Origin of the sequence: Microbacterium sp. NPDC058269 (assembly GCF_042881445.1) — a bacterium.
Taxonomy (GTDB): domain Bacteria; phylum Actinomycetota; class Actinomycetes; order Actinomycetales; family Microbacteriaceae; genus Microbacterium.
Genome location: NZ_JBHVXT010000003.1, coordinates 338,540 through 451,063, shown reverse-complemented (window position 1 = coordinate 451,063; position 112,524 = coordinate 338,540). Strand labels below are relative to the sequence as shown.

Sequence of the window (112,524 nt, the reverse complement as noted above, 5' to 3'; positions counted from 1 at the left end):
AAGTTCCCGTCCTGGGTCGAGCGAGTCCCGTCGTGACTCGCATCGCATGCTCCGGTGCGGGCGATCGGTGAGCGACTTCGAGCTCGCCCGCATACCCGCTGGTGTCCTGACGCTGCGCGACGCGCGTCGGGAGGAGCAGCTCGACGTCATGCTCGAACCGTTCCAGATCGGTGTGTATCCGGTGACGGAGGAGCAGCTCGCAGAGGTGCTGGGCATCCCGGTGCGCCACCCGCGTCGCCCCGCCGCCGACCTCAGCTGGTTGCGCGCGGTCCACTTCTGCAACGCCGCATCCGAATGGGAGGGCCTCGATCGGGTCTACCTGTTCGACGGCGAGGAGGTCTGCTGGGACACGACCGCAGACGGGTACCGGCTTCCGACCGAAGCGGAGTGGGAGTTCGCCTGCCGCGCCGGGTCGACAGGTCCGCACTATGCGCCTCTTGCCGATGCGGCATGGACGAGTGCGGACGGGGTGTCCTCTCCGCAGGACATCGGCGGCAAGCTGCCGAACCTCAATGGTCTCTTCGACACGCTCGGCAACGTCTGGGAGTGGTGCTGGGACCTGTTGGATCCCGCCCGCTATGACGAGTACCGCGTCTTCCGCGGCGGCGGATTCGCGGACGACGCGTGGAGCGTGCGGGCGTCAGTCCGCCGCGGGGGAGCCCCGCGCATGCATCACGAGGATGTCGGACTCCGACTGGCGCGGGGCGCGTTCGACACGGTCGACCGTGCACAGGGCTGGTCCGCGCGAGCGGACCGGGAACGTGCTGTCCAAGATGGACCGTTGCCTTCCGGCTGGACGCCGCGCGGTCGCTGACCCCTCTGCGGTTCCCGTTCAGTGCCGGCGTTCCGGATCGAGACCCATGCGGATGCGCGTCCGCTTCCGCTCGATGAGGATGAACACCGTGCCGATGATCCAGAGGGGGATCGGCATGAGGAACGCGATCCGGAAGGCCTCGAGTGAATAGGTCTCGGGGGTGCCGGCGCCCTGCAGGTCGAGCGCGAGACCGATGAGGAAGATGGCGATGAGCGCGGCGATGAAGCCTCCCGCATTCGTCACGCCGGTGGCGGTGCTCAGACGGTGGGTCGGGTTGTGCGTTCGCGCGTGGTCGAACGCGATCATGGAGGCGGGGCCACCGGTCGCGAGGGCGATCGCCAGCACGTAGAGGAGCCAGATCGGCGCGGTGTAGGGCAAGGCGATGACGGCGATCCACGCCGCCACCTGCACTCCGACGGCGGGGAGTACGAGCGCCAGCGAGCGGTGATTCGGCAGTCGCCGGGAGAGGTCGCCGATGATCGGCCCCAGAAGCATGCCTGCGACGACATATACGGAGATGATGCCGGCGGCGTGGGCAGTGTCGAGGCCTTCCGCCGCGGTGAGGAAAGGCATTCCCCAGAGCAGCACGAATGCCGTACCCGCGAACGGGGTCGTGAAGTGCGACCAGAAGGCCAGTCGCGTGCCCGGGTGCGCCCAGGCCGCGCGTATGCCGACACCGGTATCGATTGCGGAGGTGACGACGCGGATGACCCCGGTATCGGTGTTCACGGTGACATCGGCACCGCGCTCTGCGGGGTGGTTGCGAATGACCAGCGCCACGAGGATGGTGAACAGCACGCCGAGGCCCGCGATGCTGCCGAAGGTGATGGTCCAGCTGGTGGCGTGCAGGAGTGCGGCCAGCGGGACCAGGGCGATCAGCTGGCCGGCTTGACCGATGATGCCGGTGAACTGGACCATGAGCGGTCCGCGTTGGGCGGGGAACCAGGTCGCGACGAGTCGCAGCACCGCGGGGAAGATCGCCGCATCACCGGCGCCGAGCAGCACGCGCGCGAAGATCGCGATGCCGATGCTGGGGGAGAGAGCCATGGTCAGCTGCCCCGCGGCCATCAGCAGCATGCCGACGGTCATGATCGGGCGCGAGCCGAAGCGATCGAGGAGCACCCCGACCGGGATCTGCATTCCGCCGTAGACGGCGAGTTGGACAACGGCGAACAGCGCGAGCGTCGATGCATCCGCCTGGAATCGGTCCGCGGCTTCGACGCCGACGGCGCCGAGCGAGGTGCGGTTCGTGATGGCCAACACGTAGGCGGCGACTCCGACCGACCAGATCACCCAGGCCCGCCATCCCGGCGTCGAGACGGGGAAGGGGGAGACCTGCGGCACCCCTCAACGCTACTCCTCGGACGACGCGCATTCGGCGACTTCCGCTCGATGTCGGTCGGGGTCGCTACGGTGGCGCCATGACCAGTTCCCCTCTGCACCACTCACTCGACTACATCGAGCTCGTCGTCACCGATCTGGAGGCATCGAAGAGCTTCTTCGCTGACGCCTTCGGCTGGAGCTTCAACGACTACGGGCCCGGATACGCCGGGATCGTGTCCCCACGAGGCGACGGCAACGAAGCCGGAGGTCTGATGCTCGCCGACGAGCCGCGTCCCGTCGGCGGTCCCCTCGTCCTGCTCTATTCCGAAGACCTCGACGCCACGAAGACGGCTATCGAGAAGGCCGGCGGAGCGATCCTCCAGGAGCCGTACGAGTTCCCCGGCGGGCGACGCCTGCACTTCGCCGACCCGACCGGCAACGAACTCGGAGTCTGGGCGACGCAATAACACTCGGTCGCGGCTTCGCCGGTCTCACGCGCGTGCGACGATTGCCGGTATGACGGACATCGTGGTGGGCGACATCCCCGAGGACATCGACAGATGCGTGGACGTCTGGATTCATGCGCTCCGGCACCGGGACGGGGACGTCGACGCTCGCGTCGTCGCCGAACGCATGCGAAAGCTGTTCGATGGCCCTGTCCTTCGGTTCGCGCTCACGGGCCAGCCTCTGGCGGGTTTCGCTCTCACCACGCCGAAGACACACGATGAGACGACGGCCGTGTTGGAGCGGATCGCCGTGCTGCCGTCATCTGCCGGGCAGGGACATGGTCGAGCCCTGCTGCGCGATGCGATTCGGTACTCGACGGATGCCGGGTTCTCCAGCCTCGAGCTGGCCGTGCGGCGCGGGAACGCCGCCATCCGGCTCTACGAAGCGGAGGGGTTCGCGGCGGTCTCGGAGCCGGTCCCGCACCCCCTCGGCGGCGAGCCCATGATCACTTACCGCCGTGACCTGGTCGATCTGCACAGGGCACCGATCGCGTGCACCTCGGCACTCAGCGTTCCGCGGGTACAGGGACCCGCGGTCGTTCTCCGACCTTTCGAGGAATCTGACATCGATGCCGTATTGGAGGCATCCTTCGATCGTTCGATCACCGATGTCACCACCGTTCCCGTCGTCCCTGATTCCGGACTCGCGGGCGAGTGGTTGGCGCGGCAGCACCAACGGGCAGCGACGGGTAGGGGCTATTCGTTCGCGGTCGAGGCGAACGAAGAGTGTGTGGGGCAGATCGGGCTGTGGCTTCGTGATCGGGACCAAGGCCGAGCCACCGTCGGCTATTGGATCCGGCCCACGCGACGCGGTCAGGGATACGCACTCAGCGCGTTGCGAACGCTCACGGAATGGGCGTGGAACTTCGCCGATCTGCATCGTCTGCAGCTGCACATCGACCCGACCAATGTGCCCTCACTCCGGACGGCTGAGAGGGCGGGCTACGCGCGCGAAGGGTTGCTCCGTTCGTGGCAGAAGATCGGCGATGAGCGCCAAGACATGCTCGTGTACAGCCGGCTCCGCTCACCGTGGCCGATCGCTGAGCCCGCGGCTGACGAACCGGGTTAGTCGACGATGCGGCGGCCGAGATCTTCGAGGATCATCGTCACGAGTTGATCCGTGGTCGTCTCCGGGCCGACCCGTCGCTCATCGAACCAGGGGAGTGGTTGCCACCCGTCGTGCCAACGGCGGATCTCGTCCTCCCCGAAGGCGTTCGCGAGCGGTCTACCGGCATGGCGCCGAATCGTCTCGTCGAGGCCGACGTCGAACTGGTAGATGACGGTGATTCCGCGGTGGTCACGGTACAAGCTCTCGAAGGCGTCGGCATAGTCGCGCAGATTGAAGATCCCGTCGAGGATGACGTCGTATCCGAGGTCCAGCGCCTGCCGAGCGGCGCCGACGATCAGGATGCTCGCTGTCCGGGAGCGTCTCAACCGATCGGGGTCGTGCAGCAGTTCGCGGCGGAAGTGGTCTTGAGAGATGACAGCCACCCGTTGACCGAGTTCCGGCCGCAGTGCTGTCGCCGTCGTCGTCTTCCCCGATGCGGCATCGCCGCGCAGAACGACGAGACGCGTGGAGTCACTGCCCGTCGGAGTCATCGACCCATCCTTGCAGCGCCTGCCCGGCGGGTCGAGGCGGGCGATCAATCGAGCACGAACGGCATCCCCAGCGCGGCCCTGAGCCTGGATGCGAATGTCGCGCGACGGTCGGGATCCACCCACTCCGCGTCACCGTGTCATTGGTACAGCCGATCGTCCGGATAGCGCGGGAACACATGCACGTGCAGGTGCCAGACGTCCTGGTCTCCTGCGGGCTCATTGTGCTGCCGGACCGACGTCCCCTCGCATCCGTAGGATGACCGGATGCCGATCGCCACCCTCTGCGTCAGATCCCACACCGCGAAGCCGTCCTCCGGTGAGAGGTCGTAGATGTTCTCCACGTGCGTCCGCGGGATGACGAGGACCGCTCCGGGGTTCCCCGGCCACCACTTCGGCGCGATCCGGGCGAATGCGCGGTCGGTGACGGCGACCACGTCGGACGGCACGCTGAGTTCGTCGAACAGACCCTGTTGGAACCTGCAGAACGGACACGCATAGCCGGGCGGCTCGTGGGTGGCTGGGTGCACGCACCGATCATCGCACGGGGGAGGGGCGGTTCCGTGGAGCTGTGTCCATCACCCCGTTCCCGGCGGGCGCGTGTTGAATAGGCGGATGTCGCACTCCCTGCCGCCCGACCCCGTCGATGAACCTTCGGCACACACCCGTCGGCGCTTTCTCCTCGCTGCGGGGACGGGTGTCGCGGTGACCGCGGCGGGGGTGTGGCTCGCGACGACCGCGGGGGCGCCCGATACTGTGGCGACGAACCGGGCTCGGGACAACCCGAGGGCGCTTCCGGAGTACGACGCCGTCTACGAGCGCGCGGTGAGGGGCCTTGAAGCGCCTCTGGGGTTCGCGGACTGCGCCAATCCCACCGTCCGAGCTCTTCGTGACACCGCGGGGAGCGACAGTCACGCGGTGACCCCGATCATCGATCGGTTCGTCGTCCATCACACCGGCACGACAGCGGATCAATTGGACTTCCTCTCGCGCTGCAACAGGCGATCTTCCGCGCCGACCTTCTATCTGCGCAACGACGGGTCGGTCATCGAGCTGATCCGTCCCGGCGCGAAACCGTCCGCAACGGGTGCTGACTGGAACTGGCGGTCCGTGGCGGTGGAGACCCTCAATGCCACTGGGGCGCCTGAGTACGCGGTGACGGCCGGGCAGCTGGAAGAGCTCGCGCAGATGATCGCGTGGCTGGCGACCTTCGACGGCAAGAGTCTGGACGGCGTGCCGGTGTCTTTCACGATCGATCGCGAGCACGTCATCACTCACCGCGAAACCTGGTCGGGGACGGAGTGTCCGGGACCGTTCCTGCAGTCTCGCATCGACGACATCGTGCGCCGTGCCCAGCAGATCTTCGAGAACGGGGAGTGATCGGATCTTCTCGAACTGACATAATGTGCATTATCGGATATTGATCAGGATGGTGAGCGACAGAGGAGAGCACGGGTCGTTCCGCACTTCGCACTCTCGCCGGTGCGTGTGTCCAGGGCGATCAGGTCACGTTCGAGACGTGATCGATGATCCCCGTGTCGGTGAGAGATGAACGTCGGTCACCCGTCCCTTCGATTCCGTTGTCTTCTCCGGAATTACGCGACCCCGGCTAAGCCGGAGCGCTTTCGTCCTCTTCGTGGGTCCCGTGCACGTTCTTCTCCGCTTCGCTGCGCATGTCCCAAGAAGGTTTGCGAATCGCGTAGAAGATGAGCGGCGGCGCGCCGAGCACGACGATCACTGCCGCGACGATCCAGGGGTACAGGGCCGGCGGGAACGCCGTGAAGCCTTCCGGAGGGATGAAGGCGAACGCGAACGCCGCGAGGCTCGCGAGGAAGCCGATACCGGCTACGAAGTTGATCGCAGGAACGCGATAGGCCCGTTTCACATTCGCCTGCGTCCGCCGGAGGACCATCGCCGAGGCGAACATCATCATGTACATGATCAGGTAAAGGGCTGCGGCCATGTCGATCAGGGCGACGAACGCCGCACTGACATTGGGGACGATGATGAAGATCGCAGCCAGAGCGGTGACGATGGTGCCTTGGAGCATCAGGATTCCGGACTGCACTCCTGCTTTGTTCTTCTTCTGCAGCAGCGGGGGCAGCAGGCCCGTCTCCGCCGCGGCGAGCACGCCCTTGGACGGGCCCACGATCCAGGTGATCACCGATGCCAGAGCACCGGCTGCGATCAGCGCGGATACCGCCGCAGTCGCCCACTGACCGATACCCCAGTGCGAGAAGTACTCCTGGAAGGCGAGCATGATGCCGTTGGTCAGGCCCAGCTCCTTCTGCGGCACCGCTACGGCGATCGCGATCGTGGGCAGGATGAACACGATGAGGATGAGGACCGCGGAGATGAAGATGGATCGCGGGAACCCCTTCCCCGGGTTCTTCATCTGGTTCACGTGGACGGCGTTCACTTCCATGCCGGCGTAGGCGAGGAAGTTCGACACGATCAGCACGATCGATGCGATGCCGGTGAAGGGGGGAATGACGGCGTCGGGCGTGAGCGGGACCTGGCTCTTCTCGCCGCCGAACACCCAGATCGCCCCGAATACGATGAGGAGCGCCGCGGGAAGCAGCGTTCCGAGGATGCCACCCCAGGAGCCGAGCTTGGCGAAGAGGTTGCCTCCCCGCAATGCGATGAGGGTGGATCCCCAGTAGAGCACCAGGATGACCACGGCGGTGAAGAAGCCGGAGCTCGACAGCGAGGGGTCGAAGAAGACGAACGCGAGCGCGCCGGCGATGAAGGCGAGCTGGGTGGGGTACCACACCACGTTCTGGATCCACTGCAGCCATACGGCGGTGAACCCCCAGCGATTGCCCATCGCCTCTCGGATCCAGATGTAGACGCCTCCCTTCCATCCCGTCGCGAGTTCGGCGGCCACCAGTGCCGTCGGGACGAGGAAGAGAATCGCCGGGATGATGTACAGGGTGATGCTCCCGAGGCCGAACACGGCCATCGCCGGGAGCGACCGCAGGCTGGCGACGACGACCAGGGTGAGGAGGGCGAGTTGACCCACACCCAGGAACTTCGTCACCGCCGAACGCGGCGCGAGCGGATGATTCGATGCGGCCGAAGAGGGCTCGGTCGGTGCCGGAGACGCGGCGGAACTCTTGGACGAGGACATGGCGGCGTCTTTCAGTGGTGGAAGGCCGACTGGGGCTTCTCGGTCGGCATCGGCGACTCCAGAGCGTCGAGGTAGGCGACCTCGGTCTCGATGGCCCGCAGCAGCTCCTCGGCGAGATCCATACTCAGCCCGTTGCGGACGACGATGCGCTGCACCGTGATCTGCTCGAGGTCGGCGGGCATGGGATACGCCGGAATCAGCCAGCCCTTCATCCGCAGTCGATCCTGCAGATGGTAGAGCGTCCAGTTCTTCGTGTGTCCATCCTTGAGACGCCAGGCGAACACCGGGATATCGCTTCCGTCGTTCCAGAGCTCGAACGCGTCGAGCTTCGCGATACCCGCGGACAGGTACTTCGCGACGTCCTGGGACGCCTGCTGCACGGCACGGTACCCCTCGAAGCCCAAGCGCAGGAACAGGTAGTACTGCAGCACCACCTGTGCACCCGGCCGAGAGAAGTTCAGGGCGAACGTGGGCATCTCGCCACCGAGATAGCTGACCTGGAACACCAGATCCTCCGGCAGCCACTGCGCGTCGCGCCAGACCACCCAACCGAGCCCCGGGTAGACGAGACCGTACTTGTGCCCGGACGTGCTGATCGAATGCACCCGCTCGAGACGGAAGTCCCAGACCAGGTCCGGTTGCAGGAACGGTGCGATCATTGCCCCGGACGCCCCGTCGACATGGATCGGGATGTCGAGGCCGGTGCTTTTCTGGATCTCATCCAGAGCCGCGGCGATCTCGGCCACCGGTTCGTACATTCCGGTGTAGGTGACCCCCATGATCGCGACGACGCCGATCGTGTTCTCATCGACGTACTTCGCCAGGTCGTGCCCGTCGAGGGTCTTGTGCTCCGCGCTGATCGGCACGTACCGCGGTTCGACGTCGAAGTAGTTGCAGAACTTCTCCCAGCACACCTGCACAGCAGACGACATCACGAGGTTCGGGCTCGAGGTGTCCTTCCCTGCCGCACGCCTCGCCTGCTGCCACCGCCTCTTGAACGCGAGGCCACCCAGCATGCACGCCTCCGACGATCCGATCGTCGACGTGCCGATGCTCTTCTCCGCATCCGGGGCATTCCAGAGGTTGGCCAGCATGTGCCAGCAGTTGTCTTCGATCGCCGCCGTCTGCGGATACTCGTCCTTGTCGATCATGTTCTTGTCGAACGACGCCGCGTAGACCTGCTTCGCATCGTCGTCCATCCACGTGCTCACGAACGTCGCGAGGTTCAGTCGCGCGTTCCCGTCGAGGATCGTCTCGTCCTCCACGATCTGCTTCGCCGTGTCCGGAAGCGACTCGCCGGCGGGGATGACATGACGTGCGGCGCCGGTGGCCTCGGCCGGCCTCGTGAACATCGGTGTCGCGGGGTTGGGGGTCTCGTGATCGGTCACGTCGTCTCCTTGCTTCAGTTCATCGCGGCAGCACGGGCGACCGATGTGCGAAATCGGTTAATCACTACCTTGGTCGATGGGAAACAAGGTAAGACGTCCTCGACGATCACGCAAGTCTGTACAAGGAGGGAGAAGGAGGAACCGCTACTCGGGGCAGTTCGAGGAGGATATCGGCGGGGGCGCCGCCATCGACGAGCTCTGCCATGGCTTTCGCCGCCAGAGAGCCGTTGTGGAACGGGTCGGTGGCGAAGTAGTCGACGCCGTTCTGGGCGCCTAATCCGCACGGATCGCCGACCGTCGTCACGCGCAGCTGGCCCGGCACGTCAAGCCTCAATCGTTCGGCCGCGCGGAGGACCGCCGCGCTGAAGGACTCATTCATGCAGTGCACCACCGTGGGCGGCAGCACGCCCGAGAGGATTCGCATCGCCGCATCATCCAACGACTCCCCCGGCTCCAGCGCCCCTCCCTGCGGCGTGATTCCCCGTCGCGCGCACCACCGCTGATAACCGGCGATCGCGTCGTTGGTGAAGTGATCCAGCCGTGGTCCGACGAAGATCGACGGCCGGAGATCCTTCGCGCTGCCCGAGATCTCGTCGAGGTACTCCGGCAGCGCATCGCGTATCGCCAGCCGAATGCGCTGGATCCGAGCCGTTGGTCTTTCGTCATATCCTCCGACCGCGACGACCGGTCTTCCGTCGCTCATCGCCCGCTCCAGGACGGGATCGCTGGGCATGGGATCGACCACGATGATCCCGTCGTACGACAAAGTGGTCGCGATCTGTCCATCGGCTCCCGCGCGGCCGGCCGTGACCGCCAGGCCCGCCGCGCCCGCCTCCAGTACCGCGCCAGCGAGGACGTTGCGAAAGTACGGCATGAACGACGCTTCTGCGATGCGCGGATCCCGGAAACTCGCGACGACAGCGACGACGTTCGTTCGCCCGAGGCGTAGTGCCTGACCCGTCTGATTCGGCTGGTAGCCCAGGCGATCCCCGATCGCTTTCACGCGGACGCGTGTGCGCTCGGACACCCTCCCTCTTCCGCTGTAGACGTGGGAGACGGTAGCCGACGAAACGCCGGCGGCGAGAGCGACGTCTCTGATGCGGACGCGCTGCGTGTAGGACTCGGGCACCCCTCCAGCATAATCGTTTAATCATTGTCGAGTGTCGGCGCGGTAGCTATCCTCCCTGGAGAAGGGGGGGAATATCACCCGGTACCGACGGGGATACGGTTCCGAGGCCGTGTTGGGGCGTTCGTCCGTCGAATTCGCACCGACGTGGAGGGCTCCACAGGGCGCGCTTCTCCCCCGGCCCAGACACCACGCCCATGGTCGTGCACCGCCAATCGCACGCGGATATCGTCGACCGACTGTCGCGCGTCCGCGCACGCCCTCGAGCCGTAGCGCTCTTCCGTTGTCCTCCCCCACCCTCCCCCGCTGAAAGGCTGACCAATGTCGATCGAAACCACGGAGACCCCGCCGACGAGACGGGAGTGGCTCGGCCTCGTGGTGCTCTCCATCGGACTGGGGGTGATCGTGCTCGATGGCACGATCGTCGGCGTGGCGCTGCCGACGATCATCGAGGACCTGCACCTCGACCTCACCGATGCCCAGTGGGTGAACAGTCTCTACGCCGTGATCCTGGCGGCGCTCCTGCTCTCCACCGGCAATCTCGCCGACAGGTGGGGGCGTAAGAAGCTCTTCCTCGCGGGGCTCGTCGTCTTCGTCACCGGCAGCCTGCTGGCCGCCTCCTCGGACTCAGCCGGTCTCCTGATCGGATCCCGTGCGATCCAGGCCGTCGGGGCCGCCCTGATCATGCCGTCGACTCTCTCCACCGTCAACGCCGTCTTCCGAGGAAAGTACCGGGCGGCGGCGTTCGGAATCTGGGGGGCGGTCATTTCGGGGGCTGCTGCCGTCGGTCCTCTCGCCGGGGGTGCGCTCACGCAATGGGCGTCGTGGCACTGGATCTTCCTCGTGAACATCCCCATCGGCGCCGCGATCTTCCTCGCGGCACTGTTCACCGTCGACGACACCAAGGGCGCGAAGATGCGACGCGGTGCGGATGTCGACGGCGCCCTGCTGAGCGCGATCGGATTCGGTGCTCTCGTCTTCGCCGTCATCGAGGGCCCGAGTCTGGGATGGTGGGCGCCGAAGCAGGACCTGACGGTGTTCGGCTGGATCTGGCCGCACACTGCACCTGTGTCGGCAGTGCCGGTCGCATTCGCGGTCGCTGCCGTCGCGCTGACCCTGTTCGTCTTCTGGGAACGGCACCGGCAGAAGGTTCACCGCGCCGCGATCCTGGACCTCGAGCTCTTCAGCTTCTCGACGTTCTCGTGGGGCAACCTGACCGCCGCCATGGTCGCGGTCGGCGAGTTCGCGATCATCTTCGTGCTGCCCCTGTACTTGGTCAACGCGCTTGGGCTCGACGTGATGGGAGCAGGGCTGGTCCTCGCCGCGATGGCGATCGGCGCGTTCTTCTCCGGCGCGGCTGCTCGCCACCTCGCCGCACGGTTCGGATCCCCGGGAACGGTCCTCATCGGACTGGGCCTGGAGGTGATCGGGGTGCTGGCGGTCGCCCTCCTCATCCAGGCGACGTCTTCGGCGTGGATAGTCGCTATTCCGCTCGTCGTGTACGGGCTCGGTCTGGGACTCGCATCGGCGCAGCTCACGGGAACGGTGCTTCGCGACATCCCGGTGGAGATCTCGGGTCAGGGCTCCGCGACCCAGAGTACGGTCAGGCAGGTCGGCTCGGCCCTCGGCACAGCGATCGCAGGGGCGGCTCTTTCCATCGCGTTGGCGGTCACCCTCCCTGCTGCTCTCGAAAAAGCGGGACTCAAGGATGCCACCGCTGACGCGCTGGCCGAATCCACCCGTGCAACGGCCGGAACGACGATCTCCCAACTTCGTGCCGAGGGGCAAGCCAGCGATCTCGGTGCGCAGACGCAGAGTGCCATCGACGCGCTGGCCGCCGGCTTCACTGACGGCACACGCTGGGCACTCCTGATCGCGACGGCATTCCTGGCTCTCGGATTCGTGGGTGCTGTCCGGCTCCGTCGCGCCGCGCGCATAGGGAGCCAGTGATCGAGGACGTTCACCAGTGCCGGTGGACCACCGACACGAGCCGCATGCGGGCGTATGCCAGCCCTCTCGGCTGGAGGGCGGTGATCGATAGGCTCGCAGCGTGAACGGAAGCAACATCGACATCGACGGGGAATCTGCTCGGCACGCGAACGAAAAGGCGTAGGGACTCGACGCCTTCGACGACACGGATCACCTCAGCTCGATCGTGCGTGACGATTTCGCGGTGATGAGGTCGTCCCTTCCCTCAGGCCGTCTGTCCGGGCGCGAACTATGGCACCTGCAATGCCACGTCGGCACAGACACGGTATCTCGGGCTCGTGCCGGGGCGACCGTCACCGATGTCGACTTCTCGCCGTAGGCGCTGCAGGCCGCCGGAGAAATCACCGAACGGCTGGGGGTGAAGGCCACGTGGGTGCAGACCGATGTCCTCTACGCGCGTGCTGTCGTCGCGGGCGACTTCGACGAGGTCTACAGGATCAACACCCGCCGCGACGGAGGTGAATTCGCCGACGAGCGCTGAGCGTCGAGGATGGGCGGCGCGTGTGCCGCCCGCCTCAAGCGCCTACGTAGTCCGCGAGGTGCTCCCCCGTCAGGGTCGATTTTTGGGATACCAAATCGTTCGGGGTTCCCTCGAAGACGACTTTCCCGCCGTCATGCCCGGCTCCGGGTCCGATGTCGATGATCCAGTCCGCATGAGCCATGACCGCTTGATGGTGTTCGATCACGATGACCGTCTTCCCGGCGTCGACCAGTCGGTCCAGCAGGCCGAGGATCTTGTCGACGTCCGCGAGATGCAGCCCTGTCGTGGGCTCGTCGAGCACGTAGACGTCGCCCTTCTCCCCCATCTGGATCGCGAGCTTGATGCGTTGACGTTCGCCGCCCGACAGCGTCGAGAGCGGCTGCCCGAGCGACAGATACCCCAAGCCCACGTCTTCCATCCGACCGAGGATCGCCGTGGCAGCGGGAAGCTTGGCCTCTCCGTCGCTGAAGAAGATCCGGGCCTCGGAGACCGGCAGATCGAGCACCTCGGTGATGTCCTTGCCCGCGAGCTTGTACTCCAGGACTCCTGCCTGGAAGCGCTTGCCTCCGCAGTCCTCGCACGGGGTCTCGATCGTGTCCATGAAGCCGAGCTCGGTGATGATGACACCCGCGCCCTTGCATGAGGGGCAGGCACCTTCGGAGTTCGCGCTGAACAGAGCCGGCTTGACGCCGTTGGCCTTCGCGAACGCCTTGCGGATAGGCTCGAGAAGTCCTGTGTAGGTCGCCGGGTTACTCCGCCGGGAGCCCTTGATGGCTGCCTGGTCGATCGCGACGACACCCTCCCGCTTCGACACCGACCCGTGGATGAGTGAACTCTTCCCCGAACCTGCCACGCCTGTCACGACGGTGAGCACGCCTGTCGGGATATCGACATCCACGTCTTGCAAGTTGTTCGCCGTCGCCCCGCGCACCTCGATCGCCCCGGTTCCGGAACGCACCGCGTCTTTCAGCTGCGCCCTGTCCTCGAGATGATCTCCGGTCCTCGTTCCGCTGGCCTTCAGGCCCTCGACCGAGCCCTCGAAGCAGATCTCGCCGCCGGCGCTTCCCGCGCCCGGCCCCAGATCGACGACGTGGTCGCCGATCATGATGGTCTCGGGTTTGTGCTCGACGACCAGGACGGTGTTGCCCTTGTCGCGCAGCTGGAGCAGAAGGCCGTTCATGCGCTGGATGTCGTGCGGGTGCAATCCGATCGTGGGCTCGTCGAACACATAGGTGATGTCGGTGAGTGAGGATCCGAGGTGTCGCAACATCTTGATGCGCTGGGCCTCTCCCCCGGACAGCGTGCCGGACGGTCGCTCCAAGCTGAGGTAGCCCAGCCCCAGCGTGACGAACGCATCCAAATTGGCGCTGAGCGCCTGCAGCAGCGGGCCGGCGCCGGGAAGATCGAGCCCTCGCACCCAGGCGGCCAAGTCGGTGACCTGCATACGGCACGCGTCGGCGATGCTCACGCCCTCGATCTTCGACGAGCGCGCGCCTTCGGTGAGCCGGGTTCCGTCGCACTCCGGGCAGACAGCGAACGTGGCCACGCGCTCGACGAAGGCACGGATGTGCGGCTGCAGCGCGTCGAGATCCTTCGACAGCATCGACTTGGTGATCTTCGGGATGAGACCCTCGTAGGTCATGTTGATGCCGGAGATCTTCACCTTCGTGACCTCGCCGTAGAGGAAGAGGTGGCGCTGCTTGTCGGTGAACTGCGAGATCGGCTTGTCCCCGGGGTAGAAGCCCGACTGCGAGAAGCCCTTCACCATCCACCCGTCTGCGGTGTACCCGGGGACCATGATGGCGCCTTCGTCGAGTGACTTGGTCTCGTCCACGATCTGGGCGAGGTCGAGATCGGACACCGCTCCCCTGCCTTCGCATCGCGGACACATTCCGCCCAGGTAGATCGCATCCTTCACGATCTTCTTCTCGCCGCCTGGTCCCGTCATCACGCCGCTGGCCTTCTGCGTGGGGATGTTGAAGGAGAACGCGGTGGGTCCACCGATGTAGGGCTGCCCGAGCTTGCTGAACAGGATGCGGAGCATCGCGTTGGCGTCGGTGACGGTGCCGACTGTTGAGCGCGGGTTGGCGCCGAGACGCTCCTGGTCGACGATGATCGCCGTGGTCAGACCCTCGAGTATGTCGACGTCGGGGCGAGGCACAGAGGGCATGAATCCCTGCACGAACGCGCTGTAGGTCTCGTCGATCATGCGCCGCGACTCGGCCGCGATCGTGTCGAAGACGAGCGAGCTCTTCCCGGAGCCGGAGACACCGGTGAACACGGTCAGGCGGCGCTTCGGGATGTCGACGCTGACGTCTTTCAGGTTGTTCTCTCGCGCGCCCTGCACGCGGATCAGGTCGTGGGTGTCTGCGGGGTGCTCGTCTGTGGTCATCGGCGTCTTTCGTCGGTCGGTGGAGGGATCAGGCGGCCTGGTTGATACGGAGCAGGTTGCCTGCAGGATCGCGGAATGCGCAGTCGCGAACACCGTACGGCTGGTCGATCGGCTCTTGGATGACGTCGGCACCGCGCTCGACGAGTCGCTCGAAGAGAGCGTCGACGTCATCGCTCGCGAGCGTGAGAGCCGCGTAGCTGCCCTTCGCGATCAGCTCGAGGATCGTCTGGCGCTCGGCGTCTGTGATCCCGGGGTCGGTCGCCGGCGGATGCAGCACGATCGATGTCTGCGGCTGGCCTTCCGGTCCGACCGTGAGCCACCGCAGGCCGTCGTACCCGACGTCGTTGCGCACCTCGAACCCGAGGGCGTCGCGATAGAAGGCGAGGGCCGCTTCGGCGTCGGTGTGCGGAAGGAATGCGTAGTGGATGCTGATGTTCATGGTGTTCACGTTAGGTGCGCATCGGTGCGCGGCGCTTCTCGATTCCTGATCGGTCTGGTCACCTGTTTCGCCTGGAATGAGGGAATCCCCTCGACGTTGGTGGCGCGATCACGGTACACGCTGGGTGGGACACCGACCAGCTCGGAGAATCTCGTGCTGAACGTGCCGAGCGAGGAGCATCCCACTTCGAAGCACACCTCGGTCACCGTCAGGTCTCCGCGCCGAAGAAGCGCCATCGCACGCTCGATCCGTCGTGTCATCAGGTACGAGTAGGGAGATTCGCCGTAAGCCTCGCGGAACTGGCGGCTCAGATGCCCGGATGACATGTGCACCGCGCGCGCGAGCGCCTCCACATCGAGCGGCCTGGCGTACTCCCGGTCGATGCGGTCCCTGACTCTTCTCATCACGGTGAGTTCACGAAGGCGGACTTCGTCGACGGCGGCCACGACTCGATCTTGTCATGTCGCCCGAAGTCGCGGCATGACGGAACGAAACGCGGAAGGAAGCTTCTCCCCCGCTCCGGACCGTCGGAGCGCTACCCTGAGGATGCATCCTCACAGGATCTTCTCAGAAAGGGGTCCCCACCATGTCTGAACCACTCACGGAGGCCAAGTCGTTGTTCAAGTCGATCCGTGTCACGCTGGCCGTCGCCGGCGTGCTCGCGCTGATCGCCGGAATCGTCCTCCTCGTCTGGCCGGTGAAGTCCGCAGTCATCGTGACCGCGATCTTCGCCTCCTACCTCATCATCGCCGGTCTGGTGTACGTCGGCCTCGGCATCTTCTCGAGCGCGAAGGGAGGGTGGGCGCGTGTGGGCCACATCGTCCTCGGCCTGCTCTACATCGTCGCCGGTGTGATCGCGTTCTTCAACCTGAACGCCGCCGCAGCGACGCTCGCCTTCGTCGTCGTGATCTTCATCGGTGTGAGCTGGATCGTCGACGGGATCGTCGCCCTCACGCTGCTGGGCAGCGACGGATCGCGGGTCTGGACCGTTCTCTACGCGATCCTGAGCATCGTCGCGGGAATCATCGTGCTTTTCTCGCCGCTCATCGCCGGCTTCGCCTTCTGGCTGCTGCTCGGCATCTCGCTTGTCGTGCTCGGAATCATCCAGATCGTGCGTGCCATCACGCTCGGTCGCGATGAGAAGGAGTACGTCTCCGCCGTGCAGGGCGGAGCGGCGAGCTGACACTCACCGTCTCCTACGAGAACGGCCCCGTCCTGCACGATGCAGGACGGGGCCGTTTCGTTGGGGTGCGCTATTCGGCCGCGAAGGCGCTCACGTCGCCGACGAGACGCGTGTTGTCTGCGGGCACGGGGTCGACGGCGGCCTTGGCGACCTCTGCCGCGAACTCCGAGACGTTGTAGAGCTTCCCGGCGGACTCCCGGCGCTCGGCGATCGCGCCCGGGTTCGCGCGCTCCAGCAGGGTCGCGGTGATCGTGCCCTCGATCATGTCGCCGGACACGACCGTGAACCCGATCCCCTTCTCGGCCAGGCCGGGGATCAGCTCGCGGAGCGCATCCTCACCCGCGCGCTTCGAGAGCGCCACCGGCTCGTACTCCGGCATGGTGGGCGTGGTGCGGATGAAGTGCGCCTGGTGGCTGGTGACGAACACGACGCGCGCGCCTTCACCGAGAAGCGACGTCGCCGCGTTCAGCACGTTGAGCTGTGCGTCGCGGTTCAGCGTGAGCGCGTAGTCCTCCGCCATGCCGGACTCCATGCCGCCGGAGGCGTTGAGCACCAGTACGTCCAGCCGACCGTACTCGGCGCGGATCGCGTCGAACATCTCGGCGACGGATACCGGGTCGGTCAGGTCGGCCCCGACGACGAGCGCACGACGACCGAGCTCGCGCAGCTGTGCGGCGAGCTTCTCTGCACGTGGTGCCTTGTTGCGGAAGTTGATGACGACATCGGCGCCGGCCTCGGCGAGGTACCGCACGGTGTCGGCGCCGATGCCACGAGATGAACCGGTGACAAGAGCGACCTTGCCGTCGAGGGATCCTGCGGGAAGAACGTCGGTCACGGTGACTCCTCATGATGCGTGAAAAAGCCGTGATCGCACGGCCCTCACACCCTACCAAGCGCGCGCTGTGGCGCCCTGATCCGTCGGCCCCCGCGTGATACGTTGACCACAAAGGAGGCCGCATGGACAACTTCGCGACGTTCGTCACGTTCATCGACCAATGGGCGTGGATCGGCTGGCTGGTTCTGATCGCCGTCTTCCTCGTCATCGAGATGCTCTCGCTGGATTTCACCTTCCTCATGCTGAGCTTCGGCAGCGTCGTCGGTCTGGTCACCGATCTCATCGGTGTCCCGGTGTGGTTGCAGGTGATCATCGCGGCGGCAGCCGCCGCACTGTTCATCCTCTTCCTGCGTCCGCCGCTGCTCAAGCGTCTTCGGCGCGGCGAGGATCCGACCAAATCCAACGTCGATGCTCTCGTCGACCTGCGGGGCATCGCGCTGCACGACATCACGCAGATCTCCGGCCAGGTCAAGCTCGCCAACGGCGACACCTGGACCGCGCGCTCCGCCACCCCCGTGCCGATCCCGCAGGGCGCTCCGGTCGCCGTGAGCGCGATCAACGGCGCGACCGCCATCGTCCGTCCCGTCAACGACTAGGAGAACCCAGTGAACGACGCATCGTTCATCCCCACCGCGATCCTGTGGATCCTCGTGATCGCGGTGATCATCTTCGTGGTGGTCACCGTGGCCCGCGCGATCCGCATCATCCCGCAGGCAACGGCCGGGGTCGTCGAGCGGCTCGGGCGTTATCACAAGACGCTGACTCCCGGACTGAACGTCCTCGTTCCGTTCATCGATCGGCTGCGCCCGCTGATCGACATGCGCGAGCAGGTCGTCTCCTTCCCCCCGCAGCCCGTGATCACCGAGGACAACCTGGTCGTCTCCATCGACACAGTCGTCTACTTCCAGGTCACCGATGCGCGCGCCGCGACCTACGAGATCGCCAACTATCTCGGTGCGGTCGAGCAGCTGACCACCACCACACTTCGAAACGTCGTCGGTGGCCTCAACCTCGAAGAAGCACTCACGAGCCGTGACAACATCAACGGTCAGCTGCGTGTGGTGCTCGACGAGGCCACGGGAAAGTGGGGCATCCGCGTGGGCCGCGTCGAACTCAAGGCGATCGATCCGCCCATCTCGATCCAGGACTCGATGGAGAAGCAGATGCGTGCCGAGCGTGACCGCCGCGCTGCCATCCTCACCGCAGAGGGAACCAAGCAGTCAGCCATCCTCGAGGCCGAGGGAGCTCGTCAGGCGGAGATCCTCCGAGCAGAGGGAGACAAGCAGGCCGCCGTGCTCCGCGCACAGGGCGAGGCTGAGGCCATTCAGAACGTCTTCAGCGCCATCCACCAGGGCGAGCCAGACGACAAGCTCCTCGCCTACCAGTACCTGCAGATGCTGCCGAAGATCAGCGAGGGGCAGTCCAACAAGCTGTGGATCATCCCGAGCGAGCTCACCGAGGCGCTCAAGGGCATCGGCAGCGCGTTCACGCCGAAGCCGGGCCAGGGCCCGACGAACACGCTCCCGGGCGCGTGACGCACCCGTACTTCTCGAAGACGCGGCATCCCCGAGTCCTCGCCCGCCGCGGTCTGATCACCGCGGCGGGCGAGGACTCGGGCGTCTGGGAGAACTCCGCGGCTGCGTTCGCGGCCGCGCATGCCGCCGGTGTCGACTACATCGAGACCGACTGCCAGGTCACGGCAGACGGCGACGTGGTGCTGTTCCACGACGCGACCCTCGATCGCCTGATCGGCGACGGTCGCCGCGTGGACGAAGTGCGCACGCGGGAGCTGCGGTCGATGTTCGCCGACCACGGCGGGCTCCTCACCGTGACGGACGCGCTGGCTTCCTTCCCGGATGTCCGCTTCAACATCGACGTGAAGACGGCGGCCGCCGTCGACCCGCTCGGCCCCATCCTGGTCGACCACACACATCGCGTGCTCCTGACGAGCTTCTCCGACGTGAACCGACGCGCCGCTCTCGCCTCCGTCCTGCGCGCGGGTGCTGCGCTGCGTCCGGCAACCTCAGGGGGAAGCCGGACGATCGCCTCCCTACGGGCGTTGTCGGCTCTCCGCCTCTCCCCCACCCGGGTGCTCCGCGAGATCGACGCGCTGCAGATACCCGAGAGATTCGGCGCGTTGAGTGTGCTCACTCCCGCTCTCCTGCGTGCCGCGCACCGGCACGATGCCGAGGTCCACGTGTGGACGGTGAACGACCCCGCGGACATGCAACGCCTGGTCGCTCTCGGCGCCGACGGCATCGTCTCCGATCGAGCCGATCTCGCCCTCACAGCGCTGTCTCCCCTCTGACTTCCGACGCGCCCCATAACCTCCGGCGCTGGGATTAACCTGTGAGTTCCGCCGAGAAGGCGGCCGCGTGGATGAAGCGCACAGGCTGGAGCGTTATACCTGACAGCGACGAGAGGACCACACAATGGCAGATCGCAGCCTGCGCGGCATCCGACTCGGCGCCCAGAGCCTACAGAGCGAAGAGGGCGTCGTTTTCATGGAGCGCCGTGAGACCACCTACACCTGTGACACTTGCGGCCACGTCACGAACCTGATGTTCGCGGCGGATGCAGAGCCGCCCCAGACCTGGGAATGCCGCGCGTGCGGCGCCGAAGCCCGCTTGAACGTCGACGGCCAGGCCGTCACGCTCGAGGTCAGCGACGAGAAGGCCGCTCGCACCCACTGGGACATGCTCCTCGAGCGCCGTACCCGTGCGGAACTCGAGGAACTCCTCGAAGAGCGCCTCGCCTTCATCCGCGCCCGCCGCGGAGCCGGCGAAGATCCGACCCGCGAGAAGATCGGCGCCTAGCGCCGCCTGGCGCGCCACCACCCGACGAGAAGCGCGCCGAGACCGCCCCACAGGAGGATCGCCTGGACCCAGGGGCCAAGGACCACACCAGCCGTGAGGCCGGACCGGAGCTCGACGTCCTCGAGCATCGCTCCGGCCTCATCTGCGTTCAGGCTCGTCACCGTCGATCCATCTGAGCGGATCACCTGGCTGGTTCCCACGGTGGAGACGTTCACCACGCTCCGGCCTGTCTCGATCGCCCGCATCCGCGCGAAGGCGAGCTGTTGCAGGTTCTCATCCGTGCCTCGGAAGTCCGCGTTGTTCGTCTGGAACACCAGCACTTCGGCGCCGGAATTCAGGCCCTGCCAGATCACGTCGTCGTAGATCACGTCGAAGCAGATGGCGAGACCGACGCGAACGCCGTCGACATCGACGACAGGGGGGTTCGAACCCGGCGTGTATTCCCGCTGGATGAGACCGATCAGATCGGGGGCCAGGGCATTGAAGAAGGCGCGGTCCGGCACGTACTCGCCGAACGGGACCGGGTGGCGCTTGTCATGTAGCTGCGTCGCGGTGCCGTCGGATTCCCACAGCATCGAAGTGTTGAAGTAGCGGTCATCCCGCCCGGTCGCCGCGTTCGCCAGCAACGGGGCGTCGATCCGGTTGGCGATGAGGGTCATTCGCCGTGCCAGGGCATCGATCTGGAACGGGTCACCGTCCAACGCCCCCTCCGGCCAGACCAGGAGATCGACGTCCTCACCATAGAGAGGCGCGGTCGCTTCGGTCTGCGCCTGGATGACCGCGAACGGCTCACGGTCATCGAAGTACCCTGTCGGGCCGTTGCCCTGCACGGCAGCGATCCGCATGGACCCGCTCGACGACGTCGGGAAGAGCGGGGTGAACAGCAGCACCACGACGAGGGCGGCCGGTGCGATCAGGTGGAGCGGTCGGCGCCAGGTGCGCAGCCGCACGACCTCGATGAGCATCGCCACGACCAGTACCATCAGGAAGCTGAGCCCGCTCACGCCGATCCACGAAGAAACGGCCGCGAGAGGGCTCTCCGCCTGGCTCATGCCGAGACGTGCCCAGGGGAAGCCCCCGTAGGGCCAGGAGCCGACGAACAGCTCGCGGCCGACCCACAGGGCGGCGACGACCGTGGGGAGCCCCAGAAGGCGCCCTGCGGTTCCGGGGAAGGCCCGAGGGAGCCAGCGGTAGGCGAGCGCGATCGGGACCAGGGCGAACGCCGTCAGCACCCCCTCGACGACGCTCAGCGCGGCCCAGGGAACCGGCCCGAGGTACCGAGACGTCCAGGAGACGAGAAGTCCGAAGAACAGGATCCCGTAGACCAGCCCGACCAGCAGCGCTCCCCCGAACCGCCGACCGATCAGCGCGAGCAGCAGAAGGGCGGTCGCGGGGAACGCGAGAAGCCAGATCGCGGTCTCCGGATAGGCCAGGTCCATCACCAGGGCGGCCAGGCCGGCAGCGAGCAGCGCAGCCCAGAGCGGGAGGAGAGCGCGCGGTGGCGCAGGTGTAGCGGTCATTCCGTCCATCTCACATCGACGAGTAGGCGACGATGCCGCGACGCACCCCGTCGAGCGCGGTCCTCGCCGTGCGCGCGAGTGCTGCATCCTCCGCCACGATCGAGAGCTGATCGAGCAGATCGATCGTCTGCTTGGCCCACCGCACGAAGTCACCAGCCGCCATGTCGGCGTCGATCAGCACGCGGTCGAACATCCCGCCCCGCGCCCAGGAATGCATCGCCCCGGCCAGGCCTGCGGCCAGGGGTTCGCTTCCGGGAAGGTGATGGTCCTGCTCCAGGTCGTCGAGCTCAGCCCATAGCGTCGTCGTCTTCTCGTACGCCGCACGGAAGGGTCCTCGGGGAAGCCCCCGCTCGCCCGAGTTCGCCTCGTCGCGGCGAGGCTCGTACACGAGACAGCACGCCATAGCGGCGAGAGAAGGAGCATCCAGGCTGGCCCAGAGCCCCTGACGCAGGGACTCCGCGACGAGCAGGTCACGTTCGCCGTAGATGCGGCGCATGGTGCGCCCGGTCTCGGTCAGCGAGGTTTCGCCGTCTTCTTCCGTGAGGTAGTCGAGCGTCTCCAGGACCTCGACGACGCGGTCGAAGACGCGTGCGACCGTGCCGGTGCGGGTCTCGATCTGGCGACGGATGCGATCGGTCTGACGCTTGAGCTTCCAGTAGCGCTCCGCCCACCGCGCGTGCGCTTCGCGATCGGGGCAGTGATGGCACGGGTGCCGTTGCATCTGGGTGCGCAGCGTCTGGATGCGCTTCATCCGCTTGTCGCGCGATGCTCGCGGTGCGTTCGAGTCCTGCCGGTTCTTCTTCTCGAGGTCGCTCAGCTCCCGCCGGATGGCCGCGTATTCGGGGAAGTCTCCGTGTTCACAGGCCATCGCGCTCTTGTAGCCGGCCAGAGACTCCTCCGCTTCGCGCACCTGGCGCGCGAGCCCGACGACGGCACGGTCTGCCTGGAACTGTGCGAATGAGGATTCCAAGATCTGGCGGGCCCGGGGTTTGCCGAACATATCGATCAGGTTCACGGCCATGTTGTAGGTAGGCCGGAAGCTGGAGTTCAACGGATAGGTTCTGCGGGAAGCGAGTGCCGCGACAGCCTGGGGATCCATGCCCTCGGTCCACTGCACGACCGCGTGGCCCTCGACGTCGATGCCGCGGCGTCCCGCGCGTCCCGTGAGCTGGGTGTACTCCCCCGACGTGATCGCGACCCGCGCCTCGCCGTTGAACTTCTCCATCTTCTCGAGAACGACGGTGCGCGCCGGCATGTTGATCCCGAGCGCGAGCGTCTCCGTGGCGAAGACGACCTTCACCAGCTTGCGCTGGTAGAGCTCTTCCACGACTTCTTTGAACGCAGGCAGCAGACCTGCGTGATGCGACGCGACACCGCGTTCGAGATTGTCGAGCCACTCCCAGTAGCCGAGCACGCCGAGGTCTTCCTCCTGGAGGGTGCGCGTGCGCTCCTCGACGATCGCACGGATCTCGGCCCGCTCCTCGTTCGAAGTGAGCCGGATGCCCGAGCGGCGCACCTGCTGCACCGCGGCGTCACACCCTACCCGGCTGAAGATGAAGAAGATCGCCGGCAGCAGGTTCGACCGCTCCAGCAGTTGCACGACGTCGGGGCGGTCCATCCGCTCGATCCGACGGGCGTTGGCCGCACGGACGGGACGTCTACCACCCCGTGGAGGACGCTTCGCCTGTCGGCCGGCGTGCCGATCGCTGCGGTAGGACTGCGCCTGGCGGTTGTTCTCGTATGTCGTGCCTGTCGACGAGCGGATGCGCATCAGTTCTTGGTTCACCTGCGCCGTGGCCAGGCCGGCGCGGTCGTCGAACAGCGGAAGGAGGTCGTCGCGCACGAGCACGTGCTGCTCGAGCGGAACGGGACGGATCTCGGAGACGATCACCTCGGTGTCTCCGCGCACGGTGTCGAGCCAGTCGCCGAACTCCTCCGCATTGGACACGGTCGCGCTCAACGACACCAGCCGTACACGAGCGGGGAGGTGGATGATGACTTCCTCCCACACGGCCCCTCGGAACCGGTCGGCGAGGTAATGGACCTCGTCCATGATCACGTAGCGCAGATCCCTCAGCGCCGAGGAGTCGGCGTAGATCATGTTGCGCAGGACCTCGGTGGTCATGACGACGATGCGGGCGTTGCCGTTGATGTTCGTGTCGCCGGTGAGGAGCCCCACCTGGTCGGCGCCGTAGACGTCGACCAGCTCCCTGAACTTCTGGTTGGAGAGAGCCTTCATCGGCGTCGTGTAGAACGCTTTGTCGCTCGGGGTCTGCATGGCGAGGTGGATCGCGAACTCGCCGACGATCGTCTTGCCGGCGCCGGTGGGCGCGGCGACAAGCACACTGCGCCCGCTCTCGAGGGCGTGACATCCCGCCACCTGGAACGGATCGAGCTGGAACTTCTGCAGCGCGGCGAACGCCGTCGACTGTGGATGCTCCACTGCCTCCTGCGCGCGAGCGTATTTCTCTGAGGGCGAGCTCATGCCGGATCCGGCAGGAGCCCTGACGCCTCGTCGCGTTTGCGCTTGCGCCGGTCGAAGATCAGGGAGAGCCCTGCGGCGGCGAAGAAGAGCACGATCAGGATGCCCGCGAGCATCAGCATGCTGACGACGTCGGCTGCCGGTGTCGCAAGCGCGGCGAAGACGGTGGCGATGATGATGGCGACTCGCCACCCCTTGAGGATCGCGCGACCGGACATGACACCGGCGAGGTTGAGCGCCACCAGGAACACCGGGAGCACGAACGAGATGCCGATCACGATCATCAGTTTGAAGATGAAGTCGTAGTACTCCTGCGCGGAGTAGAGGTTTGTCGCGCCGGCGGGGGTGAAGCTCCACATCAGTTCGATGATGTGGGGCATGATCATGACCCCGAGGTAGCAGCCGGCGAAGAACAGCGGAACGGCGGCCACCACGAAACCGATCGTGTACCTGACTTCCTTGCGTGTCAGGCCGGGCATGATGAACGCCCAGATCTGCCACAACCACACGGGTGCCGACAGGAAGATTCCGATGGAGAATGCGATCCGCATGCGCATGTCGAAGGCGGCGGTGACCGTGCCGAAGTTGAGCGCGCTGAAATCGTCCCCGCGCTTGTCGGCGATGATCCGCACCGGCTCGGTGATGAAGCTGATGATCGGGTCGGCGACGAGGAACGCGATGACCATGCCCACCAGCAGAGCGAGCGCAGCGAACATGAGGCGCTTGCGCAATTCGACGAGATGCGCGCCGAGCGACATCCGCCGATCCCGATCCGCCTTCGGCATCACGGTCGGTTCGATGGCTGCCACGGCCGGTCAGGCGCGGGGCGGAGTCTCAGGGTCGATGCCCGAGTCCTTCACCGTGGTCGGCTCGACGGCTGCGGAGTCGGTGCGAGCGGCATCGTCGTCCTTCATCGCCTTCATCTCGCCCTTGAACACGCGGGCCGACTGGCCCATGCTCTTCGCGAGAGCCGGCAGCTTGGCAGCACCGAACAGGAGGAGGATCACGGCGAGCACGATAAGCAGGTGCCAGCCTTGCATTCCAGCGAACATGTCAGGATTCCCGTCGTCGGTGAGCGTTCGATCCAGTCTACAGATCAAACCTCTGCTTCGGGCTGGCGATAGAGGGCGAGTCCCGAGGCCGCCCAGTCCCTGGTCGCGGAGCGGGCGACCCCCGGCTCCAGGACCTCCATCGCTCCGCCGAAGCGGGCGGCGAGTCGCTTGATGCCTCGCGGGTCGGCGAGGTGCAGCTGCGTGGTCACCGAGCCGCCGATCACATCGGCCGCCCCGGTGGGGACGAATCCACTCAGTAGCGGCGCGATGCGTTCGGCCACCCGAACCGTGACCGCGCGCTCGTCGTCGAGCCCGGCGAAGGCCTCGGGAACCTGATCGCCTCCATGGGTGATCGGGATCTCGGTGAGGGTCGGCGCGCTGACACGATCGAGGTGGAAGGTGCGCATCGCCTGCCGAAGATGGCACCAGCCCTGCAGGTACCACTGTCCGTTCGTGATGAGGATCTGCATCGGGTCGACCGTGCGAGTCGTCGGGGCAGCATCGGGAGCCTGGTATGTGAAGGCGATCGCGACGCCCTCGTGCAGGCCACGGGCCACTGCCTCACGAACCTCGTCGACCGCGCTGGGGGCCACGACCACGTCGGCGGGCGCGTCTGCGGCACCGCGAGAGAGCTTCGAGATCAGCCCCGCCACCAGGCCGGAATCCGAGACGGCGGGAACCGCGGCCACCATCTGCAGTCCGGCCAACAGCGCCGCCGCCTCGCGCGCCGTGAAACGCGGTACTCGACGCAGCGCGACGTCGTTCGTGATCTCGATGACGTCTTCGAGATCGAGGAGGTCCCAGTTGATGTCGAACATCTCCTGTGGCTGCTGCCAGTACCCCGCCTCGCCAGGAAGACCGATCACGGTGAGCTTCTCCACCATGCCGCGCATCTCGTGCGGGGTGACCCCGAACTCCGTCGCTGCTTCTTCGAGCGACACCTGGCCGTGCTCGAGCAGGTACGGGACCAGAGTCAGGTAGAGGCGCACGCGATCGGCCGCGAGCAGAGGCTTCGACTTGGTGCTCATCTCGCCTCCTCGGGATCGGTGTGGGCGCCCACCACGGCGCGGAGCCGCGCGATCACGGCCTCTCGCAATAATGCAGGCTCCACCACTCGTACTTCCGGACCGTAGGAGGCAAGCTCGTCCGCGAGGATGTGCATGTCGACGAACGGAACGTTGATCCCCTGCGCAGCGGACGAAGCTCGTCGTCCCAGCCGCAGCGCCGCCTCCGTGCCCGGGGTGACCTCCAGAAGGGCGGAGTTCTCCGACGCCACGCGTTCGAGCCCCGCGAGTGCGCGGTCGCCGGCACCGTCACGCAGCGCGGGATCGAATGTCTGCGAGCTCACGCGCACGTCCCCGACGATCCGGCTGAGCAGGAAGGTCCGGTCCTCTTCCGCGTCGACGTCGACACCGAACACGTGCCAACGCGCCTCGTAGTCGACCAGTGCCAGAGGGCGGATACGACGGCGACGAGGGGCTTCCTCGCCGGGCTTCAAGTACTCGAAGGCGACCACCTTGCATCGCTCGATCGCATCCTGAAGCGGCGAGAAAGCCGCGTCGCGCGCGGTGATGCGCGGGGCGAAGCCGATGATGGGCTCGTCGCCGTCGATGCCGAGCGCGCGGATCTTGCGTACCCCCGACTGGGCGTCACCCGAGACCGACTCGGCGCTCCAGACGCTGCCCGCGAGCTGCAGTACTGCCAGCTCGGCCGGCGAGAACTCGATGTCGCTGGGGAGATCGTATTCCGCCTGTGGAATCCGATAGCGGGCTTCGCGGAGATCGTTGGGATCGGCGGCATCACCGATGGTCTCGATGGGTACGCCGAGCGAGCGCAACTCTTCCTTGTCGCGCTCGAACATCTTCTCGAGGGCGTCCGATCGAGTGCCGGCCTCGGCGCGCTGCCGATAGCCGGAGACGTTGTCGAGGATCTGCTGCTTGGTCAACCCGATCTCCGTGGCCATCAGCGCCACGACGAGATTCGTCAGGCGCTCCTCCGCGGGGATCCGGGCGGCCATCACGGCGTGGGCGCCGTCACTGCGCCCAGGATGTCGACGACGACCGCAGTGGCGGGAGAGTTCTCGACCGCGGGGAAGACGACGAGGAGCTGGGATCCGACGGTGGCACCGACGAGCTGCTCCGCGGCCACGCTGACGCTGGCGTCCTGGCCCCAGGAGCTGGTGGTGACCTTCTTGTCGTCCCAGCCGACGCCCATGATGTTGGAGACGACGATGTCGCCCTCCTTCACCTTCGGGCCGTCGCCCTTGATGAGTGTCTGGGTCGTGATCTCGGTCGGCGCCGGAACGTCCGGGATGATGACCCCGGGCGTTCCGTCAGGAGCGCGCACCACAGTGGGTAGGCCGCGCGCGTCGTTGAACTGCAGCGCACCGGAAGCCTTCGACGGCATCACGTCGAGCACGTCGATGACGGCGACGATGTTCTCGCCCTTGTCGAGTCCGAACGCCTGCACGTTCTGCTCCCCGAAGTCCTCTGGCGTGAGAACGGCGAGCACGCGGCTGCCCTCGGTCGCGCACTCCAGCACATCCGAGAGCCCGGCGGAGCGCTGCGCCCAGTAGTCGATGCTGTGCACGCGGCTCTCGTCGCCGTTGAACTCGGACTTGTAGAGCTCCTTGCCGCTGTCACCACCGTAGAACGCGATGTCCAGCACCACGGGCTGGAACTCCGACCCGAGGGCGAGGCCATCGCCGACGGTGACGTCGGCGAACGAGGTCTTGTCCGCCTTGACCGGCCCGAAGACGGTGACGTCAGGAACGGATCCGAGGTCGCCGTTCACGTCTGCGACGTTCAGGATCTTGTCATTGCCGCCGCGGTCGCAGGCGGCGACACCGTCGGATGCTGTCGCGGTGCAGCCCGTCAGGGCGAGGACGACGAGGCTGAGGGATGCCAGAACGGCGGACGTTTTACGCACGCGCTCCAGTCTATTCCGTTGCGTGCCCGGAATCGCGCGATGCGGCAGCCAGGCGCGCCCCTTCGGCGGCCTTCTCCGCTTCCCGCGCCCGCTTGCGCAGGTTCTTGTCGCTGATCTCGCGGTCACCGACAGCACCGGGTGTCCACGCCTCCACATCCTGATCGCCGTAGCTGCTCTTGGACGCGCGTCGCTTCACGGAAGGCGCGACGGCTCCGGGGGCGAGCCGGCGTGCGGTGAGGAGGAAGCCTGTGTGCGCGACCATCCGGTGATCCGGGCGCACGGCGAGGCCCTCGACGTGCCAACCGCGGACCATCGTCTCGGAAGCATCGGGATCGGTGAAGAGCCCCGTGCCGCGGATGTATTCAGCCACGCGGGAGAGCTGCGTCGCGGTCGCCACGTAGCAGAGCACCACTCCGCCGGGGGTGAGGGCATCGGCCACGGCATCCATGCATTCCCACGGCGCGAGCATGTCGAGGACGACCCGGTCGACCGACGCCGGGGACACCTCGTTCGGCAGCGCCTCCACGAGATCGCCCACAACCACGTTCCAGGTCTCCGGGTGCTCTCCGAAGAACGTCTCGACATTGCCGCGCGCGACATCGGCGAAGTCCTCGCGACGTTCGAAGGAGATCAACTTCCCCGCCGGGCCCACGGCCCGCAGGAGCGAGAGGGAGAGCGCCCCGGAACCGACGCCGGCCTCGACCACCACCGAGCCGGGGAAGATATCGGCCTGCATCACGATCTGCGCCGCGTCCTTGGGGTACACGATCGCCGCGCCGCGCGGCATCGACATCGCGAAGTCCCGAAGCAGCGGACGCAGCGCCAGATAGTCGTGTCCGGAGCTGTTGGCCACGACGGAACCGTCGGGCAACCCGATGAGGTCGCGATGACGGAGGACGCCTTGGTGCGTGTGGAGCTCGCCGTCCTCGCGGAGCGTCACGGTGTGCAGACGCCCCTTCGGGCCGGTGAGCTGAACGCGGTCGCCCACACGGAACGGACCGCTCGGCCGCTGTACGCGGGAATCGGTCATCGGGTGGCTCCTGTCGCGGCGGTGTTGCTGTCGAAGAGGTCGGTGAGGTCGTGGGCGCCCCTGCCGTCGAGCGTGTCCCAGAGTTCATGGGCCCCCAGATGGTCCAGAGGAACGATGTGGGGAACCGCGAGGGTCAGCGCGCCTGAAGCGAGGCCGGCGCGGACACCGGTCGGCGAGTCCTCGATGACGATCACCTCGGCGATGTCGACGTCGAGCAGTGCTGCCGCCTGCAGGTACGGCTCCGGATGAGGCTTGGGGTTGTCGACGTCGTCACCGGCGACGACGATGTCGAAAGCCTCGAAGTCGATCAGGTCGACGACGTTCAGAGCCATTCGACGAAGCGACATCGTCACCAGGCCCGTCGGGATGCCCGCTTCCCGGAGGTCGCGGAGCAGTTCGCGAGCGCCGGGACGGAACGGGACGCCCTGGGTGCGCAGCGATTCCTGCACGACATCGGTCAGGTGCGAGACGATCGCCTCGGCCTCCATCGCGACTCCCGCGTTCTGCAGGATCACGGCACTGTCGATCAGCCCGCTCCCCACGAGCTGCAGCGCATCCTCATGGCTCCAGGAACCGCCGAACGATTCGACCAGCGCTGTCTCGGCCGCCATCCAATACGGTTCGGTGTCGACGAGTGTTCCATCCATGTCCCAAAGGACCGCGCTGGGCTTTCTGCTCACTGAACCCATGCTAGCCGTGGTGCTGCCCGCATCCCGCTTCGGCGGACTAGCCTGGAATGATCACGACCGCGATCTCGAAGGGAGCCCTCGATGGATGTTCTCGGTCCGCGCATCGTCATCGCCGCCTTCGACGGCTGGAACGATGCGGGTGAAGCGGCGAGCAGCGCCATCGAGGCGCTGCGCTCCTCGTCGGAATACGATCTCGTGCATTCCGTCGACCCCGAACTGTACTTCGACTACCAGTACACGCGTCCGTCGACGCGGATGGATGCGGAAGGGCGTCGCCAGCTCACCTGGCCGGAAGCGGGATTGTGGCGTCCCCGCGATCCGGGCCCCGGACCCGAGTTCTGGCTGCTCACCGGCGCCGAACCCGCGCGCACCTGGCAGGCATTCGCCTCCGAGTTCATCGACATCGCACTGCGCGACGACATCACCGGACTCGTCACCCTCGGCGCGATGCTGTCGGACGTGCCCCACACCCGCCCGATCTCGATCTTCGCCTCGAGCCAGAACGAGCAGGTGCGGGAGGCGCACGGCCTGGAGCGCTCGCTGTACGAGGGTCCGGTGGGTATCCTCACCGTCTTCGAGCACTTCGCCGAGAACGCGGGTATCCCCACAGCGAGCCTGTGGGCGAGCGTGCCGCACTACGTCGCCTCCGCGACTCCCTCACCGAAGGTGACGCTCGCACTACTGGACCGCCTCGAAGAGCTCACCGGGGTGGACGTCGATCGCCAGGCGCTGCGCACCGAGGCCGCGGCCTGGGAAGCGTCGATCGATGCCGCCGCATCCGAGGACGAGGACATGGCGGAGTACATCCGTCAGCTCGAGCGCACCCGCGACACGTGGGATTCCCCTGAGGCGTCGGGCGACGCGATCGCCCAGGCGTTCGAGCGGTACCTCCGCCGCCGAGACGACGGTCCGGGCGACCGCAAGCGCTGATCGCCGCTCAGGCGGCGATCACACCGGTTCCGAGCAGGACCAGCAACACCGTGCCGAGAAGGATGCGGTAGATCACGAACGGCAGGAAGCTGCGCTTCGAGATCCAGTTCATGAAGAACGCGATCACGCCCAGCGCCACCACGAAGGCGATTCCGGTCGCGGCGAGGGTATCGCCGAACGAGAAGAACGACGGCTCGTCCCAGCTCTTGAACACCTGGTAGAAGCCGCTTCCGAACACCGCGGGGATCGCGAGCAGGAACGCGTAGCGTGCAGCGGCGGCGCGCTCGTAGCCGAGGAACAGCCCCATCGTGATCGTGCCGCCCGAGCGCGAGACGCCGGGGATCAGGGCCAGCGCCTGTGCGAAACCGAAGGCGATGCCGTGCGGGTAGGTGAGGTCATCGAGCTTTCGGCGCTTCGCACCCACGTAGTCGGCGACGCCGAGAAGGATGCCGAAGACGATCAGCATGACCGCGACGATCCACATCGAGCGGAGCACGGTCTCGATCTGGTCCTGGAACAGGAGCCCCAGCACCACGATCGGGATGCTGCCGATGATGATCAACCAGCCCATCCTGGCGTCCGGATCGTTGCGCGGAGCTTTGCCCACCAGCGATCGGAACCACTGCGTCACGATACGTACGATGTCTCGCCAGAAGAACACCACCACGGCAGCCTCGGTGCCGATCTGGGTGATGGCGGTGAAGGCCGCTCCCGGGTCTTCGCCGGACGGGAGAAACGTGCCGAGGATGCGCAGATGAGCGCTGGAGGAGATCGGAAGGAACTCGGTGAGTCCCTGGACCACACCGAGGATCAGTGCTTCGAGCAGGTGCATGGAGAGCTTTCAGGTCAGAGGAGGCACGGAGCGCGCGGCGCTCAGTACGTGCGCAGCAGATCGGTCAGCACCCGCTGGCCGAAGACAAGCGATTCTACGGGTACTCGCTCATCGACTCCGTGAAACATGCCTGTGAAGTCGAGGTCGGCTGGCAGTCTCAAGGGCGCGAAGCCGTAGCCCGTGATGCCCAGGTATGCCAGCGCCTTGTTGTCGGTGCCGGCGCCGAGCAGGTATGGGATGACCGGGACTCCCGGATCATGGCGACCGATGCTGGCGACCATCGCTTCCACAAGTTCGCCTTCGAAGGGCGTCTCCATGCCGATGTCGCGGACGACCGTCTCGATGACGATCCCGTCGCCGACGATCTGCTGGAGCTCGGCCAGCACATCGTCCTCGGTCCCGGGGATCACTCGAACGTCGATGAGCGCCTCCGCACGCTCCGGGATGACATTGTGCTTGTACCCCGCGGTGAGCGCGGTCGGGTTCGTCGTTGTCCGGAACGTGGACCGTAAAAAGGCCTCGGCGGGTCCGGCCGCTGCAGCGAGGGCATCGGGGTCGTCGGCGCTGCGTCCGCTCAAGGCGCTCAAGCCCTCGAGGAGCGCTCTGGTCGTCGAAGTCAGTCGAATGGGCCAGCGTGTGCGTCCGATGGCTGCGACAGCCTCGGCGAGCTTGGTGACGGCGTTGTCGTCATGCAGTCGGCTGCCATGGCCTGCGCGGCCCCTCGCCACGAGCCGGATCCAGATCAGGGCCTTCTCCCCCACCTGCAGCAGGTAGGCGCGTCGGTCGTCGACGGTGATCGAGTAGCCACCGACCTCGCTGATCGCCGTGGTCGCCCCCGCGAACCATTCGGGGCGGTTCTGCACGACGAGGGCCGAGCCCTCGACGCCCCCGTTCTCCTCATCGGCGAAGAACGCCAGCACCAGATCGCGCTCCGGCTGTTCCCCCGCGCGCAGGATCTCGGCGACGGACGTGAGGATCATCGCGTTCATGTTCTTCATGTCCACGGCGCCTCGACCCCACAGCATGCCGTCCTGTACGAGGCCGGCGAAGGGATCGACGCTCCAGTCCTCAGCCATGGCCGGCACGACGTCGAGATGGCCGTGCACGACGAGCGCGGGTTTCTTCCTGTCGCGTCCCGGCACCCGTGCCATCACGTTCGTCCGGCGCGGGATCGGCTCGTAGTACTCGACCTCGAGCCCGAGTTCCTCCAGGTAGGCCCCGACGTACTGCGCGGCCTCGCGCTCGCCCTTCGCGTTGCCGCCGCCGAAGTTGGAGGTGTCGAAGCGGATCAGGTCGCTCGCGATGCGGACGACCTCCGGAAGGGACGGATCAGTCATGGCTCCAGGCTATCGAAACCGCGCGCCACGCCCGGGCGTGCGTCCCGGTTCGAGAGGCCGCTGAGGACGTGGTAATGTCATTCTTCGGTCGGCAACGATCATCCAACACCTGCGCGGGTGGCGGAATGGTAGACGCGCTACGTTGAGGTCGTAGTGCCCGTAAGGGCGTGGGGGTTCAAGTCCCCCTCCGCGCACAGGAAGAAGAAGGCCCTGGATCCACGGATCCGGGGCCTTCTTCGTCGTGTCCAGGCAATGCGGAGATGCGGGTATGACCTCATCCGAGAGGGATGATCTCCTCCGCCGGCCTGTGCACGGACCTGGGTAGCCTGAGCCGTATGACAGCCCTCGATGCCGATCGTCCGACCATCACTCAGGCTTACCTCTACGGGTTCCCCCTCGTGTTCAACCTCGATCAGGTGACGCGGTATACGACGACGGGAGTGGGCGCCAACCCTGCTGCGCCGTTCAATACGTTCAGCCACGCCCGGACGCTTGCGGGGCCGGAAGACACGTTCGTGACGATCAACAACGACACGCTCTACTCGATGGCCCAGGTCGACCTCAGCGTCGGCCCGGTCGTGCTGCAGGTTCCTGACACCGCGGGACGCTACTACGTCCTCCAGTTCGTCGACGCGTGGACGAACAACTTCGCGTACGTCGGGCATCGCGCGACGGGCACAGGCGCGGGGAGGTTCCTCCTCGTTCCCCCATCCTGGAGTGGAGACACCGGTGATGCGTCGGTCATCCGTTTCCCGACGACAATCGCCTCGATCGTGGGACGCTGGGCAGTGAGCGGTGATCATGAACTCGCCGAAGTGCACGCGCTCCAGGACTCCACGACGCTGACGCCGCAGGACCCCGACGCTGTGCCTGTCGGCCTCGCCGTCCCGGATCCTTCCGTCCCCGAGAGCGCGGTCTTCCTGGAGAAGCTCCGCGTCTGGTCGCAGCAGTTTCCCCCGGCACCACGTGATCGGCCGCTGCAGGACTCGCTCGCGTCGACGGGGATCGCCGTCGAAGGTGCCTCGCCCTACGTGTCGATCCCGCTCTCCGACGCCGCGCGCCTGGTCGGCGATATGGCCGCCGCCAAGGATGCCCTCCACACCGTCCTGACCCACGGCTCCAGCCCCGAGGTCGACGGGTGGAAGCTCACCTTCCACGCCTTCGACTACAACCTCGACTACTTCGAGATCGGCGCCCTCGATGATGAGCGTTTCAAGATGTCCGACCCCGAGTTGCGCATCGCCGAACGCGCCGGTGCCGCACTCGGTGGCCTGTGGGGCAACCACCCCTACGAAGCGGCGTACATCATGACCTATGTCGATGACCACGGGGATCAGCTCTCCGGCGCTCGGACCTACACGCTGCGCCTCGCTCCCGAGCCGCCCGTATCCGCGTTCTGGTCGTTGACGATGTACTCCGTCCCGGACTTCTACCTCGTCGAGAACCCGATCGCGCGGTACTCGATCGGCGATCGGACACCAGGCCTGGTGCGCCATGAGGACGGCGCGCTCACGATCACGATCAGCCACGAGCGACCCGTGGACCCGACCGCGGCGGCGAACTGGCTCCCTGCTCCGTCCGGCGAGTTCCGGCCGGTGATGCGGATGTACGAGCCGGACCCTGCCGTGCTCGAGCGCCGTTACACGGTTCCCGCGATCACGCGCTCACAGGAGTGACGCCGCGTACCGATCATGCCGCGCTGACGCCGAAGACGAGGCCGAGGACGTAGGTGATCGCCGCCGCGCCGAAGCCGATGGCGAGCTGGCGGAGAGCGCGGCGCAGGGGCGGTCCGCCGGAGAGGACCCCCACCATCGCTCCGGTGCTCAGCAGAGCGATGCCGACCAGCACCAGCGCGACGAGGACGGCCGGCGTTCCCTGCAGTCCGAAGATCCACGGCAGGACGGGGATGATCGCCCCGGAAGCGAACAGGAGAAAGCTGGAGATCGCCGCGGTCCAGTCGCTGCCGACGATCTCGTGGTCGTCGCCCTTCTGGAGCGTGACCGGCCCCGTCGCGGTCTGGCGGGCACCGGCTTGAGCCGCCGTCACGATGCGTCGGGCACGTGCGAGAGATTCTTCCTGCTCCATGCCTCGAGCGCGGTAGACGAGTGCGAGCTCGTTCTCGTCTATGTCGAGATCGCCGGCTGCGGCGTGGGCGTCTTCGTTCGCCTCCGTTGCCGCGAGCAGTTCGCGCTGGGAACGCACCGACACGAACTCCCCCGCGCCCATCGACAGCGCCCCTGCGAGGAGGCCGGCGATGCCACTGAAGAGCACGAAACCGGAACTCACTCCCGTCGCGCCGATGCCGAGAACGAGCGCGAGGTTGCTGACGAGACCGTCGTTCGCACCGAATACCGCCGCGCGGAAGGAGCCGGAGAGGCGCCTGCGTCCTCGCGCGGCGAGTCCGCGGACGACTTCGTAGTGGACCTTCTCATCGGCCCGCATCGCGGGCGTGGCGTACTGCTCCGAGTCGTAGGGCGATCGCGCCTCGGCGCTCTGCGCAAGAGCGAGCACGAAGATCGACCCGAAACGGCCGGCCATCCAGCCGAGGAGGCGGGAACGCGCTCCCGCACGAGGAAGACGCTTCGGCTCGGCGCCGAGGAGATCGAGCCAGTGCTGCTCATGGCGGCGTTCTGCTTCGGCGAGGCTCAGGAGGATGTCCCGCTCCTCGCCTTCTCTTCTCGAGGCGAGCTTCTGATACACGGCGCCTTCGGCACGCTCCTCGACCAGGTAGCGCGCCCAGCGTCGGCGATCGGCGGGGGTCGGGTCGGCTGCAGCGGGGGCTGTCATGGATCCTCCAGAAGTGACGGTGCCCGGTGCGCGGGCAACCGTTCAACGCTATCCGTGGACTCCCGCGCTCACCCTGCGCAGACGCGGATTGACAGCATTTCGGGGCTCCGAAGCACGGTCAGGACGCGCGCGGACGAGGGACGTGATCGTGTCAGGAACGCACGCGCTTGCGGAGAACCTCGATGCGCGACTGCAGCTGCGTCACAGTGGCCTGCGCGACGGCCGGTCCCCCGCAGATGCGCCGGAGCTCGGCATGCACCGCGCCGTGGGGCTCACCCTTCTGTCGGGCGTACAGGCCGACCAGACTGTTCAGGAGCTGCCGCTGCTCCTTGAGCGTGCGGTGTAGGGGTGGGGGCAACGTGGTCGTGTCGGTGGGCTCCGCAGATGCCTCGCGCGCCTCGCGCAGTCGCGACTGACGCGACTGACGCTGCATGAGCAGCTCGTGGACGTGCTCTGGTTCGAGAAGACCGGGGAATCCGATGAACTCCTCCTCTTCCGGTGTGCCGGGTTCTGCCAGCTGTCCGAACTCCTGACCCTCGAACACGACCCGGTCGAAGTGGGCGACCGACGAGAGCGCCTGATAGCTGAACTCCTGCGTCAGCGCGTCGGAGGTCTCCTCCTCGCGGTTCGCACTCTCGAGTAGCGAGTCTTCCAGACCGTCGTCTTCCTTCGACTGCCGGTCGAGCGCGTGGTCGCGCTGCTTGTCCATCTCGTTCGCGAGTCCCATGAGCACGGGGACCTGCGGAAGGAACACGCTCGCGGCCTCGCCACGGCGCCGGGCGCGCACGAACCGGCCGATGGCCTGCGCGAAGAACAGCGGAGTCGACGACGATGTCGCATACACACCCACCGCGAGACGCGGAACGTCGACGCCCTCCGACACCATGCGCACGGCCACCATCCACCGGGAGTCGTTCGCGCTGAACTTCTCGATGCGCTCCGAGGCGGTCGCGTCGTCGGAGAGCACCACCGTCGCCTGCTGCCCCGTGATGCTGTGCAGGATCTTGGCGTACGCTCGCGCGACCGTCTGATCTGTCGCCAGCACGAGTCCGCCGGCATCGGGGACATGGTGTCGGATCTCGGTGAGTCGGCGATCCGCGGCTGACAGCACGGCCGGCATCCACTCGCCCTCGGGGTCGAGTGCCGTGCGCCAGGCCTGTGATGTCACGTCCTTCGTGTTGTCCTGGCCCAGGTGCGTTTCGAGCTCGTCGCCCGTGGTGGTGCGCCACCGCATCTTGCCGGCGTACATGTGGAACAGGACGGGGCGGACGACGCCGTCGGCCAGCGCGCGTCCGTAGCCGTAGTTGTAGTCGGTGCGCGAGACACGCGCTCCGGATTCGTCGGGGTGGTACTCGACGAATGGGATCGGCGCCGTGTCGCTGCGGAACGGCGTGCCGGAGAGCAGGAGACGCCTCTTCGCAGGCCCGTAGGCGTCGCGGATGGCGTCACCCCAGCTCAGTGCGTCGCCGCCGTGGTGGACCTCGTCGAGGATCACCAGGGTCTTGGCGTCTTCGGTGAGGTGCCGGTGCACCGAGGACTTCGCGGCGACCTGCGCGTAGGTCACGACCGCGCCGTGATAGTGCCGGGCCGGCGCCCAATCGCTGTTGCGGAATCGGGGGTCGAGGCGGATGTGCACGCGCGCGGCAGCGTCTGCCCACTGTGTCTTGAGGTGCTCGGTCGGCGCGACCACGATGATGCGGTTGACCTCGCCCATGCGCATGAGTTCGACGGCGAGCGTGAGTGCGAAGGTGGTCTTTCCTGCGCCCGGCGTGGCGGCGACCAGGAAGTCGCGCTGATCCGCCGCGAAGTACTGTTCGAGGGCCTCCTGCTGCCAGGCGCGCAGCTTGTTCGCGGTTCCCCATGGGGCACGCTGAGGAAAGGACGGAGAGAGCATCGAGTCCACGATAATCGCTGCCGGCGACACTGGATCACTCCCCGCACTTCCCGCGCGCGCCCCTCCCCCGCACGAGCGTCTACGGGTAGGCTCGGTCACTGCGCGGCGGCCACCGTCGCCCCGCAGAATGTTCGCGAAGGAGAGCTGGATGACCGACCAGGATTCGACTCGGACCCCCTACATCCCGAACGAGACCGCGCACCCGTGGCGCCGCTTCGTCGCGGTCGGTGATTCGTTCACGGAGGGCATCGGCGACCCCGATCCCGCGCACCCCGGCAACCACCGCGGCTGGGCCGACCGCGTCGCCGAGGTGCTCGCCGCGCAGGTGGACGACTTCGCCTACGCGAACCTCGCGGTCCGCGGAAAGCTGATCGCCCAGATCGTCGCCGACCAGATCGAGCCCGCCGTCGCGCTGCACCCTGATCTGGTGTCGATCTGCGCAGGAGGCAATGACGTGATCCGCCCCGGCACCGACCCGGACGCGATCGCGAGCCAGCTCGAAGACGCCGTCGCGCGCCTGGCATCGACGGGAGCGGCCGTTCTCCTCTTCACTGGCATCGACACCGGCTTCACCCCCGTGTTCCGCGCCTTCCGGGGCAAGGTCGCGATCTACAACGAGAACGTCCGGGCCATCGCCGAGCGCCATGACTGCATCGTCGCCGATCAGTGGGCGCTCAAGGTCGTGCAGGACATGCGGTTCTTCGACGACGACCGCCTGCACTACAACGCTCTCGGCCACCACGAAGTAGCCCGGATGGCACTGCGCGCCCTGAACGTGCCGAACGACCTCGAGGCCATGCAGCCCGAGCCGTTCCCGCTGCGAACGTGGCGTGAGGCGCGCTCGGAGGACCTCGGCTGGGCGCGTGAGCACCTGGTGCCCTGGGTGCTCCGACGGCTGCGGCACCAGTCATCGGGTGACAACCTCGCGGCGAAGCGTCCGGAGCCCTCGCCGGTGTTCTTCCCCGACAAGGACTGAGCGGGTCAGGCCTTCATCGACCAGAGGGCGACCGCGGCGGCCGATGCCACGTTGAGCGAGTCGACGCCCCCGGACATCGGGATCGTGACGACGGTGTCCGCGCCCTCCATCGCCTCGCGGGAGAGGCCGTCTCCCTCCGAACCCATGACGAGTGCCACGCGTGCCGGCCGATCGGCGGCGTAGGCGTCGAGTGTCACCGCGTCGTCGCGCAATGCCAGTGCCGCGATGTCGAAGCCCGCGCCGTGGAGATCTGCGATGGCGGATCCCCAGTCGGTGATGCGCGTCCACGGCACCTGGAACACGGTGCCCATGCTCACGCGAACGCTGCGACGGTAGAGCGGATCCGCTCCGCCCGGCGATACGAGCACAGCATCGGCACCGAGCCCTGCTGCCGCGCGGAAGGCCGCGCCGACGTTGGTGTGATCGCCGATGTTCTCCAGGATCAGCACCAGGGACGCGCCGTCGATCACGTCATGCACGCGCGGCAGCTGCGGTCGATGCATCGATGCGATCGTCCCTCGGTGCACGGCGAAGCCGGTCACCGCCTCCGCGATGTCGTCCGGGACGACGTACACGGGCACGTCGAGGTCGCCGACGATCTCGCGGATGTCGTCGACGCGTCGTTCCTGCACCAGAAGAGAGCGGGGACGATGGCCGGCCGCGACCGCACGTGCGATCACCTTCGTCGACTCCGCGATGTAGAGTCCGCCGGACGGCTCGGACAGGGTCCGAAGTGCGGTGTCGGTGAGTCCGCGGTAGTCGTCGAGGCGCCGGTCGTCGGCGTCGGTCACAGGCAGCAGTTCCACCCGGTCCACTCTGCCATCACACGAGGAGCGTGTCGCACCACGACTCCGTCACACGACAGTGCCACACGACGCCGCCGGCGGGACCGCGGTCCGGCTGCGCACCGTAGACTCGATCGAGGAGGTCCTGTGAGCGTGTCGAACCCCGCCGAGCTGTCGGCCACCATCGCCCACGCCGCCGAGCTGCTGCGTGAGAAGCGCATCGCACTCCTCACCGGCGCCGGCATCTCCACCGACTCCGGTATCCCCGCGTATCGCGGCGAAGGCGCCAGGACCCGCAGCGATCCGATGACGATCCAGACCTATCTGGGCGATGAGGCCGCCCGGCGACGGTACTGGGTCGGTGGGCACCTCGGATGGCGCGCCTTCGCGAAGGCCGAGCCGAACGCGGGACACATCGCCTTGGCGCAACTCGAAGCCGCGGGAAACGTGTCCGGCGTCATCACCCAGAACGTCGACGGACTGCATCTGCGCGCCGGGAGCTCGCACGTCATCGAAGTGCACGGGACGATGCGCCGGGTGCTGTGTCTGCAGTGCGGCCAGGTCTTCGACCGTCGCGACATCGCGGTGCAGATCGAGGAACTCAATCCCTGGATCACGGTGCCCGAGAACGTCGCGCTCGCGCCCGACGGCGATGTCCTCCCCCAGAGCACGGAAGGTTTCATCGTCCCCGTGTGCACGGTCTGCGCAGGCATGCTCAAGCCGGACGTGGTCTTCTTCGGCGAGTACGTGCCGCAGGATCGCTTCCGCGCGGCGGAGTCGCTGCTGCGCTCCAGCTCCGCGCTGATCGTCGCCGGCTCCTCGCTGGTGGTGAACTCCGGTGTGCGCCTCGTCGAACGCGCCCGCCGTCGCAACATCCCCCTGATCATCGTCAACCGTGAGCCGACGCGCGCGGATGCCTGGGCGCATGTCACCATCGCCGCCGGCACCAGCGACGTGCTCCCCGCACTCCAGGAACTCCTCTCGTGACACACCTCACTCTCGTCCGGCACGGTCAGACCGACTGGAACCTCGCCAGGCGCATCCAGGGCTCCACCGACATCCCCTTGAACGAGACCGGGCGTGAGGATGCCCGGTGGGCCGCCGAGAAGCTTGCCGCGACCACGCATCACGCCGTCTACACGAGCCCGCTGCTGCGGGCGAAGGAGACAGCGGAGATCATCGCTGATCGCCTGGGCCTGGAGATCGCCGGTGTCGTTCCCGACATCCGCGAGCGGGAGTTCGGTGAGGGCGAGGGCATGCTCGTCCCCGACTACATCGAGACCTACGGCGACTGGCATGCCGAGGTCCCCGGTGCGGAATCCCTGCACCAGGTGGGAGAACGGGCCATCGCGGCACTGCACGCAATCGCACGCGAGGCACGTCGCCGCTCAACGCCGCGCGCGGAGTCGGTCATCGTCGTCGCGCACGGTGGCGTGATCCGGGCCGTGATCGATCACGTCTCGGGCGGCACGCTCCCCCGTGACGGCGAGGTCCTCCAGAACGGCTCTGCGCACCGCTTCCTCGCGGCGCCCGGCTATCTGCGGCTGCTCGAGGAGTCGCCGGTCCTCTGATCAGCGGGCGCGCGAGACGACCGAGCGCGCATGGCGGAGCACGGGCTCGTCGATCATGCGGCCCTCGAACCGGAAGACTCCGCGTTCTGCCGCGGCGGCTGCGAGCACCGCGTGCGCCCACCTCACGGACGCGTCGTCCGGTCGGTAGGCCGCCCGGATCGCCGCGACCTGGTTCGGGTGGATGCAGGCGGTCGCCCGGAACCCCGAGGCAGCGGCATCGACAGCCTCCCGCTGGAGTCCCTCGGCATCGTCGAGGTCGATGTGCACCGCGTCGATCGCGGCCTTGCCCTGCGCTCCTGCTTCCAGAAGAACGCGTGCGCGGGCATAGCGGGCGATGTCCCGATAGCCGCCGTCCGGGTTCCGTGACGAAGTGCCTCCGAGCGACGCGACGAGATCTTCCGCCCCCCACATCATCGCGGAGACCTGCGGATGTGCGGCGATGGCGTCGGCCGCGTGGACGCCGCGGGCGGTCTCGCACAGGGCGATCAGCGAATAGCGCTCATCGAATGCCGCCAGACTCTCCGCGCTCTCCGTCTTCGCCACCATGACGGTGCGGAAGTCCGTCTGCGCCAGCGCCGCGAGGTCGGCCGCGAAGGCGTCGCTGTCCGGGGCGTTGACGCGCACGATCACTCGGTCGGGGTCGATGTCGGCGGCGATCACATTCCTGCGAGCAGCGTCCTTCGCATCCGGAAGCACGGCGTCCTCGAGATCGAGGATGATCGCATCCGCGCGGTCGGACGCCTTCTGGAACCGCTCGGGGCGGTCGGCAGGGCAGAACAGCAGAGCCGGACCCAGTACGAAGGTCATGCGTTCGCCCCTTCCGGAAGGCAGCGCACGAGCACGGAGCGTACGGCGGTGGCGACGACCGTCCCGTCCTGGTTGCGCCCGGTGTGCGCGATCTTCACGATGCCCTGGCCTTGCCGGGACGACGAGAGCCGCTTCTCGACCACGACGCTCTCGGTGTAGAGGGTGTCTCCGGCGAACAGCGGATGCGGGAACGCGACGTCTCCGAAGCCGAGCTGGGCGACCAGAGTCCCCTGTGTCAGCTGAGCGACGGACGAGCCCACCATGGTCGACAGCGTCCACATCGAGTTCATCAGCCGGGCACGGAACGGGTCCTGCGCATCGGCGAAAGCCGCGTCGAGGTGCAGTGCCTGCGTGTTCATGGTCAGCGTGGTGAACAGTACGTTGTCGGCCTCGGTCGCGGTGCGTCCCGGGCGGTGCAGGTAGCGGGCGTCGACCACGAATTCCTCGTAGTAGAGACCCCTCTGGAGGATGTCGTGCGTGGTCATACGGCCACGCTACCCGGCGAGTCCGAGGCCGCGCGCGATGACGAGGAGCTGCACCTCGGTGGTGCCCTCGCCGATCTCGAGGATCTTCGAGTCGCGGTAGTGACGCCCCACCGGGAACTCGTTCATGAAGCCGTTGCCGCCGAAGATCTGCGTGGCATCTCTGGCGTTGTCCATGGCCGCCTCCCCGCCCACGAGTTTCGCGATGGCCGCGGCTTCGGCGAACGGCTTCCCCGCGTCACGGAGCCTCGCGGCGTGGTGCCAGGCGAGCCGAGCGGTGTGCACACGAGCGCGCATGCGCGCCAAAGTGAACTGGGCGTTCTGACGGGTGCTCAGCGCGGCACCGAAGATCGTGCGGCTCTTGGCGTACTCGACCGCCGCCTCCAGGCAGCCCTCCGCCGCTCCCGTAGAGAGAGCCGCGATCGCGATGCGGCCTTCGTCGAGGATGCTGAGGAAGCTGCGGAAGCCGCTCCCCCGTGCGCCCAGCAGGTTCGAGGCGGGAACCCGTGCGCCGTCGAACGTCAGTGGATGCGTGTCGGAGGCGTTCCAGCCCACCTTGTCGTACGGCGCCTCGACGGTGAAGCCGGGCGTGCCGTTGGGAACGATGATCGTGGAGATCTCCTTGCGACCGTTCTCGTTCCCCGTCACCGCCGTGACCGTGACGAAGCGTGTGATCGGGGTTCCCGAGTTGGTGATGAACTGCTTGGACCCGTCGATCACCCATTCGTCGCCATCGAGCCGCGCCGTCGTCCTGGTGGCACCGGCGTCGCTGCCCGCTTCCGGCTCGGTGAGGCCGAAGCCGGCCAGCGCGCGGCCCGCGAGCAGATCCGGCAGCAGCTCCTGGCGCTGCTCCTCGGTCCCGAAGCGGAAGATCGGCATCGCGCCGAGGCTGACACCCGCTTCGAGCGTGATCGCGATCGACTGATCGACGCGACCGAGCGCCTCGATCGCGATGCCGAGCGCCATGTAGTCGCCGCCCTGCCCGCCGTACTCCTCGGGGAACGGCAGACCGAACAGCCCGAGATCGCCCATCTGCGCCACGACATCCATCGACAGCGTGTGCGTGCGGTCAGCCTCATAGGCCTGCGGGGCGACGACGGTGTCGGCGAACTCGCGCACCATGGCGGCGAGCTCGCGCTCCTCCTCGGACAGATCTTCCATGTTCAACTCTCCTCCGTCGTCACGCGGGCGACCGGTTGGTCACGCCGCACCTGATCGCCCACCGCGACCAGCAGATGCACCACACCATCGTGGGGTGCGAGCACCGGGTGCTCCATCTTCATGGCTTCGATCGAGACGAGTGCATCGCCGGCGGAGACCGTCTGCCCGTCCGCGACGTGCACCGCCACGACGCTGCCCGGCATGGGAGCGCGCCCGTCCGGTTCCGTCGTCGCGGATCCCGCGTCGCGCGCCGACAGCCGTCGCTGCATCCGCTGCTTCCTGTCGAGGGGGCGCAGGCGAACCGTGCGACCGTCCTCGGCGACCCAGACCGCCCCGTCGCCGTCCACAGCCGCGTGGACGCTCCGTCGAGACCGCGCGGTCGAGGCTTCAACGAGCTCGATCTCTTCGTCGTCATCCGTGAGCGCCACGAACGGTGCGTACGCCGCGTCCTCGGCCCCCAGACGCCAGCCCGGGCGCTCGTGCCAGAGGCTGCTGGTCCGCAGAGGCGCTGCTGTTTTCCCGACCGCGTCTCGCGCGGCTGCGAGCTGTGCCGGTGAAGGCCTCGCTGCCACGAGGGGAAGCAGGGTCTCGATGAGCCCCGTGTCGAGGTCGCCATCGATGACGCGCGCGTCCTGGCAGAGGGTGCGGAGGAACGCGACGTTGGTCTCGACTCCCAGCACGACCGTGCGGGCGAGTGCCTCGTCCAGCCGTGCGAGTGCCGTGGCACGGTCGTCCGCGAACGCGATCACCTTCGCGATCATCGGATCGTAGAACCCGGTGACCTCGCTTCCCGTCTCGATCGCCGCATCCACGCGGACGCCGACCGGCGGATCGAACAGGAGAATCGTTCCGGTGGAGGGAAGGAAACCGCGCTCGGGGGATTCCGCGTACACGCGAGCCTCGACCGCATGGCCCCGCAGGCGCGGCGTGACGTCCAGCGGAAGTCCACCGGCCGCACGGAGCTGAAGAGCGACGAGATCGAGCCCGGTCACCTCTTCCGTGACCGGATGCTCCACTTGAAGGCGCGTGTTCATCTCGATGAAGAAGACCCCGTCCGGCGCATCGGCATCGATGAGGAACTCGACCGTTCCCGCTCCGACGTACCCGACGCTCTCGGCTGCGAGGACGGCCGCTGCGAGCAACCGCTCCCGCGTGTGCGCGGGGATGCCTGCGGACGGTGCCTCCTCGATGACCTTCTGGTGCCGTCGCTGGAGGGTGCACTCGCGTTCGCCGAGCGCGAGGACGGTGCCATGCGTGTCGCCGAAGACCTGCACCTCGATGTGCCGCGGTCGTCTGATCAGGCGCTCGAGGATGAGCGAGTCGTCTCCGAAGGCGGCAGACGCCACCCGACGGGCCGAGGCGAGCGCGCCGCGCAGCGCCGAAGCGTCTGCGACGACTTCCATTCCCTTCCCACCGCCACCGGCACTGGGCTTGACCAGCAGCGGATATCCGACGTTCTCCGCCTCCTCGGCGATCTCGAGGTCGGACAGGCCTTTGGCGTCGAAGCCCGGGACCACCGGTACGCCGTAGCGCATCACGTGCTCGCGAGCGCGCGCCTTGTCTCCCATGATCTGCAGAGCTTCGACCGAGGGGCCGATGAAGACGATTCCGCTCTCGGCGCAGGCTTCGGCGAGCCCGACGCTCTCGGAGAGGAAGCCGTAGCCGGGGTGGATCGCCTGGGCGCCCGTGCTGCGGGCGGCGGCGATCACGGCATCGATGTCGAGATACGACTCCGCGGCCGGTGGCGGACCGATCCGCACCGCGACATCCGCCTCGCGGACGTGTGGAGCCGCGGCATCGGCGTCGCTGTAGACCGCGACGCTGCGGATGCCGAGCGCGCGGAGGGTGCGGATGACGCGACGCGCGATCTCACCGCGGTTGGCGACGAGGACCGTGTGGAAGGCGATGGTGTTCGAAGGAGACATGGCAGTCATGGAAGAGGCTCTCACATCCGGAAGACGCCGAAGCGCGGTTCGGGCAGCGGGCTGCGGGAGACGACATCGAGGGCCAGGCCCAGGAGGTCACGGGTCTGCGCGGGATCGACGATGCCGTCGTCCCAGAGACGAGCCGTGGCGTAATACGGCTCGCCCTGATGCTCGTACTGTTCACGGATCGGAGCCTCGAACGCCGCGCGGTCCTCACCGGTCCAGGAGTCGCCGCGGGCCGAGAGCTGATCCTCCTTGACGGTGGCGAGCACCGATGCGGCCTGCGCGCCACCCATCACGGAGATGCGGCTCGCCGGCCAGGTCCACAGAAAGCGCGGCGAGTACGCGCGCCCGCACATGGAGTAGTTGCCTGCTCCGAACGATCCGCCGATGATGACGGTCAGCTTCGGCACTCTCGTGCTGGCCACGGCGGTGACCATCTTCGCGCCGTCCTTGGCGATTCCGCCGGCCTCGGCCTCGGATCCGACCATGAACCCCGTGATGTTCTGCAGGAACAGCAGCGGGATACCCCGCTGGTCGCACAGCTCGATGAAATGCGCTCCCTTGAGCGCGGACTCGCTGAACAGCACGCCGTTGTTCGCGACGATGCCGATCGGATGCCCGTGCAGGCGGGCGAATCCGGTGACGAGAGTCGTGCCGTACTCCGGCTTGAACTCGAGGAAGGTCTCACCGTCGACGAGGCGCGAGATGACCTCGTGCACGTCGTAGGCGGCGTTCACATCGACGGGAACGGCGTCGTACAGGCTCGTCGTCTCGGACGGCGGACGGCTGCTCAGCACCTCCCACGCAGGTGTCGCAGGCGGGGGAAGCGTGGCGACGATATCGCGCAGGATCTCCAGGGCGTGCTCATCGTCTTCGGCGAGGTGGTCGACCACTCCACTTCGTCGTGCGTGTAGCTCTCCCCCACCCAGCTCTTCCGCGGTCACGATCTCGCCGATCGCGGCCTTCACGAGAGGCGGTCCGCCGAGGAAGATCGTGCCCTGACCGCGCACGATGACCGTCTCGTCGCTCATGGCGGGGACATAGGCGCCGCCCGCAGTGCAGGAGCCGAGCACAGCGGCGAGTTGCGGGATCCCCTCGGCTGACATGCGGGCCTGGTTGAAGAAGATCCGGCCGAAGTGCTCGCGATCCGGGAAGACCTCGTCCTGCTTCGGGAGGAAGGCCCCTCCCGAATCGACCAGGTAGAGACAGGGCAGTCGGTTCTCGAGGGCGATCTCCTGCGCGCGCAGGTGCTTCTTGACCGTGAGGGGGAAGTACGTTCCGCCCTTGACCGTCGCGTCGTTGCAGACCACCATCACGTGTCGGCCGTGGACGAGGCCGATCCCCGCGATCACACCGGCCCCCGGTGCCTCTCCCCCGTACAGGCCGTCAGCGGCGAGCGGGGCGACCTCGACGAACGGGCTGCCCTCGTCGAGCACGCGCGCGACGCGATCGCGAGGAAGCAGCTTCCCGCGGGCGACGTGGCGTTCTCGGGACGCTTCCGGTCCGCCCCTGGCCGCGGTCGCGAGGCGTTCTCGCAGCGCGTACGCGAGGGACTCCTGGGTTGCCGGCATCGTGATGTCCTCCTCGACCCACGTCCGCGAAGGGGAACCCTGGCGCGGTGCATGCATTTTCGGTTAGTGTTCACTAACCCGTTGATTCAGGTTAGCGAGGATTAACTGAGATGACAAGCCCGGTCACCGCCCGAGATCGCGCCAAGGCCGAACGGTCGGATGCGATCCTGCACGCTGCTGCGCGTCTCTTCGCCGCGCGCGGCTACAGCGGGGTGAGTCTCGAGGACATCGGCGCGGCCGTCGGCGTGTCGGGGCCGGCGGTCTACCGTCACTTCGCCGGGAAACAGGCGCTGCTCGGTGCGGTGCTCGTCAAGGTCAGCCAAGACCTGATCCGCGGGGGCCGTCGTGTCTCCGCGGAGTCACCGACCCCGGACGAGCGGATGCGCGCGCTGATCGTCTTCCACGTCGAGTTCGCCCTGGGCAATGCTGAGGTCATTCAGGTGCAGGACCGCGATGTCGCCTTCCTGTCCGAGGAAGACCGGGCCGAGGTCCGCCGCCTCCAACGCGCCTATATCGAGCTGTGGATGGCCGCGCTGTCGCCGTTGCATGCAGCACCCGAGGGCGCCGACCAGGATGAGCTGCGCCTGCGCGTGCAGGCCTGCTTCGGGCTCATCAATTCCACTCCGCACAGCACGCGCGCTGCCGCCAGACGCCACTCCGCCACCGCGACCGTGCTGATCGCGATGGCGGATGCGGCATTGCGCGCGACTACCTGAGGAGCATCGCCCGCCCCGGCTCTTCGAGGATGTCGGCGACGTCCTTGAGGAATCGTGCTCCCTCCGCTCCATCGACCAGCCTGTGGTCGAACGAGAGGCTGAGGGTCATGATCTGCCGAAGGGCGATCTCGCCGTGGTGCTCCCACGGTTGACGACGCACCGCGCCGACGGCCAGGATCCCCGACTGTCCTGGGGGAAGGATGGGGGTACCGGCATCGACGCCGAACACACCGATGTTGGAGATCGAGAACGTTCCGCCTGCGAGTTCCGCCGGTGAGGTCTTCCCCGAACGGGCGACTTCGGCCAGGGACTTCACCGCGTCCGCCAGTCCGATCAGCGTCAGGCGCTCGGCATCTCGGATCATCGGGACGATGAGTCCGCGTTCGGTCGCCGCAGCGATTCCGAGGTCGACGTAGTTGTGCTGGACGATCTCGCCCGCGGCCTCATCCCAGCGGGAGTTGAGCCCGGGAGTCCGGCCGAGGGCGAGGCACACGGCCTTCGCCACCACCGCGAGGGGGCCGATTCGATGCTCGCTGAGCCCGCGATCACTCCGAAGGCTCGACAGGAGGTCCATGGTGGCGGTGACATCGACCGTGTGGAAGACGGTGACGTGCGGGGCAGTGAACGCGCTCTGCACCATCGCCGCCGCGGTGTGCTTGCGCACGCCGCGGATCGGGATGCGAGTCTCGCGTTCCTCGCTGCCCAGCCCAGCGGGGGTCGACGGGACCGTGGAATGAGTGGCTGGAGCCGGGTCCACTCCCCTGTCAGTGCGGCCGATCCGATCGGCGTAGGCGTCGACGTCGCTGCGCGTGATCACGCGGTCCCCCACCTCCGCGGCGACGAGGACCAGGTCGATGCCGAGCCGCTTGGCGTGAGCACGCACGGGTGGCGTGGAGCGCGGGCGCTCGATCACCGCGTCGACGGCGGTCGACGGGGTGGCGTCGTGCGGCGCCGCCTCGAGAACCGCGGTATCGATGGGTGCGGGAGTCCGTCCGATTCGGCGCGCCCGTCGCGCAGGGCGGCCGGCAGAGGTGGGGGCAGCGCCGTAGCCGACGAGGTTCGGCTCGGCCTTCGCGCCGGGTTCGGATGCGGGTTCCTGGTCACCGTGCTCCTCGCCGACGACATCGAAGGCGATGAGAGGCGCCCCCACGGCGATGGTCTGGCCGGCTTCGGCGTGCAGTGTCGATACCGTCCCCTCGTAGGGCGAAGGCAACTCCACGACGGCTTTGGCCGTCTCGACCTCGGCGAGCGTCTGGTTGAGAGTGACGGTGTCGCCGGGGGCGACGAGCCAGGTCACCACTTCTGCCTCCGTCAGCCCTTCTCCGAGGTCCGGCAGACGGAACTCCGCGATCATGCTTCTGCTCCTGTCAGGCTGTTCGGCCGGTCCAGCACGCGGTCGACGGCGTCGAGCAGCCGGTCGAGGTCGGGAAGGTGATACTTCTCGAGCTTTGCGGGCGGGTAGGGGATGTCATGGCCGGTAACGCGCAGCGGCGCGGACTCGAGATACTCGAAGCAGCGCTCGGTGATGCTCGCGATCACCTCCGCGGCCACCCCCGCCTCTCGAGATGCCTCATGGGCCACGACGACGCGACCGGTCTTCCGCACAGAGGCGGCGACCGAGTCGTAGTCGACCGGCGACAGCGAGCGAAGGTCGATGACCTCCAGCGAGACGCCCTCGTCTGCTGCCGCGTCCGCGGCCTGCAGTGCGGTGGACACCATCGCCCCGTAGGTGATCAGCGTCGCGTCCGTCCCGGTTCGCACGACACGCGCCAGCCCCATCGGGGGCGCGTCGGCCAGGGGTGCTTCGAGGTCGACCTCGCCCTTGTGGTGGTAGAGCCGCTTCGGTTCGAAGAAGATCACCGGATCATCGGATGCGATCGCCTGCCGCAGACTGCGGTACGCGTCCTCCGGGTTCGAGACCGCGATCACGCGCAGTCCCGCCGTGTGCACGAAGTAGGCCTCCGGCGACTCGGAGTGGTGTTCCGCGGCCCCGATGCCGCCCGCCCATGGGATCCGGATGGTTATCGGCATCTTCACTCGACCCTGCGTGCGGTAGTGCAGCTTGGCGACCTGGGCGACGATCTGATCGAACGCGGGATACACGAAGCCGTCGAACTGGATCTCGACCACGGGCCGGTAGCCGCGGAACGCCAGACCGACGGCCGTGCCGACGATGCCGGACTCGGCCAGCGGAGTGTCGATCACGCGCGCCGCGCCGAACTCGTCGAGGAGGCCGTCGGTGATCCGGAAGACACCACCGAGCTTGCCGATGTCCTCACCGAGCAGCACGACCTTGTCGTCGTCGCGCATCGCCTGGCGCAGGCCCGCTCCGAGTGCTTTTCCGAGGGTGAGTTCGGTCATGCTCAGACCTCGCTCTCGAAGGAGGCGAGGTACGCGGCGTACTCGCTGCGCTGACGCTCGAGTCCGGTGTGCGGTTCGGCGTAGACACCATCGAAGACGGCGAGGGGCGGACGCGTCACCATGCCGAGGCACGCGGCGCGCATCTCCTTCGCGACCAAGTCGGCCGCGGCCTGGGTCTCGGCGAGGTGCTCTTCAGTCAGCTCTCCCGCGGCGCGCAGGTGCGCTTCCAACCGTGCGATCGGATCGCGGCGACGCCAGGACTCGAGTTCGCCCTGGTCGCGGTAGCGCGTCGGGTCGTCAGCCGTCGTGTGCGGGCCCATGCGATAGGTGACTGCCTCGATGTAGGCGGGCCCCTTGCCGGAGCGTGCGTGTTCGAGAGCCCAGCGCATGGCTGCCATGCAGGCCAGCACGTCGTTGCCGTCGACGCGGACGCTGGGGATGCCGAATCCGGGAGCCCGTCCGGCGATCGGATACTGCGACTGCACGGCGACCGGCTCCGAGATCGCCCAGTGATTGTTCTGGCAGACGAAGACGACGGGAGCCTGGTACGACGAGGCGAAGATCATCGCCTCGTTCACGTCCCCCTGGCTGGTCGCTCCGTCTCCGAAATAGGTCACGGCGACCTCGTCGGCCCCGTCGTGCTGGATGCCCAGGGCATAGCCGACCGCGTGCAGCGTCTGCGCGCCGATGATGATCTGCAGAGGTGCGACGCCGAGGGCGGCGGGGTCGTAAGCGGCCCCCTCTTCCCCGCGCCACATGCGCACGTAGTCGCCGGGCTGGGCGCCCCGCGCATAGATGACGCCGGTCTCGCGGTAGCTGGGGAACACGAAGTCCTCCGGCGCGATGGCCCTCGCCGTGCCGATCTGCGTCGCCTCCTGCCCCTGACAGGGAGCCCAGAGGCCGAGCTGGCCCTGCCGCTGCAAGGCGACTCCCTCGGCATCGATGCGTCGGAGAATGACCATGTCCCGAAGCAGGGATCGCAACTGCTGGGCGTCGACGTCGGCGACGAAGGGGTCCAGCCGGGGGTTCGCGATGCGGATCCCCTCCGGGCTCAGGATGCGCTCCGAGAGCTCCAGATCCTGGGCGGTGTCTGCGATGGGGGTGATCTGCGGTGACATCGTCGTCCTCCTCGTCCTCGGCGGCCCTCGTGAGGCTCCGCGCACTGATGTCGGCGTCATCACCGGCATGGTCTGAGAGTACGTCTGCTCAACACCTCGCTCAAGCATTCTGAGAGCTCTTGAGCATGTTGCTCAATTTAGGCCGTTGGGGTGCTGCTAGGGTTTGGCACTATGCCAGGACTGGACCGCATCGATCTCGAGCTTCTCGCCGCTCTCGCCGACGACCCGAGGATCACCATCGTCGCGCTGGCAGAGAACCTGGGGCTTTCGCGCAACACCATCCAGGCGCGGATGGCTCGCTTGGAGCAGAGTGGGATCTTCCTGTCCTACGAGCGGTCGTTCTCGCCCGATGTTCTCGGGTTCCCGTTGCAGGCCTTCGTGAGCATCGGCGTCCGTCAGACCGAACTGCCCCGCATCATCAACGAGCTCGCCCGCATTCCCGAGGTCGTGCAGGCGCATGGACTCAGCGGATCGATCGATCTGCTCGCGCGGGTAGCCTGCCGCGATGCGCGTCACCTCTTCGACACCGACGCGCGCATCCTGTCGATCGAGGGCGTCGAGCGCACGGAGACTTCACTGGCGATGGGCGAGGTCATCCCGTTCCGGGTGGCCGGCCTCATCGGCCTCGCGCGACGGGAATCCTGAGGAAGCGTCGGACAGCCCCGGCGGCCTCGGCCGGTGTCTCGTAGTGGATCAGGTGTCCGACATGGGCGATCTCGACCAACCGCGCGTGCGGGAAGAGCGTCGCCAGTTTCCGCTCCGCCTCGATCGGCGTGATGTCGTCGCGTTCGGCGGCCACGAGCAAGGTCGGCACGTCGATCGCGGGCGCGAACTCTCGGACGTCGTGAGACACGCTCGCGATGAAGGCGTCGCGGAGCACATCCCGGTCGGAGAAACGCGAGAAGTAGGTGTCGTGCTGGTCGTGGATGAAGCGGCGGAGCTCGGTGTCTTTCGTCTTGGCCATGGTGATGCTCATGACGCGGACGATGACCCGGTTGCGCAGCAGCGCGGTCCCGAGCTTCTCCGGAAGCCGGGCACCGAGAGCGTAGTAGAACACTGCGAGGCGCGTCATCAGGCCCTTGGGTCCTTCGAGAGCCGGTGCCCCGATGGGGTTCAGCAGTATCAGGCGCGGAGTCTGCAGGCCGCGAGCGACGGCCGCGGCTGTCACGATCGACCCGAACGAGTGGCCGAGGATCACGGCGCCGGGCGCGACCTCTGCGGCGAAGTCGGTGAGCCACCCGGCGTACTCATCGAGATCGTGCCTGCGCCCGGGCAGCGGGGCGGACTCGCCGAAACCCGGGAGATCGGGGGCGATCACCCGCACTTCGGGCAGGTACGCGAGCACCGGTTCCAGACCATGATGCTCGCCGCGGAACCCGTGCACCGCGACGACCGTGGTCTCGGCGTCTTCCGCACCGTACACCCAGTAGGCGGTGTTCGTGCCGCGCACCGCGACCTCGTGACGCTGCACGGGGAGGCGACGAAGGCGGTCCGCATACGGGGAAGGCACGGTCATGCTGAGAGTCTACGAGCGGCGGCGCGTCTTCTCCTGAACGTCTACGCGGAGAGCGGCGACGAAGGACCTGTGCGAGAGGAATCAGGCACCGTGGGATACGCTCCAGATGGTGCGCCTTCGAGTGGGATCGGGGTGCGAAGCACGAGGAGAAGCCCATGCAGTTCACGTCCGTCGATCTCGAGCAGGTCGAGTCCACGTGGCAGCAGTTCGTCCCCTCCTCCTCGCTGCAGAACGCTGATCCGCGGAGCTTTCGATTCGACTGGCGTGCCGAGGACCTCGGGGCCTCATCGCTGATCGACTATCGACTCGCTGCACAGGTGCATTCGAGAGCCGAGCCACGGGACCAGCTCCTCGTCTGCCGTGTCGACGCTCCCGACGCGCGCGTGTGGTCAGGACGACAGTCACTGGATCCGCAGTCCGTATGGATGTCGGACGGCGCCGAGGTCGAGGCGCGATGGGACCGGTCTGCTCGTGTCCGAGCCCTCGTCTTCGATCATCAGGCTGCCCAAGAGCGAGCGCGACAGATCACCGGCGACGATGGTCGGGAGCTCCGTGTCACGGGGCTCGTGCCGCACTCCGCCGCCGACGCCCAGCGTTGGGAGCGGATGTTCGCCTACATCGATCTGTCCCTCGGTGCCGGTGGCGCGGACCAGTTGCTCGTTGCCGAGCTCGAGCGCCACGCCCTGACCATGACGCTCTCGGCGTTCCCGACGACGTTCTCCGATTCGCTGCGGCGTCCGGCTCAGCGCGCCGGAGCACCGGCGTCCGTCCGTCGGGCGCTCGCCTATATCGACGCGAACGCGCACCTCGCCATCACGATCGACGATGTCGCTGCCGCGTCCTACATCTCCACCCGGGGTCTGCAGTACGCGTTCCGGCGCGCTCTCGACATCACGCCGGCGGATGCCCTTCGGCGGGCGCGCCTGGACGGCGCCCACCGAGATCTCCGCAAAGGCGAGGGGCGGACCGTGGGTGAGATCGCTCGGCGGTGGGGCTTCAGCAACTCCTCCCGGTTCGCTGCGGCGTACCGCGAGGCCTACGGAGCAACGCCCACTCTCCCGTCTTCGTGAGACACATCCCGGCGCTCCGTTTACAGGGAACGAAGACTCTCTTCGCACCGGGCGGCGGGTCGAGGCCAGACTCGCGGCCCCAGGGGCATCGGTGGCTAGAGTTCAAGTACCCCGGACCGCCTTCTCGGTCCTTCGAGCACGCCATCGAGGAGAACCATGGTCCGCGCCCCGCACACCTCCGAACGGTCTCCGCGCTGATGGGCAGCCTCTACTACGGCGACGCCAGAACTCCGATTCACATCGACGATCGGGCGCTCGCACACCTGAAGGTCGTCATCGCCACGAAGCTCCGCCGCAACGAGAGCTTCACCCTCTCCTGGCGCCACCCCGAAGGCGATGCACCGGGACGTTCCACGCTCTGGCTCCACCCGTCGATTCCGCTGCGATTCGTCTTCCAGGATGCGGAGACGCCCGACTTGAGCCGGCGATGGATCGAAGAGCTTGCGCACTCCGCGAGCTCCAGTGGGGGGATCACTCTGGTGGAAGAGCACCTGGAGAGCGTCACCGCTGACTGACGGCGCCCGTCACCCTCCGAGGTGGACGCCGCCAGCCGATGGGTCACACGGGTTCGTCGCCGCTGGAGCTCATCGAGCGACGAGTCGTCGGTTCTCCGGTCGCGGGATCGACGAACGTCCGCGACACCGTCTCAGTGCGACGCCGACGTGCGAGCAGCACGATGCCGATGAGGAAGATGACGACTCCCGCCCCCATCAGGATGTACCCGACCATGTCGAGGTCGACCCAGGGAACGTCGACATTGATCGCGAAGACGAGGATCGCCCCGATCACGAAGAGCGCGATTCCGCTTCCGATGCTCATGGTGCCTCCCATTCCGCGGCGAGGTGCCGCACCTCGAAAGCATGGCGTGGCGTCGCGGCGTCGAGGAGGGGGTTGACATCCGCCAAGACGTTCCCCTCCTCGATCCCCGCTGCTCGCTGCTCAGGCGGCGTCGCTCGAGGGTTGCTGCAGCCAGAGATCGGGACCGAAGACCTCGTATGCGATCCGCTCGGGCGGCACACCTCGGCTGAGGAGGGTCGCTCTCGTGGTCCGCATGAACTCGAGCGGCCCGCACATGAACACGACCGCATCGTCGGGCAGCTGAACGTCCGCGAGGTCCATCCTCCCCGGGAGTGCGGGGTGGATGGTCGGGGCGGCCTCGGCATCGGTCGCGTACCAGTTCTGCGCCCTGGCGTCGTCCATCGTGAGCACCTGTCGCCGCAGTGAGGCATACAGCGCGTGCGCGTCATGGGCGCGATCGGCATGGAAAAGGCGCACGGGACGTGCGGGGGAATTGCGTGACACGTCGTCGAGGATCGCGGCTATGGGAGTGATACCGATACCGGCGGAGATCAGGACGAGGGGCCGCTCCGCATCGTCGAGGACGACGTCTCCAGCGGGTTGCGACACGTCGAGCACGGTGCCGGGGCGCGCGTGCTCGTGCAACCAGGTCGACACCTGGCCGTCGGGGAGCTCTCCTTCTCCGCGCACGCGCTTCACGGTCACGCGGAGCGAATCCGCACCCGGTCCGGACGAGATCGTGTACTGGCGCGGCTGCCGGGAGCCATCGGGAAGGTCCACGGCGATGGCGACGTATTGACCGGTGCGATGAACGGGTAGCTCTCCTTCTTCGGGTACGAGGAAGAGGGAGATGACGTCGTCCGCCTCCTCTACTCGCTCCACGACCCTGTACGTGCGCCACGGTCGGTCGGGATCGGTGCCGCCCTGCGCGTAGAGCTTGGCCTCTTCCGCGATGAGCGAGCAGCCGAAGAGCCAGTACACCTCGTCCCATGCGGCTCTGACCTCGGCTGTGACGGCATCGCCCAGCACCGTCTGCACCGCATCGAGGAGGTGGTGTCCGACGATCGTGTACTGGCGCGCCTGGATGCCCAGCGATACGTGCTTGTGCGCGATCCTCCGCATGACCGGCGCGAAGTCTGGGGCGTCGGGATCGATGAGATGGACGGCGAAGGCGACGACCGATGCGGCCAGTGCCTTCGGCTGCTCGCCGATCGCCTGATTCGCCCGATTGAACACGCGAAGCAGTTCCGGATGCGCGGCGAGCATCTCCCGGTAGAACAGCGTCGTGATCTCGTCTGCATGCTGCGCGACGACTCCGGCGGTCGCACGCACGACCTCCTCGGACTCCGATGAGAGTTTCATGACTTCCCTTCTCTTCTGCGTCATGGTTCTCCCACCTTCGCGACCGCCGGCGATGCGCGCCCTTCCTTTCACCGGGTTATTTCCGGTCGAGAAGAGTCCGAGCCCTATTGCGCGCGCCTATTCTCGCCACATGCCCCGCCGTGCCCACGACTTTCGAGGATTGACCCAACCGCGTCGACTCCGGCTGCTCTACGCGATCCAACAGACGCCAGGTCGCCGGGCCGGTGCCCTCGCGGAGGAGAGTGGCATTCCGCTGAACACCGTGCGCGATCACCTGCGTGTGCTGGAAGACGAGGGACTCATCCGCGCCGAGACGCAGAAGTCCGGAAGTCGAGGTCGCCCGCCGGTGGTGTTCCATCCCGTGCGCGAGGCACCGTCGGGCACGGTTGCGCGCCGGCGCGTCGACGGTGCGCACGACAGGGGTCGCATGCTGAGAGCCGTGACCGCCGACGACGCCCCTCCTCTCGGGGAGGAAGCACTGCGCCAGGTCGACGTGCTCTACGAGCACCTCGACGACGCTGGGCTGAACCCCGTCGTCGACGAGGGAGCGCTGCGTTTCGACCTCGCTCCCTGCCGGTATCACGGCCTGCTCGCGGAGGATCAGGCTCTGGTGTGCGGCGTGCACGCACAACTGGTGCGAGACGTGCTCGAGCTCAGCGACGGCCCGCTCGAGATGCAACGCCTCGACCCTTTCGTCACCCCGCAGCAGTGTCGTCTCCTGCTCGGACGACGGATGCCGGCAGCAGTCCGCGCGGAAGCGTCCGCCGCAGTCGTCGACGAATGAGGGAACGGGAGCAGCGCCGAGGCGCCGCCCAACGCTCCTAGTGCGCGTAGCCGTAGTGATCCACTTCGGGGAAGGAGATCCCGTCACCGCTCCCTGTCCACACGCCGGTGAACGTGACGGATACCTTCTCGCCCGCATCCAACGGACCACGCCAGCGGAAGGTCTCTCCATCGAACGTCGCGGCGCCATGGGTGGAGGCGAGCGAGGCCGGCTCCAGAGACGTATCGTCCGTCATACCGTGCGACCCGAAGACGATCTCGCTCTTGGTGGAGTCGACCGCGCCGTTGTTCACGAGGTCCATCCGGTAGGTGACCACCTGCCCGGCGACCGGATCTGTGGGGGTGACGTGGAACGCGTACTGGAAATAGAGGCAAGATGACGAGAAGGCCGCCGCTTCGGAAGCGGTCGTCGTAGGCTGCGTCGGTTCCGTCGCGTCCGCGGATGCGGCGCCTGCGCAGAGAACGGATGCGGTCAACAAGGCGCCACTCAGAATGCTTGCAGAAATCAGTCTCTTCACGATGTGCCCTTCCACGTTTTTGGTATGTGGCAGGCGACGCACCGGCCACTTCAGGTGAGGAAGCACCACGTTCGCACAGCGGACGGAAGCGCACATCTCCCCCGGGCAGCTTCATCTCGGAATTCCGGGATGAGGTCGCCATCGCGGGCAAGGGCGATTGCCTCCCGGTCTGCGGGGTACCACTGATCCAGAGAGTAGTGAGTGGTAGGGCGGGCGGGACTTGAACCCGCGATCGTTGGGTTATGAGCCCACTGCCTTAACCAGCTTGGCCACCGCCCCTTACGTCTCTCAGCCTAGCGGCCGAGTCGGTCATGCCCGGTTAGCCGCCGAGTGGGTCTGCGAGTGCCCGAGGTAGATGTCTGCGTTGGCGATGAGGCCGGCGCGCTCCTCCTCGCTGAGCGACCGGCGCACCTTCGCCGGCACACCCGCGACGAGAGAGCCCGCAGGCACCTCCGTGCCACCGAGCACGACGGCCCCTCCGGCGATGAGGCATCCTGCGCCGATCACGGCGCCGCTGAGGATCACCGATCCCATCCCGACCAGGGTGCCGTCGCCGATCGTGCAACCGTGGACGACGGCGTTGTGCCCGATCGACACCTTCGCGCCGATCACGACGGGGTGCCCCGAGTCCACGTGGACCGAGACGTTGTCCTGCACGTTCGAGCCGGGGCCGACGACGATCGCTGCGGAGTCGCCCCGAATGACGGCGTTGTACCAGACGCTGGAACCAGCCGCGAGGGAGACATCGCCCACGATGCGCGCACCAGCCGCGATGAACGCGGTCGCGTCGATGACCGGCGCGCTGTTCGGCAGGGCGAGGACAGAGGCTCCGGACGCGATACTCATGAGGCGAGACTACCCTCACTCCCCCGGAATCACGCGGAAGTGAGCCGAGCCTCAGCTTGCTTGCGGAATGTCTGAGCCTGAGTAGCGTTGTCTTCATCAGATACGAGAAACCGTTCCAGAGGAGCACAAGATGAGCAAGGCACAGACCGTTTCCACCACCGCCATCGACCCGACCGTGGCTGCAGGGGCGGCCCAGTTCCTCTCCCCCGTCGTTCTCGGACTCCAGGCGCTGACCGTCAACGGCAAGCAGGCCCACTGGCATGTCCGCGGCGCCAACTTCATCGGCGTCCACGAGCTGCTCGACACGATCGTCGCTCATGCCGGCGACTTCGCCGACACGGCCGCCGAGCGGATCGTCGCCCTCGGCCTCCCGATCGATGCACGCGTCAGCGCTGTCGCCGACAAGGCGGGTGCCACGTCCGTCGCGGCCGGTTTCGCCCAGTCCGACGAGCTGATCCGCGCCGTCATCTCCGACATCGACGCGATCCTGGTCGACGTGAAGGCAGCCGTCGAAGGACTCGACGAGGTCGACCTCACCAGCCAGGACGTCGCGATCGAGATCCAGCGCGGCCTCGAGAAGGACCGTTGGTTCCTCGTTTCGCACATCGCGGCCTGATCGCAGACGTCGCCTGACCGAAGAAGGGGCGGTCCTCGGAGAACCGAGGACCGCCCCTTCTTCGCGCATTCGACCGGTCAGGTGGTGTGCGTGAGGTATCCCCCGAGCACGGTAGAGAGGACAGGCATGGATCGTAGGGCCTTCCCGGTCGAAGCGCGTGGATCCGCCCCGCAGAGAACGATGTCCGCCGGCTCTCCGGGACGCAGCGACGAGCGCACGCTCGCCTCGAGCGCCTGATCGAGGGTGATCCGCTCCTCGGGGTGCCACGCGGCGCGTTCGTCGTCAGTGCGCGACACTGCGGCCGAGATGGCGTGCCACGGGTCGAGTTCGGCGACCGGCGCGTCCGACCCGAAGCGCAGTTCGGCGCCCGCCTCCTGCAACGATGCGAGCGGGTAGCCGATAGCGGTCTGCTCCGCCCAATGTCGATCCACCAGGTCGCGGTCATCGACCGCATGCTGCGGCTGGACGCTGGCGATCACACCGAGACGGGCGAACCGCGCGAGATCGGTATGCCGCACGAGCTGCACATGCTCGATGGACCCGACCGCCCCCGTGGAGGTGAAGGCGTCGAGGGCCGAGGTGATCGCCCTGTCGCCGATCGCGTGCACAGCCACGGCCAGGCCGTTACCGGTCGCGCGGGTGAGGAGGGCGACGAGCTCGTTAGACGGCACCGTGAGCATCCCGAAGTTCTCTGGATCACCGGGATAGGCGTGCGAGCAGGCGGCCGTCCGCGTGCCCAGCGAACCGTCGGTGATGATCTTCAGAGGTCCGACGTGCACGAGTCCGCGCCCCTGCGCCGGGACGTCGGCCTCTTCCCGGAGCTCTCCCGTGCGCAGGCCCGCGTCGATCGCCCGGTCGAGGTCGAAGGGGTACACCGCGAACGCGACGCGATGCGAGGCGAAGCCCGCCTCGACGCGTCGGGGCCAAGCTTCGGCACTCCACGCCATGTCGAAGTCGACGAGGCCCGTGACACCCCGAGCGGCGGCCTGCTCACCGGCCCGCATCATCGCGCGGTCGCCGTGGGCGGCATCGACGGCATTGAGACGCCGTGAGATCTCGAACGCATCGGTCTCGCGCAGCACGCCGTCGTCGCTCCGGAAACCTTCGCGACGAAGGGCAGCGCTGTTCAGCCAGACGCTGTGGACGTCGGCGTTGATGAGGTACGTCGGGACATCGCCGGCCGCCGTATCCAGGAGCTCGAGCGACGGCCGATCGGACCACAACGCATCGCGGAAGCCGGTGCCGACGCGACGTCCATCCGGCAGCGGAGCCACCCCACTCATCGCCGCGGCCGCTGCCGCAGCCGACTCGGCGTGGCCGAGCGGTGCCCGTTCCGCGGCCAGCGCCCATTGGACCGTGTGCACGTGGTTGTCCCAGAGCCCTGGAACCGCCCATGCGCCTCCCGCCTCGATGACCTCGCCTCGTGCAGGCAGAGCACCCGTCGGGGCGATGTCGACGATGCGTCCGTCGGCGATGAAGATGTCCACGGGCTCATCGTCGATGAGGAACTCACGCCCGGGGCCGGCGATCCGCACGGCCGTGATGGTGTCGATGGCCGATCCGCGTTCGGTCACTGCTGTGCTCCTCCTCGGCGTGCGTCCTGCGCGCGCCGCATCTCCGCGGCGAGGGCAGGGTTCGAGTACGGTCCCTCGGTCGAGAGGGCAGCGATCACCGTCTCGATCGTCTCCGGGGGCTTGTTCTGGCTGAGTTTCCTCTTGGCGACGACGCGCGTCGGCGCCAGCCGGAATCCCAGGGTTCCCGCCGCGAGCCGCTCGACGTAGGCCGGGTCGTTCGGTCGCTCCCACATGCGTCGCGGCTCCGGCATGCGCGACTCGAAACGCGCCACAAGTTGGTCGAGCACGAGGAGGTTCTCCTCTTCGCTCAGGATCTCGGGCACGCCGGCGAGATGCACCGCGGTGTAGTTCCAGGTCGGCACGGACGGGGCATCGCCATACCATCCGGGCGAGACGTAACCGTGCGGCCCCTGGAACACCACGAGCATCTCGCGCTGACCCAAGCCGTGGATGAAATCGTCCGGACGCCCGACGTGTCCGACGACGGTGAGGTCGTCACGCGAAGGGTCGAGCAGCACGGCGTAGTGAGAGGCGACGAGTCCGTCATCGCCTGCGCTCATGATGGTCGCCCATGGATTCGCCTCGATCACGCGGCGGATCTCGGTCACATCGGCCAGCGTGAAGCTGGGGTTCTGTCGCATGGGATCAGCCTAGAGCCGCCGCCCGCGGCCGGCGCATGGTCACGCCTGGCAACGAGGGCACCAGTAGAGCTTGCGCGCGCCGATCTCCTCGAGAGCGATCTCCGTGCCGCAGATTCGGCAGGGCAGCCCCGCGCGGTGGTACACCCAGTGACGGTCATCCCGGTTGGCCATCGCCGCTCGGTAGTCAGCGCCCGTGAGACCGTCCATCGTCATCATCTGGCCTGTCTCGACGCCGATGGCGAGAAGCCGCACCCAGTCGTGCCAGAGTGCGCGCACGACGTCTTCCGGGACATCCCGACCGGGGGTGTGCGGGTTCAGGCGCTGCCGGAACAGCATCTCGGCGCGATAGACGTTACCGATGCCGCTGACGACCGACTGGTCCATCAGCAGCAGTGCGATGACCGTCGGCTTCTTCGTGACGGCCCGCACGAACCGCTCCTCGTTCTCGGCCGGATCGCCGACCAGGGGATCCGGCCCGAGCTTGGCGACGGTCGCGAGCATCTCCTCAGGGGTCTGCAGCACGCAGGCTGTCGGTCCTCGGAGGTCGGCCGCAGTGATGTCGGTCATCAGGCGAAGGCGCACCTGTCCCACCACAGGAGGAGGCCACTCCATCCCTTCGTCGGCCAGCCCTTTCGTCTGCTCCGACATGCGCACGTGCACCCGAGTACGGCGAGGCGCTCCGATCGAGGCCAGCGAGTTCTCCCCCGCGTCATCGAGGATGGGCTCATCGAGTACCGTGCCGCGCTGGTTGGTCTGGCCCATCCTCCCATTGGCCGCAGCGATGGTCGGGTCGACGATGATCTCACCGGCGAAATCCCACGCCCCATACAGGCCGAGGTGCACCCGAAGCCAGAGGTCGCCCTCGGTCTCCAGGAACATCTGCTTGCCGACCGCGTGCACGCTCACCGCTGCTCGTCCGTCGAGAACGGAGGCTCCCTCGGCGAACCGACCCTGGGGGCTGGAGGCGCTCAGAGTCTTGCCGACGAAGTTGCGGTCGAACTGGCGAGCGATCCGGTGGACGGAATGACCCTCGGGCATCTCAGGCCCGCGGGTCCGGGAGCAGGGAGCCGTCGCGTTCGAAATCTGCGATCTGGCTGATGCGCCGCACGTGGCGCTCGTCTCCGGAGAACGGCGTCTCGATGAAACGGTCGATGAACGAGGTGACCTCGTCGTAGGTGTGCTGTCGTGCGCCGATGGAGATCACGTTGGCGTCGTTGTGCTCGCGGGCCAGTTCTGCCGTCGAGAGGTTCCACACGAGGGCGGCACGGACGCCTTCCACCTTGTTCGCAGCGATCTGCTCGCCGTTTCCGGAACCTCCGAAGACCACACCGAGAGCGTCGGCGCCCGCCCGCTGATCGGCGATGACCGCCTGAGCCGCGCGGATGCAGAACGCGGGGTAGTCGTCGATCGCGTCGTACTCGATCGGACCGTGATCGACGACCTCGTGTCCGGCTGCGCGCAGATGTCCCTGCAGCTGAGTGGAGAAGTCGAGTCCCGCGTGGTCGGTGGCGATGTGGATGCGCATGACTCCCATCCTAGAAGTGCGCGTGCGTCACCGAGAGGTCACGGGGCGACACCGGCCGCGGCCGGCTTGAAGCCCGCGCGGATGTTCTCGCAGCACCCGGGACGGCACACGTCGAAACCTCCCGGGAGGGACGTGACATGCGCGCGCTCTTCGTTGGTGCGTCCCTGAAGACGCTCTTCGATCAGGTCGACGATGCCCGTCACGAACGCCGGCGACACGCCAGGGGTGGGCGTGCGCGTGAACGCGAGGCCCGCCTCCTCCGCGGCTTCGGCCGCTTCGGTGTCGAGATCCCACAGGACCTCCATGTGGTCGCTCATGAAGCCCACGGGCACGACGGCGACGGCCTTGCGTCCACGATCGGGCAGTTCGCCGATCACGTCGCACACGTCGGGCTCGAGCCACGGCTGGGAGGCGGGGCCGGAACGGGACTGGTAAACGAGTTCCCAGGACACATCGGCGGACGCCGGAACAGTCTGCCGCACGCGGTCCATCACCCAGGCGGCAACGGCGAGATGCTGCGCGGCGTACGCGCCGCCCTCACCCCAGTCGATGTCCCGCGCGCCGGAGCGTTCCGCGTCGGCCGTCGGGATGCTGTGCGTGGAGAAAAGGATCTGGATGTCCGCTGCCGCGATGCCCTCGGCGAGGAAGCCCTCCACGGCCTCTCGCACACCGGTCTCGAAGGCGTCGACGAATCCCGGGTGGTCGTAGAAGGGGCGGATCTTGTCGATCGTCACCGTCTCCCCCAGCCCCGTCTCCTCCAGGATGCGAGCGAAGTCCTCGCGATACTGACGGCAGCTGGAGAACGAACTGTAGGCACTGGTGGCGAACGCCAGGAGCGTGGTGTGGCCGTTGGCCGACGCCTCGGTCACGACCTCTTCCAGGTACGGGGCCCAGTTGCGGTTGCCCCAGTAGACGGGGAGCGTGATCCCCCGCTCAGCGAGGGCATTCTCGAGTGCCTCTTTGAGCACGCGGTTCTGCCCGTTGATCGGGCTCACCCCTCCGAAGTGACGATAGTGGTGTGCCACCTCCTCGAGCCGCTCGTCGGGGATCCCCCGCCCGCGCGTCACGTTCCGGAGGAACGGGATCACATCGTCCTGACCCTCCGGCCCGCCGAAGCCTGCGAGCAGGATCGCGTCATAGGCGACCGGAGTGGTCACGAAGGGTGCACCGCCGGAGGCAGCAGGCGAGGCAAAGGGAACGACATTCGGCTCGATCGCAGTCACCCCTCCATCCTTTCACCTCCACGGCGCGGGGGCGTGCGCCTGTGGACCGTTTCTATCCGTTTCCCCACCCCGTCGATGCGAAGAGGCATCTGTCGTACTGGCGTAGGCTGTCAGGGTTGCCGTCGGCGCCAACTGCGCCCAGCCCCGGTGACATCCCCTCACCCCTGGGAGTACAGCTGTGCCTGGAGAGAACCTCACCCGTATCGAAGCGCAAGAGCGCCGCGACGTCATCGACACTCAGTCCTATGAAGTCGCCCTCGATCTGACCAAGGGCGCCGAGGTCTTCGGTTCTCGCAGCGTGGTGCGCTTCACTGCCACGCCGGAGGGCTTCACCTTCATTGACCTGATCGCCCGTGACGTACGCGAGATCTCCCTCAACGGCGAGCAGCTCGACCCGAACGAGGTCTTCTCAGACTCGCGCATCGCGCTCAACGGCCTGAAGGCCGAGAACGTCCTCGTCGTCGATGCCGACTGCGAGTACACGAACACCGGAGAAGGTCTGCACCGTTTCGTCGATCCCGTCGACGGCGAGGTCTACCTCTACTCCCAGTTCGAGGTTCCCGACTCCCGTCGTGTGTTCGCCGTCTTCGAACAGCCCGACCTCAAGGCGACGTTCCAGTTCACCGTGACGGCACCGGCGGCGTGGAAGGTCGTGTCCAACTCCCCCACGCCTGAGCCCATCGTGCACGACGACGACGTCACCGCCACCTGGGGCTTCGAGCCGACTCCGCGCATCTCCTCGTACATCACCGCTCTGGTTGCCGGCCCGTACGAGTCCACGTTCTCCGAGCTGACGAGCGCCTCGGGCCGCGTCGTGCCGCTGGGCGTCTACGGCCGCAAGAGCCTGTGGCAGCACCTCGACGCCGACTACATCTTCGACAAGACCCGCGAGGGCTTCGCATATTTCGAGGCGAAGTTCGGCGTACCCTATCCCTTCGCCAAGTACGACCAGCTCTTCGTTCCGGAGTTCAACGCCGGTGCCATGGAGAACGCGGGCGCCGTCACCTTCACCGAGACCTACGTGTTCCGCAGCAAGGTGACCGACGCCGTCAAGGAGCGTCGCGTCGTCACGATCCTGCACGAGCTCGCCCACATGTGGTTCGGCGACCTCGTCACGATGAAGTGGTGGAACGACCTCTGGCTCAACGAGTCGTTCGCCGAGTGGGCGTCGACGATCGCCACGGCCGAGGCCACCGAGTGGACCGAGGCCTGGACCACGTTCAACGCCATGGAGAAGACCTGGGCGTATCGCCAGGACCAGCTCCCCTCGACTCACCCGATCGTCGCCGAGATCAACGATCTCGAAGACGTGCAGGTGAACTTCGACGGCATCACCTATGCCAAGGGCGGCTCCGTCCTGAAGCAGCTGGCCGCCTGGGTCGGCATCGAGGCGTTCTTCGCCGGCGTCTCGCAGTACTTCCAGAAGCACTCCTGGGGCAATACCGAGCTCAGCGACCTGCTCTCCGAGCTCGAGGTCACAAGCGGCCGCGACCTCACCACCTGGTCCAAGAAGTGGCTCGAGACCGCCGGCGTCAACACGCTCGAGCCGGTCATCGCCGAGAGCCATGACGGCACGATCTCACGCTTCGCCATCACGCAGACCGCGCCCGCGGACTACCCGACCATCCGTCCGCACCGTCTCGGCATCGGCTTCTACACGTTGACGGACGGCTCGCTCACCCGCACGCACTACCTCGAGGTCGACGTCGACGGCGATCGCACCGAGGTGCCCGAGCTGCAGGGCCTTGCCCGCCCCGACCTCGTGCTGCTCAACGACAACGACCTCGCCTACGCGAAGATCCGCCTCGACGAGAAGTCGCTCGCGACCGCGATCGCGCATCTCGCCGACATCCATGACCCGCTCGCCCGTTCCCTCGTCTGGGGTGCGGCGTGGGACCAGACCCGTGATGCCGAGACCGGCGCGTCGGAGTATCTCGACCTCGTGCTCGGCAACATCGGCCGCGAGACCGAGTCGACGACCGTGCGCACCACGCTCAGCCAGCTGCGTACTGCCGCGACCCTCTACGTCACGCCCGCCGACCGCGAAGCCGCGCGACTCAAGATCGCCGACGGCCTGTGGAGCCTGGCCGAGGCGGCCGAACCGGGAAGCGACAGCCAGCTGCAGTTCGTCACCGCTTTCGCGAACGCTCTGGTCACCCCGGAGCACGCCGGCATCGTCGGGCGCCTGCGCTCCGGTGAGGACACCCTGCCGGGGCTGGAGATCGACGCCGACCTGAACTGGCAGCTCCTCGTCGGCCTGGCCTCGATCGGTGCCACGGATGCCGCCACGATCGATGCCGCCCTTGCTGCAGACAACACCGCCAAGGGCGGAGAGTTCGCCGCACAGGCGCGCGCGTCGCTCCCGGACGCGGCGTCGAAGAAGGCCGCGTGGGCGTCGCTCATCGAACGCGACGATGCCCCCAACACCATCGTCCGCTCCGCCGCGCTCGGGTTCACGCACCCGGCAGGCGCCGCTGTGCTGGGGGAGTTCGTCCCCGCATACTTCGACATGCTGCTCCCGATCTGGGACTCGCGCACCTATCAGATCGCGCAGTACCTGATCGTGGGACTCTTCCCGACGGCTCTGGCCGACATCGCCCTGCGCGATGCGACCCGCGGCTGGCTGGCCGCCCACCAGGACGCTGCCCCTGCCCTGCGCCGTCTCGTGCTCGAGAACCTGGCGGACGTGGAGCGTGCTCTGGCCGCGCAGGCGCGCGACGCCGAGGACTGAGCTCAGAGGGCATCCGAAACGGAGATCATCTGTCCCACCCGTACCGTGTCCATCAACGACAGGGTGAGCGGGAGCAGGTGGTCTCCGTTTTCGTCGGTGCATGCACCCAGCCCGCGCAGAGGGCCCGTCGCTAGGATCGTGAGTGATGATTCTTCCCTCGACGACTACGCCTCCCCCTGAATCCGTACCGCTACCGGACTGGGTCACAAGCCTGCTCGAATGGCTCGGTGCGGCCGGTATGAAGGTACTCGCCGTCGCGATCATCATCGTGTCGTGTGTGGCCATCGGGCTGGTCCTTCGCGTCGTCATCCGGCGTGTGGTGCACCGGATCGTCGACAGCGCCAAGAACAAGGCCTCGGTCGACGATACGCAGGCACTCGAGCGGTCGCCTCTCGCCGACATGCGGCTGGTGCAGCGCACTCGTACGCTGGGGACGATCCTCCAGAACATCGTCAACGTGATGCTCGTCGTCATCGCGATCGTGCTCATCGTCAATGCGATCGACAACAGTCTGCTCGGCTCTTTGACGCTTCTGACCGCGGCAGTGGGTGCCGGCCTCGGTTTCGGCGCCCAGAACATCGTCAAGGACGTGCTCAACGGCATCTTCATCGTCGCCGAGGACCAGATCGGAATCGGCGACGTGGTCGACCTGGGCCTGGCCAGTGGTGTCGTCGAATACGTCAGCGTGCGCATCACCCAGGTCCGCGACGTCAACGGAACGCTCTGGTACGTGCGAAACGGCGAGGTCACCCGCATCGGGAACATGTCGCAGGGGTGGGCACGCTCCATCATCGACATCGGAGTACCGGCGGATTCCGACCTCGAACAGGTCGAGCACATCATGCTCGAGACCGCACAGGGCCTGTCCAAGGACCCGAAGTGGCGCACCCGCATCATCGAGAAGCCTGAGCTATGGGGCCTCGAGTCCATCGACGGCGACGCGCTCGTCGTACGCATCGTGATCAAGGCACGCGCGAATGCGAAGGACGATGTGGCTCAGGAACTGCGTCGTCGCCTGCGCGCTGCCCTCCTCGAGAAGGAGATCGGCGTGCCCCGCATGATCGACGTCGTCCCGACGGGACTCGACGGTGCACGTCGTGTGCGCGGCGCGAATCCGCCCAGGACTCGGCCGAACGCCGTCACCGGGGTGCCGATCATCCCCGACCGGGGTATCTGGCGCCGCAAGAAGCCGAACGATGACGGGAGCACCCAGAAGTGACGTTCTACGACGAGATCGGCGGGCACGAGACGTTCGCGAAGATCGTCTCGGTGTTCTATCGTGAGGTCGCCCTCGACCCCGTGATGAAGCCGATGTACCCGGAGGAGGACCTCGGTCCCGCGGAGGATCGCCTGCGGATGTTCCTCGAGCAGTACTGGGGCGGTCCCACGACCTACGGAGATACCCGTGGGCACCCTCGGCTCCGTATGCGGCACATGCCGTTCCACATCGATGCGGATGCGCGCGATCGTTGGCTTCGTCACATGCGAACCGCCGTCGACGAGGCGCAGTTGTCTCCCCTGCACGAAACGACGCTGTGGGACTACCTGGAGCGCGCCGCCTATGCCATGGTGAACACACTCGAGCCTTCCGGGATCGGTGCCGGTCCTGGAGGTCGGCCCACACTCGAGACCCGCTCACGTCAGGAATCAACGGAGAACTCATGACGACAAAGCCCCTGTCCGCAGATGTCCTGGTGATCGGATGGGGGTTGGCCGGCCTGGTCGCCGCCGCAGAGGCGCTCGACGCCGGGAGGCGTGTCATCCTGGTGGATCAGGAGCCGCGCACCAATCTCGGCGGCCAAGCCTGGTGGTCATTCGGTGGGCTGTTCTTCATCGACTCCCCCGAACAGCGGCGTCTCGGTATCAAGGACTCCCTCGAGCTCGCCACTCAGGACTGGTTCGGCAACGCCGGATTCGATCGCCCGGAAGACGCGTGGCCCCGTCGTTGGGCGGAGGCGTACCTGCACTTCGCAGCCGGTGAGAAGCGCGCCTGGCTTCGCGAGCGGGGCGTCGGCTTCTTTCCCGTCGTGGGTTGGGCGGAGCGTGGCGGATACGGCGCGATCGGCCCCGGCAACTCCGTCCCCCGCTTCCACATCACCTGGGGTACCGGCCCGGGGATCGTCGCCCCGTTCGCGGCCGCGGTCGAGCAGGGTGAGCGTGAGGGGCGGCTGACCGTCTTGCCCCGTCACCGCATCAGCGAGTTGCTCGTCACGGACGGCACCGTCACCGGTGCGCGCGGAGACATCCTCGAGACGAGTGGGGCGGAACGCGGCGTGCCCTCCTCCCGTGACGTGATCGGCGACTTCGAGATCTCCGCGACTGCGACCATCGTCGCCTCGGGCGGCATCGGGGGCAACCACGATCTCGTGCGCGCCGCCTGGCCCGCACGGCTCGGCACCGCTCCGGAGCACATGCTCACCGGGGTGCCCGCCTACGTCGACGGCTCGATGCACGGTGTCAGCGCGGCCGCGGGCGCGCGACTGATCAACGGCGACCGAATGTGGCACTACGTCGAGGGCATCACGAACTGGGATCCGGTGTGGCCGTCGCACGGCATCCGCATCCTGCCAGGTCCCTCCTCGCTGTGGCTCGACGCCACCGGCACTCGGCTCCCCGTGCCGCTGTTCCCCGGGTTCGACACCCTCGGGACCCTCGAGCACTTGCGCACGACCGGCCACGACCACTCCTGGTTCGTCACGTCGCGCCAGATCGTCGAGAAGGAGTTCGCGCTGTCGGGCAGCGAACAGAACCCCGATCTCACGGGTAAGGACGTCGGTCTGCTTCTGAAGTCCCGCCTCGCCAAGGGGCCCACCGGGCCTGTGCAGTCGTTCCTCGACGAGGGCGAGGACTTCATCGTCGAGAACGATCTCGACTCCCTGCTCGAGCAGATGCAGAAGCACCCCGGCGGAGATCTCCTCGACATCGACAACGTCCGGCGCGAGGTGCTCGCGCGTGACCGCGAGATGGAGAACGGTTTCACGAAGGACGCGCAGATCGGCATGCTGCGATCGATGCGCTCGTACCGCGGCGACAAGCTCATCCGCACCGCCGCGCCGCACCGTCTTCAGGATCCTGGGGCGGGGCCGCTTGTCGCCGTGAAACTGCACGTGCTCACACGCAAGTCTCTCGGCGGCATCAACACCGACCTCGAAGGTCGTGCCCTGAACGCAGCCGGCGAACCGATTCCCGGGCTCTACGCGGCGGGAGAGGCGAGCGGCTTCGGCGGCGGAGGTGTGCACGGCTATCGGGCGCTGGAGGGAACCTTTCTCGGCGGGTGCCTCTTCTCCGGCCGAACGGCGGGGCGCGCGGCGGCGCTCGCGGGCTGAGCCAGGGTCCGAGTGGAAGCCCGAGCACCGGCTCGGGGGCGCGGACTCCAGCTTTCCCGGTGGCATCGTTCGGGTCATCCACCGCACTTGTTCGGGGTATCCCGAACAAGTGCCGTTCGTCATCGAACCGCATGGTCCTTCCTCCCTACGGTGGGCTCGTGCGCACCCTCACCCTCCTCGGAATCGTGTCGGCATTGCTCGTGAGCGGCACGGTTCCCTCCGCCGCCGCGGACTCGGCGACGAGCGCGGAGAACACGGTCGACGCCTACGTCGATGCGTTCGCCACACCCGGGGTCGCTGCGGCCGTGATCTCCCGCGGAGGCGTCGATCTGATCGTCCGGGGTCGAGACGGTGCGGGGCGCGCGATCACGTCGGAAACCCCGTTCCGTATCGCGTCGATGAGTAAGTCGATGACGGCAACCGCGATCATGCTGCTGGTACAGGACGAAGGTCTGGACCTCGACGACCGCGTCATCGACCGGTTGCCCGAGTTCACGATGGTCGACGCGAGGCACGCGGACATCACGATCCGTCAGCTGCTCTCCCACACCTCGGGACTGGGGCTGCAGACCAACGACGAGTTTGCTCTGCCCGCGCCGCGGACCACGCGGGCTGTCGTCGCCGAGCTCAGGGAACGACGACTCGCCGCCGAACCCGGCGCTCGTTTCGAGTACCACAACACCAACTACACGCTCGCCGCCCGCATCGTCGAGGTCGTGTCAGGTCAGTCCCTCGACGACTTCTTGCGGCAGCGTCTCTTCGTCCCGCTCGGCATGCTCGACTCGCGGAGCGTGGATGCGTGCGACCAGGGTACCGATGAGGTTGCTCCCGGCTTCTCTGTGGTGCTCGGGTTCGCGTACGTCATGCCGGAGATGCCGGGGCGGTGCGGTGGCAATGGCGGGGTCGTTTCCACGCTTGCAGACATGGTGAAGTGGCTTCGCTTCAACCAGGGCGACATTGGAGCGTTCCTCCTCAACAGCAATCTGCTGGACGAGCTGCATGCCGTGCAACCGGGTACGGATTCGTATGCTCTCGGGTGGCAGCGCTCTGTACCCGACGACAGCAGCGCATCCGGGGCCGTCTCGCACGGGGGCACGCTGGCCACGTTCACCGGATCGATGGCGTTCGAGCCGGAGACGGGAACAGCGGCCGTCGTCTTGACGAACGGAGTCGGCTCCCCCGGTGAGCTTACGCAGAACCTGATCGATGAGGCGGAGGGCGTGTCAGCGAAGCCCTACGAGAATCCGTTGGACACCGCGAATAGCATTCTGCTCGGTCTCGTTGTGCTCGCTCTGATCCTGCTGCTGGTGACGGCTCTGCGGGCGCCGCGCTGGGCTGTGCGGATACATGCTGCACGTAGACCGCGGCTCTGGCTTCGGATGATCCCTCTGACGCTCGTGATCGTCGCGGGACTCTTCATCCCGCTGACACCGGCGCTGCTCGGAGGCAGCATGAACTGGCAGTACTGGGTGATCGATGTCTGGCTGTTCCCGCTCCTCGATCTCCTCGGCGTCGTCCTCGTGCTGGGCGGGACCAGCGCCCTCGTGAGCAGGATCGTCGCGCTGCGGGTCGTGCCTGCCCGGCTGCGAGGCAGACGACAGGTCGAGTCAGTCGGCAGCGCCCGTCTGTCGCACGCTCGTGAGACCTGAAGCGACCGGTCCGCGCGAGAGGACGTGACCGCGTCGGAAGGCGAGCCGCGTCCATCGACCTGAGCGAGACACGGACACGTGCTCTTCTCCCGAGATGAAGCCCATCGCATCGGCAGCGAAAGCGACACCTCGCGGGAGGCCGCCGAGGTCTTCGTCCGGCTCTCCCCAGATCGCGGCACGCAGCGCGCGCACCGCCTCCTCGCCGGAGCCGGGGCCGGCGCCGCGGGCGACGGCGGAGATCCCCCATTGCGCCCGTTGGGCGATCACAGAGGCGTCCACCGCCGACAGGGGCTCCCACGAACCGCGCGGGGGGGCTACTCCGGCCCAGGCCGGTGAGAGGCCGGTGTCCGGCAGGGTGAGGCGCTGCGGCTCATCGGTCTGGGCGAGCTGATCGACGACGACGTCGCATTCGAGTTCAGGGTCGGCATGCACGATGCGCATCGCCAGGATCGTCGGCGTTTGGTCGAACAGGCCATGCGGGGCGAGCGCAGCAGTCGTGAGGGCGAGCACTCCGCCGGTGGACTGCAGCCGTACGCCCTCGTCGGTGATCCTGGCCGCTCGGCCCACGAACGTCAGAACGTCCTTCGCAGTCTCAGGGTCGGCGAGGAGAAGGTGATGCGGCACGCGTTCTAAACTACCAACGGAGCGGCGCCTCGGGGCGCGGAGAGGAACCCATGAGCGCGGAAGACCACGCCATCCAGACCGTCGAGCGGCTGCTCGAGGTCCTCGATCTCGATTCGACGCAGGCGCGGACCACCGAGGACATCTTCACCGGTTCCTCGCACCCGATGCCGAGCGGACGGATCTATGGCGGGCAGGTTCTCGCCCAGGCGCTCCTCGCCGCCGAACGCACCCTCCCCGAGGACCGGGCCGTGCACTCGATGCACGGCTATTTCCTGCGGCCCGGGGATGCGAGTCAGGGCATCACCATCTCGGTCGATCGCATCCACGATGGGCGCTCGTTCTCCACGCGCCGTGCCCAGGCTTACCAGAACGGTGTGCCCATCTTTTCGATGATCGCCTCCTTCCAGGATGCGGATCCGGGAGTCGAGCATGCCGCGGCGATGCCTGAAGGCATCCCCGCTCCCGAATCGCTCGCACCAGATGAGGATCGGGTTCAGGGACTCCCCGGTGGCACAGCGAGGATGCTGAGTGACCGGGCCGCTGACGTCCGCCATGTGGGCTCGCCGATGTATCTGCCGAGCGATGATGAGCGCGCGCCGCGGCAGGCCGTGTGGATGCGTCTCCGGGCGCCGCTTCCGGACGACCAGCGTCTGCACCGGGCGGCTCTGGCGTACCTCAGCGATATGACGATCCAGGAGTCGATTCTTCGTGCCCACGGGGTCTACTGGGCACTCCCGGGGTTGAAGGTCGCGAGTCTCGATCACGCCATGTGGTGGCATCGTCCGGCACGCGTCGACGAGTGGCTGCTGTACGTGCAGGAGTCGCCTAACGCGCGAGGCGGCCGAGGCCTTGCCACCGGGCGAATCTTCACACGCGAGGGCGCGCTCGTGGCGAGCGTCGCGCAGGAGATCATGATCCGGGTCCCCGACGCTCAGGACTGAGCCGTCCGGCCAGGTCGACGTGCTCAGGTCAGCCCTGCTGAGCTGAGCGCCGTGCTGAGAGGCTCGGCCTCAGCGGTGGCCGTACTCGATCGATTCCCCGACGTACGGCTCCCAGACGTCGCGCATCTCCTGCGTGAGACGCGTGGGTCGTCCGGTCTTCGCATCGACGAGCACGATGATCGCCGTCGACCGCGCGTAGATCTGACGCGGTTCGGCCGCGGGATCGTTGTGCACCTCGTAGCAGACCTCGACGCTGGATCCGCCGAGCTTGCCGAACCACATCTGCACCTCGAGCGGACGTCTCTGGTACGGCACCGGTGCGAGGTACTCGATCTCCTGGCGGGCGATCAGGGTGAGGATCCCCTCCTCGATTCCCGAGTCGAGCACCGCCGTCGAGGGCGCCTCTTCGCCGGGGCCCGCACGCCAGAATGCTCGCACGCGAGCCTCCTCGAGCAGCTTCAGCATCGAGGTGTTGTTGACGTGGTTGAATGCATCCAGATCGCCCCAGCGGAGCTGGATCGGGATGTGCAGGCGGGGCCCCGGCGTCGCGGTCATGAAGGAATCAGTCGCGCGTCAGCTTGCGGTGCGTCGAACGGTGCGGCTTGGCCGCATCGGGGCCGAGGCGCTCGATCTTGTTCTCCTCGTACGCCTCGAAGTTGCCCTCGAACCAGTACCACTGGCCGGGCTTCTCATCGGTGCCCTCGTACGCGAGGATGTGCGTGGCGATGCGGTCGAGGAACCATCGGTCGTGGGTGATGACCACAGCGCAACCGGGGAACTCGAGCAGAGCGTTCTCAAGCGAGCTGAGGGTCTCGACGTCGAGGTCGTTTGTGGGCTCGTCGAGGAGGAGCAGGTTACCGCCCTCTTTGAGCGTCAGCGCGAGGTTCAGGCGGTTGCGCTCTCCACCGGAGAGGACCCCGGCCTTCTTCTGCTGGTCCGGGCCCTTGAAGCCGAACTTCGAGACGTAGGCCCGGGAGGGGATCTCAGTCTTGCCGACGGTGATGTAGTCGAGTCCGTCGGAGACGACCTCCCACAGCGTCTTGTTCGGGTCGATGTTCGAGCGCGACTGGTCGACGTAGCTGATCTTGACGGTCTCACCGATCTTCAAGTCTCCCCCGTCGAGCGGCTCGAGACCGACGATCGTCTTGAACAGGGTGGTCTTTCCCACACCGTTCGGTCCGATCACTCCGACGATGCCGTTCGGCGGCAGGTTGAAGCTGAGGCCATCGATCAGCACACGGCCGTCGAAGCCCTTCTGCAGCTTCTTCGCATCGATGACAATGCCACCCAGGCGCGGGCCTGCAGGAATCTGGATTTCATCGAAGTCCAGCTTCCTGGTCCGCTCCGCCTCCGAGGCCATCTCCTCGTAACGGGCGAGACGAGCCTTCGACTTCGTCTGGCGGCCCTTGGCGCTGGAACGGACCCACTCCAGCTCTTCCTTGAGGCGCTTGGCCAGCTTGGCGTCCTTCTTGCCTTGGACCTCGAGGCGCTCGCCCTTCTTCTCAAGGTACGTCGAGTAGTTGCCCTCATAGCCGATGAGGCGACCGCGGTCGACTTCGGCGATCCACTCGGCGACGTGGTCGAGGAAGTACCGGTCGTGGGTGATCGCGATCACGGCACCCTTGTAGGCCTGGAGGTGCTGCTCGAGCCAGAGCACGCTCTCGGCGTCGAGGTGGTTGGTGGGCTCGTCGAGGAGGAGAAGGTCGGGCTTCTGCAGGAGCAGCTTCGCGAGCGCGACGCGACGCTTCTCACCGCCGGAGAGCGGGGCGATCGCGGCGTCAGCAGGGGGCGTGCGCAGCGCGTCCATGGCCTGATCGAGCTGCGAGTCGAGGTCCCAACCGTCCGCTGCATCGATTTCTTCCTGCAGCGTGCCCATCTCGGCGAGCAGGGCGTCGAAGTCGGCGTCGGGCTCGGCCATCAGCAGCGAGATCTCGTTGAAACGGTCGACCTTCGGCTTGATCGCGATGCCGTCCTGGATGTTCTCGATCACGGTCTTCGACTCGTCGAGCTCCGGCTCTTGCATCAGGATGCCGACCGTGTACCCCGGGGAGAGCTTCGCCTCACCGTTCGACGGGGTGTCGAGGCCCGCCATGATCTTGAGGATGGTCGACTTGCCCGCGCCGTTCGGACCGACCATGCCGATCTTGGCCCCGGGGAGGAACGCCATGGTCACGTCGTCGAGGATGAGCTTCTCGCCCACTGCCTTGCGCGCACGAACCATCGAGTAGATGTACTCAGCCACCGAAAACCGCTCCTTCTGTTGGCGTCGAAGATCGACACTCCAGCCTACCGGCCCCCTGGCGTGTCACCAGTCGATCGGACGTGTGGTGCCGACGAGGCAGCGCCCCTCGGCGAGTTGCGGCAGGACCGCGGTGACGACCTGCCCGGTGGAGGGGCCGACCTGGCCGACCAGGCATTCGTCGTTCCCCCAGCGCACCGAGAACTGCAGGCTCTCGGCCGGGTTGCCGACCGTGGTCTGGTCCTGGGTGACCTGCATCGACTCTCGATCGAACCCCGCAGCGATCAGAGCATCGATGTAGGCACGGCCCGACCCGCGCTGGTCCGTCGCCCAGATGCCCTCGGCGGTCGCTGTGAACACCGGAAGGTTGTCATCAGCGGTGCCATCAGGAACGAGCACGGGAGCGGACGGCGCCGTCGAGTCCGCATCAGGTGAGGCGGAGACGGACGCAGAGGGTGACGGCGCGGGGGCCGGCGTGCAGCCCGAGAGCAGGAGGGCGACGGCGGCGGTGGCCGCGAGGGCCCCGGCGGCACGCGCCGGCGAGAAGACCGATCGACGAAGCACGAGCCGAGTCTACGTCGCCTTTTCCTTGTGGTCCGCGAACGGCCGACGCCGTGCCCCGTCGATCTCCGATGACGGCGCGTCAGCTCTTCGCCGTCATCTCCGCGATCGGATCCCCCCACGAGGGTTCGAATGCGGGCGAGCCCTCCTCCGGTTCGAGGGCACCGACCCCGACATCCGCGACCGGGGAGTCCGACGAGTCGGAGGCGCTGGGCGATGCCTCCGTGGATCCTGACTGCGGACGCGACTGCGGACGATAGGCGGTGGTCCCCCACCGCAGGTCATGTCCGATCGCATCCGCTTCGATGTCGACGCTGGTGCCGTGTTTGCCGTTGCTCTCCCAGGGGCGGATCTTCAGGCGCCCGGTCACGATCACGCTGTCGCCTGTGCGCAGTGACGCCTTCGCGTTTTCACCGAGCTGACGGAAGGCCGCTACGGAGAACCAGTTGGTGCCCGAATCCGTCCAGGTCTGGGTCACGGCGTCGAAGCGCCTGTGTGTGCTGGCGAGGCGGAAATTGGTGACCGGCACGCCGCCGCCGGTCTGCGTCTGCGTCGGGTCGGTGGCGACTCTTCCTACAACGGTCAATGTGTCGATCATGTGCTCGTCCTCTCGATCACCGGATGTCTGCCGGGTCGCTCAAGCCTGCCCAGTAACGGAGAGGCCGACTCCACGGGAACACGCGACATGTGGATGGTCGCCGACAAGTCTCACCTGTGGAGAGAAAGTCCCGATGAGCGGCCGGGGAAGGCGCGAGATCGAATGTCGGAGGTCGGTCATATCTTCGAATCACGAAAGGAGCACCGATGTCTGAACACCTGATCACCGAACTGCCCGGCGTCCCCTTCGCGACGCCGCGACTCTCTTCTGCGCGAGAGCACCTCGTCCGTGCAGCTGACCACCTCTGGCGAGTCCAGGACCAACGAGAACACGTCCTCGGTCATCTGCGCATCGTCGCCGATCCGCTCGGGCTCCGGTATCGGGCGGAACGCCTGCACCTCGCAACGGGTGCCTTCCGCGTCTTGGGCGAGTTCTGGCGCGTGGATGACGCGATCGCCGCGCTCCGCAATTCCTGACGCCGCCGTCGCCGTCGCCGGGGAAGGCTGCCATCGACGCTCGAGAGGTCGGCATCTGATCGAGAGCCGAACTCACATCCGACGACTCCCATCGAACTCAGGGCTCGTGAGGTGCCCCCGGCAGGATTCGAACCTGCGACCAAGAGATTAGAAGGCTCCTGCTCTATCCCCTGAGCTACGGAGGCGCACAGATCTAGAGTATCGCGGTCGCGTCGATGATTCATGAAGGGCGCTCCGGCAGGCGATGTCGGGCCCGTCGATAGGATGGCGGCATGGTATCTGCGTCCGAGAATGATCGTCTCGTATGGATCGACTGCGAGATGACGGGCCTCGACCTGGCGGTCGACGAACTCGTCGAGATCGCCGTCGTCGTCACCGACTTCGAGCTCAACCCCATCGATCCGGGCTTCCAGGTGGTGATTCGCCCCGGTGAAGCAGCACTCGAGCACATGAACGACTTCGTCACGAAGATGCACGAGACATCTGGACTGATCGAGGAGATCCCTGGAGGTGTCTCGCTGGAGGAGGCCGAGTCTCAGACTCTGGCCTACATCAAGCGCTTCGTGCCGCTGGAGCGCAAGGCGCCTCTGGCGGGCAACACGATCGGGACGGACCGGATGTTCCTGGCGAAGTACATGCCGCAGGTGGATCAGTGGCTTCACTATCGAAATGTCGACGTCTCCAGCATCAAGGAACTCTCGCGCCGCTGGTACCCGCGGGTGTTCTTCCAGGCCCCCGCCAAAGACGGGGGCCATCGCGCCCTCGCCGATATCCTCGAGTCGATCAGAGAGCTCCGGTACTACCGCGAGGCGGTGTTCGTCGAGGAGCCAGGGCCGTCCAGCGACGAGGCACGCGAGATCGCTTCGCGCACGGTGTCCGTGTTCACTCCGAACATGTAATAGACTCGTATGGTTGCCCGCTCCGGTGGGCACATGGTGGGTATAGCTCAGCTGGTAGAGCGCTGGCTTGTGGTGCCGGATGTCGCGGGTTCGAGTCCCGTTACTCACCCTCCTGAAGAAGGCCCGAATCGCAAGGTTCGGGCCTTCTTCGCGTCTGCCTGCGATCGGCACCCCTCCCCCGGACCTCTAGACTGACGAGGTGTCGCTCGCGGTCTGGTTCTCGTTGCTGACCGCGTCCATCGTGATCAGCTTCACGCCCGGGGCCGGCGCGATCAACACGATGTCGAACGCCATGAATCAGGGCTGGCGACGCTCGATCTGGGGCATCATCGGTCAGCAGATCGCGTTGATCGTCCACGTGGCCGTCGTGGCCGCCGGAGTCGGGCTCCTGGTGTCACGCTCCGAGGTCCTCTTCAACGGCATCCGCTATGCCGGATCGGCCTATCTGGTGTTCCTCGGGATCCGCCTCATCCTCGCCAAGCCCGCGGTGACGGTCGTCGACGCTCCTGTTCCGGTCGACGCTCGCGAGAGCCCGTGGTCGATGATCCGCCGGGGCTTCTGGGTCAACCTCCTGAACCCGAAGGCGATCGTGTTCTTCCTGGCGTTCATCCCCCAGTTCGTCCGGCTGGATGAGCCGCCGATCCCCCAGTACCTCACGCTCGTGGCCACCGTGATCGTCGTCGACGTGATCGTGATGTGGGGGTTCTTCGCGGCGGCCGCGCGCCCGTTCCGTCGTCTCACTCGGACCGCACGCGGACAACGGATCCTCAACACGGTCTTCGGTTCCCTGTTCATCGTCGTGGCCGCGGTTCTCGTTCTCCTCCACTGACCTTCCGTCGCCCCTAGGCTGGAGGGAATGGATATGGATGCCGCCGCCTTCGAGGAACTCGTGATCGACGAGCTCGATCAACTCCCCGACGACATGGTCGAAGGGTTGGAGAACGTCGTGTTCGTCGTGGAGGACCGGCCGGAAGATGGCAGCCTCGATCTGCTCGGGCTCTACGACGGGTTGGCTCTGACCGACCGGACGCAGTACGGGATGGGCGAACTTCCCGACCGCATCGTCGTCTATCGCGAGCCGCACCTGGCTCAGTGCGAGACGGAAGAGGAGCTCCGCGACGAGGTCCACACCACTCTGGTCCATGAGATCGCGCACTTCTACGGAATCGACGACGAGCAGTTGCACGAGATGGGCTGGGCATGACGATCCCTGCAGCGGTCCCGCACCTCGACGAGGCGATCGAACTGAGTGCCGCTCCTCTGGAGCCTTGGCAGGTCGTCGTCTGGAATGATCCTGTCAACCTCATGAGCTACGTGGTCCGCGTCTTCCGCACATACTTCGGGTACTCCCTCGATCACGCGACAGCACTGATGCTCGCGGTCCACCACGACGGGCATGCCATCGTGGCCACGGGTCCGCGCGAGACCATGGAGGTACATGCGCAGGCGATGCACGACTTCGGGCTCTGGGCCACCGTCAGGAAGGCCTCGCAGTGACCGCGAACAGCGTCATCGTCTCGATCACGGGCATCGAGGAACTTCACCTGGCGAAGCTCGTGGACGACTTTCTCGAGCTCATCGGCACGTCTCGTGGCATCGGAGATCCCGCCGTCGACCGACTGACGCCGAACCCCTACCCGCATGACCCGGACTCCGCCGCCGACTTCGCCGAGAGCACCCGAGACGACCTCCTCGACCGCAGACTGAGCGATGCGCGTCGGATGCGGGTCTCGCTCCTGGTGGTCACCGATAGCGAGGAAGAACTTCGGGAATCAGAGGCCCTCGAGACCCGAGATCTGGTCATCCCGACGGACGAACTCGACGCCTGGCTCCGCACGCTGACAGCCATCCGCCTCGTGATCGCGAATCGACTGGGGATCACATCTGACGAGCAGACCGGAACAGATGGCCGTCACGACGTGTATGAGTGGCTCGGTTACCGCCTGGAACTGCTCATCCAAGCAGCCGACGAAGCCGACGCCGGCACTTAGTCCTAAGGAACCTCGACGATTCGAGTGGCGAGGGAGCGCGGATCGTCCCGTTCGACATGGCGGCGTTCCTGCGCAGCCCAACGATCCCAGTGCGGGCGATAGGTATCACCATCGCGCGCCAGAGCACGCGCCTTCCGCGATGTCTCCGCGGACTCCACCCAGACGCTGACGTCAGCGAGGGCCGCGGTCGAGGGGCGGAGGATTCCGCTGCCCTCGACGATCACACCGAGCGCCGGGTCGACGGCATGACTCTCGGCTTCGGCATGGGCGTCCCAGTCCCAGCGCCGCCAGGTGCCGAGGTAACCGCGGCCGTGCGGTCGGAGAACCCATTCCAGCGCGCGCTCGACGCCGTCATCGAGCCCGTCCCAGCCCGGGTACAGGGAGTCCAAGGCGATCAGCTGCACGTGACCGACCACGGGCCAGCGACGCACGAGTAACGCGGCGAGAGACGACTTGCCAGCGCCGCTGCCGCCGTCGATGAGCACGACGGGATTGGCGGCGGCGACGGCACGAACATCCCGCTCGATCAGTGTCGCGGCCCGCTCCAGTGCGGCCGAGACCGCATCGTCACTTCTTGAGGGCACGGATGATGCGAGTGAGTGCCCGTCCGGCGACCCAGACGAAGGGCACGGCGACCACGAGCAGCGTGACGATGTTCGGCTCGAACCGAAGACCCTCTTCGCGACGCACATACACGCCGACCGGTACGGAGACGCCCCCGCCGCCACCGCCCTCGGCACCGTCACCGCTGCCACCGCCGAAGCCCGAGTAGGTGAACGCCACCGGTGTGATGCTCACACCGTCGACGTCCTGCGGCTCTCCGTACGCGCTCTTCACGCCGAAGGACGCTGCTTGCTTTCCGAGTTCCAGTGCAATGTTCGGCATACCCCCACGCTAGTCGAGGAAACACGCCGACGTGGGATCAATCGAGACCGTGGGCTTTCGGATGCTGCACAGCGCCTCGACCGTCTCCGCGGCCGATATGCCGAGCGCGGCTGATGGTTGCCGTACCGAACCGGGCGACCGCCTCATCGACCGCACCCTCGACCTTGCGCCAGTCCTCGTCGTCGTCCCAGAGGGCGAGGCCACTGCCACCGGCCGGACGAAGATTCTCGGCTCGCACACCGACCAGCCGCACCGGATCTCGACGTTCGATCTGCTCGAACAACGTTTGCGCGGCCTCTCCGATCCGCTGACCCACCGCTGTGGGCTCGCTCAACGTCTGGGACCTGCTCAGCGTGCGGAAGTCATCGAATCGGATCTTGATCGCGACGGTCGACGTCTCCCAATCGGCGCGGCGAAGCCGGGCGGCGACCCGATCCGCGAGCCGGAGAAGCTCGGCGCGGAGAAAGGGCCGGTCGAGGATGTCGGTGTCGAAGGTTTCCTCATGACCGATGCTCTTCTCCACGCGCTCCGTGTCGACGGCGCGCCCATCCTGCCCCATCGCGAGCTGAGTGAGCCTCGCGCCCAGCGCGGGGCCCACGGCGCGTTCGAGCATTTCGCGCGGAGCGTCACGCACATCCCGCACGGTTCGGATGCCGCGCGCCTCCAGCGCCTCTGCAGCCTTCGGGCCGACGCCCCACATGGCTCGGACCGGTCTCGGCGCGAGGAAGTCGAGCGTGTCTTTGCCCGCGACGACGAGCATCCCGTCTGGCTTGGAGATCGTCGAGGCCATCTTCGCGACATGCTTGGTGGCGGCGACGCCCACGCTGCACGTGATCCCGACCTCGTCGAGGACGCGTTCCCGGACGAGCTCGGCGATACGTGCCGGGCTCCCCCAGAGACGTCGCACACCCTGCACATCGAGGAACGCCTCATCGACCGAGAGAGGCTCGACGAGGGGTGTGAACGACTCGAAGATCGCCATCACCTGTCGGGAGACCTCCTGGTACCGGTGGAAGTGCGGGAGCACGATGCGTGCGGATGGGCACAGCCGGAGCGCCTGCGAGACCGGCATCGCCGCGCGAACGCCATAGCGACGGGCCTCATACGACGCGCTGGAAACGACCGAGCGGCCGTCCGGTGCCCCGATGATCAGCGGCAGACCACGGAGAGAGGGGTCATCGAGAACCTCGACGGCCGCGTAGAACGCGTCCATGTCGACGTGCAGGATGCGCGTGCCGGTGTCGTCGGCATCGGCGGCGGACACGATCCGCCCTCTGCCGTCACCGTGTCCCATACGACCATTCTCCCCCGGGCCTCGGACATGAGACCCGGGGTCGCACGCTACTGGGCAGCGCGCTCGAGAATGAGCTCACGGACGCGGGCGGCGTCAGCCTGACCCTTCATCGCCTTCATGACGGCACCGATCACGGCTCCGGCGGCCTGCACCTTGCCGTCCTTGATCTTCGCCATCACGTCGGGCTGCGCCGCGAGTGCCTCGTCGATTGCGGCGATGAGGGCGCCGTCGTCCGAGACGACCGCGAGCCCGCGAGCATCCACGACCTCCTGGGGGCTGCCCTCACCGGCGATGACGCCTTCGAGCACCTGACGAGCGAGCTTGTCGGTGAGCGTTCCCGCGTCGACGAGTCTCTGCAATGCGGCGACGTTCTCCGGCGTGATCAGCTCCGTGGCGTCCTTCTCCTGCGCATTCGCAAGGCGGGAGATCTCACCGGTCCACCACTTGCGTGCCGTGGCCGGGGTCGCGCCGGCGGCGATCGTCGCCTCCACGACCTCGAGCAGACCGCCGTTGCGAACGTCCTGGAACTCCAGGTCGGTGAAACCCCACTCCTTCATGAGACGGCGACGGCGGGCGACCGGCTGCTCGGGAAGGGCCGCGCGCAGCTCTTCGATCAGCTCGGCGGCAGGCTCCACGGGCAGCAGATCGGGCTCGGGGAAGTAGCGGTAGTCGTCGGCGTCGGACTTGGGACGGCCGGGCGAGGTCGTGCCCGTGTCCTCATGCCAGTGCCGTGTCTCTTGCGTGATGGTGCCGCCGTCGGCGAGGATCTGCGCCTGGCGCTGGATCTCGTACTTCACCGCACGCTCGACCGAGCGCATCGAGTTGACGTTCTTCGTCTCCGTTCGGGTGCCGAGCGTGTCCGTGCCCCGTCGACGCAGAGAGACGTTCGCGTCGCAGCGTAGGTTGCCGCGCTCCAGACGTGCTTCGGAGATGCCGAGACCCCGGACGATGTCGCGGATCGCTTGGACATACGCCTTGGCGACCTCCGGCGCGCGGTGCTCGGTGCCGTAGATGATGTTCGTGACGATCTCGACCAGCGGCACTCCCGCGCGGTTGTAGTCGACCAGCGAGTACTCGGCCCCCTGGATGCGTCCGGTCGCTCCACCCATGTGGGTCAGCTTGCCGGCGTCTTCCTCCATGTGGGCGCGCTCGATCGGGATCGTGATGAGCGTCCCGTCCTCGAGCTCGACCTCGACGGACCCTTCGTACGCGATCGGTTCGTCGTACTGCGAGATCTGGTAGTTCTTACCCAGGTCAGGATAGAAATAGTTCTTCCGCGCGAACCGGCTCGACTCCGCGATCGAGCAGCCGAGCGCGAGGCCCAGGCTGATCGACGAACGGATGGCGGTCTCGTTCACGACAGGCAGCGACCCCGGGAGGCCGAGATCCACCGGAGCGATGAGCGTGTTCGGCTCTGCGGCGTGGAACGCTTCGTTCGCCGGGTTCGGAGCGTCGGAGAACATCTTCGTGTTCGTGTTGAGCTCGACGTGCACCTCGAATCCGAGGACCGGCTCGAACAGCTCGAGCGCCTTGTCGAAGTCCATGAGCTTGGCGGTGGCCATCAGCGCTTCCCTTCTGCGAGCTGCGGAGCACGGGTGAGCAGCGGCGCACCCCACGAGTCGACCAGCAGCGTCTCGAGAGCGGCACCGACCTTGTAGAGACGAGCATCTTCACGAGCCGGAGCGATGAACTGGATACCGACGGGAAGACCGTCGTCATCGGCCAGACCGCTGGGGATGGAGATGCCGGGAACGCCGGCGAGGTTCACCGGAATCGTGGTGATGTCGTTGAGGTACATCTGCAGCGGGTCGTCGATCTTCTCGCCGAGCTTGAACGCCGTGGTGGGCGCCGACGGCGTCGCGATGACATCGACCTCGGCGAAGGCCTTCGCGAAGTCCTGCTGGATGAGCGTGCGCACCTTCTGCGCGCTGCCGTAGTACGCGTCGTAGTAACCGGCCGACAGCGCGTAGGTGCCGAGGATGATGCGGCGCTTGACCTCGTCACCGAAGCCGGCGTCGCGCGTCGCGGACATGACGTCCTCGACGGTGGGGTTGCCATCTGGCGTCACCCGCAGGCCGAAACGCACGGAGTCGAACTTCGCGAGGTTGCTCGATGCCTCCGCGGGGAGGATCAGGTAGTACGCGGCGACGCCGTACTCGAAGTGCGGGGCGCCGATCTCGACGAGCTCCGCGCCCTGGGCCTCCATGAGCGCGAGAGCGCTGCGGAAGGAAGCGGCGACACCGGGCTGGAAGCCGCTGTCCGGCAGTTCGCGGATGACGCCGACCTTGAGACCCTTGAGCACGTCTCCGCGCGCGCCCTCTCGAGCCGCCTCCGCGAACGAAGGCCATGCATCCCGCAGCGACGTCGAGTCCTTCGGGTCATGACCGCCGATCGCATCGTGCAGCAGGCCGGAGTCGAGCACGGTCCGCGAGACCGGACCGACCTGGTCGAGGCTGGAGGCGAGCGCGATCGCACCGTAGCGGCTCACGCCGCCGTACGTCGGCTTGACGCCGACCGTGCCGGTCACGTGGGCGGGCTGACGGATCGAGCCGCCGGTGTCCGAGCCGAGCGCGAGCGGCGCTTCGAAGGCGGCGACCGCTGCGGCCGACCCCCCACCGGAGCCGCCGGGGATGCGGTCAAGGTCCCAGGGGTTGTGCGTGGGGCCGTATGCCGAGTGCTCGGTAGAAGACCCCATGGCGAATTCGTCCATGTTCGTCTTGCCGAGCGGGATGAGTCCCGCAGCGCGCGAGCGTGCGACGACGGTCGCATCGTAAGGCGAGCGGTATCCCTCGAGGATGCGCGAACCGCTGGTCGTCGGCTGGTCGGTCGTGACGAGCACGTCCTTGATCGCGAGCGGCACGCCTGCGAGCGGTCCGAGGGCCTCGCCGGCAGCGCGACGGGCGTCGATGGCCGCTGCGGCCTCGAGCGCTCCCTCGTTGACGTGAAGGAAGGCGTGGACGTCGCCGTCGACAGCGGCGATGCGATCGAGGTGCGCCTGCGTCGCCTCGACGCTCGACACCTCACGAGAAGCGAGCTTCGCGGCGAGATCCGCCGCGTCCAGCCGGATGATGTCGCTCACTGCTCTTCTCCCAGGATCGCGGTGACGCGGAAGCGGCCGTCGGCGGCATCCGGGGCGTTCTGAAGCACCTGCTCGTGCGTGAGCGTCTCGCCGACCACGTCGGGTCGGAAGACGTTGCTCAGCGGAATCGGGTGGCTCGTCGCGACGACGTCGGAGGTCGCCACCTCCGACACCTTGGCGATGTTGTCGACGATCGCGTCGAGCTGGCCCGTGAGCCGCGACACCTCGTCGTCGTTCAGCTGGATGCGTGCGAGCACACCGAGGTGGCGCACGAGTTCAGGGGTGATTTCAGACACTCCCCCAGTCTAGTTGGCGCACTCCCCCATCCCATGCCCGACGAGCGGCTCGACATATGCTGGGCGGGTGAGCACGTTCCAGCCTCCTCGCCCGTGGATCGCCAGCTATGCCGCAGGCGTCCCGGCAGACCTCTCTCCCGTCGAGGGATCGCTCGTCGACATCGTGGCCGCTTCGGCTCGCGACTACCCCGACGCCCCCGCCCTCCAGTTCTTCGGTCGCGAGACGACTTACGCGGAGCTCCAGGAGGCGATCGACCGTGCGGCCACGGGGCTGCGGGATCTCGGCGTCCGCGCCGGTGATCCGGTGGCCATCGTGCTGCCGAACTGTCCGCAGCACATCGTGGCGTTCTACGCGGTGCTCCGTCTCGGCGCCGTCGTGGTCGAGCACAACCCGCTCTACACCCCGCGCGAGCTGCGCAAGCAGTTCGAAGACCACGGCGCGAAGCACGCGATCGTGTGGAACAAGGTCGTCGCCACCGTGCAGGAATTCCCCGCGGATCTGGCCGTCACGAACCTCATCTCGGTCGACGTGACTCGCGCCATGCCGTTCGTCACCCGTTTCGCCCTACGTCTCCCCGTGGCCAAGGCCCGTGAATCCCGCGCGGCGCTCACCGAGAAGGTGCGGGGCACGGTCGTCTGGGACTCGCTTCTCGCTTCGGCTCCACTGCCGGCCTCTCACCCGAAGCCCGGAACCGACGACCTCGCGATCATCCAGTACACCTCGGGAACGACCGGAACCCCGAAGGGCGCGGCCCTCGCCCACCACAACCTGCTGGCCAATGCCGCGCAGTCGCAGGCCTGGGTGCCCTCGATCCGACGCGGCAACGGGTGTGTCGTGTACGCGGTCCTGCCGATGTTCCACGCCTACGGCCTCACGCTCTGCCTGACGTTCGCGATGTCGATGGGAGCACGACTCGTGCTCTTCCCCAAGTTCGACCCTGATCTCGTGCTCGAGGTCGTCAAGAAGCACCCCGCCACGTTCCTGCCGCTGGTGCCGCCGATCGCGGACCGCCTCCTCGCCGCGGCGAAGGCGAAGGGAGTGTCGCTCGACGGTATCGAGGTCGCCATCTCCGGCGCCATGGCCCTGCCGCACGAGCTGGTCGTCCCGTTCGAGGAGGCCACCCACGGGTATCTCGTCGAGGGCTACGGCCTGAGCGAGTGCTCCCCCGTCCTCATGGCGAACCCGGTGGCGGACAACCGGGTGCCCGGAACTGTGGGGCTCCCTCTGCCCGGGACCGAATGCCGCGTGGTGGATCCGGAGAACCCCAGTGAAGACGTGCCGGCGGGTTCAGCCGGAGAGCTCGTCGTCCGCGGCCCGCAGGTGTTCTCCGGCTACTACGGCAAGCCCGAGGAGACCGAGGCTGTCTTCGTCGACGGCTGGTACCGCACCGGCGACATCGTCACGATCGACGACGCCGGCTTCGTGCGGATCGTCGATCGCATCAAGGAGCTCATCATCACCGGCGGCTTCAATGTGGCGCCGACCGAGGTCGAGAATGCTCTGCGCCAACACCCGCAGGTCGCGGATGCCGCGGTCGTCGGTCTGCCGAGCGAGCACTCGGGCGAAGAGGTCGTCGCGGCGATCGTCGTCGATCCCGGAGCGGATGTCGACGTCGAGGCCATTCGTGAATTCGCCCGCAGCATCCTCACTCCGTACAAGGTTCCGCGTCGCATCTTCGTGGTCGATGAGCTGCCGAAGTCCCTGATCGGAAAGGTGCTCCGACGCGAGGTGAAGGAGAGATTGGTCGCCCTGAACACCGGTGCCTGAGGACGCCCTCACAGGCGCCGAGCGTCGCAGCGCGCTACCCTTGGGAAGTGACCCCTGAAGATGCAGTACTGACCGACGCCCCCGAGGACTCCCCCGCGACCCCCGGATTCGAGGAGCTCGGCATCACCGGGCCCGTTCTCAAGGCCATCAAGGACCTCGGCTATGAGACCCCGTCGCCCATCCAGGCGGCCACCATTCCCACCCTTCTCGCCGGCCGTGACGTCGTCGGCATGGCGCAGACCGGTACCGGTAAGACCGCGGCCTTTGCGCTCCCCGTGCTCGAGCGCCTCGACGTCTCGCAGAAGACCCCGCAGGCGCTCGTGCTCGCGCCCACCCGTGAACTCGCGCTCCAGGTCTGCGAGGCCTTCGAGTCGTACGCCTCGAAGATGAAGGGCGTGCACGTCCTCCCCGTATACGGCGGACAGGGCTACGGCGTGCAACTGTCGGCTCTGCGCCGCGGCGTCCACGTCATCGTCGGCACGCCCGGCCGCATCATGGACCACCTCGCCAAAGGCACCCTCGACCTGTCGCAGCTGCAGTACCTGGTGCTCGACGAGGCCGACGAGATGCTGAAGATGGGCTTCGCGGAAGACGTGGAGCAGATCCTCGCGCAGACGCCGGAGGAGAAGCAGGTCGCTCTGTTCTCCGCGACGATGCCGCCGCAGATCCGCCGCCTCGCCCAGAAGTACCTGCGCGAGCCCGAAGAGATCAGCATCAAGTCGAAGACCGCTACCGGAACGAACATCACGCAGCGCTACCTCGTGGTCTCGTATGCGCAGAAGGTCGACGCGCTCACGCGCATCCTCGAGGTCGAGAACTTCGACGGGATGATCGTCTTCGTCCGGACCAAGAACGAGACCGAGACCCTGGCAGAGAAGCTACGCGCTCGCGGCTACTCCGCCGCGGCCATCAACGGCGACGTGCCTCAGGTGCAGCGCGAGCGCAGCGTCAACCAGCTCAAGGACGGCAAGCTCGACATCCTGGTCGCGACCGATGTGGCCGCGCGCGGACTCGACGTCGAACGCATCAGCCACGTCGTCAACTTCGACATCCCGACCGACACCGAGTCCTATGTGCATCGCATCGGCCGCACTGGTCGTGCGGGACGTTCGGGCGACGCGATCAGCTTCATCACTCCGCGTGAACGCTACCTCCTGAAGCACATCGAGAAGGCGACGCGGCAGCAGCCGGCCCAGATGCAGCTGCCCAGCACAGAGGACGTGAACACGACGCGTCTGAACCGCTTCGACGACGCGATCACCACCGCGCTCTCGGAAACGGGCCGCATCGAGGCGTTCCGTGACATCGTCGCGCACTACGTCCGCCACCACGACGTCCCGGAGGGCGATGTGGCCGCGGCCCTCGCCGTCGTGGCGCAGGGCGACAAGCCACTGCTCCTCGACCCGGCCAATGATCCCCTCACCAAGGCGGTCGAGGCAGACAACCGTCCGCCTCGCGAGCGCACGGGACGCGACGCACGGGAACCGCGTACCGAACGCCGCGGTCGCGGTGACTACACCGCTTACCGCATCGAGGTCGGCCGCCGTCACCGCGTCGAGCCCCGCCAGATCGTCGGTGCTCTCGCCAACGAGGGCGGACTGGGACGCGACGACTTCGGCGCGATCAACATCCGTCCCGATTTCTCCACGGTCGAGCTGCCGTCGAACCTGGATCCGTCAGTCCTCGAGAAGCTGCGCGACACGCGCATCTCGGGCCGTCTGATCGAGATCAAGCCCGACCGCGGCCCCGGCGCACGACGCGCCGGTGGTCCGCGTGAGAGCCGCGATGCCGATGGCCGTGGTGACCGCTTCGAACGACGGGACCGCGACGATCGGCCCGCACGCGATAGCCGCGACGAGAAGCCGTTCCGCAAGCCGCGTCACAAGAGCTGATCTCACTCGCGCGCGGAACGGATCATCTCGTTCCGCGCGCGAGCTGCACCGCGACGTCGATCAGCGGTTCCGGGTGAGCCAGAAGCGCTCGCTGCTCGGGGTGCGCGATGAGATGGGCGATCAGCCGATGCGCGCCGGTCACCGTGGGCGCCCAGTAGCCCCCGACGTGGTGTCGGCTCAGGGGCAGGATGCGTGGCTCTCCGGCGACGGTCATCGTCACGGAGCCGTCGTCAGGATCGACTCCGGGGTCGGTCAGCATCGCGGCGGTCAGAGCACCGAGCAGGAGCGTGCCGACGAGACCGGGCAGACGGAACCTCGTCGTCGGGACGTCCATCACGATCGCTTCGACGTCGGCCCAGCTCACGATTCCGCGGTTCTCGACGCCCTCCCGGATGATCACGGCGTCAGGCGTCAGCCGCAGATGATTCCGACCGGGGTCTCCGACAGCGAGCGCCTCTGGAACGACGATCAGCGGTCCGTAGCGGTTCACGCTCCTTCGCCTGCGGGCGTGAGCTTGCCGGGTCCCTCCGTCACCAGGATGTGGAACTGTGCCGCATCGAGGATCCGCAGGCCGAGCTCCTCCGCCTTCGCGAGTTTGGATCCCGCACCGGGGCCGGCTGCGACGAAGTCCGTCTTCTTCGAGACGCTCGACGCCGCCTTGCCGCCGGCCTTGATGATGGCCTCTTGCGCACCGTCTCGCGTGTAGCCGTCGAGGGACCCGGTCGCAACGACCGTCAGCCCGTCGAGAACACCTCCGGCGGCGACGGCGGCGCCTGGGCCGGGATGCCCTGGCGTCGCCCACTGCACGCCCGCGTCCGCCCACTGCTGCACGATCTCCTGGTGCCAGTCCACCTCGAACCAGGCGAGCAGGGAGTCGGCGATGATGCCGCCCACACCCTCCACCGCAGCCAGCTCGTCACGCGAGGCCGCGCGGATCGCATCGAGCGACCCGAACCACTGCGCGAGCGCCCTGGCGGCGACCGGTCCTACGTGGCGGATGTTCAGGGAGACCAGGAGCCTCCACAGGTCTTTGGTCCTCGCCTTCTCGAGTTCCGCGAGCAGGGTGAGAGCCTGGGACGAGGGCTGTGGGCCTTCGAGGCCGGACTTCTTCTCGGCCGCCGAGGGATTGCGTCGGAAGGGTGCGCGGGTCTTCACGATCCCGTCTTCGTCTTCCTTGGGCAATCCCGTCTCGGCATCGCGCACGAACAGCTCGATGGGAACGAGCTGTTCGAGCGTGAGGGCGAAGAGTCCTGCCTCGGTTTCGAGCGGGGGCACCGCAGGAGACGTCGGCTGCGTCAGCGCGGCCGCGGTGACCTCGCCGAGTGCTTCGACGTCGAGGGCGCCGCGGGAGCCGATGTGCTCGACGCGGCCGCGCACCTGTGCTGGACACGAACGCGCGTTCGGACACCGCAGATCGATGTCGCCCTCCTTCATCGCCCGCAGGGGTGTGCCGCACTCCGGACATTCGACGGGCATCACGAACTCCCGTTCCGTGCCGTCGCGCTTCTCGACGACCGGGCCGAGCACCTCGGGGATGACATCACCGGCTTTGCGCAGCACGACCGTGTCACCGATCAGCACGCCCTTCGCCTTGACGACGTCCTTGTTGTGCAACGTCGCCTGGCGGACCACGGAGCCGGCGACGTGCGCGGGGGCCATGACGGCGAAGGGGGTCGCGCGACCGGTGCGACCGACCGACACCACGATGTCGAGCAGCTTGGTCTGCACCTCTTCGGGCGGGTACTTGTAGGCGATCGCCCAGCGCGGGGCGCGGCTCGTCGCACCGAGCTCGTCATGCAGCTCGAGCTCGTCGACCTTGACCACGATGCCGTCGAGTTCGTGCTCGATGTCGTGACGGTGCTCACCGAAGTACTCGACGAACGACACGACCTCGTCGATGGTGCGACACACCTTCGTGTGCGGGCTCGTGGGCAGGCCCCACTCCGCGAGCAGGTCGTACACCTCGCTCTGCGCCGCGACGGGAGGGTTCGTCCAGGCTCCGATGCCGTGCACGTACAACGCGAGCGACTCGATACGCAGCAGGCCCGCTTCGAGTTCGAGACCGTTCTTCTTGTCGATCTGTTGGCGGAGGCCGCCGCTCGCCGCGTTCCGGGGGTTGGCGAATGCCGGGAATCGGCGGGCGGCCGCCGTACGGGCCTTCTCCTCGTCGAAAGGCTTCTTCGCTCCCCCGCGCGATTCCCATCGCTCCAGCGCATCGGCGTAAGCGCGGTCGCGGAAGCCGGCCTGCGCTGCGTTGAGTCGCTCGAAGGCCGCGACGGGGATGAAGACCTCGCCGCGCACCTCGACGATGGGAGGATGACCCTCTCCGCTCAGTCGGTACGGGATATCGGCGAGCCGCAGCGCGTTCTCCGTGACGATCTCACCGACGCGTCCGTCTCCTCTGGTGGCCGCGGAGGTCAGCACGCCGTTCTCGTATCGGAGGTTGATCGCCAGCCCGTCGATCTTCAGCTCAGTGAGCCACGCGACCTCGCGGCCGGCCGCTGCCTTCGTCTTCGCCGCCCACTCCTTCAGCTCGTCGATGGAGAAGACGTTGTCGAGGCTGAGCATCCGCTCGGCGTGCTCGATGGTCGCGAGCCCGGTCGCCTCGGCTGCTCCGACCATCTGCGTGGGCGAGTCCTGACCCTGCAGCTCGGGGTGCAGGCGTTCGAGCTCTTCGAGCCGGCGCATCCATCCGTCGTAGGTGAAGTCGTCGACGACGGAGGTGTCGCGGCCGTAGTAGGCCTCTTTCGCGTCGAGGATGCGAGTGGTCAGCTCCTCGGCTTCGGTTCGGGCGTCTTCCAGCGAGATGTTCTCCGGCACCCCGCCAGTCTACGAGCGGGCACCGACACCGGAAGCGTCTACGCGCCGACGGGAACGGCAGAGACCGTGGTGTCGATCGTGAACTGCCCGAGCACGCGGGTCCCGACGTAGAGCACGGCAGTCTGCCCCGGTGCGACGCCGTCCAGCGGAACCTCGGGCACGACGCGCACTCCCACGTCCGAGACCTCGGCGTGCGCGGCGACCGGTTCGGCATGCGCGCGGATCTGCACATGGCAATCGAACGACGATGCGGTCGGCGCGGCACCGGCCCAGCTGAACCGCGCCCCCGCGATCTCGGCGATCGCGAGTGCCTCCTTCGGCCCGACGACGACGGTGTTCGAGATCGGACGCACTTCGAGGACGAACCTCGGCTTGCCGTCCGCTGCGGGGACTCCGAGCTTGAGACCGCGCCGCTGTCCAACCGTGAAGGCGTGGGCGCCCTCGTGAGAGCCGACGACGTCTCCGCTGCGGTCGACGATCTCACCCGTGGCCGTGCCGACCTTCTCGGCGAGCCAGCCGCGGGTGTCACCGTCGGGGATGAAGCAGATGTCGTGGCTGTCGGGCTTCTGCGCGACGCTCAGACCGCGTGCTTCAGCCTCGGCACGGACGATCGCCTTCGACGGCGTCGTGCCGAGCGGGAAGTAGGTGTGCGCGAGCTGCTCCGCCGTGAGCACGCCCAGCACGTAGGACTGATCCTTGGCGTTGTCGGACGCGCGGTGCAGCTCGAGGCCTCCGTCGCCGTCGATCAGCGTCGCGTAGTGTCCGGTGCATACAGCATCGAAACCCAGCTCGATCGCGCGTTCGAGGAGGGCTGCGAACTTGATCTTCTCGTTGCAGCGCATGCAGGGGTTGGGGGTGCGACCTGCCTGGTACTCGGAGATGAAGTCCTGGATCACGTCGTCGCGGAAACGCTCCGAGAAGTCCCATACGTAGAAGGGGATCCCGAGCATGTCGGCGGCGCGACGGGCGTCGAGTGCGTCTTCGATCGTGCAGCATCCGCGGCTGCCGGTGCGCAGGGTTCCCCCGGCACGGGAAAGGGCCAGATGCACTCCGACGACATCGTGCCCCGCCTCCACGGCCCTGGCGGCCGCCACGGCGGAGTCGACTCCCCCACTCATCGCCGCAAGTATCCGCATGCGACCAGTCTACGAGCGTGCGGCTGTGCCGGCGCCGGATGCGCGGACATACGCATCGGCGATCGCACCGATGACCGCATCGACGTCGGCATCGGTCGAGGTGCGGCCCAGGGAGAACCTCAAGACACTTCGCGCATCCCGCTCGCTGCGCCCCATCGCCATCACGACATGCGACGGCTCGGCGACGCCTGCCTGGCATGCGGATCCGGTCGAGGCGGCCACACCGGCGACGTCGAGGAGGAACAGGAGGCTCTCCCCCACCGCGCCGGGGAACAGCACGTGCGCATTCCCGGGAAGACGCCCGGTCGGGTCTCCCAGCAACTCGGCAGCCGGAACCACCGCACGGACGCCGGCCACCAGGCGATCGCGCAGCGCGCGCAGTCGTGCGGCCTCGTGCTCCCTTTCGCTCTCGGCGAGTTCGAGCGCGACGGCGAAGGCGGAGACCCCGGCGATGTCCTGGGTGCCGGCGCGGAGGCCGCGCTGCTGTGCGCCCCCGCGGAGCAGCGCTGTGAGCTTGGCGGAGCGGGCCGTGACCAGCACCCCCACCCCGACGGGCGCGCCGATCTTGTGGCCCGCGAAGCTCATCGCGACGAGCCCGACGCCGCCGGCCGCGTCCCCTCGCAGGGCGCGGAAGGACAGCGGCACGTGCCCGAGCGCCGCGACGGCGTCGATGTGCAGCGGAACCCCGGCTCCTGCCGCGGCGGCAGCGAGGGAGCCCGTGTCATTGATCGTGCCTGCCTCGTTGTTCGCCGCAAGCGCGGTCGCGAGGGCCGCGTCGGGCAGCTGAGCGGCGAACTGCTCTGGGAGAATCCGCGCCTCAGGCGTGACGTGCACCTGCCGAAGCCGGGCACCTTCCTCCACGAGCGCGGCCACGGTGTCCATCGTCGCGTGGTGCTCCGCGTCGGGCAGCACGATGGCCGTCGTTCCTGCGGGCCGGGCATGCCAGAGACCCTGCAGAGCGAGGTTGATCGACTCCGTGCCGCCGGAGGTGAAGACGATCTCTATCGGGTCCGCGTCCAGGACGGCGGCGACACGCTCCCGGGATTCCTCGAGGAGACGGCGGGCGTCCTGCCCGGCACCGTGCGTCGAAGAGGCGTTGCCGACTATCTCCGATGCGACCAGCCATGCGTATCGTGCCTCGGGGCGCAGAGGCGTGGTCGCCGCGTGGTCGAGATAGTGCCGCATCCTTCGATTCTCTCGCGAAACCGCTGGGGCGGGGCGTTCATACGTGGAACCGCGTACGTCCTGACATGAGACGGCAACACATCACGCCTAGTGTGTACACATGCCCGCGTCCCGAGACCTCACCGTGCCCGGCGGACCTCCCCTCGACAACCTCGGCGTCCGTCTGCACGACGGCGTCGGAACTCTGCGCGTCTGGTCGCAGAACGCGTCGTCGATCGAGCTGGTCGTCTTCGACGCCACCGACCTCGACTGGGCGACCGATGAGGTGCCTCTGGAGCGCCTCGCAGGGGGCATCTGGGAGGTCACGACGGAGCTGCTCCAGCCCGGCGTCCGATACGCGATCCGCGTCGGCGGTCCGCACGGACCGGGCAACACGTTCAACCCGGAGACGCTCCTGCTCGACCCCTACGCCCGCGGCCTCGCCCAGGGAGACGGCTACGAGGAATGGCGCTCGGTCGTGATCGTCGACGGCTTCGACTGGGGAGACTCGCAGAAGCCCCGCATACCGCTCGACCGCACGGTGATCTACGAGGGTCACCTCAAGGGGCTCACCAAGCGTCATCCCGATGTTCCCCCTGCGCTGCACGGCACCTATGCAGGCCTCGCGCACCCGGCGATGATCGAGTACTTCCATGCCCTGGGGATCACATCGATCGAGCTGCTCCCCGTGCACGCCTTCGTCCCCGAGCCCCGTCTGCTCGAACGAGGCCTCACGAACTACTGGGGCTACAACACCCTGAACTTCTTCACCCCCCACACCGCCTATGCCACCGAGGATGCGCGCAAGGAGGGTCCCGAGGCGGTGCTCGCCGAGTTCAAGGGCATGGTGCGACTGCTGCATGAAGCCGGACTCGAAGTGATCCTCGACGTCGTCTACAACCACACCTCCGAGGAGGGGATCGGCGGTCCGCGCTCGAGTCTGCGAGGCATCGACAACGCGAACTACTACCGCCAGGACGAGTCGGGCGTCTACGTCGACACCACCGGATGCGGCAACACCCTGAACACGGCCACCGACGCCGGCGCGCGACTCGTGCTGGACTCGCTGCGCTACTGGGCGCAGGAGATGCAGATCGACGGATTCCGCTTCGACCTCGCCACCGCCATCGCGCGTGACGGCGCCCACACATACACGCCGGAGCATCCGCTTCTCGCCGCGATCGCGAACGATCCGATCCTCGCCGACACCAAGCTCATCGCCGAGCCATGGGACGTCGGTCTCGGCGGCTGGCAGACCGGCAACTTCCCGGCCGGATGGCACGAGTGGAACGATCGTTACCGTGACCGGGTGAGGAACTTCTGGCTGAGTGACATCGACTATGCACGCCGTGCCTCCGCCCCGGTCGGTATCGGTGGATTCGCGACTCGGCTCGCCGGATCGTCGAACACGTTCAGCGAGGACCGTGGACCCCTCGCCAGCGTGAACTTCGTCACGGCGCACGATGGCTTCACCCTGCACGACCTCGTCTCTTACGACGTCAAGCACAACGAGGCGAACGGCGAGCAGAACCGCGACGGCGCCGACATGAACCGCGCGTTCAACCACGGCATCGAAGGCCCGACCGATGACCCGACCATCCTCGCCGCGCGCCGCAAGGCCATGCGCAACCTGCTCGGGACCCTCTTGCTGTCGGCGGGCATTCCGATGCTCACGGCCGGCGACGAGGTCGGACGCACCCAGCGCGGCAACAACAACGCCTATGCCCAGGACTCCGCACTGACCTGGCTCGGCTGGGAGTTCGAGCCCTGGCAGGAGGATCTGCGCGCGCACGTCTCCCGGCTCATCCGCCTGCGCCAGGAGAACCCCGCCTTGCGCCCCAGCCGCTACGCCCGTCTCGGCGAGCACATCCCCAACGCCTCGGTGATGGACTGGTACGACCAGAACGGCGAGACGATGGAGCAGGGCCAGTGGGCCGACCCCGGGAACAGGACGCTGCAGTACGTCGCCGCCTCCACTCCGGACACCGAGGCCTACAACCGCATCCTGCTCATCGTCCACGGAACCGAGTCGCCCATCGATGTCAGACTTCCGGACGAGATCGAAGGCGCGACCCGTTTCGTGTCGTTGTGGTCGAGCGCTCATGAGCGTCCTTCCGACGAACACGAGGTCTTCGCGCCCGGTGACGTGCTACCGGTCTCCGGGACCTCGATGAGGTTGTTCCGCATCGAATGAGGGCTGCCTCCGACGCACCTCGCGGCGCGCTACCCGCTACCTCGTCAGCGCGGTACATTCGGGGTGTGGCTGCACGTGCTGGTACTCGGTCCTCGGCTCTTCGGAGCCCCGCTCAGATCCCGGCGCGCGCGCTCGGCGACGCAGATGCGCCCGGTTCGCTGCTGACGACCCGCATCCCTCTGCTCCACCCCTCACCCACTGTTCCCGGCGGGTTCCCGCCGAAGGCATTCGTAGGCGAGGTCGTTCCGTTCAGCGTGGTCGCGTTCCGCGAGGGACATGACGCCATCGGGGTACACGCGCGACTCACGTCGCCGTCGGGAGACGAGAGTCTGCATCGGCTGTCTCCCCGCAATGACGGCACCGACACCTGGTCGACCGACATCGCGCTCGACGAGCAGGGCGCGTGGCTCTTCCGTTTCGAGGCGTTCTCCGACGACTTCGCGACCTGGGCACACGCCGCGGAGCTCAAGGTGGCCGCCGGCGTCGATGTGCCGGTCATGGCGGCGCTTGGTGCCGATCTGCTCACACGAGCCGCCGCGGAGAAGGATCGTCCTGCGGCGCAACGGAAACGACTGCTCGCCGATGCCGTCTCGCTGCGCCACGGCGATGCTGCGACGACCATCGCAGTGTCGACGGATCCCACGCTGGCGCAGATCTTCCGGGAGCGCCCCGTGAGCACCATCCGCTCCGTCGCTCCGGCACAGACGTTGAACGTCGAACGCGTCGCAGCAGGTGTCGGCGCTTGGTACGAGTTCTTCCCCCGCTCCGAAGGCGCCAGACGCCTGAAAGACGGCACGGTGAAGAGCGGCACTTTCCGCACGGCGACGAAGCGACTGCCCGAGGTCGCCGCCATGGGGTTCGACGTGGTGTACCTGGTACCGATCCATCCGATCGGCGCCACGAACCGCAAGGGGCGCAACAACACCCTGACCACCGAGGTCGGTGACCCTGGATCGCCTTACGCGATCGGCGCGGCAGAGGGCGGTCACGACTCGATCCACCCCGAGCTGGGCACTGCGCAGGACTTCCGTGCCTTCGTGCGCGCTGCACGGAAGGAAGGGCTCGAGATCGCGCTCGACCTCGCTCTCCAGGCCTCCCCCGACCATCCATGGGTGAGTGCGCATCCGGAATGGTTCACGACTCTCCCCGACGGCACGATCGCCTACGCCGAGAACCCCCCGAAGAAGTACCAGGACATCTACCCCCTGAACTTCGACAACGACCCCATCGGCATCTATGCCGAGATGCGGAGAGTCGTGCAGCACTGGGTCGCACAGGGCGTGAAGATCTTCCGCGTCGACAACCCGCACACCAAGCCGCTGCAGTTCTGGGAGTGGCTCATCGCCGAGGTGAACGCCGTCGATCCGGACGTGATCTTCCTCGCCGAGGCCTTCACTCGACCGGCCGTGATGCGTGCGCTCGCCGCGGTGGGCTTCCAGCAGAGCTACAGCTACTTCACCTGGCGCAACACCAAGGCGGAACTCGAGGAGTTCCTCACGTCGGTGTCCCGTGAGACCGCCGACTACATGCGGCCGAACCTCTTCGTGAACACCCACGACATCCTGACCGAGTATCTGCAGTTCGGAGGCAGAGCCGCGTACCGGATCCGAGCGTGCATCGCGGCGACCGCCGGTCCCGTCTACGGCGTCTATGCGGGGTACGAGCTGTTCGAGAACGTGGCGCGGCCCGGCTCCGAAGAGAACATCGACAACGAGAAGTACGAGTACAAGTTCCGGGACTGGAGCGGCGCCGAAGCCCGTGGGGAGTCCCTCGCTCCCCTGTTGCGGAGGCTCAACGAGATCCGCACCGCCCACCCGGCGCTACGGCAGCTCCGGAACTTCCGGGCGCACTGGAGCGACGACGACGCCGTCCTGGTCTACAGCAAGCATCTGGCCGCCCCGTTCACCGGCACCGGACACCAGGACACGGTCATCGTCGTCGCCAACGTCGACCCGCACTCCGTGCGAGAGACGACCGTGCACCTCGACACGACCCAGTGGGGCATCCCGCTCGGCGCCCCGTTCGAGGTGGAGGACCTCCTCACCGGCGCGGTCTGGACCTGGAGCGACCACAACTACGTGCGGCTCGACGCCTTCGCCGAGCCCGTACACATCCTGAAGGTGAGGGAGCGATCATGAGCTACGCAGAAGACGTCGCCGCGTCGACCGAATGGGCAGCGATCTCGTCGGCCACTCATCACGATCCGCACTCCGTCCTCGGAGCGCACTCGCACAAGGACGCCGCCGATCGCACCGTCACCGTGATCCGGGCCAGGCGTCCCCTCGCGGCGGCGGTCGCGGCGGTCTTCGGCGATGGCAGCAGGCTCGACCTGGCCCACATCGCGCACGGAATCTGGGAGGGACAGCACAGCGGTCCGCCGCTCCCCTATCGGATCGCGACTCGGTACGCGGATCATGAGGAGACGGTGTCGGGTGATCCGTATCGCCACTCGCCCACGCTCGGCGACCTCGACCTGCACCTGATCGCCGAGGGGCGTCACGAACGCCTCTGGGAGGCGTTGGGCGCACATCTGCGGACGTTCGATGGCGAGATCGGCGTCTCATTCGCGGTCTGGGCCCCGAATGCCACGGCCGTGCGCGTCGTCGGCGATCACAACGACTGGAACGGCGAGGCCCATGCCATGCGCTCGATGGGCGTCAGCGGCGTCTGGGAGCTCTTCATCCCCGGACTCCCGATCGGCACCCGATACAAGTATCAGATCCGGACCCGTGACGGCGCGTGGATCCTCAAAGCCGACCCGATGGCCCTCGCGGCAGAGGTGCCGCCCGACACCGCTTCGATCGTGGCGACCTCCGCCCACACGTGGTCGGACGGCGCCTGGATGACCCGCCGGGCCGCGACGCACGCCGTCGCCCAGCCGCTGTCGATCTACGAGATCCACGTCGGGTCATGGCGCGAGGGACTCGGCTATCGGGAGATCGCAGAGCCCTTGATCCAGCATGTGACCGAGGCGGGATTCACCCACGTCGAGTTCATGCCGCTGGCTGAGCACCCGTTCGGTGGATCCTGGGGCTATCAGGTCAGCGGCTACTACGCGCCCACCAGTCGATTCGGCAGCCCCGACGACCTGCGCTACCTGATCGACCGGCTGCACCAGGCGGGCATCGGCGTGATCATGGACTGGGTTCCCGGTCACTTTCCGAAGGATGCCTTCGCCCTCGCCCGCTTCGACGGCCAGCCTCTCTACGAGCACCCGGATCCGCGCCGTGGCGAGCACCAGGACTGGGGAACGCTCATCTTCGACTACGGCAGGCCCGAAGTCCGAGGTTTCCTGGTCGCCAACGCCCTCTACTGGTTCGAGGAATTCCACGTCGACGGTCTCCGCGTGGACGCCGTCGCCTCGATGCTCTATCTCGACTACTCCCGTGAGCCCGGCGAATGGGAACCGAACATCCACGGCGGACGCGAGAACCTCGAGGCGATCCGCTTCCTGCAGGAGGTCAACGCCACCGCGTACCGGCTGCACCCGGGAATCCTGATGATCGCGGAGGAATCCACCAGTTTCCCCGGGGTCACCGCTCCGACGGATCATGCCGGTCTGGGCTTCGGGTTCAAGTGGAACATGGGTTGGATGAACGACTCGCTCCAGTACATCTCACGCGACCCGATGTACCGTGGACATCACGAAGGCGAGATGACCTTCTCGTTCGTCTACGCGTTCGGCGAGAACTACCTACTCCCCATCAGCCACGACGAGGTCGTCCACGGAAAGGGCAGTCTCCTTTCCAAGATGCCGGGCGACCATTGGCACAAGCTGGCGAACGTGCGGGCCTACCTCGCGTACATGTGGGGGCACCCGGGCAAGAAGCTGCTCTTCATGGGGCAGGAGTTCGGTCAGCTTGCGGAGTGGTCGGAAGGGCGTGAGCTGGACTGGTGGCTCCTCCAGCAGCCGTCTCACATCCAACTGCAGGAGTTCGTCGGCGTGATGAACCGCACCTACCGGGCACAGTCTCCCCTGTGGGAGCGGGACAACGACGGATCATCCTTCCGCCGCCTCGGCGCGCCGACTTGGGATTCGACTGTGGTCGCCTTCGAGCGCCGTGATGCACACGGCGGGCGTCTGGTCGTGGTGAGCAACTTCGCCGGCGTGGAACGCGCCGGGTACCAGCTCGATCTCCCTCGCGAAGGCGTATGGCAGGAGGTGCTCAACACCGACGCCGCCGACTACGGCGGCCGAGGATCGGGAAACCTCGGACTGGTCTATGCGCAGGCCGAAGAGGGAGGGGCGCCGCTCGCGACGCTGACGCTGCCGGCGCTATCGACGCTCTGGCTGCGCCACCAGCCTGACCCGCACGTGCCGACGGTCACCCACGGCTGAGCGCTCGACAGCGCCGGTTCAGAACAGCAGCGTTTCAGAACAGGAGCGACGAGAGACGATTGCGTGCCGAGACCACACGAGGATCTTCTGCGCCGATGAGACCGAACAGCTCGACCAGGCGCTCCCTGACGGGTGTGCGCTGGTCGGACGGCAGCTGAGCGAACAGGTCGAGCAGGCGTCCGAAAGCGTCGTCCACGTGCCCGCCGGCGAGGTCGAGGTCGGCCACGTCGAACTGTGCCTGGACATCGAGCGGACCTGCGGCTGCCGCTGCCCGTGCCGCCTGCAGGTCGAGCCCCTGCACCCGGTCGAGGAGTCGCACCTGTCCGAGGCCGGCGAGTGCGTCTTCGTCACGAGGATTCTCCGCGAGCGCCTTCTCATACGCCTTGATGGCTGCCGCGTAGTCGCCGATCTCGATCGCCGCGAACGCCTCAGCGTGCAGCGGCGGAAGCTCGGGCTCCGCGGGAGGCGTCGGAGCCTCACCTTCCTCTGTGACGGAGAGGGATCCGGTGACACCGTTCTGTGCCGCCACCTGGAGAAGCTGGGCGAACACATCGCGCACCTGTTGCTCCGGCACGGCCCCGGTGAACATCGGCACGGGCTGACCGGCGATGAGAGCGACCACCATCGGGATCGATTGCGCGCGGAAGCTCTGGGCGAGCTGCGGATTCGCATCCACATCGACCTTGGCCAGCAGCACACGTCCACCCAGCTCGCGCGTCACCTTCTCGATGATCGGGCTCAGCTGCTTGCACGGCCCGCACCACTCGGCCCACAGGTCGACGACGACGGGAACGGTCCGAGAGAGCTCGAGGATCTGCCCGAAGGTCTCGTCGGTCGCATCCACGACGACATCGACGACGCCGGGGGCCGGTGCCCCTTCGGCAGGCGACGCCGGACGATTGCGGAGGCTGGACAGGTCTACGGCGCCGCGCAGCGCGGCAGGAGAGATCTCACTCATTTGATCACCTTCACGGACAAGAGGTCCTGGTGGGCTGCCAGGAGCCTGATCTGCTCCGTCGATCCCTTGGCGGGAACCGAGAAGAACAGCTGGAATTCGTAAGTCGTCTCGACGCCCTTCGCAGATTCGGTCGCGTCGGTGAGAGCCTTGGCCTGCGCGTTGTCGCCGAATCGGATCGAGACGTCTTCTCCGGTCGGTGTGACGGTCTCGGTGTCGGTGAGCGTGACGGCCACGATCGCACCGCTGTCGAGAGTGGTCATGGAGATGGGTGCGTCGCTCGTCGGGGTCATGTCGAAGGCGATCTGCGAAGTCTCCGACGCCCCCTTGTCGACGAGCCCCTGCACGACGACCTGCCGACTGTCGACGATCGACTTCGCGTAGCGAAGGGCAAGGTCGTCGAACTTGTCGTAAGACTCGCTCTGCTCGCCCTGGTCGACGACATCTGCGAACGTCGCGGCGAGATCCGCCGGGGGAATCGTGAGGAATGCGGAGTCGGACGGAACCATGGAAGTTCCGAGCCAGGACGCGGCGACCTCGGGGAAGACCGCGTCAGCCGACATCTCGGCCATATTGGAGACCTTGTAGTTCGACCACGGGTCGGCCTGCGTCATCGTGAGCACCACGGGCGGAACGCTGTCGTCACCGGTCTTCGACAACATGAGCACCGTACGCGGCCACTGGTCAGTGGCCTCCGGAAGCACGACCTCGACTTCATCGGTCGGGATGGCCGCGGGAGGCGCCGTGTCCGGAAGCTTGGCCCGGAGCGCATACTCCGTGGTCCGGGAAGCGAGTGCCGGGCCTTCGAAACGGGTGGAGAGGAGGTCGAGATCGAGCGCCGCGTCCGCTTCGCTCACGGTGCCGGCCAGTGTCTTGAGGATGCGCTTGGCCTGAGCTTCCAGCACCGCCGGGGGCTTCTGGTTCTCCGGCGCGACCACCGTCGGGCTCGGAGACGGGGTGGGTGAGGCGTCGCCCAACTGCGGCCAGGAGTCGGATGAGCACCCGGCGGCGAGGATCGCGGTGAGTCCGAGGACGGGGAGGGCGAGCATGCGGCGTCGACGGGACACCGGCGCGGCGCGCATGGAGCTCTTCGAATCGGTGTCCTTGTTCTCGTCCACGATCTCCGCGTCTTCCACATCTCCGTCCGTCTGAACAGTGGGGTCGGCGGGACGCGCGGCGGCGGAGTCCGACTCCTCGATCGCGGCGCGCTCCGCGGGAGGAAGCACGGCGACATCGATCGGCTCGGTGGCCGGAAGAGGTCCCGGTCCCTTTCGTCGCGGGCCGCGTCCGCGCCGCTGATGACGGATCGCGAGTACGTACAGGATCAGACCGAGCAACAGCATGATGCCGCCGGCGACCATGAGCGGTCCGGCCCACGGCGTCGAATTGTCGAGCGGCCACGAGACCACGATGTCGTCCGGCGCATCGGCTGTGCCGTCGTAGGCGATGAGCAGGCTGGTGCCCTCGGGAAGCTGCATGTTCTCGGCGGTGAGTCGGTTGTCCTCTGCGAAGGAATCGAGCCAGAGATCCGAGCCGCGCGGGTCACGACCCGCGGACTCCGGAGCGGCCGTGTCGCCTTCACTGCCGTCGCTCGGAGCATCGGTGGCGGTATCGGCGGGATCCTTCGCGGTGACGTGCTCCACGGCGAGCCCGCCGCTCTTCTTCATCGTGACCTGGTTGTAGTCGGAATCGGCGAGCCAGGCCTCCATGTCGGCGGTCCGGCCGTAGCTGCCGAAGATCTCGCCCTCTCCACGAACGATCAGCGTCTGTGCGCCCGGGTTCGCCCGGAGGACGTCGTCATCGATGAGGACGAAAGGCGCCGGTTCGTCGATCTCGACCTGAGTCTGCTGAGTGGCAGGCCCCATGAAGATGGTGCGCTGAGCTATCCCTGCACCGATCAGCACCGCAGCCAGCACGAAGGCCACCACGGCCCATACGAAACGCACGAATAGTCTCCTCACGCATCACCGGCACCTGCCTGCGACGCAACACTCGACATTTCAGACTAGCGAAATCAGCTGTGTGTTGCCCACGAGCAGACGCAGTGCGTGCTGGATCGGCACGTCGTCGAAGCCGGGAAGGACCCTCTGGATAACCTTGCTGCATCCGTCTCGAGGAGTCTCCACATGAAGATCCACAATCCCTTCCGCACCGCCCTGGTGGCGACGCTCGGTGTGGGGTTGGGCATCCTGTTGATCAACAGCGTGCAGAACCTCTCCACCGTGCTGCTCTACCTGGGTACCGCGCTGTTCCTGAGTCTCGGCCTCGATCCGCTCGTGTCGTTCCTCGAGCGCCGACGCCTCCCCCGGTGGGCCGCCGTCCTCGTGACGATCCTCGCGGTGCTCGGCATCTTCGTGGGGATCGTGCTCATCGTCCTTCCGGTCCTGGTGGATCAGATCTCGCAGTTGGTCGCCCAGATCTCGGCCATCGTGCAACGAGGCAACCTGATCCCGGACCTCAAGGAGTGGATACAGGACGCCTTTCCGAACCTGCTCGTCGACGATGTGTTCACCTACGTCACGAACTGGTTGACCAGCAACCTGGCGGAGATCGGCGGTTCCATCGGCCAAGGAGTCCTGGTCGCCAGCGGTGCCGTGCTCAGCGGTCTGTTCGGGGCCTTCATCGTCCTCATCCTGACGATCTACCTGACCGCGTCGACGCCGTCGCTCAAGCGCGCCGTGTACCAGCTCGCTCCCGCGTCGAAGCGAGACCGCTTCATCGACCTGTCCGAGCAGATCACCGACTCCGTCGGCTACTACGTCATGGGCCAGGTTTCGCAGGGCGTTCTCAACGGTGTGCTCAGCGCGATCTATCTCTCCATCATCGACGCGCCGTTCCCCGCGGTCCTCGCCGTGATCGCCTTCTTCTTCTCGCTGATCCCTCTCGTCGGAACCCTGACGGGCTCCACGATCATCGTGCTGGTGTGCCTCATCCCCGGACTCGGATCTCCGGGAACCGCCATCGCCGCGGCGATCTACTATCTGATCTACATGCAGATCGAGGCGTACATCATCTCCCCGCGGATCATGAGTCGCGCTGTCTCGGTGCCGGGCGCCGTGGTCGTCGTGGCTGCCCTCGCCGGGGGCAGCCTCCTGGGTCTGCTGGGCGCGCTGATCGCGATCCCGGTGGCCGCGAGCATCCTGATCATCTACCGCCAGGTGCTCATTCCGAGGATGAACGAACTCTGAAACCGCGCACCCGCCGCTAGTCGGTGGCAGGCCAGTGGGTGGCGAGTGGGAGAGCGGATGGATTGACCGCTGCCACGATCTCCGTGAGAACTCGCCGTGTCTGCGTCTCGCCGACCCAGAGGTGCTTGCCGCCGTCGACCGCGATGAGCTTCGCGTGCGGGATGGCGGCGAATCGTTCTCTGGCCTCAGCCGGGCGCAGGTAGTCATCCAGTTCGGGCACGAGCACGACGACGGGACGATCGGTGGTCGCCCAGGCGGCGACTTCATCCGGCGTCGCGCGATGCAGCGGGGGCGACAGGAGGATGATCCCCTCGATGTCGTGCTCTCGGCCGTACTTCAGCGCGAGCTCGGTACCGAAGGACCACCCCAGGAGCCAGGGACGCGGTAGGGCGCGATCGCGGACGAGATCCATCGCTGCGGCGACGTCGAACTGCTCGGCGGACCCGCCGTCGAAGGCGCCGTCGCTCGTCCCTCGCGGAGAAGTGGTCCCTCGCGTGTTGAATCGCAGGACGGCCAGGTCAGCGAGCGCGGGGAGACGAGCAGCCGCCTTGCGGATGATGTGCGAGTCCATGAAGCCGCCGGCGGTGGGCAGCGGATGCAATGTCACGAGGGTCGCCACCGCCGGAACGGTCTCAGGCTGCGACAGTTCTCCGACAAGTGTCAGACCGTCCGCGGTCGTCAACTCGATGTCCTCGCGTCGTGCCGGAAGCTCCAACGGTCCGCGGAGCTCGATGCTCATGCAAGCCTCCAACAGTGTGTGTGCCAGTGTCGTCGGGCGGCGAGGTCGGCGGCATCACCGAGCACGCCGTCGGCACGCCAGGCGACGAGATGAGCTGTCCCGGTCACGATCCCCCGGCCGCACCCAGGGCAGACATACTCCTTCTGCGCCTGCGCGGCAGACACGGGCTGCACAGTCCACTCGCTGCCACGACGAGTCTCGTTCCGCTTCCAGCCGGCGAGGAGACGGTCGAACGAATCCTCGGGGTCAGGGCGCGCCGAAGGACGTCTGCGGGAGCGGGGCATCGTGCCTGCTCACCACCAGTGGTTGTTGACCCAGAAGTTGTAGGCTCCAGCCCAGCTGCCGTAACGACCGGTGGCGTACCCCGTCGCCCAGCGCAGGTTGTCGACCGGGTTGTAGCCGTTGCCAGGCACCTTGCTGCAGGGCAACGCCTGGACCAGCCCACACGCGCCAGATGATTTATTCGTGGCGTTCGGGTTCCACCCGCTCTCACGAGAGACGACATAGTCCACGTACTGCCAGTCGCTCTCCGCGATTCCGGCCGCAGCCATCCATTCCGCAGGAGCGCCGCCACCCGTGTAGGGAGGAAGGGTGCCGCCGGAGGAACCACCGGAGGAGCCTCCGCGCGGCGCGGCGGCCACGACGGGGACCGGAGCGGGCTTGGGCTTCACATACACCTCGAAGCCGCCACGCACGACCGGCGCGATCGTGGCCCCTTCGACGGTGACGGTGAGGTTCTGAGTGTCAGCGAGCGCGAGCGAGTACGCCGAGTCCGGTGATTCCTCCGGCGCGGGAGCAGCCAATGCCACTCCCGTCGGGGCAACCAATGCACCTGCGAAACCCACGACTGCGAGGGCGCTGAAAACACCGACGACGCCCCGGCTTCGAGACCAGCGTCGGACGCCCGCGCGTGCGGAACCAGCCTTCGCCGCGGGCACAGGCGAAAGGTCGTTTCTGTCGAGATTCATGTCGTTTCGGGAGTTCACGATGAGGGACAGTCTACGCAAAGGCGCCTGAATCGACCATCAGGAACCTCAACGAACGGCGAGAATCACGTCGATAGTGGCGTCCAGGAGGGCGTCCACCTGCTCTTCGCGGTAACCGCCGCGCTGCATTCGGAAGGCTGCTGAGCGCAGTTGTTCGGCTGTCAGCGCCTCTCCATCGCGAAGGTATCGCACGATGCGCGTCGAGACGTGATCGACCTCGTCGAGGCGGTAGCCGAAGGTGAGCACACCGGTCCGGGCGAAGCGGTGCCGGCGCGGACGGGCCAGATGGTCCAGGATGACCTGGGCGTCTGCTCTGGCTTGCTCGACCCATGCACCTGCGCCTTGAGCGCGCACCACACGTTCACGTTCACGGGCGGCGAACGCGTCCTCGACCCGGCCGAGTGCCGCGTCCACGTCGGCCACGACGTAGCCGTTCTTCACGAGCGGGAAGGACGCCGTGCGCACGTCCTCAGCACTGAGTTCGTCGCCGCCTGTCTCGAATGCACGGCGCGCGGATGCGAGGAAGGTGTCCACGGCAGCGCGGTGATACCCGCGCACACGTCCGGAGGTGAGCGCGAACGCAGGCGGCGCCTCGGTCGTCTGCTCGGCGAGCTGGTTTTCGTTCATCACAGAACCACCCAAGGGGAGAAGAGGAAGTACAGGCAGAGCGCGGGGATCGTCGAGGGCAGGATGCTGTCGAGCCGATCGAGCAACCCGCCATGTCCCGGTAGCCAGGAGCTCATGTCCTTGATGCCGAGGTCCCGCTTGAGCATGGATTCGCCGAGATCACCGAGTGTGGCCGAGAGGAGGATCGAAGCGCCGAAGATCAGTCCGCACCACCACGGCAGCTGCAGGAGGAAGATCGCGAGAAGCACACCGACGGCGAGCGAGGCGATGACAGCTCCGCCGAAGCCCTCCCAGGTCTTCTTCGGACTGATCTTCGGTGCCATCGGGTGGCGTCCGAAGGCCAGACCGGCCGCGTAGGCGCCCGTGTCAGCGGCGACGGCGATCGCGATGAAACCGAGCACCCACCACTGACCGCCCTCCTGTTTGAGGAGGATGAGCGCGATTCCCGCGAGGAACGGGACGTACACCTGGACGAATCCACTGGTCACGGCATCGGCCAGGACATCCCCGTAGGTGCGCCCGTCCTTCTCGACCATCTGCGCGATGAGGCGCCAGACGATGACGAAGGCGACAGACACGAAGAGCATCACCCAGCACAGCCAGGGCTCGGCGAAATACGCCGAAAGCACGAGGAAGGCTGCTGCGATGAGCTGCGGGACCACGTCGACCCGGCGACCGGAACTCCGCAGCGCCCGGGAGAGCTCGTAGACACCGAGCAATGAGGCCGCGAGAGCGAACGGCACGAACAGCACTTTGAGGAAAAGCAGTGACCCGAGCAGCGCGGCACCGAACGCGAGACCGATCAGGATGGCGAGAACGAGGTCCCGTCCTGTGCGCTCCTTGATTCGTTCATTCGCCTGATCGAGCTGGTCGCGCGCGTGCGAGACGTGAGTACCGAGTTCGTCGCGCGCCACCCGCCACTGCTCTCGGATCGCATTGTGATCCGCGGTGTCCAACGGGCCGGTTCCGGTGCCCGCAACGCCGTCCGCGGACGCAGGAAGCGGGGGCCGCGGAGGAACCGCTGCAGCATCGAACGACGGGAATGCCGCGTCCACGAGCGGGACACCGTCGGACGGCTCACCGTCATGCGCATCATGACGCGTGAACGGCCTGTCGTCCTCGGCATCTCGCGTTTCGTCAGACATCCCGACTACACCTCGAGGAGTTCGGCCTCTTTGCGCTTCAGCGCGTCATCGATGAGATCGACGTGCTGACGCGTCAGACCGTCGAGCTCCTTCTCGCCGCGCGCGATCTCGTCCTCGCCGAGCTCGCTCTTGAGGGCATCGAGCTCATCCTTCGCCTTACGGCGGATGCCACGGACATGGACCTTCGCATCTTCGGCCTTCGTCTTGACGAGCTTGACGTACTCCTTGCGACGCTCCGCCGTGAGCTCGGGCATCGTCACGCGAACGAGGTTGCCGTCGTTCGTGGGGTTGGCCCCGAGGTTCGGCATGTCGCGGATTGCCTGCTCGATCGCCTTCAGCGCGGACTTGTCGTACGGCGTGATGATCAGAGTCCGGGCTTCCTGGTTCGCCAGCGATGCGAGCTGCGCGATCGGGGTGGGAGTGCCGTAGTAGTCCACGAGGACCTTCTGGAACATCTGCGGGTTCGCACGACCGGTGCGCACCGTGGAGAAGTCCTCCTTGGCAGCTTCGACCGCCCGGTTCATGCGGGTGGTGGTTTCAGCGAGGACGTCCGCGATCACGGTGACTCCTATCGTCGGGGTGTTCTGCAAATTCTATCGGGCGAAGTCGTCTCCGCCGTGTCACACACTCAGGCGGTGACGAGGGTGCCGATCGGTTCCCCGAGGAGGGCACGGGTCACGTTGCCGGCGGGCTCCATGCCGAACACACGCATGTCCATGCTGTTGTCCATGCAGAGGCTGAATGCGGTCGAGTCGACCACCTTCAGACCTCGCTGCAGCGCATCACGGTAGGTCACGCGCTCGATACGCTCCGCGTCGGCGTGCTTGTTCGGGTCGGCGGTGTAGATCGCGTCGACACCGTTCTTGGCCACGAGGACCTCGTCCGCGCCGATCTCGAGCGCGCGCTGCGCCGCGACCGTATCGGTGGAGAAGTACGGGAGACCTGCGCCTGCACCGAAGATGACGACGCGACCCTTCTCGAGGTGACGCTCGGCCCGGCGCGGGATGTAGGGCTCGGCGACCTGGGTCATCGAGATGGCGGACTGCACGCGGGTGGCGGCTCCGGCCTGCTCGAGGAAGTCCTGCAGCGCGAGGGCGTTCATGACCGTGCCCAGCATGCCCATGTAGTCGGCGCGGCCGCGGTCCATGCCGCGCTGGCTCAGCTCGGCACCGCGGAAGAAGTTGCCTCCTCCGACGACGATAGCGACCTCGACACGGTCGACCGCTGCGGCGATGTCACGGGCGATCTGGGAGACCACATCGGGGCTGACGCCCAGCTGCCCCGCTCCGAAAGCCTCTCCGGAGAGCTTGAGAAGGACGCGGCGGCGTCCGGTGCGTTCAGTCATGGGTGGGTGTCCTCTCGTCCCGATTCAAGATAGTGCCTTGTGGGCATGAAGAAGGGGTTCGGATCGTGACGATCCGAACCCCTTCGACGTTGCTACGCGCCGACCTTGAAGCGCGCGAAGTCCGTCACGGTGATACCGGCGTCCTTCGCCACCTGGGCGACCGAGAGCTTGTTGTCCTTGGCGTAGTCCTGCTCGAGCAGGGCGACCTGCTTGATGAACGCAGAGACACGGCCTTCGACGATCTTGGGGAGAGCCGCTTCCGGCTTGCCCTCGTTGCGGGAGATCTCGGTGACGATCTCACGCTCCTTCTCGACCGCGTCAGCCGGGACGTCTGCACGCGAAAGGTACGACGGGTTGGCGAACGAGATGTGCTGGGCGATGCTGCGCGCGGTCTCCGCGTCGTCACCCGAGTAGGCGACGACGACGCCGATCTGCGGCGGCAGGTCCTTGCTCGTGCGGTGCAGGTAGACCTCGACCTTGTCGCCGGAGATCGTACGCACGCGGCGCAGTTCGACCTTCTCGCCGATGATCGCGGCCTCTTCGGAGATGACCTGCTCGACGCTCTTGTCACCGGCGGATGCGGCGAGGGCGGCGTCGACCGAGTCGGCCTTGACCGCTGCTGCTGCATCGGCGACCTTGTCGGCCAGCGCGATGAAGCGCTCGTTCTTCGCGACGAAGTCGGTCTCGCAGGCGAGTTCGATGAGCGTCACGGCGCCATCCTGCTCGCGAGCGACGATCAGTCCCTCGCTCGTGGAACGGTCAGCGCGCTTCGCGTTGCCCTTCGCACCCTTGAGACGCAGGATCTCGGTGGCCTTCGCGACGTCTCCGTCAGCCTCCTCGAGCGCCTTCTTGGTGTCGACCATTCCGGTACCGAGCTGCTCACGCAGCGCCTTGAGGTCAGCGATGGTGAAGTTGGCCATGTGTGGTGGCTCCTTGCTTCGTTAGGTGTGTGTACGAGGGATTACTTGGCGTCAGCAGCCTCGGCGGCGGCGACCTCAGCGGTCTCCTCACCGGAAGCGGCAGCGATCGCCTCGTCGTGCGCTTCGGCACCGGCCTCGTCGGCAGCGGTCTCGTCGGCAGCGGGCGTCTCGACGACGGCAGCAGCGTCATCTGCGGTGACGACCTCGGCGGCGTCAGCGGACTCCTGGACCTCCTGAGCAGGAGTCTCGAGGAGCTCCTTCTCCCAGTCGGCGAGCGGCTCGGCGTCGCCCGTCTCCGGGTTGTGCTTCTGCTGCAGGCCCTCGGCCGCAGCGTCGGCGATGATGCGCGTCAGCAGCGAGACGGAGCGGATCGCGTCGTCGTTACCGGGGATCGGGTACTGGAAGTCATCGGGGTCGGCGTTGGTGTCGAGGATGCCGATCACCGGGATGCCGAGCTTCTTGGCCTCATCGATGGCGAGGTGCTCGCGCTTGGCATCGACGACCCAGATGGCCGACGGCGTCTTGGTGAGGTTGCGGATACCACCGAGCGACTTGTGCAGCTTGTCGAGCTCGCGCTTCTTGAGAAGCAGCTCCTTCTTCGTGAAGCCGCTGTTCGCCGGGGTCTCGTAGTCGAGCTCCTCGAGCTCCTTCATACGAGCGAGACGCTTGGAGATCGTCTGGAAGTTGGTGAGGAGTCCACCGAGCCAGCGCTGGTTCACGAAGGGCTGGCCGACTCGGGTGGCCTGCTCAGCGAGGATCTCCTGCGCCTGCTTCTTGGTGCCGACGAAGAGGATCGTCCCACCGTGGGCGACGGTCTCCTTGACGAAGTCGTAAGCCTTGTCGATGTATCCCAGCGACTGCTGCAGGTCGATGATGTGGATACCGCTGCGCTCGGTGAGGATGAAGCGCTTGACCTTCGGGTTCCACCGACGGGTCTGGTGTCCGAAGTGCACGCCGCTGTCGAGCAGCTGGCGGATGGTGACCACAGCCATGGTCGTCTCCTGGTTCTGGCGCGTTCCTGCGCCGTTGAGGTTTCAAGCCGATCAGATGATCGGACTCCCTGGTGCCCGGCTCACCCCCGCCTGTTCGAAGAACAGGACCTGTGGGAATGGATGCCGCGATCTGAATCGCTTTGGGCACGCGTAGTCACCTCGATTTCGAGGTGCTCCCCCAGCATACAGGATCGCGCGGTCACTCACCCTGCACGTCCGAGCACGATGATGACTTGCCCGGAGAACTGGAGTCGGACGACGATCCTGGATGCACGTCCGCGCGCGAGTGACCAGACTGCTGCGATGCGCGCCTCATTCAGAACCCTTTCGGCCCTCCTGTTGATCGTCCTGCTCACCCATGCAGCCGCTGCCGGCTCGGCCACCGCATCGACGGCGGACTCAGCCGACGAAGTTCGATGGAGTTGGCCGCTCTCGGGACCGCGCACGGTCGTGGCACCTTACCGCGCTCCCGCCCACCTGTACGGCGCTGGACACCGCGGAGTCGATCTCGGCACATCGATCGGAGCGACGGTGACCGCACCGGCTGAGGGCGTCGTCGCCTTCCGCGGCACAGTGGTGGATCGCCCTCTGCTCACGATCGAACACCCGGGGGGTCTCGTGACGACGTTCGAACCGGTTGCATCCGAACTGGTCGCGGGTGAAGTGGTCGCGTCCGGGCAGGAGCTCGGGATCGTCGATGTGGGTGGGCACACACCAGCGGGCGCATTGCACCTCGGCGTGCGGCTGGACGGCGACTACATCAACCCGATGCTGCTCTTCGGCGACGCTCCACGAGCGGTGCTTCTCCCCTGTTGCGACGGTCCCTGACCGAGGGGCCGCCATTCCGGCTCATGCCCGTGGATGGGCCAGCTTGTAGGTTGCCGTCAGACGCTCGGTGGAGACGTGCGTATAGATCTGCGTGGTGCCGAGACTGGCATGTCCGAGTATCTCCTGCACCGCCCGGAGATCGGCCCCGCCATCGAGGAGGTGCGTGGCGGCGGTATGACGCAACGCGTGGGGGCCGACGGTCTCCGCGCCGACGATGGGCGCGAGAACGCGCGCGACGAGTTCGTACACGGTGCGCGGACCCACTCTGGCGCCCCGGCTCCCGAGGACCACAGCCGCAGTGAAGGTCCGTGATCGGGCGACGAGAGCAGGCCTGCCACGCCGGAGATACGCGGAGAGGGCGTCGCTCGCCGGCGAGCCGTACGGCACCACGCGCTCCTTCGCTCCTTTGCCGAGCACCCGTGCCGTGCCGCGCTCGGGGTCGAGGTCGTC

At 67.0% G+C, this 112,524-nt stretch carries 110 protein-coding genes and 4 tRNA genes (2 of these 114 only partly in view); 43 read left to right on the top strand and 71 right to left on the bottom strand.

The window, feature by feature from the left end; translation table 11 throughout:
• Together ACFVWL_RS15775 and ACFVWL_RS15770 are read left to right on the top strand one after the other, a co-directional pair.
• Positions 1-36, top strand: partial view of an SGNH/GDSL hydrolase family protein gene (locus tag ACFVWL_RS15775; RefSeq protein ID WP_387184685.1) — the 3' end only. It extends 720 nt beyond the left edge of the window; 36 of the gene's 756 nt are visible here — the last part of the coding sequence; its start codon lies off the left edge, out of view; its stop codon occupies positions 34-36.
• A 31-nt stretch (positions 37-67) separates the two neighbouring features.
• Positions 68-814 carry a formylglycine-generating enzyme family protein gene (locus ACFVWL_RS15770; protein WP_387184682.1) on the top strand — a complete coding sequence of 249 codons (747 nt, stop codon included), beginning with the start codon at positions 68-70 and terminating at the stop codon, positions 812-814.
• Positions 815-832: 18 nt separating this feature from the next.
• Here ACFVWL_RS15770 and ACFVWL_RS15765 read toward each other — a convergent pair whose 3' ends face one another.
• Positions 833-2,158: a nitrate/nitrite transporter gene (locus tag ACFVWL_RS15765; protein WP_387184680.1), complete on the bottom strand. Its 1,326-nt coding sequence runs from the start codon at positions 2,156-2,158 to the stop codon at positions 833-835.
• 77 nt (positions 2,159-2,235) lie between these two features.
• Here ACFVWL_RS15765 and ACFVWL_RS15760 point away from each other — a divergent pair, with 77 nt between their 5' ends.
• Together ACFVWL_RS15760 and ACFVWL_RS15755 are read left to right on the top strand one after the other, a co-directional pair.
• The gene (locus tag ACFVWL_RS15760; RefSeq protein ID WP_387184677.1) at positions 2,236-2,604 is read left to right on the top strand and encodes a VOC family protein; all 369 of its coding nucleotides are present in this window, start codon (positions 2,236-2,238) and stop codon (positions 2,602-2,604) included.
• Between the two features lie 49 nt (positions 2,605-2,653).
• A complete protein-coding gene (locus tag ACFVWL_RS15755; protein WP_387184675.1) occupies positions 2,654-3,712 on the top strand; it encodes a GNAT family N-acetyltransferase in 1,059 nt (352 codons plus the stop codon).
• On the opposite strand, the gene ACFVWL_RS15750 is transcribed toward ACFVWL_RS15755, so the two are convergent.
• Together ACFVWL_RS15750 and ACFVWL_RS15745 are read right to left on the bottom strand one after the other, a co-directional pair.
• Entirely contained in the window at positions 3,709-4,242 is a 534-nt protein-coding gene (locus ACFVWL_RS15750; protein WP_387184672.1) for an AAA family ATPase, read from the bottom strand. The genes ACFVWL_RS15755 and ACFVWL_RS15750 overlap by 4 nt on opposite strands.
• 137 nt (positions 4,243-4,379) lie before the next feature.
• Positions 4,380-4,769 carry an HIT family protein gene (locus ACFVWL_RS15745; protein ID WP_387184669.1) on the bottom strand — a complete coding sequence of 130 codons (390 nt, stop codon included), beginning with the start codon at positions 4,767-4,769 and terminating at the stop codon, positions 4,380-4,382.
• Positions 4,770-5,157: 388 nt separating this feature from the next.
• On the opposite strand from ACFVWL_RS15745, the gene ACFVWL_RS15740 reads away from it, so the two are divergent.
• Positions 5,158-5,619: a peptidoglycan recognition family protein gene (locus ACFVWL_RS15740; protein ID WP_387184667.1), complete on the top strand. Its 462-nt coding sequence runs from the start codon at positions 5,158-5,160 to the stop codon at positions 5,617-5,619.
• A 229-nt stretch (positions 5,620-5,848) separates the two neighbouring features.
• Here ACFVWL_RS15740 and ACFVWL_RS15735 read toward each other — a convergent pair whose 3' ends face one another.
• From ACFVWL_RS15735 to ACFVWL_RS15725, 3 genes are all read right to left on the bottom strand, one after another.
• Positions 5,849-7,369 carry an amino acid permease gene (locus ACFVWL_RS15735; RefSeq protein ID WP_387184664.1) on the bottom strand — a complete coding sequence of 507 codons (1,521 nt, stop codon included), beginning with the start codon at positions 7,367-7,369 and terminating at the stop codon, positions 5,849-5,851.
• Positions 7,370-7,380: 11 nt separating this feature from the next.
• Positions 7,381-8,721, bottom strand: coding sequence for a glutamate decarboxylase (locus ACFVWL_RS15730; protein ID WP_387185330.1), 1,341 nt, complete (start codon positions 8,719-8,721; stop codon positions 7,381-7,383).
• Positions 8,722-8,863: 142 nt separating this feature from the next.
• The gene (locus ACFVWL_RS15725) at positions 8,864-9,886 is read right to left on the bottom strand and encodes a LacI family DNA-binding transcriptional regulator (RefSeq protein WP_387184661.1); all 1,023 of its coding nucleotides are present in this window, start codon (positions 9,884-9,886) and stop codon (positions 8,864-8,866) included.
• Positions 9,887-10,204: 318 nt separating this feature from the next.
• Here ACFVWL_RS15725 and ACFVWL_RS15720 point away from each other — a divergent pair, with 318 nt between their 5' ends.
• Positions 10,205-11,833: a DHA2 family efflux MFS transporter permease subunit gene (locus ACFVWL_RS15720; protein WP_387184658.1), complete on the top strand. Its 1,629-nt coding sequence runs from the start codon at positions 10,205-10,207 to the stop codon at positions 11,831-11,833.
• Positions 11,834-12,387: 554 nt separating this feature from the next.
• Here ACFVWL_RS15720 and ACFVWL_RS15715 read toward each other — a convergent pair.
• Genes ACFVWL_RS15715 through ACFVWL_RS15705 form a run of 3 tightly spaced genes read right to left on the bottom strand, consistent with a single transcriptional unit; the run spans position 12,388 to position 15,588 of the window.
• Positions 12,388-14,745: an ATP-binding cassette domain-containing protein gene (locus ACFVWL_RS15715; protein WP_387184656.1), complete on the bottom strand. Its 2,358-nt coding sequence runs from the start codon at positions 14,743-14,745 to the stop codon at positions 12,388-12,390.
• 28 nt (positions 14,746-14,773) lie between these two features.
• A complete protein-coding gene (locus ACFVWL_RS15710) occupies positions 14,774-15,184 on the bottom strand; it encodes a VOC family protein (RefSeq protein ID WP_387184653.1) in 411 nt (136 codons plus the stop codon).
• A 5-nt stretch (positions 15,185-15,189) separates the two neighbouring features.
• Complete coding sequence (locus ACFVWL_RS15705; protein WP_387185328.1) at positions 15,190-15,588, bottom strand: helix-turn-helix transcriptional regulator; 399 nt, start codon at positions 15,586-15,588, stop codon at positions 15,190-15,192.
• A gap of 182 nt (positions 15,589-15,770) precedes the next feature.
• On the opposite strand from ACFVWL_RS15705, the gene ACFVWL_RS15700 reads away from it, so the two are divergent.
• Positions 15,771-16,367, top strand: a complete 597-nt coding sequence (locus ACFVWL_RS15700; RefSeq protein ID WP_387184650.1) for an HdeD family acid-resistance protein — start codon at positions 15,771-15,773, stop codon at positions 16,365-16,367.
• 70 nt (positions 16,368-16,437) lie between these two features.
• Here the strand turns inward: ACFVWL_RS15700 and ACFVWL_RS15695 are convergent, their stop codons facing one another.
• Entirely contained in the window at positions 16,438-17,202 is a 765-nt protein-coding gene (locus tag ACFVWL_RS15695; RefSeq protein WP_387184647.1) for an SDR family oxidoreductase, read from the bottom strand.
• Between the two features lie 122 nt (positions 17,203-17,324).
• Between ACFVWL_RS15695 and ACFVWL_RS15690 the strand changes: the two genes are divergently transcribed.
• The 4 genes from ACFVWL_RS15690 (at position 17,325) to ACFVWL_RS15675 (ending at position 20,018) form a co-directional block, all read left to right on the top strand.
• Positions 17,325-17,798, top strand: coding sequence for an NfeD family protein (locus ACFVWL_RS15690; RefSeq protein WP_387184644.1), 474 nt, complete (start codon positions 17,325-17,327; stop codon positions 17,796-17,798).
• A 9-nt stretch (positions 17,799-17,807) separates the two neighbouring features.
• The gene (locus ACFVWL_RS15685; RefSeq protein WP_021200567.1) at positions 17,808-18,737 is read left to right on the top strand and encodes an SPFH domain-containing protein; all 930 of its coding nucleotides are present in this window, start codon (positions 17,808-17,810) and stop codon (positions 18,735-18,737) included.
• Positions 18,734-19,510, top strand: coding sequence for a glycerophosphodiester phosphodiesterase family protein (locus ACFVWL_RS15680; protein WP_387184640.1), 777 nt, complete (start codon positions 18,734-18,736; stop codon positions 19,508-19,510). Before ACFVWL_RS15685 ends, ACFVWL_RS15680 begins: the two co-directional genes overlap by 4 nt.
• 124 nt (positions 19,511-19,634) lie before the next feature.
• A complete protein-coding gene (locus ACFVWL_RS15675; protein ID WP_387184637.1) occupies positions 19,635-20,018 on the top strand; it encodes an RNA polymerase-binding protein RbpA in 384 nt (127 codons plus the stop codon).
• On the opposite strand, the gene lnt is transcribed toward ACFVWL_RS15675, so the two are convergent.
• From lnt to ACFVWL_RS15630, 9 genes are read right to left on the bottom strand one after another with little or no spacing between them, the layout of a single operon-like run.
• Positions 20,015-21,547: an apolipoprotein N-acyltransferase gene (lnt, locus tag ACFVWL_RS15670; protein WP_387184634.1), complete on the bottom strand. Its 1,533-nt coding sequence runs from the start codon at positions 21,545-21,547 to the stop codon at positions 20,015-20,017. The two genes, ACFVWL_RS15675 and lnt, sit on opposite strands and share 4 nt — an antisense overlap.
• Position 21,548: 1 nt before the next feature.
• Positions 21,549-24,023 (bottom strand): DEAD/DEAH box helicase, encoded by a 2,475-nt coding sequence (locus ACFVWL_RS15665; RefSeq protein WP_387184631.1) that lies wholly within the window; start codon positions 24,021-24,023, stop codon positions 21,549-21,551.
• A complete protein-coding gene (gene tatC / locus ACFVWL_RS15660) occupies positions 24,020-24,778 on the bottom strand; it encodes a twin-arginine translocase subunit TatC (protein ID WP_387185325.1) in 759 nt (252 codons plus the stop codon). Before tatC ends, ACFVWL_RS15665 begins: the two co-directional genes overlap by 4 nt.
• Before the next feature lie 57 nt (positions 24,779-24,835).
• A complete protein-coding gene (gene tatA, locus ACFVWL_RS15655) occupies positions 24,836-25,072 on the bottom strand; it encodes a twin-arginine translocase TatA/TatE family subunit (protein WP_387184628.1) in 237 nt (78 codons plus the stop codon).
• 44 nt (positions 25,073-25,116) lie between these two features.
• Positions 25,117-26,100 (bottom strand): helix-turn-helix transcriptional regulator, encoded by a 984-nt coding sequence (locus ACFVWL_RS15650; RefSeq protein WP_387184625.1) that lies wholly within the window; start codon positions 26,098-26,100, stop codon positions 25,117-25,119.
• Positions 26,097-27,089 (bottom strand): helix-turn-helix transcriptional regulator, encoded by a 993-nt coding sequence (locus ACFVWL_RS15645; protein WP_387184622.1) that lies wholly within the window; start codon positions 27,087-27,089, stop codon positions 26,097-26,099. The genes ACFVWL_RS15650 and ACFVWL_RS15645 overlap by 4 nt, the downstream gene beginning before the upstream one ends.
• The gene (locus ACFVWL_RS15640; RefSeq protein WP_387184619.1) at positions 27,089-28,000 is read right to left on the bottom strand and encodes a hypothetical protein; all 912 of its coding nucleotides are present in this window, start codon (positions 27,998-28,000) and stop codon (positions 27,089-27,091) included. Before ACFVWL_RS15640 ends, ACFVWL_RS15645 begins: the two co-directional genes overlap by 1 nt.
• A gap of 10 nt (positions 28,001-28,010) precedes the next feature.
• Entirely contained in the window at positions 28,011-29,030 is a 1,020-nt protein-coding gene (locus ACFVWL_RS15635; protein WP_387184617.1) for a tRNA (adenine-N1)-methyltransferase, read from the bottom strand.
• The gene (locus tag ACFVWL_RS15630) at positions 29,027-29,719 is read right to left on the bottom strand and encodes an HAD family hydrolase (RefSeq protein WP_387184614.1); all 693 of its coding nucleotides are present in this window, start codon (positions 29,717-29,719) and stop codon (positions 29,027-29,029) included. Before ACFVWL_RS15630 ends, ACFVWL_RS15635 begins: the two co-directional genes overlap by 4 nt.
• Positions 29,720-29,800: 81 nt before the next feature.
• On the opposite strand from ACFVWL_RS15630, the gene ACFVWL_RS15625 reads away from it, so the two are divergent.
• Positions 29,801-30,649 (top strand): PAC2 family protein, encoded by an 849-nt coding sequence (locus tag ACFVWL_RS15625; protein ID WP_387184611.1) that lies wholly within the window; start codon positions 29,801-29,803, stop codon positions 30,647-30,649.
• Positions 30,650-30,656: 7 nt separating this feature from the next.
• Here the strand turns inward: ACFVWL_RS15625 and ACFVWL_RS15620 are convergent, their stop codons facing one another.
• Both ACFVWL_RS15620 and ACFVWL_RS15615 read right to left on the bottom strand, forming a co-directional pair.
• Positions 30,657-31,481 (bottom strand): undecaprenyl-diphosphate phosphatase, encoded by an 825-nt coding sequence (locus tag ACFVWL_RS15620; protein WP_017830635.1) that lies wholly within the window; start codon positions 31,479-31,481, stop codon positions 30,657-30,659.
• Positions 31,482-31,522: 41 nt separating this feature from the next.
• Positions 31,523-32,818: a M20/M25/M40 family metallo-hydrolase gene (locus tag ACFVWL_RS15615; RefSeq protein ID WP_387184607.1), complete on the bottom strand. Its 1,296-nt coding sequence runs from the start codon at positions 32,816-32,818 to the stop codon at positions 31,523-31,525.
• 111 nt (positions 32,819-32,929) lie between these two features.
• Here ACFVWL_RS15615 and ACFVWL_RS15610 point away from each other — a divergent pair.
• Positions 32,930-33,012, top strand: a tRNA-Leu gene (locus ACFVWL_RS15610).
• Between the two features lie 141 nt (positions 33,013-33,153).
• Complete coding sequence (locus ACFVWL_RS15605) at positions 33,154-34,494, top strand: DUF1254 domain-containing protein (protein ID WP_387184605.1); 1,341 nt, start codon at positions 33,154-33,156, stop codon at positions 34,492-34,494.
• Between the two features lie 13 nt (positions 34,495-34,507).
• On the opposite strand, the gene ACFVWL_RS15600 is transcribed toward ACFVWL_RS15605, so the two are convergent.
• Both ACFVWL_RS15600 and ACFVWL_RS15595 read right to left on the bottom strand, forming a co-directional pair.
• Positions 34,508-35,605, bottom strand: coding sequence for a VIT1/CCC1 family protein (locus tag ACFVWL_RS15600; protein WP_387184603.1), 1,098 nt, complete (start codon positions 35,603-35,605; stop codon positions 34,508-34,510).
• 151 nt (positions 35,606-35,756) lie between these two features.
• Positions 35,757-37,499, bottom strand: a complete 1,743-nt coding sequence (locus ACFVWL_RS15595; RefSeq protein ID WP_387184601.1) for a DEAD/DEAH box helicase — start codon at positions 37,497-37,499, stop codon at positions 35,757-35,759.
• Between the two features lie 148 nt (positions 37,500-37,647).
• Here ACFVWL_RS15595 and ACFVWL_RS15590 point away from each other — a divergent pair, with 148 nt between their 5' ends.
• Positions 37,648-38,475, top strand: coding sequence for an SGNH/GDSL hydrolase family protein (locus tag ACFVWL_RS15590; RefSeq protein ID WP_387184598.1), 828 nt, complete (start codon positions 37,648-37,650; stop codon positions 38,473-38,475).
• 5 nt (positions 38,476-38,480) lie between these two features.
• On the opposite strand, the gene ACFVWL_RS15585 is transcribed toward ACFVWL_RS15590, so the two are convergent.
• Positions 38,481-39,281 (bottom strand): TrmH family RNA methyltransferase, encoded by an 801-nt coding sequence (locus ACFVWL_RS15585; protein WP_387184595.1) that lies wholly within the window; start codon positions 39,279-39,281, stop codon positions 38,481-38,483.
• 126 nt (positions 39,282-39,407) lie between these two features.
• Here ACFVWL_RS15585 and ACFVWL_RS15580 point away from each other — a divergent pair, with 126 nt between their 5' ends.
• Both ACFVWL_RS15580 and ACFVWL_RS15575 read left to right on the top strand, forming a co-directional pair.
• Positions 39,408-40,247, top strand: a complete 840-nt coding sequence (locus tag ACFVWL_RS15580) for a Sir2 family NAD-dependent protein deacetylase (RefSeq protein WP_387184593.1) — start codon at positions 39,408-39,410, stop codon at positions 40,245-40,247.
• The gene (locus ACFVWL_RS15575) at positions 40,244-40,831 is read left to right on the top strand and encodes a histidine phosphatase family protein (protein ID WP_387184590.1); all 588 of its coding nucleotides are present in this window, start codon (positions 40,244-40,246) and stop codon (positions 40,829-40,831) included. Before ACFVWL_RS15580 ends, ACFVWL_RS15575 begins: the two co-directional genes overlap by 4 nt.
• On the opposite strand, the gene ACFVWL_RS15570 is transcribed toward ACFVWL_RS15575, so the two are convergent.
• Genes ACFVWL_RS15570 through ACFVWL_RS15550 form a run of 5 tightly spaced genes read right to left on the bottom strand, consistent with a single transcriptional unit; the run spans position 40,832 to position 46,780 of the window.
• Positions 40,832-41,638 carry an HpcH/HpaI aldolase/citrate lyase family protein gene (locus tag ACFVWL_RS15570; RefSeq protein WP_387184588.1) on the bottom strand — a complete coding sequence of 269 codons (807 nt, stop codon included), beginning with the start codon at positions 41,636-41,638 and terminating at the stop codon, positions 40,832-40,834.
• Positions 41,635-42,123: a MaoC family dehydratase gene (locus ACFVWL_RS15565; protein WP_387184586.1), complete on the bottom strand. Its 489-nt coding sequence runs from the start codon at positions 42,121-42,123 to the stop codon at positions 41,635-41,637. The genes ACFVWL_RS15570 and ACFVWL_RS15565 overlap by 4 nt, the downstream gene beginning before the upstream one ends.
• Before the next feature lie 9 nt (positions 42,124-42,132).
• Positions 42,133-43,281: an acyl-CoA dehydrogenase family protein gene (locus tag ACFVWL_RS15560; RefSeq protein ID WP_105525395.1), complete on the bottom strand. Its 1,149-nt coding sequence runs from the start codon at positions 43,279-43,281 to the stop codon at positions 42,133-42,135.
• Positions 43,282-43,283: 2 nt separating this feature from the next.
• Positions 43,284-45,206, bottom strand: coding sequence for a biotin carboxylase N-terminal domain-containing protein (locus ACFVWL_RS15555; protein WP_387184584.1), 1,923 nt, complete (start codon positions 45,204-45,206; stop codon positions 43,284-43,286).
• A gap of 20 nt (positions 45,207-45,226) precedes the next feature.
• Positions 45,227-46,780 carry a carboxyl transferase domain-containing protein gene (locus ACFVWL_RS15550; RefSeq protein ID WP_387184581.1) on the bottom strand — a complete coding sequence of 518 codons (1,554 nt, stop codon included), beginning with the start codon at positions 46,778-46,780 and terminating at the stop codon, positions 45,227-45,229.
• A gap of 110 nt (positions 46,781-46,890) precedes the next feature.
• On the opposite strand from ACFVWL_RS15550, the gene ACFVWL_RS15545 reads away from it, so the two are divergent.
• Entirely contained in the window at positions 46,891-47,496 is a 606-nt protein-coding gene (locus ACFVWL_RS15545) for a TetR/AcrR family transcriptional regulator (protein ID WP_387184579.1), read from the top strand.
• On the opposite strand, the gene ACFVWL_RS15540 is transcribed toward ACFVWL_RS15545, so the two are convergent.
• Genes ACFVWL_RS15540 through pdhA form a run of 3 tightly spaced genes read right to left on the bottom strand, consistent with a single transcriptional unit; the run spans position 47,489 to position 50,975 of the window.
• The gene (locus ACFVWL_RS15540) at positions 47,489-48,850 is read right to left on the bottom strand and encodes a dihydrolipoamide acetyltransferase family protein (protein WP_387184576.1); all 1,362 of its coding nucleotides are present in this window, start codon (positions 48,848-48,850) and stop codon (positions 47,489-47,491) included. The two genes, ACFVWL_RS15545 and ACFVWL_RS15540, sit on opposite strands and share 8 nt — an antisense overlap.
• The gene (locus ACFVWL_RS15535) at positions 48,847-49,857 is read right to left on the bottom strand and encodes an alpha-ketoacid dehydrogenase subunit beta (RefSeq protein ID WP_387184573.1); all 1,011 of its coding nucleotides are present in this window, start codon (positions 49,855-49,857) and stop codon (positions 48,847-48,849) included. The genes ACFVWL_RS15540 and ACFVWL_RS15535 overlap by 4 nt, the downstream gene beginning before the upstream one ends.
• A 2-nt stretch (positions 49,858-49,859) precedes the next feature.
• Entirely contained in the window at positions 49,860-50,975 is a 1,116-nt protein-coding gene (gene pdhA, locus ACFVWL_RS15530; RefSeq protein ID WP_387184570.1) for a pyruvate dehydrogenase (acetyl-transferring) E1 component subunit alpha, read from the bottom strand.
• A 171-nt stretch (positions 50,976-51,146) separates the two neighbouring features.
• Between pdhA and ACFVWL_RS15525 the strand changes: the two genes are divergently transcribed.
• Positions 51,147-51,620 carry an Lrp/AsnC family transcriptional regulator gene (locus ACFVWL_RS15525; RefSeq protein ID WP_091036247.1) on the top strand — a complete coding sequence of 158 codons (474 nt, stop codon included), beginning with the start codon at positions 51,147-51,149 and terminating at the stop codon, positions 51,618-51,620.
• Here the strand turns inward: ACFVWL_RS15525 and ACFVWL_RS15520 are convergent.
• The gene (locus ACFVWL_RS15520) at positions 51,592-52,491 is read right to left on the bottom strand and encodes an alpha/beta fold hydrolase (RefSeq protein ID WP_387184567.1); all 900 of its coding nucleotides are present in this window, start codon (positions 52,489-52,491) and stop codon (positions 51,592-51,594) included. The genes ACFVWL_RS15525 and ACFVWL_RS15520 overlap by 29 nt on opposite strands.
• Before the next feature lie 155 nt (positions 52,492-52,646).
• On the opposite strand from ACFVWL_RS15520, the gene ACFVWL_RS15515 reads away from it, so the two are divergent.
• Together ACFVWL_RS15515 and ACFVWL_RS15510 are read left to right on the top strand one after the other, a co-directional pair.
• Positions 52,647-53,561: a helix-turn-helix transcriptional regulator gene (locus tag ACFVWL_RS15515; protein ID WP_387184564.1), complete on the top strand. Its 915-nt coding sequence runs from the start codon at positions 52,647-52,649 to the stop codon at positions 53,559-53,561.
• Between the two features lie 197 nt (positions 53,562-53,758).
• Positions 53,759-54,076 carry a hypothetical protein gene (locus tag ACFVWL_RS15510; protein WP_387184562.1) on the top strand — a complete coding sequence of 106 codons (318 nt, stop codon included), beginning with the start codon at positions 53,759-53,761 and terminating at the stop codon, positions 54,074-54,076.
• Positions 54,077-54,119: 43 nt separating this feature from the next.
• Here ACFVWL_RS15510 and ACFVWL_RS15505 read toward each other — a convergent pair whose 3' ends face one another.
• Both ACFVWL_RS15505 and ACFVWL_RS15500 read right to left on the bottom strand, forming a co-directional pair.
• The gene (locus ACFVWL_RS15505; protein WP_387184559.1) at positions 54,120-54,380 is read right to left on the bottom strand and encodes a DUF6458 family protein; all 261 of its coding nucleotides are present in this window, start codon (positions 54,378-54,380) and stop codon (positions 54,120-54,122) included.
• Between the two features lie 120 nt (positions 54,381-54,500).
• Positions 54,501-55,745 carry a globin domain-containing protein gene (locus ACFVWL_RS15500; protein ID WP_387184557.1) on the bottom strand — a complete coding sequence of 415 codons (1,245 nt, stop codon included), beginning with the start codon at positions 55,743-55,745 and terminating at the stop codon, positions 54,501-54,503.
• A 106-nt stretch (positions 55,746-55,851) separates the two neighbouring features.
• Between ACFVWL_RS15500 and ACFVWL_RS15495 the strand changes: the two genes are divergently transcribed.
• Positions 55,852-56,505: a winged helix-turn-helix transcriptional regulator gene (locus ACFVWL_RS15495; RefSeq protein WP_387184554.1), complete on the top strand. Its 654-nt coding sequence runs from the start codon at positions 55,852-55,854 to the stop codon at positions 56,503-56,505.
• A gap of 37 nt (positions 56,506-56,542) precedes the next feature.
• Here ACFVWL_RS15495 and ACFVWL_RS15490 read toward each other — a convergent pair whose 3' ends face one another.
• The 3 genes from ACFVWL_RS15490 to ACFVWL_RS15480 form a co-directional block, all read right to left on the bottom strand.
• Positions 56,543-56,980 (bottom strand): hypothetical protein, encoded by a 438-nt coding sequence (locus ACFVWL_RS15490; RefSeq protein WP_387184551.1) that lies wholly within the window; start codon positions 56,978-56,980, stop codon positions 56,543-56,545.
• Between the two features lie 244 nt (positions 56,981-57,224).
• Positions 57,225-57,301: transfer RNA gene (locus tag ACFVWL_RS15485), tRNA-Ile, on the bottom strand.
• Between the two features lie 30 nt (positions 57,302-57,331).
• Positions 57,332-57,868, bottom strand: coding sequence for a gamma carbonic anhydrase family protein (locus tag ACFVWL_RS15480; protein ID WP_387184549.1), 537 nt, complete (start codon positions 57,866-57,868; stop codon positions 57,332-57,334).
• Positions 57,869-57,998: 130 nt separating this feature from the next.
• Between ACFVWL_RS15480 and ACFVWL_RS15475 the strand changes: the two genes are divergently transcribed.
• Positions 57,999-58,484, top strand: coding sequence for a Dps family protein (locus ACFVWL_RS15475; RefSeq protein WP_387184546.1), 486 nt, complete (start codon positions 57,999-58,001; stop codon positions 58,482-58,484).
• A gap of 77 nt (positions 58,485-58,561) precedes the next feature.
• Here ACFVWL_RS15475 and ACFVWL_RS15470 read toward each other — a convergent pair whose 3' ends face one another.
• The 5 genes from ACFVWL_RS15470 to ACFVWL_RS15450 are packed head-to-tail and all read right to left on the bottom strand — an operon-like array spanning position 58,562 to position 63,447.
• Positions 58,562-60,058 (bottom strand): amidohydrolase, encoded by a 1,497-nt coding sequence (locus ACFVWL_RS15470; RefSeq protein ID WP_387184543.1) that lies wholly within the window; start codon positions 60,056-60,058, stop codon positions 58,562-58,564.
• Positions 60,055-60,699 (bottom strand): FMN-binding negative transcriptional regulator, encoded by a 645-nt coding sequence (locus tag ACFVWL_RS15465; protein ID WP_387184540.1) that lies wholly within the window; start codon positions 60,697-60,699, stop codon positions 60,055-60,057. The genes ACFVWL_RS15470 and ACFVWL_RS15465 overlap by 4 nt, the downstream gene beginning before the upstream one ends.
• A gap of 39 nt (positions 60,700-60,738) precedes the next feature.
• The gene (locus ACFVWL_RS15460; RefSeq protein WP_387184537.1) at positions 60,739-61,737 is read right to left on the bottom strand and encodes an Fpg/Nei family DNA glycosylase; all 999 of its coding nucleotides are present in this window, start codon (positions 61,735-61,737) and stop codon (positions 60,739-60,741) included.
• Between the two features lies 1 nt (position 61,738).
• Positions 61,739-62,224, bottom strand: coding sequence for a ribose-5-phosphate isomerase (locus ACFVWL_RS15455; protein WP_387184534.1), 486 nt, complete (start codon positions 62,222-62,224; stop codon positions 61,739-61,741).
• A gap of 38 nt (positions 62,225-62,262) precedes the next feature.
• Complete coding sequence (locus ACFVWL_RS15450; RefSeq protein WP_387184531.1) at positions 62,263-63,447, bottom strand: ferrochelatase; 1,185 nt, start codon at positions 63,445-63,447, stop codon at positions 62,263-62,265.
• 178 nt (positions 63,448-63,625) lie between these two features.
• Between ACFVWL_RS15450 and pepN the strand changes: the two genes are divergently transcribed.
• The 5 genes from pepN (at position 63,626) to ACFVWL_RS15425 (ending at position 71,153) form a co-directional block, all read left to right on the top strand.
• Positions 63,626-66,178 (top strand): aminopeptidase N, encoded by a 2,553-nt coding sequence (gene pepN / locus ACFVWL_RS15445; RefSeq protein ID WP_387184528.1) that lies wholly within the window; start codon positions 63,626-63,628, stop codon positions 66,176-66,178.
• 145 nt (positions 66,179-66,323) lie between these two features.
• Positions 66,324-67,397 (top strand): mechanosensitive ion channel family protein, encoded by a 1,074-nt coding sequence (locus tag ACFVWL_RS15440; protein ID WP_387185322.1) that lies wholly within the window; start codon positions 66,324-66,326, stop codon positions 67,395-67,397.
• Entirely contained in the window at positions 67,394-67,843 is a 450-nt protein-coding gene (locus ACFVWL_RS15435) for a globin (RefSeq protein ID WP_387184527.1), read from the top strand. The genes ACFVWL_RS15440 and ACFVWL_RS15435 overlap by 4 nt, the downstream gene beginning before the upstream one ends.
• Positions 67,840-69,504, top strand: coding sequence for an FAD-binding dehydrogenase (locus ACFVWL_RS15430; protein ID WP_387184525.1), 1,665 nt, complete (start codon positions 67,840-67,842; stop codon positions 69,502-69,504). The genes ACFVWL_RS15435 and ACFVWL_RS15430 overlap by 4 nt, the downstream gene beginning before the upstream one ends.
• Positions 69,505-69,662: 158 nt before the next feature.
• Complete coding sequence (locus ACFVWL_RS15425; RefSeq protein WP_387184522.1) at positions 69,663-71,153, top strand: serine hydrolase domain-containing protein; 1,491 nt, start codon at positions 69,663-69,665, stop codon at positions 71,151-71,153.
• Here the strand turns inward: ACFVWL_RS15425 and ACFVWL_RS15420 are convergent.
• Positions 71,112-71,777, bottom strand: a complete 666-nt coding sequence (locus tag ACFVWL_RS15420) for a hypothetical protein (RefSeq protein WP_387184520.1) — start codon at positions 71,775-71,777, stop codon at positions 71,112-71,114. The two genes, ACFVWL_RS15425 and ACFVWL_RS15420, sit on opposite strands and share 42 nt — an antisense overlap.
• 50 nt (positions 71,778-71,827) lie before the next feature.
• On the opposite strand from ACFVWL_RS15420, the gene ACFVWL_RS15415 reads away from it, so the two are divergent.
• Positions 71,828-72,718: an acyl-CoA thioesterase gene (locus ACFVWL_RS15415; RefSeq protein ID WP_387184517.1), complete on the top strand. Its 891-nt coding sequence runs from the start codon at positions 71,828-71,830 to the stop codon at positions 72,716-72,718.
• A gap of 69 nt (positions 72,719-72,787) precedes the next feature.
• Here the strand turns inward: ACFVWL_RS15415 and ACFVWL_RS15410 are convergent, their stop codons facing one another.
• The 4 genes from ACFVWL_RS15410 to ACFVWL_RS15395 all read right to left on the bottom strand — a co-directional run bounded on the left by ACFVWL_RS15410 (position 72,788) and on the right by ACFVWL_RS15395 (position 76,116).
• The gene (locus ACFVWL_RS15410) at positions 72,788-73,273 is read right to left on the bottom strand and encodes an acyl-CoA thioesterase (protein ID WP_387184514.1); all 486 of its coding nucleotides are present in this window, start codon (positions 73,271-73,273) and stop codon (positions 72,788-72,790) included.
• A 7-nt stretch (positions 73,274-73,280) separates the two neighbouring features.
• Positions 73,281-74,960 (bottom strand): energy-dependent translational throttle protein EttA, encoded by a 1,680-nt coding sequence (gene ettA, locus ACFVWL_RS15405; RefSeq protein WP_387184511.1) that lies wholly within the window; start codon positions 74,958-74,960, stop codon positions 73,281-73,283.
• A 63-nt stretch (positions 74,961-75,023) separates the two neighbouring features.
• Positions 75,024-75,521, bottom strand: a complete 498-nt coding sequence (locus tag ACFVWL_RS15400; protein ID WP_387184510.1) for a DUF6993 domain-containing protein — start codon at positions 75,519-75,521, stop codon at positions 75,024-75,026.
• A 79-nt stretch (positions 75,522-75,600) separates the two neighbouring features.
• The gene (locus ACFVWL_RS15395; protein WP_387184508.1) at positions 75,601-76,116 is read right to left on the bottom strand and encodes a single-stranded DNA-binding protein; all 516 of its coding nucleotides are present in this window, start codon (positions 76,114-76,116) and stop codon (positions 75,601-75,603) included.
• A gap of 206 nt (positions 76,117-76,322) precedes the next feature.
• Between ACFVWL_RS15395 and ACFVWL_RS15390 the strand changes: the two genes are divergently transcribed.
• Positions 76,323-76,592: a hypothetical protein gene (locus ACFVWL_RS15390; protein WP_387184506.1), complete on the top strand. Its 270-nt coding sequence runs from the start codon at positions 76,323-76,325 to the stop codon at positions 76,590-76,592.
• Positions 76,593-76,704: 112 nt separating this feature from the next.
• Here ACFVWL_RS15390 and ACFVWL_RS15385 read toward each other — a convergent pair.
• Positions 76,705-76,777 (bottom strand) — tRNA-Arg (locus ACFVWL_RS15385).
• A gap of 87 nt (positions 76,778-76,864) precedes the next feature.
• On the opposite strand from ACFVWL_RS15385, the gene orn reads away from it, so the two are divergent.
• The 6 genes from orn to ACFVWL_RS15355 all read left to right on the top strand — a co-directional run bounded on the left by orn (position 76,865) and on the right by ACFVWL_RS15355 (position 79,482).
• A complete protein-coding gene (gene orn, locus ACFVWL_RS15380; RefSeq protein WP_387184504.1) occupies positions 76,865-77,491 on the top strand; it encodes an oligoribonuclease in 627 nt (208 codons plus the stop codon).
• A 36-nt stretch (positions 77,492-77,527) separates the two neighbouring features.
• Positions 77,528-77,600, top strand: a tRNA-His gene (locus tag ACFVWL_RS15375).
• Between the two features lie 90 nt (positions 77,601-77,690).
• Entirely contained in the window at positions 77,691-78,320 is a 630-nt protein-coding gene (locus tag ACFVWL_RS15370) for a LysE family transporter (RefSeq protein WP_387184502.1), read from the top strand.
• Between the two features lie 27 nt (positions 78,321-78,347).
• On the top strand, positions 78,348-78,695 hold the full coding sequence (locus tag ACFVWL_RS15365) for a metallopeptidase family protein (protein ID WP_387184500.1): 348 nt from the start codon (positions 78,348-78,350) through the stop codon (positions 78,693-78,695).
• Entirely contained in the window at positions 78,692-78,988 is a 297-nt protein-coding gene (gene clpS, locus ACFVWL_RS15360) for an ATP-dependent Clp protease adapter ClpS (protein ID WP_387184498.1), read from the top strand. The genes ACFVWL_RS15365 and clpS overlap by 4 nt, the downstream gene beginning before the upstream one ends.
• Positions 78,985-79,482, top strand: a complete 498-nt coding sequence (locus ACFVWL_RS15355; RefSeq protein ID WP_387184495.1) for a DUF2017 family protein — start codon at positions 78,985-78,987, stop codon at positions 79,480-79,482. The genes clpS and ACFVWL_RS15355 overlap by 4 nt, the downstream gene beginning before the upstream one ends.
• 2 nt (positions 79,483-79,484) lie before the next feature.
• Here ACFVWL_RS15355 and ACFVWL_RS15350 read toward each other — a convergent pair whose 3' ends face one another.
• Genes ACFVWL_RS15350 through gatC form a run of 6 tightly spaced genes read right to left on the bottom strand, consistent with a single transcriptional unit; the run spans position 79,485 to position 85,036 of the window.
• Positions 79,485-80,066 (bottom strand): hypothetical protein, encoded by a 582-nt coding sequence (locus tag ACFVWL_RS15350; RefSeq protein WP_387184492.1) that lies wholly within the window; start codon positions 80,064-80,066, stop codon positions 79,485-79,487.
• Positions 80,050-80,367 carry a hypothetical protein gene (locus tag ACFVWL_RS15345; protein WP_031206169.1) on the bottom strand — a complete coding sequence of 106 codons (318 nt, stop codon included), beginning with the start codon at positions 80,365-80,367 and terminating at the stop codon, positions 80,050-80,052. Before ACFVWL_RS15345 ends, ACFVWL_RS15350 begins: the two co-directional genes overlap by 17 nt.
• 37 nt (positions 80,368-80,404) lie before the next feature.
• Entirely contained in the window at positions 80,405-81,661 is a 1,257-nt protein-coding gene (gene dinB, locus ACFVWL_RS15340; protein WP_387184489.1) for a DNA polymerase IV, read from the bottom strand.
• Between the two features lie 47 nt (positions 81,662-81,708).
• A complete protein-coding gene (gene gatB, locus ACFVWL_RS15335) occupies positions 81,709-83,223 on the bottom strand; it encodes an Asp-tRNA(Asn)/Glu-tRNA(Gln) amidotransferase subunit GatB (protein ID WP_387184487.1) in 1,515 nt (504 codons plus the stop codon).
• Entirely contained in the window at positions 83,223-84,740 is a 1,518-nt protein-coding gene (gatA, locus tag ACFVWL_RS15330; protein ID WP_387184485.1) for an Asp-tRNA(Asn)/Glu-tRNA(Gln) amidotransferase subunit GatA, read from the bottom strand. Before gatA ends, gatB begins: the two co-directional genes overlap by 1 nt.
• Positions 84,737-85,036: an Asp-tRNA(Asn)/Glu-tRNA(Gln) amidotransferase subunit GatC gene (gatC, locus tag ACFVWL_RS15325; RefSeq protein WP_387184483.1), complete on the bottom strand. Its 300-nt coding sequence runs from the start codon at positions 85,034-85,036 to the stop codon at positions 84,737-84,739. The genes gatA and gatC overlap by 4 nt, the downstream gene beginning before the upstream one ends.
• A 67-nt stretch (positions 85,037-85,103) precedes the next feature.
• Between gatC and ACFVWL_RS15320 the strand changes: the two genes are divergently transcribed.
• Together ACFVWL_RS15320 and ACFVWL_RS15315 are read left to right on the top strand one after the other, a co-directional pair.
• Complete coding sequence (locus ACFVWL_RS15320; protein ID WP_387184480.1) at positions 85,104-86,804, top strand: long-chain-fatty-acid--CoA ligase; 1,701 nt, start codon at positions 85,104-85,106, stop codon at positions 86,802-86,804.
• Between the two features lie 47 nt (positions 86,805-86,851).
• Entirely contained in the window at positions 86,852-88,696 is a 1,845-nt protein-coding gene (locus ACFVWL_RS15315; protein WP_387184478.1) for a DEAD/DEAH box helicase, read from the top strand.
• Positions 88,697-88,718: 22 nt separating this feature from the next.
• Here ACFVWL_RS15315 and ACFVWL_RS15310 read toward each other — a convergent pair whose 3' ends face one another.
• From ACFVWL_RS15310 to ACFVWL_RS15295, 4 genes are read right to left on the bottom strand one after another with little or no spacing between them, the layout of a single operon-like run.
• Positions 88,719-89,186 (bottom strand): hypothetical protein, encoded by a 468-nt coding sequence (locus ACFVWL_RS15310; protein WP_387184475.1) that lies wholly within the window; start codon positions 89,184-89,186, stop codon positions 88,719-88,721.
• Positions 89,183-91,516: an NAD-dependent DNA ligase LigA gene (gene ligA, locus ACFVWL_RS15305; RefSeq protein ID WP_387184473.1), complete on the bottom strand. Its 2,334-nt coding sequence runs from the start codon at positions 91,514-91,516 to the stop codon at positions 89,183-89,185. Before ligA ends, ACFVWL_RS15310 begins: the two co-directional genes overlap by 4 nt.
• Positions 91,517-91,554: 38 nt before the next feature.
• Complete coding sequence (mnmA, locus tag ACFVWL_RS15300) at positions 91,555-92,652, bottom strand: tRNA 2-thiouridine(34) synthase MnmA (RefSeq protein ID WP_387184470.1); 1,098 nt, start codon at positions 92,650-92,652, stop codon at positions 91,555-91,557.
• 9 nt (positions 92,653-92,661) lie between these two features.
• On the bottom strand, positions 92,662-93,837 hold the full coding sequence (locus ACFVWL_RS15295; RefSeq protein WP_387184467.1) for a cysteine desulfurase family protein: 1,176 nt from the start codon (positions 93,835-93,837) through the stop codon (positions 92,662-92,664).
• 100 nt (positions 93,838-93,937) lie between these two features.
• Here ACFVWL_RS15295 and glgX point away from each other — a divergent pair, with 100 nt between their 5' ends.
• The 3 genes from glgX to glgB all read left to right on the top strand — a co-directional run bounded on the left by glgX (position 93,938) and on the right by glgB (position 100,349).
• Entirely contained in the window at positions 93,938-96,010 is a 2,073-nt protein-coding gene (gene glgX / locus ACFVWL_RS15290) for a glycogen debranching protein GlgX (RefSeq protein ID WP_387184464.1), read from the top strand.
• A 65-nt stretch (positions 96,011-96,075) separates the two neighbouring features.
• The gene (locus tag ACFVWL_RS15285) at positions 96,076-98,148 is read left to right on the top strand and encodes an alpha-1,4-glucan--maltose-1-phosphate maltosyltransferase (protein WP_387184461.1); all 2,073 of its coding nucleotides are present in this window, start codon (positions 96,076-96,078) and stop codon (positions 98,146-98,148) included.
• Positions 98,145-100,349, top strand: coding sequence for a 1,4-alpha-glucan branching protein GlgB (glgB, locus tag ACFVWL_RS15280; protein ID WP_387184458.1), 2,205 nt, complete (start codon positions 98,145-98,147; stop codon positions 100,347-100,349). Before ACFVWL_RS15285 ends, glgB begins: the two co-directional genes overlap by 4 nt.
• 34 nt (positions 100,350-100,383) lie before the next feature.
• Here the strand turns inward: glgB and ACFVWL_RS15275 are convergent, their stop codons facing one another.
• Together ACFVWL_RS15275 and ACFVWL_RS15270 are read right to left on the bottom strand one after the other, a co-directional pair.
• Positions 100,384-101,307: a tetratricopeptide repeat protein gene (locus ACFVWL_RS15275; protein ID WP_387184455.1), complete on the bottom strand. Its 924-nt coding sequence runs from the start codon at positions 101,305-101,307 to the stop codon at positions 100,384-100,386.
• Complete coding sequence (locus tag ACFVWL_RS15270) at positions 101,304-103,250, bottom strand: glycosyl transferase (RefSeq protein WP_387184452.1); 1,947 nt, start codon at positions 103,248-103,250, stop codon at positions 101,304-101,306. Before ACFVWL_RS15270 ends, ACFVWL_RS15275 begins: the two co-directional genes overlap by 4 nt.
• A 180-nt stretch (positions 103,251-103,430) precedes the next feature.
• On the opposite strand from ACFVWL_RS15270, the gene ACFVWL_RS15265 reads away from it, so the two are divergent.
• The gene (locus tag ACFVWL_RS15265; protein ID WP_387184449.1) at positions 103,431-104,492 is read left to right on the top strand and encodes an AI-2E family transporter; all 1,062 of its coding nucleotides are present in this window, start codon (positions 103,431-103,433) and stop codon (positions 104,490-104,492) included.
• A gap of 16 nt (positions 104,493-104,508) precedes the next feature.
• Here ACFVWL_RS15265 and ACFVWL_RS15260 read toward each other — a convergent pair whose 3' ends face one another.
• The 9 genes from ACFVWL_RS15260 to rpsB all read right to left on the bottom strand — a co-directional run bounded on the left by ACFVWL_RS15260 (position 104,509) and on the right by rpsB (position 111,246).
• Entirely contained in the window at positions 104,509-105,231 is a 723-nt protein-coding gene (locus tag ACFVWL_RS15260) for an alpha/beta hydrolase (RefSeq protein WP_387184446.1), read from the bottom strand.
• Positions 105,228-105,515 carry a hypothetical protein gene (locus ACFVWL_RS15255; protein ID WP_387184444.1) on the bottom strand — a complete coding sequence of 96 codons (288 nt, stop codon included), beginning with the start codon at positions 105,513-105,515 and terminating at the stop codon, positions 105,228-105,230. The genes ACFVWL_RS15260 and ACFVWL_RS15255 overlap by 4 nt, the downstream gene beginning before the upstream one ends.
• Positions 105,516-105,524: 9 nt before the next feature.
• Entirely contained in the window at positions 105,525-106,040 is a 516-nt protein-coding gene (locus ACFVWL_RS15250) for a transglycosylase SLT domain-containing protein (RefSeq protein WP_387185319.1), read from the bottom strand.
• Positions 106,041-106,265: 225 nt separating this feature from the next.
• Positions 106,266-106,844, bottom strand: coding sequence for a DivIVA domain-containing protein (locus ACFVWL_RS15245; protein ID WP_387184441.1), 579 nt, complete (start codon positions 106,842-106,844; stop codon positions 106,266-106,268).
• Positions 106,844-107,989 carry a phosphatidate cytidylyltransferase gene (locus tag ACFVWL_RS15240; protein WP_387184439.1) on the bottom strand — a complete coding sequence of 382 codons (1,146 nt, stop codon included), beginning with the start codon at positions 107,987-107,989 and terminating at the stop codon, positions 106,844-106,846. Before ACFVWL_RS15240 ends, ACFVWL_RS15245 begins: the two co-directional genes overlap by 1 nt.
• 5 nt (positions 107,990-107,994) lie before the next feature.
• Positions 107,995-108,549: a ribosome recycling factor gene (gene frr / locus ACFVWL_RS15235; RefSeq protein WP_105668299.1), complete on the bottom strand. Its 555-nt coding sequence runs from the start codon at positions 108,547-108,549 to the stop codon at positions 107,995-107,997.
• A 68-nt stretch (positions 108,550-108,617) separates the two neighbouring features.
• Positions 108,618-109,334, bottom strand: a complete 717-nt coding sequence (gene pyrH / locus ACFVWL_RS15230) for a UMP kinase (RefSeq protein WP_017830711.1) — start codon at positions 109,332-109,334, stop codon at positions 108,618-108,620.
• A gap of 92 nt (positions 109,335-109,426) precedes the next feature.
• A complete protein-coding gene (gene tsf, locus ACFVWL_RS15225; RefSeq protein ID WP_105668300.1) occupies positions 109,427-110,254 on the bottom strand; it encodes a translation elongation factor Ts in 828 nt (275 codons plus the stop codon).
• A gap of 41 nt (positions 110,255-110,295) precedes the next feature.
• Positions 110,296-111,246, bottom strand: coding sequence for a 30S ribosomal protein S2 (rpsB, locus tag ACFVWL_RS15220; RefSeq protein WP_017830713.1), 951 nt, complete (start codon positions 111,244-111,246; stop codon positions 110,296-110,298).
• A 303-nt stretch (positions 111,247-111,549) separates the two neighbouring features.
• On the opposite strand from rpsB, the gene ACFVWL_RS15215 reads away from it, so the two are divergent.
• Complete coding sequence (locus ACFVWL_RS15215; RefSeq protein ID WP_387184434.1) at positions 111,550-112,074, top strand: murein hydrolase activator EnvC family protein; 525 nt, start codon at positions 111,550-111,552, stop codon at positions 112,072-112,074.
• Between the two features lie 21 nt (positions 112,075-112,095).
• Here ACFVWL_RS15215 and ACFVWL_RS15210 read toward each other — a convergent pair whose 3' ends face one another.
• On the bottom strand, positions 112,096-112,524 hold the end of the coding sequence (locus ACFVWL_RS15210; RefSeq protein WP_387184432.1) for a tyrosine recombinase XerC. It continues 474 nt past the right edge of the window; only the last 429 of its 903 coding nucleotides appear in the window; its start codon lies beyond the right edge, outside the window — the gene reads right to left on this strand; it ends in the stop codon at positions 112,096-112,098.

Bases quoted from the DNA above. Each gene is read 5' to 3' on its own strand.
- ACFVWL_RS15465 (WP_387184540.1), bottom strand. From the start codon at position 60,699: ATGCGACAGAACCCCAGCTTCACGCTGGCCGATGTGACCGAGATCCGC.
- ACFVWL_RS15605 (WP_387184605.1), top strand. From the start codon at position 33,154: ATGACAGCCCTCGATGCCGATCGTCCGACCATCACTCAGGCTTACCTC.
- ACFVWL_RS15700 (WP_387184650.1), top strand. From the start codon at position 15,771: ATGTCTGAACCACTCACGGAGGCCAAGTCGTTGTTCAAGTCGATCCGT.
- ACFVWL_RS15345 (WP_031206169.1), bottom strand. From the start codon at position 80,367: ATGCCGAACATTGCACTGGAACTCGGAAAGCAAGCAGCGTCCTTCGGC.
- ACFVWL_RS15615 (WP_387184607.1), bottom strand. From the start codon at position 32,818: ATGACTGATCCGTCCCTTCCGGAGGTCGTCCGCATCGCGAGCGACCTG.
- tatA (WP_387184628.1), bottom strand. From the start codon at position 25,072: ATGTTCGCTGGAATGCAAGGCTGGCACCTGCTTATCGTGCTCGCCGTG.
- ACFVWL_RS15595 (WP_387184601.1), bottom strand. From the start codon at position 37,499: ATGCTCTCTCCGTCCTTTCCTCAGCGTGCCCCATGGGGAACCGCGAAC.
- ACFVWL_RS15630 (WP_387184614.1), bottom strand. From the start codon at position 29,719: ATGGGTTCAGTGAGCAGAAAGCCCAGCGCGGTCCTTTGGGACATGGAT.
- ACFVWL_RS15535 (WP_387184573.1), bottom strand. From the start codon at position 49,857: ATGACCGAACTCACCCTCGGAAAAGCACTCGGAGCGGGCCTGCGCCAG.
- ACFVWL_RS15260 (WP_387184446.1), bottom strand. From the start codon at position 105,231: ATGAGCATCGAGCTCCGCGGACCGTTGGAGCTTCCGGCACGACGCGAG.
- gatB (WP_387184487.1), bottom strand. From the start codon at position 83,223: ATGGCCACCGCCAAGCTCATGGACTTCGACAAGGCGCTCGAGCTGTTC.
- rpsB (WP_017830713.1), bottom strand. From the start codon at position 111,246: ATGGCTGTGGTCACCATCCGCCAGCTGCTCGACAGCGGCGTGCACTTC.
- ACFVWL_RS15735 (WP_387184664.1), bottom strand. From the start codon at position 7,369: ATGTCCTCGTCCAAGAGTTCCGCCGCGTCTCCGGCACCGACCGAGCCC.
- ACFVWL_RS15460 (WP_387184537.1), bottom strand. From the start codon at position 61,737: ATGCCCGAGGGTCATTCCGTCCACCGGATCGCTCGCCAGTTCGACCGC.
- ACFVWL_RS15705 (WP_387185328.1), bottom strand. From the start codon at position 15,588: ATGAGAAGAGTCAGGGACCGCATCGACCGGGAGTACGCCAGGCCGCTC.
- ACFVWL_RS15560 (WP_105525395.1), bottom strand. From the start codon at position 43,281: ATGGAAGATCTGTCCGAGGAGGAGCGCGAGCTCGCCGCCATGGTGCGC.
- ACFVWL_RS15665 (WP_387184631.1), bottom strand. From the start codon at position 24,023: ATGAGCTCGCCCTCAGAGAAATACGCTCGCGCGCAGGAGGCAGTGGAG.
- ACFVWL_RS15755 (WP_387184675.1), top strand. From the start codon at position 2,654: ATGACGGACATCGTGGTGGGCGACATCCCCGAGGACATCGACAGATGC.
- ACFVWL_RS15540 (WP_387184576.1), bottom strand. From the start codon at position 48,850: ATGATCGCGGAGTTCCGTCTGCCGGACCTCGGAGAAGGGCTGACGGAG.
- mnmA (WP_387184470.1), bottom strand. From the start codon at position 92,652: ATGCGGATACTTGCGGCGATGAGTGGGGGAGTCGACTCCGCCGTGGCG.
- ACFVWL_RS15760 (WP_387184677.1), top strand. From the start codon at position 2,236: ATGACCAGTTCCCCTCTGCACCACTCACTCGACTACATCGAGCTCGTC.
- clpS (WP_387184498.1), top strand. From the start codon at position 78,692: ATGACGATCCCTGCAGCGGTCCCGCACCTCGACGAGGCGATCGAACTG.
- ACFVWL_RS15515 (WP_387184564.1), top strand. From the start codon at position 52,647: ATGCAGTTCACGTCCGTCGATCTCGAGCAGGTCGAGTCCACGTGGCAG.
- glgB (WP_387184458.1), top strand. From the start codon at position 98,145: ATGAGCTACGCAGAAGACGTCGCCGCGTCGACCGAATGGGCAGCGATC.
- ACFVWL_RS15675 (WP_387184637.1), top strand. From the start codon at position 19,635: ATGGCAGATCGCAGCCTGCGCGGCATCCGACTCGGCGCCCAGAGCCTA.
- ACFVWL_RS15650 (WP_387184625.1), bottom strand. From the start codon at position 26,100: ATGAGCACCAAGTCGAAGCCTCTGCTCGCGGCCGATCGCGTGCGCCTC.
- ACFVWL_RS15495 (WP_387184554.1), top strand. From the start codon at position 55,852: ATGCCCCGCCGTGCCCACGACTTTCGAGGATTGACCCAACCGCGTCGA.
- ACFVWL_RS15730 (WP_387185330.1), bottom strand. From the start codon at position 8,721: ATGTTCACGAGGCCGGCCGAGGCCACCGGCGCCGCACGTCATGTCATC.
- ACFVWL_RS15410 (WP_387184514.1), bottom strand. From the start codon at position 73,273: ATGACCGCGACGCCGGGGCCCCGCCTGCACATCCCGATCCAGCTCCGC.
- lnt (WP_387184634.1), bottom strand. From the start codon at position 21,547: ATGGACGGAATGACCGCTACACCTGCGCCACCGCGCGCTCTCCTCCCG.
- dinB (WP_387184489.1), bottom strand. From the start codon at position 81,661: ATGGGACACGGTGACGGCAGAGGGCGGATCGTGTCCGCCGCCGATGCC.
- ACFVWL_RS15295 (WP_387184467.1), bottom strand. From the start codon at position 93,837: ATGCGGCACTATCTCGACCACGCGGCGACCACGCCTCTGCGCCCCGAG.
- ACFVWL_RS15570 (WP_387184588.1), bottom strand. From the start codon at position 41,638: ATGACCTTCGTACTGGGTCCGGCTCTGCTGTTCTGCCCTGCCGACCGC.
- ACFVWL_RS15590 (WP_387184598.1), top strand. From the start codon at position 37,648: ATGACCGACCAGGATTCGACTCGGACCCCCTACATCCCGAACGAGACC.
- ACFVWL_RS15565 (WP_387184586.1), bottom strand. From the start codon at position 42,123: ATGACCACGCACGACATCCTCCAGAGGGGTCTCTACTACGAGGAATTC.
- ACFVWL_RS15690 (WP_387184644.1), top strand. From the start codon at position 17,325: ATGGACAACTTCGCGACGTTCGTCACGTTCATCGACCAATGGGCGTGG.
- ACFVWL_RS15365 (WP_387184500.1), top strand. From the start codon at position 78,348: ATGGATATGGATGCCGCCGCCTTCGAGGAACTCGTGATCGACGAGCTC.
- ACFVWL_RS15555 (WP_387184584.1), bottom strand. From the start codon at position 45,206: ATGTCTCCTTCGAACACCATCGCCTTCCACACGGTCCTCGTCGCCAAC.
- pdhA (WP_387184570.1), bottom strand. From the start codon at position 50,975: ATGTCACCGCAGATCACCCCCATCGCAGACACCGCCCAGGATCTGGAG.
- ACFVWL_RS15525 (WP_091036247.1), top strand. From the start codon at position 51,147: ATGCCAGGACTGGACCGCATCGATCTCGAGCTTCTCGCCGCTCTCGCC.
- ACFVWL_RS15390 (WP_387184506.1), top strand. From the start codon at position 76,323: ATGTCTGAACACCTGATCACCGAACTGCCCGGCGTCCCCTTCGCGACG.
- ACFVWL_RS15255 (WP_387184444.1), bottom strand. From the start codon at position 105,515: ATGCCCCGCTCCCGCAGACGTCCTTCGGCGCGCCCTGACCCCGAGGAT.
- ACFVWL_RS15600 (WP_387184603.1), bottom strand. From the start codon at position 35,605: ATGACAGCCCCCGCTGCAGCCGACCCGACCCCCGCCGATCGCCGACGC.
- ACFVWL_RS15720 (WP_387184658.1), top strand. From the start codon at position 10,205: ATGTCGATCGAAACCACGGAGACCCCGCCGACGAGACGGGAGTGGCTC.
- ACFVWL_RS15645 (WP_387184622.1), bottom strand. From the start codon at position 27,089: ATGGCCGCCCGGATCCCCGCGGAGGAGCGCCTGACGAATCTCGTCGTG.
- ACFVWL_RS15545 (WP_387184579.1), top strand. From the start codon at position 46,891: ATGACAAGCCCGGTCACCGCCCGAGATCGCGCCAAGGCCGAACGGTCG.
- ACFVWL_RS15750 (WP_387184672.1), bottom strand. From the start codon at position 4,242: ATGACTCCGACGGGCAGTGACTCCACGCGTCTCGTCGTTCTGCGCGGC.
- tsf (WP_105668300.1), bottom strand. From the start codon at position 110,254: ATGGCCAACTTCACCATCGCTGACCTCAAGGCGCTGCGTGAGCAGCTC.
- ACFVWL_RS15520 (WP_387184567.1), bottom strand. From the start codon at position 52,491: ATGACCGTGCCTTCCCCGTATGCGGACCGCCTTCGTCGCCTCCCCGTG.
- ACFVWL_RS15415 (WP_387184517.1), top strand. From the start codon at position 71,828: ATGAGCGCGGAAGACCACGCCATCCAGACCGTCGAGCGGCTGCTCGAG.
- ACFVWL_RS15505 (WP_387184559.1), bottom strand. From the start codon at position 54,380: ATGAGCATCGGAAGCGGAATCGCGCTCTTCGTGATCGGGGCGATCCTC.
- ACFVWL_RS15455 (WP_387184534.1), bottom strand. From the start codon at position 62,224: ATGCGCATCCACATCGCCACCGACCACGCGGGACTCGACTTCTCCACT.
- ACFVWL_RS15710 (WP_387184653.1), bottom strand. From the start codon at position 15,184: ATGAACATCAGCATCCACTACGCATTCCTTCCGCACACCGACGCCGAA.
- ACFVWL_RS15395 (WP_387184508.1), bottom strand. From the start codon at position 76,116: ATGATCGACACATTGACCGTTGTAGGAAGAGTCGCCACCGACCCGACG.
- ACFVWL_RS15440 (WP_387185322.1), top strand. From the start codon at position 66,324: ATGATTCTTCCCTCGACGACTACGCCTCCCCCTGAATCCGTACCGCTA.
- ACFVWL_RS15500 (WP_387184557.1), bottom strand. From the start codon at position 55,745: ATGACGCAGAAGAGAAGGGAAGTCATGAAACTCTCATCGGAGTCCGAG.
- glgX (WP_387184464.1), top strand. From the start codon at position 93,938: ATGCCCGCGTCCCGAGACCTCACCGTGCCCGGCGGACCTCCCCTCGAC.
- ACFVWL_RS15620 (WP_017830635.1), bottom strand. From the start codon at position 31,481: ATGCACCTGCTCGAAGCACTGATCCTCGGTGTGGTCCAGGGACTCACC.
- ACFVWL_RS15215 (WP_387184434.1), top strand. From the start codon at position 111,550: ATGCGCGCCTCATTCAGAACCCTTTCGGCCCTCCTGTTGATCGTCCTG.
- ACFVWL_RS15475 (WP_387184546.1), top strand. From the start codon at position 57,999: ATGAGCAAGGCACAGACCGTTTCCACCACCGCCATCGACCCGACCGTG.
- ACFVWL_RS15635 (WP_387184617.1), bottom strand. From the start codon at position 29,030: ATGACCGATTCCCGCGTACAGCGGCCGAGCGGTCCGTTCCGTGTGGGC.
- ACFVWL_RS15715 (WP_387184656.1), bottom strand. From the start codon at position 14,745: ATGACCACAGACGAGCACCCCGCAGACACCCACGACCTGATCCGCGTG.
- ACFVWL_RS15265 (WP_387184449.1), top strand. From the start codon at position 103,431: ATGAAGATCCACAATCCCTTCCGCACCGCCCTGGTGGCGACGCTCGGT.
- tatC (WP_387185325.1), bottom strand. From the start codon at position 24,778: ATGTCGCTCGGCGCGCATCTCGTCGAATTGCGCAAGCGCCTCATGTTC.
- ACFVWL_RS15275 (WP_387184455.1), bottom strand. From the start codon at position 101,307: ATGAGTGAGATCTCTCCTGCCGCGCTGCGCGGCGCCGTAGACCTGTCC.
- ACFVWL_RS15240 (WP_387184439.1), bottom strand. From the start codon at position 107,989: ATGTCTGACGAAACGCGAGATGCCGAGGACGACAGGCCGTTCACGCGT.
- ACFVWL_RS15510 (WP_387184562.1), top strand. From the start codon at position 53,759: ATGGGCAGCCTCTACTACGGCGACGCCAGAACTCCGATTCACATCGAC.
- pyrH (WP_017830711.1), bottom strand. From the start codon at position 109,334: ATGACTGAACGCACCGGACGCCGCCGCGTCCTTCTCAAGCTCTCCGGA.
- ACFVWL_RS15625 (WP_387184611.1), top strand. From the start codon at position 29,801: ATGGATGTTCTCGGTCCGCGCATCGTCATCGCCGCCTTCGACGGCTGG.
- ACFVWL_RS15245 (WP_387184441.1), bottom strand. From the start codon at position 106,844: ATGAACGAAAACCAGCTCGCCGAGCAGACGACCGAGGCGCCGCCTGCG.
- ACFVWL_RS15480 (WP_387184549.1), bottom strand. From the start codon at position 57,868: ATGAGTATCGCGTCCGGAGCCTCTGTCCTCGCCCTGCCGAACAGCGCG.
- ACFVWL_RS15430 (WP_387184525.1), top strand. From the start codon at position 67,840: ATGACGACAAAGCCCCTGTCCGCAGATGTCCTGGTGATCGGATGGGGG.
- orn (WP_387184504.1), top strand. From the start codon at position 76,865: ATGGTATCTGCGTCCGAGAATGATCGTCTCGTATGGATCGACTGCGAG.
- ACFVWL_RS15550 (WP_387184581.1), bottom strand. From the start codon at position 46,780: ATGCCGGCAACCCAGGAGTCCCTCGCGTACGCGCTGCGAGAACGCCTC.